Origin of the sequence: Corynebacterium tuberculostearicum SK141 (assembly GCF_000175635.1) — a bacterium.
GTDB lineage: Bacteria > Actinomycetota > Actinomycetes > Mycobacteriales > Mycobacteriaceae > Corynebacterium > Corynebacterium tuberculostearicum_C.
The window spans coordinates 1-110,190 of sequence record NZ_ACVP01000015.1 but is presented as its reverse complement, the minus strand read 5'-3'; the positions used below and the strand labels follow the sequence as shown (position 1 = coordinate 110,190).

Genomic DNA, 110,190 nt, shown 5'->3' with positions numbered 1-110,190 from the left:
CAAAGCCCGGCTCGAGCGGTTCGATGACGAACTTGGAACGAGACGAGTCGATGAATTCCTCGGTGAGCTGAGGACGCTGGGAAATGAGCATTGAAATTCTCCTTTTCGGCGACCGCTATTTGACGCCGGTAGAGGGGTAAAAATCTTCGGGATTGAAGATTCCTGGTTATCCGCCAGACCATTACAGGCCGTGCGGTATAACAGTTTACTTCGAGTAAAGCTCGACGATGAGCTGCTCCTGCAGCGGAATGTCGATCTGAGCGCGCTCGGGCAGCTGGTGCACGAGGATGCGCAGGGTATCAGGAACAACCTGCAGCCATGCCGGTACGTTGGCATCGATGAGGGCGTCCTGAGCATCTTCGAACCATTCCATCTTCTTGGAGCGGTCACGGACATCGATGATGTCGTACTGGGTGACCTTGTAGGAAGGAACGTTGATGTTCTTGCCGTTCACGGTGAAGTGACCGTGGGAGACAAGCTGGCGAGCCTGGCGGCGGGTGCGTGCCAGACCTGCACGGTAAACTACGTTGTCTAGGCGGGACTCGAGCAGGATAACCAGGTTATCGCCGGTCTTGCCCGGGAGGCGGTTAGCCTCTGCGTAGTAGCGACGGAACTGACGCTCCAGCACACCGTAGGTGTACTTTGCCTTCTGCTTCTCCTGGAGCTGCAGCAGGTACTCAGATTCCTTGATGCGGTTGCGGCCAGCCTGTCCCGGTGGGTACGGGCGGCGCTCGAATGCCATATCGCCGCCGACCAAGTCGACGCGAAGACGGCGGGATACGCGGGTAGCGGGGCCAGTGTAACGAGCCATTTTCTTACCTCTTCCTTTCCCTTAAACCTTGCGGCGCTTGGTCGGACGGCAGCCGTTGTGCGGCTGTGGGGTTGCATCCGTGATCGAGGAAACCTCGAGGCCTGCAGCCTGCAGGGAACGGATGGCGGTCTCGCGGCCGGAGCCCGGACCCTTGACGAATACGTCAACCTTCTTCATGCCGTGATCCATTGCCTTGCGTGCAGCGTTCTCAGCTGCCATCTGAGCGGCGAATGGAGTGGACTTACGGGAACCCTTGAAGCCAACGTGGCCGGAGGATGCCCAAGAGATAACAGCACCGGTCTGATCGGTGATCGAGACGATGGTGTTATTGAAGGTGGACTTGATGTATGCGTGGCCGAGGGCCACATTCTTCTTTACGACGCGACGGCCGGAACGGCGCGCGCCGGAACGAGTCTTTGGAGGCATGAATTACTTCTTCTTTCCTGCGATCGTCTTCTTCGGACCCTTACGAGTGCGCGCATTGGTCTTGGTGCGCTGGCCACGTACAGGCAGGCCACGACGGTGGCGCAGACCCTTGTAGCTTCCGATTTCAATCTTGCGGCGGATATCAGCCTGAACCTGACGGCGGAGGTCACCCTCAACCTTCCAGGTAGCCTCAATTGCGTCACGGAGCGCCGACAGCTGGTCATCATCCAGGTTGTCAGTGCGCAGGTCAGGAGAAATGCCAGTCTTTTCTAGCAGTTCCTTGGCACGGGTTGGACCGATGCCGTAGATGTAGGTGAGAGCGACCTCCATGCGCTTATTGCGGGGGAGGTCAACACCAGCTAGACGTGCCATATGGCGTGTCCTTTCGGGTTGTTACGGCGGTTTTCTCCCCATCCGTCCCGCTCCATGCAACGCTTCGCCCGGACCGTGCCGGGAATCCTTGGGTTGCTTACCAGTGCGGGCTCAGGCCACCGTAGCCTGAGGTGGACAGGGTGAACCTACGGGTTCACCCTTGGGTGAGGAGGCTTACTGTCTTTACTTGTAGCGGTAGACGATGCGTCCGCGGGTCAGGTCATAAGGAGACAGCTCTACAACCACGCGGTCCTCCGGGAGGATGCGAATGTAGTGCTGACGCATCTTGCCAGAAATGTGTGCAAGAACCTTGTGTCCATTGTCGAGCTCGACACGGAACATTGCGTTGGGCAAAGGCTCGATAATGCGGCCTTCTACCTCGATTGCGCCTTCCTTAGCCATAACCTCTACTTTTCTGGCGACGGACAAGTGCGCCGTCACCTGCATGTTTGTTGTCTACTGCGGTGGCGTATCCGCGCCAGCCTCGCTGACGCTATACACCGACTTAACAGCATACGCTGCAGCGACACGTTTTCCAAACCGCTGCGCTTTCCGACGCCCCGCTCACTCGCCCGCCACTCACCCTAAGCCAGCAAAATCCCCCGAACCAGGTCTCCTTCTCGGGAGCCGGTTCGGGGGATGAGGGTTTCACTTAAGCGCGGGCCTTAGTAAATAAAGACCTTATCGCCAACCTGTACATTATCCCAGTAGCGCTTTGCAGCGTCTGGCGGCAGGTGAACGCAACCATTGGAATCAACAGCCGGGTCATCCAGGTGGAAGGCATGACCGTTATTGGTGAAGTAGATGGAGTACGGCATCGGCGCGTTATTGAACTCGCGGGAAATCTCATGTTCTACCTTGCGGGTCACATGGAAAGTACCGCGTGGGGTTTCCTGGCCGCGCATGCCGGCGGACATTGCCGGGGACACGTAGGACACCTTGCCGCCATCCTGCAGCCAGGTGCGTCGACCATTGAGGTCGACACAAACCTTCGCATCGGCCGGGCACGGCCCACGGTCGAACTGGTTAGCACGGCGCTGTGCTTCCGCCTTGCGTGCTGCAGCCTCAGAACGAGCCTTCTCAGCAGCGACGCGCTCAGCGTTGGCGCGAGCAGCGGCCTCGCGGGCCTTGCGTGCTTCCTCATTCTTCTGGGCGATCAAGCCTGGGAAGAGGAATTCTACGGCGCCGTCCACAGCGGTCTGAACGCTAGGTGCCAGCTCCGGGGAGAACTTCTCTGCTTGGTCCAGGATCTGGTTACGGGTATTCCAGGCCTGCTCGCGGCTCTGGCCGTAGAAGTTATCCAGCTGCTTCTTTGCCTCAGCAGTGAGCTGGTCCAAGCCGGACTGGGAAGAGAACTGAGCGAGGTCGGAATTTGCCTTGGAGCTGAGCTGATCCAGGTTCGGAATCTCCTGGGCGGAAGCGGCAGGAGCCGCAACGGTGGTGCTCAAGGCCATCACGCCAGCGACTGCGGGCGCTGCAACCGTGGCACGGATCTTGCGGAAGCTAAATTTAGACATGGCTGTGAGTATAAACCTTTCAGGGGCGTATGCCTAGTGCAACAGGCAATATTGGGGAATAAATGTCAGTAGCGGCGGGTGAGAATACGGGGACCATCGGCGGTCGCGGCCACCGTATGCTCCCAGTGGGCGGCAAAGGAACCATCGAGGGTAACGACCGTCCAGTCATCCTCTAGCACGGCGGAATCCTCTGTGCCCAAAGTTAGCATGGGTTCAATGGCCAGCACAGAGCCTTCTTGGATCAGCGGGCCACGGCCCGGGCGTCCCTCATTGGCCAGGTAAGGATCCTCGTGCATGGTTCGCCCGATGCCGTGACCGCCGTAGCCATCCACGATGAACAGATCCACGCCGAACTTCTGCTCGGCCCGGCGGGTGGCTTGCTCTAGGGCATGGGAGACGTCGGTAAGCAGATTGCCCGGAACCATAGCCTGCATGCCCTCCATAAGGACATACTCGGTGGCCTTGTTGAGGGCTGCGACATCAGCATCCAGTTCGCCTACTGCGAAGGACCAGGCACTATCGCCTACCCAGCCGTCCAGCGTGGCACCGCAATCGATGGACACCAAGTCGCCTTCTGCCAGGATGGTTTCCTTATCCGGAATGCCGTGCACAATAACGTCATTAACGGAAGCACAGATGGAGCCCGGAAATCCTTCGTACCCCTTGAAAGTGGGATAGGCGCCGGCATCGCGAATGGTCTGCTCAGCCACCGCATCCAACTCGAGGGTAGATACGCCAGACGCCGCAGCAGCGCGGACTTCCTGCAGTGCCTTGCCAACAATTTCGCCGGCGGCCTGCATGGCGTCTAGCTCGCCCGGGGTGCGGGCTGGGATGCGCTTACTGCGGCGTCGAAAAGCCATGCTTACTTACCCAGTGCTTCCATCGCACGGGCGTTGATTTCCTCCACGGTGCCTTCGGCCTTAATGGAGATGATGGCATCGCCGTAGTGCTCGATAAGCGGGAAGGTTTCCTCGCGGTAGACACCGAGGCGGGTGCGGATGGTCTCCTCGTTGTCGTCGGCGCGGCCACGGGCCATCATGCGCTCAACCACAACATCCTCAGAGACCTCGAAGTTGAGAACTCCGTCGAGCTTCTCGCCCTTCTTAGCCAGCAGCTCCTCCAGGATGTCTGCTTGCTCGGTGGTACGTGGGAAGCCGTCCAGCAGGAAGCCATTCTTGGCGTCATCCTGGTTAAGGCGGTCCTCGACCATGCGGGCAGTGACGTCGGTAGGTACCAGCTTGCCTGCATCGATGTAGGACTTTGCCTCTACACCCAACGGGGTGCCCTCGCCGATATTGGCGCGGAACAGGTCGCCGGTGGAGATGTGCGGAACGTTTAGCTTCTCGCTGAGGATAGCTGCCTGGGTGCCCTTGCCGGCACCGGGAGGTCCTAGAAGTACAAGACGCATTACTTAAGTAGTCCTTCGTAGTTGGATTGCAGTAGCTGGGACTCGATCTGCTTGACCGTAGTCAAAGCGACGGAGACCATAATCAGGATGGCCGTACCACCAAAGGCGGACGTGCCGCTGGCGGAGGAGCGGCCCACGCCGAGATCCAAGAGGATATTCGGCAGGATGGCAATAACTGCCAGGTACAGGGCGCCCACGCACAGCAGACGGTTCATCACATAACCAAGGTACTCCGCGGTCGGACGGCCCGGGCGAATACCCGGGATAAAGCCGCCGTACTTCTTCATATTATCCGCCTGCTCTGCCGGATCGTACTGAACCGAGACATAGAAGTAAGCGAAGAAGATGGTCAGGACGAAGTACAGCACGATGTACTGCCAGGAGGAAGGTGCCTGCAGGTGCGCGATGACATTGCGCTGCCACCAGTTATCTGGGGTGCCGGGAGAGCCAGAGTTCACAATCTGGGTAATGAGGACCGGCATGTAGATAAGGGAGGAAGCGAAGATGACCGGGATAACGCCGGCCTGGTTGACCTTCAGCGGCAGGTAGGTAGAGGAACCACCGTACTGGCGGCGGCCGACCATGCGCTTTGCGTACTGAACCGGAATGCGGCGCTGGCCCTGCTCGATGAAGGTAATGCCAACAACCAGGATGACCAAGCCGGCTACGACCATGGCGAAGACGAGTCCACCATTGTTCTGCAGGATGCTTACACCATCGGTTGGCAGGCGGGTTGCGATACCAGCGAAGATGAGCAGGGACATACCGTTACCGATGCCCTTTTCGGTGATGAGCTCACCCATCCACATCACCAGCACAGCGCCGGAGGTCATGGTGATGACCAAGACGATGAGGGTAAAGAAGTTACGATCAGCTGCCAGGACCTGTACACCCTGGCCCAGCAGCTGCTCGCGGTCTGCCAGCGCGACAATGCCGGAGGATTGCAGCAACGCCAACGCGAGGGTCAGGTAGCGGGTGTACTGGGTCATCTTGGCCTGACCGGACTGGCCCTCCTTCTTCAATTCCTCAAAGCGAGGAATGACCACGGTCAGCAGCTGCACAATAATCGACGCCGTAATGTACGGCATGATGCCGATAGCGAAGATCGACAGCTGCAGCAGCGCACCACCCGAGAAGAGGTTGATGACGGAGTAAAGGTCTCCGGATTGCTCGGTCAACTGGCGCAAACGGCCAGCAATAGACGCATAGTCAACACCCGGGGACGGGATCTGTGCACCGACGCGGTACGCGATGATCATCACGATGGTGAAGATGATCTTCTTACGTAGGTCGGCATCCTTAAAAGCCTGGACAATGGCGGACACTACAAAATCCTCCTGGCCTACCGCTGCCGAACGCGAAATCTAGGGAGGGTTTCGCATTCATTCACGGAGGTGGAAACTCATCTACCCCTAGGAAACCGCACCCCCCTGCGCCAGAAAGCTTAGGGGAAATTCAGGTTTCCTTCAGGGACGGTTGAACACTTATGACCCCATTACCCTACCAGCCTTGCTCCGCATAGCCACATTAAGCCCCAATAGTGTGACCATGATTGCTTGTCCTTTCGCGCGTTTTGTATCCGGGGTTTACCATGAGGGGGTATTGCACACACGCAATTCTCCTGAAATATCTCCGACCTCACAGCACTATGCGCTTCGAGGCCGTTATTGTTGTGAACCTAATGTTTCGAAAGAAGTACTTATGAGCAAGAAATTCACGCCGATGACCGTTGCTGAGATCATCGACGTTTTTGTCCCTAGCCCGAACCCCTTCCGCTGGGAGGCCTTCGATGGGTCCGCGACCGGACCGGAAGACGCCCAGTACAAGGTGACTATTAATAGCCTCGAGGGCCTCTCCTTTATCGCTACCCACCCCGGCGACGTGGGATTTGCGCGAGCTTATGTCACGGACGGCATTACGGTGCATGGCGATCACCCGGCCCACCCCTATGGCGTTTTTGACGCGCTGCATGCCATGTATGACAAATTCCAAAAGCCGGACGCCAAGACCCTGGCCCGCGTTGTTCGTTCCCTCGCATCCATGGGCGCCTTCCAGATCCAGCCGGTCCCCGAGGTGGAGCGCGCTTCCTGGCTGCGCCGCAAGCTACACGACGGACTATCCAAGCACTCAAAGCAGCGCGATGCCGATGTCATTTCTGATCATTACGACGTGGGCAATGATTTCTACGAGCTCTTCTTGGGCGATTCAATGACCTATACCTGCGCCTACTACCCCTCCCCGGACGCCACGCTAGAGGAAGCGCAGGAGAATAAGTACCGCCTTATCTTTGACAAACTCCGCCTCAAGGAGGGCGACCGCCACTTGGATGTGGGCTGCGGCTGGGGCGGTATGGTGCGCTACGCGGCGCGCCGCGGCGTGAAGTCCATAGGCGTCACCTTGTCCAAGGAACAGGCCGAGTGGGGCCAGCGCAAGATTGAGGAGGAAGGCCTCCAAGACTTGGCGGAAGTCCGCTTCATGGACTACCGCGATATCACCGAAGAGGGCTTCGATGCTATCTCCGCCATCGGCATTATCGAGCACATTGGTGTAAAGAACTACAACGACTTCTTCAAGTTCCTCCACGGCAAATTGAAGGTCGGCGGCCTGATGCTCAACCACAACATCACCTACCCGGATAACCACAAGACGCCCAAGGGTGGCTTCATTGACCGCTATATCTTCCCGGACGGCGAGCTCACCGGTTCCGGCAATGTCACCAAGGCGATGCAAGACAATGGCTTCGAAGTCATTCACACCGAGTCTCTGCGCTTTGATTACATGCGCACGCTGCATGACTGGTGCGAGAACCTGAAGGACAATTGGGACGAGGCCTGCGCCACCGTGGGCCTGCCCACCGCTCGCCTCTATGGCATTTATATGGCCGGATCTGAGTGGGGCTTTGAGCGAAATATCATTAACCTGTATCACTTCCTCGGCGTCAAGCTGGGCGAGGCCGGCTCCCGCGCCGGTGTGCCTGAGCGCCGCTGGTGGGAAGATAGCCGCTTTTAAGGAGGGGTGCCATGACTCTCATTGATAATCTGCGCGAACGCCTCGCCGCTGCCCAGCCGCGGCCGGTGGATGCCATGCCCATTGAGCCGGTGGGATGGACGGCGCACCAAGAGGGCGTCGACAAGCTGCTGGCGAGCTTCCGTGCTGTCCCGGCCGGAAAGCGCGTGCGCCTAGCCAAGAAGACCTCCAATCTCTTCCGTAGCCGCAGCGAGGCGCAGGAAGGCCTCGACGTATCCGGCCTTAGCGGCGTCATTGAGGTCGATCCAGTCGCCCGCACTGCCGATGTGCAAGGCATGTGCACCTATGAGGACCTCGTGGATGCCACCCTGCCCCATGGCCTCATGCCGTTTGTTGTACCGCAGCTTAAGACCATTACTTTGGGTGGTGCGGTCACCGGCATGGGCGTGGAATCCACCAGCTTCCGCAACGGTCTCCCACACGAGTCCGTGCTGGAGATGGATGTCCTTACCGGCACCGGCGAGATTCTTACCTGCTCCCGCGAGGAGAATGTGGATCTCTTCCGCCTCTTCCCCAACTCTTATGGCTCGCTGGGCTATGCGGTGCGCCTCAAGATTGAGCTGGAACCCGTGCCCGCCTATGTAGAGCTGCGCGAGGAGCGTTTCCACACCGTGGAGGAAGCGAGCCGCGTGCTTGCCGACGTCGCCTCTTCCCACACCCACCGCGGCGAGCCCGTCCATGGCCTCGATGGCGTAGTCTTCTCCGAGGACGAGGCCTACCTCGTCTTCGCCCGCTTTACCGATGAGGAGGGACCAACCTCCGACTACACGCGGGACAAGATTTACTACCGCAGCCTTCAGCACGACTCTGGCATCCGCCGTGATCGCCTCACTATCCGCGACTATATCTGGCGCTGGGATACCGACTGGTTCTGGTGCTCGCGCGCCTTTGGTGCGCAAAACCCGAAGGTGCGCAAGGTGTGGCCGCGTGAGCTTCGCCGCAGCTCCTTCTATTGGAAGCTAGTCCGCCTCGACCGCAAGTACGAGCTGGAATATAACTTCATCAAAAAGCCCCACGGCAAGCCGCGCGCCGAGCGCGTGGTGCAAGATATCGAGGTCACACCGGACAACCTCCCGGAATTCCTCCACTGGTTCTTTAAGGCCTCCGATATTCAGCCGGTGTGGCTCTGCCCTATCCGTCTGCGCGATGGCGTGGACAAGCTCGTAGGCACTGGCGACATTGCCTCTGACTCCGCAGACCCATGGCCGCTTTACCCGCTTCGCCCCGGACAAACCTGGGTAAACGTCGGCTTCTGGTCCGGCGTGGACGGAGACCACGTCGACCCATCCGCCCCGAATAATGGCGCGTTCAACCGCGTCATCGAATCGAAGGTCAACGAGCTGGGCGGGCACAAGTCCCTCTACTCTGAGGCCTTCTATTCCCGGGAGAAATTCGAAGAGCTCTACGGCGGCAGCCTTCCTGCCTCCATTAAGGCGGTGACCGATCCGCACGATCGATTCCCTGGGCTATACGAAAAGACCGTGGACGAGGCCTAGCCCCCCCACCCCGCACGGCCTGATACGCACAGAGGGTGGAACGCCTTTCCCAGGCGTTCCACCCTCTTCCTTTGCCCAAATCTAGGGTCTTCGCGCTTTAGTAGGCAGCGGTGATGTTCTCATAGCCGTTGACCTTCAGCGCATCCATGACGCGCTGCACAGCAGCCTCGTCCTTGTCCGGGTTATAGGTCTCCGGGAAGGTCAGGTGGGCAGAGTGATCATCCTTGAACTCAATGTTCATGAACTCGTGGCCAGCCTCCTGGGTAGCAAGTGCCAGCTCGCGCTGCACCGCTAACTTGCCGCTCTGCAGGTTGCCGCCGTTGAACCCTGGATCGACCTCGTTCGTACCTTCCCCCTCACCATTGATGACATCTTCCTTATCACCGGTGATGCGGCCCTTCTCAGCGTGCGCACCCGGCTGCTGGTCCTGAGCGGTCTGCTCGCCAGCCTCGGCCGGTGCGGTTTGAGCGTTTTCCGCAGGATCCGGCTGGGACAGCTGGTCTTGGGCATCGACCGGTCCGGTGGAGCCCGCAAACGGCATAATCGCAGCAATTGCGGTGGCGAGCAGGGAAGAAATAGACGACATAAGATTCTCCTTAACGTTTGATGATTTTGAACTAAGGGAAACTCTAGCACTCATGAATATAAATCGCTATACCCGGAGCCTTATTTATTAATAAAGGTTTCCTGTCAACTATTTTCAGTACCAATGGCGCGCATAGCCCAGGCGCCACGTTATATAACGGCACTGGGATGCCTACAAAACGGAAACATCCCCCTACCCCGCGTGTGCGGAGAGGGGGATGAAATCTACCTAGAGGAGATTACTTGGTGTTGGCGGAACCGCCAGCAGCCTCGATCTTCTCTACAGCAGACTTGGAGAACTTGTCAGCGGTGACGTTCAACTTAACGTTGATGTCGCCGTTGCCCAGAACCTTGACCGGTTTGTTAGCGCGGACCAGGCCAGCAGCTGCGATGTCAGCAACGGTGATGTCGCCGCCATCTGCGAACTTCTCAGCCAGGTCAGCAACGTTAACTACCTGGTACTCAACATGGTTCGGGTTCTTGAAGCCCTTCAACTTAGGCAGACGCATGTGGATCGGCATCTGGCCACCCTCGAAAGCAGCGGAAACCTGCTTACGAGCACCGGTGCCCTTGGTACCGCGACCAGCGGTCTTACCCTTGGATGCCTCACCGCGGCCGACGCGGGTCTTAGGCTTGTTTGCTCCTGCGGTTGGGCGCAGGTCGTGCAGCTTGATGATATCAGCCATGGTTTACTCCCCTGCCACTTCTTCGACGGTGACCAGGTGGCGAACCTTGTGAACCATACCGCGAACGACCGGGGTGTCCTGCTTGACTACGGACTGACCGATGCGCTTGAGGCCGAGAGCCTCAATGTTCTTGCGGTGGTTCGGCTTGGTGCCCACCAGGCCCTTTACCTGTGTAATCTTCAGAGCCATTGCTTATGCCTCCTGACCTGCGCGCTTGCGCAGCATACGGGCCGGGGTGACCTCTTCGATGGACTTGCCACGACGTGCGGCAACCTCTTCAGGGCGGACCAGCTGCTTGAGGCCGTCCACGGTAGCGCGGACGACGTTGAGTGCGTTGTCGGAGCCCAGGGACTTCGACAGAATGTCCTGCACGCCAGCGCATTCGAGCACTGGACGAGCAGCACCACCAGCGATAACACCGGTACCAGGTGCGGCAGGCTTCATCATGACGATGCCAGCTGCGTCGCGACCCTCAACCGGGTGGGTGATGGTGCCGGCAATCATCGGAACGCGGAAGAAGTTCTTGCGAGCCTCTTCAGCGCCCTTCTGGATTGCGGCCGGGACTTCCTTAGCCTTGCCGTAGCCAACGCCAACCTGACCCTGGCCATCACCGACGACGACGAGGGCGGTGAAGGACATGTTGCGGCCACCCTTAACGGTCTTGGAGACGCGGTTGATGGTCACAACGCGCTCGATGTACTTATCGCGCTCGTTGTCCTGCTGATTACGACGATCGTTGCGGCGGCCGTTGCCACCGCGGTTGTTCTTGTTGTTCTCGGCGGAGCGTCCGCCGTCACGCTGTTCACGGTCCGACATTAGGCGTTCCTTCCGTTGATGTTTCCGTTGACGATGATCATTAGAACTTCAGACCACCTTCACGTGCGGCGTCAGCCAGCGCAGCGACGCGGCCGTGGTACTTGTAGCCTGCGCGGTCAAATACGACGTGCTCGATGCCAGCGGCCTTAGCGCGCTCGGCAACCAGCTCGCCTACCTTGGCAGCCTTGGCCTTCTTATCGCCCTCGAGTGCACGAACGTCCGCCTCCATGGAGGATGCGGAGACCAGGGTGTGGCCTGCCAGGTCATCGATGACCTGCACGTGCATGTGACGGGAGGAGCGGTGAAGAACCAGACGCGGTGCCTCAGGGGTGCCACGCAGGGTCTTACGGATACGGAAGTGACGGCGTGCGCGTGCTTCGCGACGACGGGAGGAGATGTCCTTGCCGACTGGAGTGCGCTTGGTGTTTTCAGTGTTTGCCATTGCTTACTTACCCGTCTTTCCGACCTTGCGACGGATCTGCTCGCCCTCGTAGCGAATACCCTTGCCCTTGTAAGGATCGTCCTTACGCAGACGACGGATATTAGCGGCGATCTGTCCGACTAGTTGCTTGTCAATACCGGTAATGGACAGCTTGGTTGCGCCGTCCACTGCGAAGGTAATTCCCTCCGGAGCCTCGATGAGGATCGGGTGGGAGTAGCCCAGGCTGAATTCCAGGTCCTTACCCTTCTGCTGGACACGGTAGCCGACACCGAAGATTTCCATCTTGATGGTGTAGCCCTCGGTTACGCCAACAACGGCGTTGTTCAGCAGGGAGCGGGACAGACCGTGCAGAGCACGGTGCTTGCGGTGGTCATCAGGGCGGGAGACGGACAGTACGCCGTCTTCCAGGTTGATGGCGATAGGCTCTGGAACGTTAACGCTCTGGGTGCCCTTAGGGCCCTTAACCTCAACGTCTTGGCCGTTGATCTTGATTTCGACGCCGTTCGGTACGGCGATTGGTGCTAGACCGACTCGAGACATGTGTCAAACCTCCCTTTACCAGACGTAGGCGAGAACTTCTCCGCCTACGCCCTTCTCCTCAGCCTGACGGTCAGTCAGCACGCCGTGGGACGTGGAAATGATAGCCACGCCCAGGCCGCCCAAGACCTGTGGCAGTTCGGTGGACTTTGCGTACACACGCAGACCCGGCTTAGACACGCGACGCAGGCCAGACAGGGAGCGCTCGCGGTTGTTGTACTTCAGCTCGAGGGACAGGGTGTGGCCCTCGACGGTGTAGTCAGCGATGTAGCCTTCCTGCTTCAAGATGTCGGCAATGTTTGCCTTCAGCTTGGAGGTAGGCATCGACACGGTGTCATGGTGCGCATTACTTGCGTTGCGCACGCGCGACAGCATGTCGGCAATAGGATCAGTCATAGTCATATGAGTGACCGTGTACCTTTCTCGTTGCGGTTCCCGTGCTCACCAAAGCGTTCTCCGTGTGATTTCGGGCTACTCACGCTCCCTACGGTCAATACCGTAAGGCGCTCGCCACCCTTTGATTCAGACAACGGTCCGCTATCTACGGCGAGGGGCCTACAACAAAGTTGATGTTCAGTTCTTGCATCGGCTCGGCGCTTTCTGCAGCTCAGCGCACCAAAATCCGCAATGATTGGGGCACGCTGACGCCTCGGCGCAAGCACGAGGTACTATGCTACGCCATAACCTGCGGTTTTCCAAATAGTCTCGCGCCTTCATTAGAGTCGAGACCAGCACGAACGTGAATAAGGAGATGGTGATGAGCCAAACACACGAGGACCCCATCCAATCCGCACACGAGTGGCTCGAAGAAGCCGCCCGTCATCTCGGCCTCGATCCTCAGGAGGCAACCGCACTCACCCGCGAGATCCTGGACCTTACCAAGGACGTTGCGCACAATCGCTCCCGCCCCGCGGCCCCACTTACTGCTTTCCTCGTGGGTCTAGCCTCCGGCAACGTAGAGGAAGCCCGCAGCAATATCGATGTCCTGAAGCAGGAGCTGCAGTAATGGCCGGCCGCAAAAATTCCACCTTTGCCGTCACCAAGGTCCGCCTGGGAGATGGCCTGCAGGTCGATACCCGCGCCGATACCGTCGCCGGCGAGGAGCCCCTGGAAATCCGCGCGGGTGGGCAGACCATTACCACCACCATGCGCACCCCTGGCCATGACATTGAGCTGGCGCATGGGTTCTTGCATTCAGAGGGCCATATTGCTTCGCTTAGCGACGTCACCGAGGCCCGCTACTGCGCCGGCGCCACCGTCAACGGCATGAATACCTACAACCTGCTCGACATCGATCTGGCGAAGAAGAACGTACTGGACCTGAGCGATCTGCGGCTAACCACCACCACTTCCGCCTGCGGCGTATGCGGCACCTCTTCTATCGAGGCTTTGACTAAGCAGACCCGCTACCCGATTCCGCATATACCAGTGGACCCCTATGTCGTCGCCAAGCTGCCAGACAAGCTCCGGGCTGAGCAGAAGCAATTTAAAAAGACCGGCGGCATCCACGCCGCCGGTGCCTTCACCTTGGACGGTGAACCGGTAGTCATTCGCGAGGATATCGGCCGCCACAATGCTGCGGATAAGGTCATCGGCCACCTCCTATTAGAGGACAAACTCCCCGCCGATGACCTCATTTTGGTGATGAGCTCGCGCGCCAGCTTCGAGCTCGTCCAAAAGGCCGCGATGGCCGGATTCGGCATGCTCGTTGCCGTCAGCGCCGCCTCCTCCCTGGCCGTCGAGACGGCCCGCGAAACCGGCATGGCGCTCGTCGGCTTCGCTCGCGGCGACCGCTTTAATCTGTATTCCGGCGAGCTCGCCTAGTCGCGGTAAGCCTCCGGCCCACGGTTGAGCCAGGCGTATACGCCGCCAATCAGCAGACCGCCGCCAATCAAATTGCCGATCCACACCAGGATCCAATTGAGCGCCACGTTGCCGGCCGTCAAAGCTGCCGGAACCGGGTCGGAGGCGAATAGCGTGATGCTAAACAGGCAGAAGTTCGCAATAACGTGCTCCAAGCCCAACGCTACGAAGGCACCGATAATCGGGATAATGACAAAGAACTTCGACGCCGCGTCTTTGGCAAAGACGGCTCCGACGATGCCCATATTGACCACGAAGTTTGCCGCGATGGCCTCTACCAGCATGCCTTGTGGGGACTTGGTGAGTTTTCCTTCAGAAACCGTAACCAACAGGTGCGAGGGATCCAGGTCTGCAAATTTGGCGGACATAGCCATGATGGCGGCAAAGATGATCGCGCCTACCAGGTTAAAAATGGTGGTAATGAGCAGCAAGTAGAGCGCTTTACCCCACGACACATGCTTATTGCTGGCGGCATAGACCATGTACATCATGTTGCCGGTAGCCAGCTCCGCGCCTAAGAGCAAGATGGCGAACAGGCCCACACCGAAGAACAAGGAAAATGCCACTGCGCCCATCCCTGGCGCTACTCCATTGACGGCCTGGCCAACCACACCGGCGAAGGCGGTACCAATGCACAGGTACACACCCGCCAACGTGGAGCGCACCGCAAAGCGAGAGAAAGATTCATCCAACAAGGTGACCTTTTTGACAGCTGCCGCCTTGGCAGCATCATTGAGAGACAATTTTTACCTCATTAATCAGAGCGAATTCAATCCCTCTAATCCTATCCTGACCACCTGTTTCCGAGCCAATTCACGGTACGCGCGTCCTTTCGTTGTAAGCTAAGGCTTTCCCCTAGCCCCTAATCTTCTCTTCGGAGGTCGCATGGATTCCCACTACCGGCCGCGGAGGGAACCGAATCGGCTTCCCACTAACGGGCGCCGGCACGTTCCATCGCGTTCCCAGCACACAGATGCGGATCGCGAGTGGCGCCAGGCCGAGTCGCGCACCCGCCAACAACAACGCCGCCGCCCGCCGCGCCGCATCGAGGACACCTCCCTCCCTCGCCAGCGCCGCAAGCCCACCCTGTGGCACCGCATCAAAGAAGCATGGAAAACCTCTGGCATCCTACGCGTCGTTGTGGGAATCGTCGCCACGATAGCGATCGCCAGCACCATCAATCGCGTGGTCAATCCGCCCGAAGGCCTGGAGACCAACGAGGTCACTGCCCAAGAGGCGCCTGCTATCGACCCTTCCCCCGCGGTAGAGCTCTTCATCCCCGCCATCGAGGTACACGCGGAGTTTGAGGATGGTTCCTGCCGCGTGGTCAATGGCGCTATCAATCCGGATTCCATGAACAAGGCCTGCACCTATACTGCTGAAGACCGTCCTTATTCGCTGCCGGGCACGACAGCCCAGGACATTGTGGTCATCGCCGGGCATACGGGTGCGGGCGTGCCAGGCGTGTTCAATAATCTCTACGATGGCTCTGCCAATGAGCACAAGGTCCATCTGGGAGACAAGCTCTACGTGCGCACCCAAGACTCCGGGCAGAACTGGCTCATCTATACCGCAACCGATCTGCATGACCCTGATAAGCAGGGGCTTTCTGATGACACCTCTATCTGGGGCGATGGGCCCATGCCCGGCCGCCTGCTCACCATTAGTTGTATCCAACCTGCGAATCCGTTGGAGCCAGCGGTGCGCAACGCCGTCGTCGGCTGGCAGTATGAGGGCACCACGCACACAGAGGCCGAAAGCGCTTAAGCCAGGCCCGCGCACGCCAGCGCCTGCGCACCTTTGAATTCAAAGTGCTCGGTAAAACTAGAAAATCCCAACGCCCCTTTCGGGGAGTTGGGATTCTTAGCGCTCTATTTACTTGAACGGGAAGCCGAGCTCGCGCAGGAGCTTGCGGCCCTCGTCGTCGTTAGTAGCGGTGGTAACGACGGTGATGTCCATACCACGAGGGCGATCGATCTTGTCGATGTCGATCTCGTAGAACATGGACTGCTCGGACAGGCCGAAGGTGTAGTTGCCGTGGCCGTCGAACTGCTGATCAGACAGACCGCGGAAGTCACGAATACGTGGCAGCGCGATGGTCAGCAGGCGGTCCAGGAACTCCCACATACGGTCGCCGCGCAGGGTAACGCGTGCGCCGATGGGCATGCCCTCACGGAGCTTGAAGTTCGCGATGGACTTCTTAGCGCGACGCAGCTGCGGCTTCTGACCGGTAATAGCGGTCAGGTCCTCGAGTGCGCCGTTGATGACCTTGGAGTCACGTGCGGCTTCGCCAACACCCATGTTGACAACAACCTTGGTGACACCAGGGATCTGCATGACGTTGTCGTACTTGAACTCGTCATTCAGGGACTTGCGGATTTCCTCGCGGTAGCGAGTCTTCAGACGCGGGGTGTAGTTCTCGCTCATTTTTAGATGTCCTTCCCGTTGCTACGCGCGATACGGACCTTCTTGCCGTTCTCGTCGAAACGGTAGCCCACGCGGGTCGGGTTGCCTTCGGAGTCAACGATCGCAACGTTGGACACGTGGATCGGAGCTTCCTGGGTAACGATTCCGCCGGACTCGGCGCCACGCTCGGTAGCGGAGTTAGCGACGTGCTTCTTGATGCGGTTAACGCCCTCAACGAGGACCTTGTCACGCTTTGGGTATGCCTCGATGACCTTGCCCTTCGCGCCCTTATCTGGGCCCGAAATGACGATCACCATATCTCCCTTATGGATCTTCATAAGACTAGATCACCTCCGGTGCGAGAGAAACGATCTTCATGAAACGCTTGTCACGAAGTTCGCGAGCAACCGGTCCGAAGATACGGGTACCACGGGGCTCGCTATCGCCCTTGAGAACAACTGCAGCGTTCTCGTCGAAGCGAATGTAGGAGCCGTCCGGACGACGGGTCTCCTTCTTGGCGCGGACGATAACGGCCTTTACTACGTCGCCTTCCTTGACGTTGCCGCCTGGAACGGCGTCCTTGACAGTCGCGACGATGACGTCGCCGATGCCAGCGGAGCGTCGGACAGAGCCGCCGAGAACGCGGATGCACAGCAGTTCACGTGCACCAGAGTTGTCGGCGACGCGCAGACGCGATTCTTGCTGAATCACTATGGGTCTCCTGACCTGGATTGATGTGCGGTAAGATTTCCGTCCCTGCCGCACGCGGTCTACAAACTTGCGATGCTCAAGCCTTGACAACGGACTATGCCGAAGGGTCTCGGACCGGCGGTTCGGAAACGCACCGCTACGGGCCGACCAGCTTTTGCAACCTATACATTCAACCACACGCCAGCGCCCATACCAAAACACTGCTTAGCGCTTGCCGACACCCCCTCCCCTCCCAATTTATTTTCGCCAACACCCCCGCCTACCCCTTGGTCCCTAAATTCGAATGCAATGACACGCATACATCGAGAAGTTAACCGCATTATCTGCAGATTTGCCCAACACCCTAAAGGTTTTTAGTGCAATTTCAGCCGCACACCCGTTCCATTTTTCCAGGTTTCCCGCACCTGCAACGCATGAAAATTACAGTTAACTAATGTTTTCAGCGTGACAACTGTGAATCCTGTGACTATCGTGATTGTCGTCGAGAACGACTCATATCTTTTGGCGCGTACCTCCACCGGATGCGCGTAACAACACATTCCCTTAAGGAGAACCACATGAAGCGTTTGCCACAGACTCTGACCGCTGCAGCACTGACCGGCGCTCTCGCCTTCGGCGGCGCAGCTGTTGCCCAGGCTCAGATGCCACTACCAGCTTCCATCGAAGCCGATGGTATTACCTACGACAAGCAGTCCGACGGCAGCTACGCACCACGCGACCGCTTTGAGAACCCAGCCGGCGAGAAGTCCGCGCCTATCCTCACTGAAGATCAGGCTCGCGCTATCTGGGAGCGTCAGCAGTCCGAGGATGGCGAAAACACTGATTCTGAAGCCCCTGGAACCGAGACCGATACTGAAGGCGCAGCCGACGCCGAGGGTACAGACTCCGAGGGCTCCGAAGAAGAGGGCATCCCTGCCCCAGCCACCAAGAAGGACGCAGAGGGCAACGAGTGGTACCAGAGCCTGAAGGACCCGGCCATCTACGTTAACGACCGGACTAAGGTGAACGAAGAGATCACCGACGAGATGCGCGACGCTTACGCCAAGGCATTCCCGTCTGAGGATCCGAAGCCTGGCTTCGACAAGAAGAAGCTGGCTTGGTTGGCTCTTCCGGCTGCCCTGGTTATCGGTGGCATCACCTGGTACCTGTCCCAGGACGGCAAGACCTACGTTAAGGACGAGGCACGCAAGGGCCAGGAGCCAACCGCTGAGGAGAAGGCTGCTTCCGAGCAGATGCTGAACGCCAACAAGGATGAGGTTGTTGCTCAGGGCGGCAAGCTGGCCGAGGGTGACGCCGCACAGGCTGGCGCACCGGCTGCACCTGCTGCTGGCGAGGGCACCGACTCCGTTCGCGGCATGGCCGCTGAGACCGGCTCCAACTCCGTTGCACAGGCTCTGGCTGCTCTGGCCGTAGCTGCAATGGTTGCTGCTGGCGCCTTCGCTGCGCGCCGCAAGTTCTTCGCTTAAGAAAGAACTCCCCTACTGAGTAGGGTCTGAAACTGAGACTGGCTGTGCCGGTCGGACTACGGTCCGGCCGGCACAGCTTTTTGTATGCCTGACTAAAACTGCGTTCACGCAGAATCAAGGGCCCATCCGATTTAAGGCCGATCTGATCAGGCTGAATTGAGGTGGAATAGGCCGATCTGAGGAGTGGATTTCCTCAGATCGGCCTGATCACTATGGACCTAATGGGATGGCCCTAAGACGATGGGCCCGGGAGCCCACCGTTGGCTCTTAAAGGATGCGCATTAAGACGCGGATTCGGAAGCCGGCGAGGCTGTCTGTGCAGGTACTGCGGCGGGCTTGGGGTCCACGGTAAAGATATCGGTGCCGGAGCCAATGAGCTCGCCGGGGCGGAAGGCCTCGGTAGGAATAACAGGGCCGGTCTTCTTGGAGTTGGAGACCACCACCGGGGTGGTTACCGGAAGGCCGGCGGCCTTGATGGCATCGATATCGAATTCGGCAAGGACATCGCCTCGCTTGACTTCATCGCCCTTGGTGACGTGGGAGGTGAAGTGTTCGCCCTTGAGGTTTACCGTATCGAAACCAATGTGCATGAGGATATCGATATTTCCCACCGCCGGGTCCTTGGTGCGGATGGCGTAGGCGTGATGAGAGGAGAAGGTGACGGTGATTTTGCCGTCGGCAGGCGCAACCAGCTTGCCCACGGTCGGCTCGATTGCTACACCTTGGCCCAGCTTGCCGCCAGCAAACATGGGGTCGCTGACCTGAGACAGTGGTACAGCGGTGCCTTCCAGCGGGGAGAAGATGGTGCACGCATCGTCGGCAGCTACCGCAGCCGGGGTGGCTGCGGCGGCCTGTGCCTCGGCTGCGGGAGGGTTGACCTCATCCGGGTCGATGGAGCCATTCTTGCGAATGAGCACGCGGCCGTAGAGGTACGCACCCACAAAGGCAACCACGAAGGAGATAACGCCGCACAACAGGAAGGTCGGGACGAAACGGGGGACGGAGACGAAGCCGATGAAGCCGGCGGCACCGAGGGCGTCGGCAAGCACGCCAAAGATGGCGATGAAGGCAGAAGAAATAGCAGATGCTGCCATGCCGATATAGAACGGCCAGCGCAGGCGGAGGTTCACGCCGAAGATGGCAGGCTCGGTAATGCCAAAGAGGGCAGAAATACCGGACGCACCGGCCAGGCCCTTGAGCTTTTCGGAGCGGGCCAGGAAGTACACGGCGAGCGCGACGCCACCCTGGGCAATATTGGCCATGGAGGCAATCGGGAAGACGAAGGAGCCGCCCTCGTTCCACAGCATCGTCTCAATCGGCGGGAAGGATTGGTGCAGGCCAGTAATCACAATCGGCGAGTAGACGAGACCGAAGAGGAAGCCGGCGACGGGACCGGCAAAGTCATAGAGGTTGGCCAAGCCCATGCCCAGCCACTCGCCGGCCGTGCGCAGGATGGGGCCCAAACCCATGAAGGTCAAGAAGCCAGTAATCAGCAGGGTCAGCAGTGGGGTGAGCATGAAGTCCACCGTGCCCTTGAGGTGCTTGTGCAGGAATTTCTCTAAGGTGGCGAGAATCCACGAAATCACCAGGATGGGCAGGATGGAGCCCTGGTAGCCGGCCTGGGCAACGTCGAAGCCGAAGATGTTCCAGTAGGACATCTCACCGTTTTCAATCGCCTCGGCCACGCTGTAGCCGCTAACCAAATCAGGCATGACCATCGCCATGGCCATACCGGCGCCGAGGAACTCGTTGCCGCCGAAGCGCTTCGTCGCGGTAAAGCCGACGAGGATAGGTAGGAAAGCAAACGGCGCAGAGGCAAGCAGGTTCACTAGCCCGGCAAAGCCCTCCCAGGCGGGGAACATCTGGATGACGGATTGGTCACCAAAGAGCCCCTCGGCCGTCAAGACGTTGTTGAGCGCCATGAGCAGACCGCCGCCAAGCAGAATTGGAATGAGCGGAACGAAGATATCCGCAAGCACCTTGACCGCACGGCTGAACCAATTGCCGGATTCGGCGGCGATGTCTTTCAAGCGGTCGGTGGATACTGCCACGTCCTTAGAAATGAGGTTGGTCATTTCCTGGAAGACGATATTGACGTCGCCGGGACCGACGATGACCTGGAACATACCGCCGGCCTCAAAGGTTCCCTTGAGGTCGGGGTCATTATCCAGCGCGTCGGTGTCTACCTTGTCAGAATCTTGCAGCACCATGCGCAGGCGCGTGGCGCAGTGCGCGAGTGCGATGATATTGTCTTCGCCGCCCAGCGCCTTAAGCGTACGGGCGGCTACTTCCTTGTGGTCCATAGAAGAGCCCTTCAGTGTAATAGATCACATCCGAGTACCGGACGTGACTGCTTATTTCCATTACAGCCGGAATTCGGGCCTAAGTCCACATATTCGGGCGAAGTGTTGGCAACTTCACCGGTTCCGGGTACACCTACCCGCGCGGCTCCCACCCCTGCCAGGGGGACTCGCCAAACACGGCGAAGGACGCGGCGATGCGACCGCCACCGGCATAGACCTCAACGGCGCAGCCATCAGCAATCAAGCGCATTTCCCCATCCGGGCAGTCGATGGGATCGCCGCCGTTAAAGGCGATGGTCCCGTCGCGTTGGGTGACGCGGAAGGCTTCGTCCCCGGCGGCGTCGATAAGAGCAAAGGAGCCTTCGCCCTTGATATCGATGGTAGAGCCAAAGCCTTCTCGCCCGTGGGTCTCCGGCAGGGCGGACCACAGCGGCTCTTGATGCAGGTAGTTATCCTCCAGCCAGATGCGGCGCGGCAGCGTCAAGGTATGGACCCAGCCTTCCGTTGGGGTGTCATCCTGGGCGGGCATGCCCATCCACCCCAGTAGGATGCCGTCCTCGGTGGCCTGGGGCGCATAGAACTGGGTGCCATGGTCAAGGAGGGTAAAACCACGCTCAATATGGAAATTCAGGCCATCGAGCGTGCCCACGATATATCCGCACCGATCCGTTTCTGCCTGGGGGCAGAAGATGAGGACCTGCTTATCGCCCAAGGTGAGGAGGTTGGGGCACTCCCACATGTAGCCCCCAGGCAGTTGCGAAGGATCGTCGAAGGAAATCTCGCCCTGGAATTCCCATTGGGCCAGGTCCTGCGATCGGTACAGGACAATGGTGCCGCGCTCGTCTTCGGTCTGGGCACCGATGACCATCCGCCAGCCATCGCCATCGCGGGTGATCTGTGGATCCCGGAAGTGCCCGGTATAGCCCTCCGGGGAGTCCGGAATCAGGGGATTATTCTCGTCGCGAAGGTAGATGCCGCCCTCCGGGCCCGAAGGGTCTATGGCACGCACGCGGTTCTGGGACGGAATGCGACGGCCATCATCTTTCAAATTGCCCGTATAAAACAGCCAGACGTCGGTGCCATCAACCACCGCCCCACCCGAGTAGCAGCCATCCTTGTCATAGGGCAGGTCCGGGTACAAGGCATCGGGGTGGTGCTGCCACGGCGTAGGCGCCGATACGCTCACCGTCGCATGCCCCCAGCCCGTACGCTTGGGCTTGCGGGGAAACGCCGGGTCGTGCTGGTAGAACACGTGCAGGGTATCGCCATCCACAAAGACGCCATTGGGATCATTGAGGCGGCCTTGCGGCGGGGCGAGGTGAAAATTGGGACGGTAGTTCATATCCCCGATACTATGGAAACATGACTATTCATGTGTGCGGTGAAGGCCTCGTGGACCTCGTTCCAGTGGCCCCTGGCAGCTTGAACGACCACACCCCGGCGCTGGGCGGCGGGCCATTTAACGTGGCCATCGCGGCGGCGCGACTGGGCGCCGCTGTGGAATTCCAGTCCCGCATCTCCACCGATGGTTTTGGACAAGAACTTGTCGGCCGCCTCGCGGCCGAGGGTGTCACCACCACTCACCTGCAGCGCGGCGACGAACCCACCACTTTGGCCGTGACAACCATCCACGAGGATGGCTCGGCCTCCTATAACTTCTATATCGAAGGCACGGCCGACCGCCTGGTCGAGCCACAGCTGGTCCCGGCCGATATCGCGTGCTTCGGCACGGTCTCCCTCGCCCTTGAACCTGGTGCCTCCCGCTATGCGCAACTGCTGAAGGATTTTGCCGCCCAAGGCACGTTAGTCGCCCTGGATCCGAATATCCGGCCGTTCTACGCCACCCCAGAACACCGCGCGTTCTTAGCGGATCTACTCCCCCACGTCACCTTGCTTAAGCTTTCTGATGAAGAGGTCGAGTTCCTGGGCGACGACCTCATTTCGCAGGTGCCCATCGTAGTGGTCACCCGCGGCAGCGAGGGCCTGAGCGTTCGCGCGGGCGATACCACTCTCACGGTGCCGGCCGCGCAAGTAACCGTCTCCGATACCATCGGTGCCGGCGACACTATCATGGCCGCCCTGCTGACCCAGATTGATGAACGCGGGCTGGACGCCGCCGCCCTTACCACCCTGGATCCGGCGCAGTGGAAAGACATTTTGTCCTTTGCCGTGGCTGCCGCTGGCATCACCGTCTCCCGCAAGGGCGCCAATCCCCCGCGCCGCGAGGAAGTAGAGTCATCGCTATGACCTACACCAAGCGCACCCTGTGGTTGCACGCCGCGCTCTTTATCCTCGCGTTTCTCGCGTTTATCCTGCCCGTAGTCTTTGGCGCCTCCGCTCTACTTCCTGTCTGGTTGACCGGCGGGCTGAGTCTGGGGCTTGCAGCTTGCGCGCTTGTCGACGCCGCCTATAAGTTCTTCGCACCTACCTCCCCTCGTAGCCTCCGCCTGCTCTCCGGTCTCGCCGGGCTCGTACTCCTTATTGGCTGGGGAATCTGGGTCTATATCTACGGCAATATGGCCGCCGTAGGCACAGGCTCCTATCGAATCGGCACCTTTTTGCTCGGCGCGGGAAGCGTGCTCAATCTTTTTGTAGTGGCAATTTCTTTTCTAGATGTACAACGAAAGGTCAAGTAAAGCGTCTAGCACACAGCCACTATTGGCAGCTCTCCACTAATGCGCCGCTACGACGCGGCGGGGAACGATAATGGGGGCATCGCCAAGCGGATCCTCCCAGGCCTCAGCCTCGATGCCATAGGCCTGCGCCAATACCTTCGGCGACAGCGCTTGTTTCGGTGCCCCACGAGCGATGATATCGCCGGATTTCATCACCACCATGGAATCAGAATAGTGGCCCGCCAGCATGAGATCGTGCAGGACTACAACCACTGTTTTTCCCGCCTGCGCCTGTGCGCGTGCCAACTCCAGCATGCGCATGGCATGGGCGGGGTCGAGAAAGGTCGTGGGTTCGTCGAGAAGCAGCACAGGCGTATCTTGTGCCAGTGCCAACGCCAGCCAGACGCGCTGGCGCTGCCCACCCGATAGCGAAGCGATATCACGATCGAGGAAGTCCACAATGTCGGTAGCCTCGCAGGCCTGCGCGATAATCTCCCGATCCGTAGCGGAAAGGCCGCGCATCCTCCCCTGATAGGGATGACGCCCGCGTGCAACCAACTCACCTACCCGCAGCCCATCGGGGGCCACGGGGTGCTGTGGCAGCAGCGCCACCTGCTGCGCGGCATCCTTCGCGGACATCGCGTGTAAATCAGCTTCCCCCACCATGACGCTGCCCTGCCGCGGGGCCAGGATTTTCGAGAGAGTTTTCAGCAGCGTGGACTTGCCACAGCCATTGGGGCCAATGAGCGTGGTGACTTCGCCGGCGCGGGCGTGCAGATCAACGCCGGCAAGGATATCCCCGCCATCCTTATATCCCGCATGAATGCCGGTGGCGTGGAGGCTGCACCGAGGCTTCGGGGTCGTGGTCTGTTTAAGCTGATTAGGCTGATTATCCTTCATTTCTTTTCCTTCATCCACGTCTGACTATTTAGCACCATCCGGCGCGATGCTTGTCTGTTTCCCCTGCTGTACCGCGGCACAACGTTTAGCTGCGCCCGGCCGCATTCCACACCACTATCACCAAGGCGCAACCACCGATGACCGAGGAAACCGCACCCACCGGTGCATTTACCGGGATAGCACCGGCGATCACAGCACACACGGTCAGCAATGCTGCGCCCGCGGCCGCTGATGCCAACGGTGATGGCGTGGGGGTGCGCGCCACCATCCGCGCCAGGTGCGGCGCCAACAGCGCGATAAACCCAATGGGCCCGACCACCGAGACCACCACGGCACTGATACCGGTTGCCGCAATAAGCAGCAGGGCGCGCTGGCGGGAGATGTTTACGCCCAGGGTGGTTGCGGAGGAATCATCATGGGCAAGCAGCGGCAGCTCCCGCGCGCACCAGATACCTATGGCGAGAAACGGCGCTAATGCCGCCAAGAGGGGGAAGATGACCTCCATGCGCACAAATCCAGTCGATCCCGCGAGCCACGTTTGCGCCTCCGCAGCGCGCAAGATCTGGGCGCTGCGCATCAAATACGCGACGATGGCTTGAAACATCAGCGATAACGCAATACCGACGATGACGATGCGGTTGCTCGTACCGATGCCACCCAAAACGGCGAGGAGGATGACAACGAGGAGGGCGCCGATCATCGCCAAGCATGCCCGCCACCAAAACTCCGGGATACCCTCGGCGAAACTGGGGCGCGAATGCACGGTGCCCAAGACCACCAGCACCGACGCCCCGCCGGTAACGCCTAAAATATCCGGGGAGGCCAGCGGGTTACGAGCCATGGTTTGCGTCCAAGAACCGGCCAGGCCGAGGGCGGCACCCACGATAACGGTGGCGATGGCAACCGGCAGGCGCAAGTCCCACACCACCCTGATGTGGTTCTTGCTGCCGCCTCCGGTGAGGACATCGATAACCTGCCGCGGACTCAATGCCATGGGACCTTGCCCCAGTAACACTAGGTACGCGCTAAGGGCGATGAGGATGAATGCCAGCGTGGAGGCGAGCACGCGCACGTGCCGGCGGCGTTGTTGAGCTTTTAAAATAGTGCTGATTGCGGTCATGCTTTATTGCCCCCATGCTCTGCCCACGCCGCGGTGAGCACCCCAAATGAGGAAAGGTGCGCCCACTATCGCGAGGACGATCGACATCTCCAGCTCCGAGTTCCCCGCAATGAGGCGGCCGGTGATATCAGCGACAAGCACGGCACAACCGCCCAAGAGCGCAGAGGGCAAAAGCAAGGTGGCAACGCTAGGGCCCACCACCCGCCGCACGATGTGGGGAATGGCAAAACCGACGAAGGCAATGGGACCCGTTGCTGCCGTTGCGCTGCCAGCCAACACCACGACACTGAGCGCCGCGCCCGCCCGCGCGGTAGTGGGGGACCCACCCAAGGCGAGGGAGGACTCCTCCCCCATTGCCAGAAGGTCGAGGGGTCTAGCCACCATCGCCGCACACGCTACGCCAATAACTAGCCCTATGCCCGCGATGGCGACATCTTCTGGGCCGCGGCCAAAGGTCGAGCCGATGGTCCACCGCCGCATGCTATCGAGGACGTCCGTGGAATATAGACCGATGATCGTCGCGCCCGATCCCAAAGCTGCGGAGACGCCGGCGCCCACCAGAATGAGCGTCAGGGGATCCTCAAACCGCCGCGATACGGCTAAGACCAGCAGCGTAGTAATACCCGCGCCAACGAGCGCGAGGGCGGTCCGCATACTGGTGGAGGTAGCAATACCAATGGCCGTGCCTAAGGCAACGAAGAAGGACGCGCCCGCGGTAACACCAATAAATCCTGGATCCGCTAGCGGGTTTCTGGTCCACGATTGCGCCAGCACACCTGCCACAGCAAGGGCCGCGCCGGCGAAATAAGCCAAGAAGGTGCGCGGCAGGCGCAGGTTCCACACGATATCGCGGATATCCTGCTCCCCTGCCCCGTGCAGGGCAGCGATAACCTCCTCGGGCGGAATCGAGCGGGAGCCCACCGCCAAAGACGCCACCGCCAACACCAGGCTGGCGAGGATGATGGCGACAAGGAGCATCTTATGACTCTGTACCCGCGCCACTACCGTTGCGGGGGTGCCGGTGGTCGTAGGACTATCTGCTGCGGAATCCGACTGGATTTGTTGGGCGTCCATCGTGGTTGCTGACAATTACAGTTTCTCTTCAAATTTATCTACTGCCCAGGGGATGGTCACCGGGTTGGGCATACTCATGGCATTGCCGGTATCGGTATCCAAGTAGCGCACGCGATCATCCTTGACAATGTCGAGGCCTTGGAAGGTCTTATCCTTCTTCAAGGCATCGGAGGAGCCGTTGTAGTCCAGGACAAAGAGGTAATCAACCTGGTTAAGCTTCGCGTAGTTTTCTGGGGCAATGTCGACGAAGAAGCTGCCGCCATCGCCCTGCAATGCATCGGGGATCTCCATGCCAAGGTCCTCAATAAATTGTCCACGCCCATCCTCCTCGGTGTATAGGCCAATTTTGCCGTCATAAGGCATGACGATGGCCGCAGACTTATCCTGCAATTCCGCGTGCTCGTGGCGGAATTCCTCGAAGGCCTTTTCGGTGTCATCGATAAGCTTATCGCCTTCGTCTTCTTTGCCCACCGCATCCGCGATGGTCTCTACCTGCTTTTCCCAGGGTACCTGCCAGTCTTCATAGCCGTTCGGCTTTACGGTGGTAGGCGCGATTTCTTCCAGGGAACCCTTCGTGCGTGAATCCACCGCCTGGTTCACCGCAATGATCTGGGTGGGGTCGGCCGCGGTGACCTGCTCAAAGGTATCCGCGGTAAATCCGGTTGCGGTATTATAAATCACCTCAGGCTTTGCCTCGCCCAAAAGTTCCTCTGCCCAGGGGCCGACGCCAGAAGGGTCGCCATCGCCCTCAGCACCCCACGGCGCCACCGTTACGGGAGTGATCCCCAGGGCAAGCAGTGTATCGGCATCACCTAGACCCAAGCTAGCCACGCGCTGCTCGCTGGCAGCGTCGGTCGCCTGAGCTGTTTCATCGCCCTCACCACGCGAGCAACCGCCTAAAGCTACGGCCCCGGCGGAAAGCATTGCTACTGCACCCATAGTGCGACGGCCGAAAATCTTCATGAGGCTAAGCCTTTCAAAAAGGAGGAAAAATGACTTGCTTACCCTATACCGCAAAACGCTATTTAGGCAAGGCTTAACTTACTTTGGGTATGTTAGACGTATGAACTCTTCCCCACAATCGGCCCCGATGCGGGAACACGAACTCATCCCCGTTACTTTGACCGCCAATAAACGGATCCGTCCGCGCTTGCACCGGCTCACGTTCTACGCCGAGGCTTTCCGGACATACACCCTCTCCGGTCCCGATGAATTCTTCGGACTCGTCATGCCCCGAGCTGAACAGGAGTTTACACCCTTCCCCGTCGACGGAATAAACCTCCGCTCGGCTGTGAGCGCGATCGACGAGGAGAGGCGGCCGGACCTGCGCTGGTACACCATCCGCGCGCTCCACTCGGAGGAGGCCACAGTCGATGTCGACGTGGTGACACACGGCGATTCAGGACCTGGCTCGCGGTGGATTCGCCGCGCACAAGCCGGGGATACAGCGGGATTCTTCACCTGCAACGACCTGTGGCGGCCAACCGAGAAGCCACAACTTCTAGTCGCCGACGCATCCGCCCTGCCCGCCCTGCGGCACATTTTGGCCTACCAAGAAGACCATAATCCGGAAATGCTTCGGGCCACCGACGTTATGGCCGTGGTTACCAGCAACGACGAGGTAGAGCCAGGCCTCGCAGCTAGATGGGAGCCGAGCGTACACAGCCTGCGGATTATTCATACCCAAGCGCACGGGGAGGCGGAGGCTGTCGTTGCCGCCTTGAGAGCGGACTATGCCGGTGCGTCGGGGCCAGGGTACGTATGGGGTTCCGGCGAGGGGAGCCTAGCAAAAAGCGTGCGAGGCCTCGCAGTGAATGAATGGGGCCTAGATACCACCGACGTCACATGGGTTCCCTACTGGTTTTATGGCAGGGCCCGGCCGTAAAGAAGTCCTAAAACGGCGAAGCCCCCGCTCCGAACTCTAGGTTCGGTAGCGGGGGCTTCGTGCTGGCTAGTTTTTACTTAGCCTTCTCGATGATCTCAACGAGACGGAAGTGCTTGTCCTTGGACAGCGGGCGGGTCTCAGCGATGCGTACAAGATCGCCGATGCCTGCGGTTTCTTCCTCGTCGTGCGCCTTAACCTTCTTGTTAGAGCGCATGATCTTGCCGTACAGGGCGTGCTCCTTGCGGTCTTCCAGCTCGACAACGATGGTCTTGGTCATCTTGTCGGATACTACGTAGCCGGTGCGAACCTTAGGAGCGCCCTTGACCTTCTCCTTCTTCGGAGTAGGTGCCTTCTTGGAATCAGTCACGTTAGCCTCACTCATGATTAAGCCTCAGCTCCCGGAGCAACGGACAGGCCCAGCTCGCGCTCGCGCAGAACGGTGTAGATGCGGGCAATGTCGCGCTTAACCGTGCCGATGCGGCGGTTGTTGGTCAGCTGGCCGGTGGCCTTCTGGAAGCGGAGGTTGAACAGCTCTTCCTTCGCATCCTTCAGGCGGGACTGCAGCTCAGCGTTGTCGAGCTCACGGAACTCGTGGGCGGGGGTACCGGTTGCCATTAGAACTGGTCCTCCTTCTTGATGATGCGGACCTTGCAAGGAAGCTTCTGGCCTGCGCGGCGCAGAGCCTCAATAGCAACGGCCTCGGTTGGGTAGCTCATCTCGAAAAGTACGCGGCCTGGCTTAACGTTAGCCACCCACTTCTCGACCGGGCCCTTACCGGAACCCATACGAACGCCGAGCGGCTTCTGGGTCAACGGACGGTCCGGGAAGATGTTGATCCACACCTTGCCACCACGCTTGACGTGGCGGTTGATGGCAATACGTGCGGCCTCAATCTGACGGTTGGTGATGTACGCCGGCTCGAGAGCCTGGATTGCGTAATCGCCGAAGTTGATGCGGTTACCGCCCTTGGACACGCCGCGACGGTTCGGGCGGTGCTGACGGCGGTACTTAACACGCTTAGGAATCAGCATGGATTAGCCCTCCTGCTTCTGCTGTGCACGCTGGCGGCGCTGGCCACCGCGGCGGGAGCGACCATTGCGGTCACGGCCACGGCCCTGTGCCGGAGCGTTCAGTTCGGACTCGCGTACGCCACCGACGACGTCACCCTTGTAGATCCACACCTTGATGCCGATGCGGCCGAAGGTGGTGTGGGCCTCTGCGGTGCCGTAGTCGATTTCGGCGCGAAGAGTGTGCAGCGGAACGCGACCCTCGTGGTAGCGCTCAACGCGGGACATTTCTGCACCGCCCAGGCGGCCGGACAGCAGGATCTTGATGCCCTTAACCTGTGGCTGGCGCATAGCAGACTGGATAGCCTTGCGCATTGCACGACGGAATGCGACACGGTTAACCAGCTGCTCCGCGATGGAGTGAGCAACCAGGGTTGCGTTTGCGTCTACCTGCTTGACCTCGAGGATGTTGAGGGCAACCATCTTGCCGGTGAGCTTTTCAAGCTCACGGCGGATGCGGTCAGCCTCAGCACCACGGCGGCCAATCACGATGCCCGGGCGGGCGGTGTGAATGTCGACGCGGACGCGGTCACGGGTGCGCTCGATGACGACGTCGGCAATGCCGGCGCGGTCGAGGCCCTTGTTGAGGTAGTTACGAATCTTGATGTCTTCGGCTACGTAGTTCGCGTAGTCCTTATCGGCGAACCAGTGGGTCTTCCAGTCGGAAGTGATGCCCAAACGTAGGCCGTGAGGATGGATCTTCTGGCCCATTACTTGGCCCCTTCCTGCTGGCTTTCGACAACCACGGTGATGTGGCTGGTGCGCTTACGAATCATGAATGCACGACCCTGTGCACGCGGCTGGAAACGACGCATGGTCGGACCCTCGTTGGCATATGCCTCGGAGATGACCAGGGTGCGTGGGTCGAGGCCGAAGTTGTTCTCAGCGTTAGCGGCTGCAGAAGCAACGACCTTTGCAACTGGCTTGGAAGCACCCTGCGGTGCGTACTTCAGGATAGCCAGGGCTTCGCTTACGGACTTGCCGCGGACCAGATCGAGCACGCGACGTGCCTTCATCGGGGTGACGCGGACGTAGCGGGCCGTGGCGGATGCGGAGGTGATGGTCTCACTCATCGCTTATCGACGTCCCTTCTTGTCATCCTTGACGTGACCCTTAAAGGTCTTGGTTGGTGCAAACTCGCCCAGCTTGTGGCCGACCATGGAATCCTCGATGAAAACCGGCACGTGCTTGCGGCCGTCGTGGACGGCGAAGGTGTGACCGATGAAATCGGGGAGAATGGTCGAGCGGCGAGACCAGGTCTTGATGACCTGCTTGGTGCCTGCATCGTTCTGAGCATCCACCTTGTTGAGGAGGTGCTCATCGACGAACGGGCCCTTCTTAAGGCTGCGTGGCATTGTTTACCTCCTCTTAGCGCTTCTTGTTCGGGCGACGACGGCGCACGATCATGTTGTTGGAGTAACGGTTCGGGTTGCGGGTGCGACCCTCCTTGTGGCCCCATGGGGACACAGGGTGGCGACCACCCGAGGTCTTACCCTCACCACCACCGTGTGGGTGGTCAACCGGGTTCATAACGACACCGCGGACGGTCGGGCGTACGCCCTTCCAGCGCATACGGCCGGCCTTGCCCCAGCGGATGTTCATCTGCTCGGCGTTGCCAACCTCACCAACGGTCGCGCGGCAGCGGATGTCCACACGGCGGATTTCGGAAGACGGCATACGCAGAACTGCGTACTTGCCTTCCTTACCCAGCAGCTGGATGGAAGCACCAGCGGAGCGAGCCAGCTTAGCGCCAGCGCCCGGCTTGAGCTCCACAGCGTGGATGGTGGAACCGGTCGGGATGTTACGCAGCGGCAGGTTGTTGCCAACCTTGATATCTGCGTTCGCGCCGGACTCTACGATGGTGCCCTGCTTCAGACCCTTAGGGGCGATGATGTAGCGCTTCTCGCCATCAACGTAGTGAAGCAGTGCGATGTTTGCGGTGCGGTTCGGGTCGTACTCGATGTGAGCGACCTTTGCCGGAATGCCGTCCTTGTCGTTACGACGGAAGTCGATCAGACGGTAACGGCGCTTGTGGCCACCGCCGATGTGGCGGGTGGTGATGCGGCCGTAGTTGTTACGGCCACCAGTCTTGCTCAGCGGGCGCAGCAGGGACTTCTCCGGAGTAGAACGAGTGATCTCGTCAAACTCAGAAACGGAGGATGCGCGGCGACCCGGAGTTGTCGGCTTGTACTTACGAATAGCCATAATTCTTCCTTACTTCGTCTCCGTCTTAGGCCTGTGCGCCAAAGACGTCGATGGAGTCGCTGCCTTCACGGAGCGTCACGTATGCACGCTTGGTGGACTTACGCTGGCCGTAACCGGTGCGGGTGCGCTTACGCTTACCTGCACGGTTCACGGTGTTCACGGAGTCAACCTTTACGTCAAAGATCTGCTCTACGGCATCTTTAATCTGGGACTTGTTGGAGTCCGTGGAGACGTAGAACGTGTATACGTTCTGCTCCATCAGACCGTAGGACTTCTCGGATACAACCGGGGCGATGATGATATCGCGTGGGTTAGAAATCTTAGCCATTAGTTCTCCTCCTTATCCGCGCCGGTTGCGCGGTTGATGAAGGTGTGTAGCGCCTCAACGGAGAACACAACGTCATCGGAGTAGAGAACGTCGTAGGTGTTGAGCTGGCCAGCGTCCAGGATCTGGACGTTAGGCAGGTTATTAGCGCTACGACGAGCATTGATGTCCTCGCGGCCGATGACCAGCAGCACGTTCTTGCGCTCGGTCAGGGACTCGAGGAAGGCCTTGGCCGACTTGGTGGACGGCTTCTGGCCCGGTACGAGCTCTTCGATGACGTGGATGCGCTCGTTGCGAGCACGGTCGGACAGTGCACCGAAGAGAGCAGCCTTGATCATCTTCTTAGGGGTGCGCTGTGCGTAGTCGCGTGGCTGTGGGCCATGGACGGTGCCGCCACCGGTGTAGTGCGGTGCGCGGATGGAGCCCTGGCGTGCACGGCCGGTGCCCTTCTGACGGAAAGGCTTGCGACCACCACCGCGGACGTCGCCGCGGGTCTTGGTTGCGTGGGTGCCCTGGCGTGCAGCAGCAAGCTGAGCGTTAACAACCTGGTGCATCAAAGCAATGGATGCCTCGGTGTCAAAGATTTCAGCTGGCAGGTCTACAGAGCCGTTGGTCTTACCCTCGGAAGTGTGGACGTCTAGCTTGAGGTTGCTCATGCGTGTGCACCGCCCTTCACTGCGGTCTTAACGGTGACGAGGCCGCCGCGCGCACCAGGGATAGCACCCTTGATGAGCAGCAGGTTGGACTCGGCATCGATTTTCTGAATCTTCAGGTTCTGGGTGGTCACGCGGTCGTGGCCCATACGGCCAGCCATGCGCTTGCCCTTGAAGACGCGGCCCGGGGTAGCAGCGCCGCCGATGCCGCCAACGCGGCGGTGAGCGGCCTGGTTACCGTGAGCTGCGCCCTGGCCTGCGAAGCCGTGGCGCTTCATGGCGCCGGCGTAGCCGTGGCCCTTGGTCTTGCCGGTGACGTCAACGAAGGTGGTGCCCTCGAAGATGTCAACCTTGACCTCTTGGCCAACCTCGTATGCAGAGGTGTCGTCCATGCGGATTTCCGCAACGTGACGGCGCGGGGTTACGCCAGCCTTCTTGAAGTGTCCACCAACCGGCTTGTTTGCCTTGCGTGGGTCGATTTCGCCAAAGGCGATCTGGATGGCGCTGTAGCCATCGGTTTCGGGGGTGCGAATCTGGGTGACAACGCATGGCCCTGCCTCGACGACGGTAACCGGCACAACGCGGTTGTCCTCGTCGAAGACCTGGGTCATGCCGAGCTTCTTGCCCAGAATGCCCTTGATCTCGTTTTCACTCATTATTTGTTCTCCACCAAAGTCGCTTACTGGATGTTCACGTCGACGCTTGCCGGAAGATCGATGCGCATAAGAGCATCAACGGTCTTCGGGGTTGGGTCGAGAATGTCGATCAGGCGCTTGTGAGTGCGCATCTCGAAGTGCTCGCGAGAGTCCTTGTACTTGTGCGGAGAACGAATAACTGCGTATACGTTCTTCTCGGTTGGGAGCGGCACTGGGCCAACTACACGAGCACCGGTACGGGTAACGGTCTCGACGATCTTCTTTGCAGAAGCGTCGATAGCCTCGTGGTCATAGGCCTTCAGCCGAATGCGGATTTTTTGTCCCGCCACGCTTATCCTCTTCCTCGCTTCCCCACTTTCACATTCCCGGCGTTTCCGGGGCGTGAAGCGGTGGGAAATTGCTTCTCGATTTCTCTATAACGTTGTCCGGGCTTGGGGCCTGACACAACGCCAGTGGTCTGACTGTCATGACGACCAAGAGTTGCGGTACATGGCAAGTGCCAGGACGCAGTGCTCTCGACGGGGTACAAGACCCGTAGTCAAAGTATTGTGAAGAGGACGGTTTTCACGCATTACACGTGGAGAGTGTCCAATTCGTCTACTGCCGCTGTTTATTTGCCATGCCCCTTCTCCGGTCCATCTTCTCGGGGTGTCACTGCTCTAACGCGGACCTAGCCCGATTGGATGACCTTCCAGTCAATGCTTCAGGTTTCCCTGAACCATGGCGACAACGAAGGTGTCATGTTCGCTTTACCAGCTCAGCGTCTCCCCGAGACTCATGCTTGGCGACGTCCGCCGCCATCACCGAACCTCGGTTCTCGCTGCCCTGTTAAAGCAACCTTTGTATTTAAGCATGTTGGGCTGCGGTTTTTCAAGCCGCGTATTAAACCGTGCCAAAAATCACGTTTTGGAAAAATTTGTTGCCTCGCACCCCACACTGGGCTGAGAAGTATCTAAGCTCGGAGGTAATGGCTGTGGACTCTTTGTCCTGCCTAGATAGTTGAATATCGCGTTCATGCATCACCCAATAGAGAAAGGCTCACTCGCCCATGTCTGAAAACAAGACCCCTGCACAAAACTCCGACAACCAGGTTCCTGCTTCCGAGGAGCGCGAGGTCAATAACAACCTGGAAACCCAGTACGGCACCACCACCATCGATGATGTCGTGGTCTCCAAGATCGCCGGCATCGCTGCTCGCGAGGTTTCCGGCGTGGATGCCCTAGGTGGCGGCGGAGCCCGCATGATCGGCAATATCCGCGAGTCCTTCGGTGCTTCTGAGGACGTCCGCCAGGGTGTGGACGTAGAGGTAGCGGACGGCACCGCTCGCATCGACATTGCCATCACCGCTGAGTACGGCGTGGCCATCCACGAGCTCGCCGAGGCCATCCGCCGCAACATCATGAATGCCGTTGAGCGCATGACCGGCCTGAGCGTCGAGCGCGTCAACGTTGTTGTTCACGACGTAAAGCTGCCAAAGGATGAGTCCGAGGCAGAAGACCAGGCTGCTTTGAACCAGGGTCAGGCTTAAGCCCAATGCCTGAGCCCCGAGCACGTTTCGAGCTCGAGGTAAGCCACGCCCGCGCTATTGCAGAGGCAGTCCGGAAGGTACGCGGTGTCGCCGCGCTCGACGGCGGTTCGTTCGGTTCGGTGAGTTTATACCTCCCCGGCGAGCGCATCGTCGGCATGCGGCGGCCCGACCCGCGCGATGATCGCCACCTGCAGATCAACATTCGCGTTGATATCAGCGCCGCGCCGGACCTGTATGCCTTGGCAGAAGATATTCGGTCCGCCGCCCGTGGGGCTTGTCCCGAACTGCAGCGCATTGACGTTGAGTTTTCTGACGCCGTAGATGGCTTATCCGCTGCTCCATCGAAGGAATAGATATGAAGAATTACACCACTTTGGGCATCATTTCCGGCCTTATTCTTGCCTTCTTTTTGTACCTAGGCTGGGGTCCTACTTTGCTCGCCGTACTCCTTGCCGCAATCGGCGGCATTGTGGGAGCACACTTTGATGGCCGTATCGATCTCACTTCTGTGTGGAATGGCCTCATTGGTAAGGAGAAAGGCCAAGGTTAATGACAGATAGTTCCACTCAGGGCCACACGCGTATCTCGCTGCGGACCATGGAACGCATCGTTACCGCCGCGATTGCTAGCGTGCCCGGCACCAAGGCTATAGAGGCCAAGCTAGCGGGCATCGGCGGCCGCGGTTTTCCACGGGTCTCGGTCCAAATGGACTCGGAGCGTGAGGTAGCGGCCGTCAACGCCACCATTGGCGTGGTGTGGCCTTCGCCGGTCACCACGGTGGCGGAACATACTCGTGCTGCCATCTCGGAGGCCATCGCGGCGCACACCGGTTATTCCACAACTCGCGTCAATGTCACCATCGGCGGTTCCGTTCCGGGCGAGCGCGTGACTGCCGCAGAGGTGGAGCAGCGCCAGGTCGCTGCTGCCGTTGCGCCGCACACCAAGCCCTCGCCGGTATGGCAGCCGGTCACTGCAGAGTCGGTGAACGTACGCAGCATTGACACACCGCAGGAGGCCCCGGTGCGCGGCATCGCTGCGCCGGCCGCCGGCGTCGCAGTGCAGTCCGTGGACACCCCGCGCGAGACCGAGGTACGCAACATTTCCGCTGACCTTCCAGACCACCAGCTGCGTGAGATTTCGTCCCCGAACGACCACACGGTGCGGCCGATCAGAGAGCCCAAGCCGGTCCGCGTGCAGAGCGTGGCTGCGCCTCGCCCAGCCAGGTTGGCCCCTAGTGGGCAGGTTCGTCCACTGGCACGGAAGATTCAGGTAACAACTCCTCGTCCGCAGCCGCTGCGCGAGATTGAGATTCGCCACGAGTGGTCTCCGCGCCGTGTACAGGCTCCCAAGTCTGCTCCTGCGCGCACGGTAAAGGCCCCGCGGCCGCAACCGCTCAAGCGCATTGAGGTCACGCCGGCGAATCCTCGGCCGTTGCACGTGAATGCGCCGCGTCCCGAGCCGTTGCGCGCCATTTCCATTAACCCGTACCGCCCACAAGGAGGCAATAATGGCTGATCAGCACATGCCTGAACACTTTGGGCAGCAGCCGAAGGCATCTCCGGCGGCGCGTACTTGGGCCGTAATCCTTGGGCTCCTGCTGCTCGCCGCGGGCGTCGTCGGAGTGCGCGAGACGTGGCTGGTGGGTTCCGGTTCCGACGCGCAGTCGTGGGTACAGCCGGTGCTTAATCTCATTGCTACTGAAGAGCTGCAGACCTGGATGATCTGGGCCGGCGTTGCCTCCATTGTCGTAGGCCTGATTTTCCTCTTCGCGGCAGTGAAGACGCGCCGCACCACACACATGCAGCTAGCCTCCGACACCGCCTCCATGTGGATGCGGCCGGTGGATATCGCCCGCCTCTCTTCGGCTACTGCTCGCCGCGTTCCGGGCGTGGCCTCGGCGCAAACTTCCGCGGATAGCAAGACTGCCAAGGTCACCGTCAATGGCGATACGGACGATGCGGAGCTACAAGGCCGGGTAGAGACGGCGGTAACGCGCTGCCTGGCTCATCTCAAGAACCCGCCGCAGGTCACCGTGGCTGTAGAGAAGATTCCGGAGTTGGATAACAATGTCTAGAAAACTTGCTACCTTTGACCGCATTCTGCTGGGCCTGCTGGGAATCATCCTCATCGCTTTGGGCGTGTGGCCCATCTTGATCCACTTCAACGTGGAATTTGCCAAGTACTTAGCCCTGTGGGTGGACCACGATACGTGGAAGAGCTTGGCGGACAATGACTGGTGGGTGTGGGCGCTGGCTGGTGGCTCCGCACTGCTCCTTATTCTGGGGTTGTGGATTGTGGTGGCTAACCTGCGCCACCGCCGCTTTAATAACGTGGAGTCTGCTTCTTCCAATGACAAGGGCTCTATCACGACGTCGATGAATGCAATCGCCGGCGCCGTGGCCCAAGATTTGGATGGGCTCAAGGGTGTAGACCACGTAGAGCGCCTCGTGGCTTATGACCGCGCGCGGCCCACGCTGCAGTACACGGTGACGGCAAATCCAGACACTCCGGTGGAGCGCCTTACCGGTGCGGTTGAAACCAATGAGCGCGATTTCCGCGCAGCGTTTCCCGACGCCGATTTGGACACCATCTACAAGCTGCAGTTCAGCAAGGTAGGTCCGATGAAGGACCTATCCGAATAGCGGGTTGGGAGTCTCCGCCACCAAGATCTCCTGAACGGCCCCAAGGCGGGCCGACTCGCCGCCCCCGAGGATCATTTCTAGTTCCTCGCCGGGGCGGCATTTTTCTATGCGCTGCCAAGAGTAGTCCTGGCGAGTTACGCGGCGGTTTTCTTTAGCAAATAGGTGCAGTCCATGATCAAGCACACCGATGGCCGCTGCGAAGCGAAGGATGAAGACGAAATCACCCAAATCCTGCCGCTTCAGGCCATTAAGGTCTGGACACTCAGCACTCAACCGCATGAGGCTTGAGACCACGCCGAAGCGGTGTTCAAAGCCCTCGGTATCCCGAATGGTAAATGGGCGGCCAGGGCCCGTGGGACGAATGGACTCATAGGCCCACGCCACGGGCTGGGTGTCAGGGCGGCGCACGATGATGTGGGTAGGGGTGGCGGTGATGCGGTAGGTGGGGGCGTCGGCAAGCACGAGCCATTCCCCTGCCGCAATGCGTCCGCCCTCCAAGGGAAGCAAGGGCGGATGCACGTCCGCCTGGCGCTCCAATTCCGCAACGAGTTCGGCGTCGGTGGCACCCCATCCAATGCCTTGATTAGCCAGCATGGCAAAGAAAGTGGGAAGGCTGAGGTCGGGCTGGCCCTCCCAGGCGCGGCGGAGGGACTCAAGCGTGGGATCGATGCGGGTGGGGTCATCCATATCCGCCAAGATTACCCAGCGCCGGTGCCGGCCAGACAGCCGGGGCCGAGAGGAGATTTTTCACCCCCGAGTTAATTTCATTCAATTAAATAAATACTATAAGTGTTCAACAATCTCGATCCACATATCGCCTGCTCACAATGGATTTATTGCAAAATTTTCCACGCAATCTACAGCCCTTAATACCTGTCATTTTATTGGGGATTTATGTCACGGGGCTAATTTGATTGTGCTCTGGGTAACAGATTATTAGATTAGTCACATACAACGATTCGCTCGTTGGATACACATTCGCACCCCGTTTCCTGCTTAACCGCGCACGGAGAATCTCTATGACTAAATATCTGATCAAAAAGACCTTGGGCTGGTTACTCATGATCTTTTTGGCTACCAACCTCGCCTATCTCTTGGCGGCCAGCTTCCTGGACCCACGGTCCAACTACACCGGCCGCCGCCCACCGCTTTCACCGGAGGAAATCAATAGCCTCCTCGAGCCCTATAACCTCAGCCCCGATACCCCGCTGGTACAACGCTGGTGGACCTGGCTGACCAATATCCTCACCAAATGGGACTGGGGCCAATCCCCGGTGGGCGAAGTGGTGAATTCAGAAATTAGCTACCGCATCTGGGTTTCCGCGCAGCTGCTCCTACTGTCCACCATTTTGTCCATTCTCATCGGCGTGGCCGTGGGCGTTTACACCGCTTCGCGCCAGTACAAGACCGGTGACCGCATCTGGCAGGGCATTTCCATCGTCGCGATGAACACCCACGTGGTGGTGGCATCCATCGCCGTGGTGTGGGGCGCGCTCAAGATCAACGAGCTCAGCGGCAAGAAGATTTTCTATGTGGTCGGCTCCCATTCGCTGGACGTGGAAGGTTTCTTTCCCAAGCTGGTGGACTCCGCACAGCACTTGATTCTTCCCACCATTTCATTGGTCTTCATTAGCTACGCCAGCTATCACATGACCCAGCGCACCTTGCTGCTGGATAACTTGGATGCGGACTATGTGCGCACCGCCCGCGCTAAGGGCTTGACCCGCCAGCAGGCGATTCGCAAGCACGCCCTGCGCACCTCCATCATCCCGGTGGCAACCTCGGTGGCCTTTTCCATCCCGGGCATCTTCACCGGTGCGGTGATGACCGAGCGCATCTTTGGCTGGAACGGCATGGGCCAGTACTTCATCGAGACCATTAGCAAGAACGACGTCAACGGTGCAGCGGCTGTCGCTGCCTTTGGCGCCGCCATGACCGCCATCTCCGCGGTATTGGCGGACCTGGTTGTCGTCGCGCTTGATCCACGAGTGAGGGTGAGTTAAATGACCCCATCTAAAGACCGCAACTATTTCAAGCAGGAACCGCGCGGGGAAATCACCGCACACAGCGAGGTCACTTCGGGAGACCCCTTCTCCCCCGCCGAGGCCGAGCAGGTAGCCACCTTGGAGCAGATGCCGCGTGGCACCTCGCGCTACAAGCTGTACCTGCGCCGCTTCTTTCGCAATAAGCTGGCCACCTTGGGCCTTATCATCCTGGCTTTCTTGGTCTTTGCAGCGCTTTTTGGCGGCTTCTTTGCCAAGTGGGACTACACCGAGCCGGACTTCCTTGCACTATCGGAGCCGCCGAGCCCCGAGCACTGGTTTGGCACCAATGACACCGGCAATGACCTTTATGCCCAGACCATTCACGGTTTAGGCAGGTCCCTGACCATCGCCATCGTGGTATCCCTGGCCACCTTGGTCATCTCCGCGTTCATTGGATCCGCTGCAGCCTTGTGGGGAGGCATTGCCGAAAAGGCGGTGCTGGCCGTCATTCACTTCCTGCTGTCCATCCCTACCTTCCTGCTCATCGCACTGGTAGTCGCGGATTCCGGCGGCGATTGGAAGCTGCTTATCGTCGTGCTCATCCTCTTTGGCTGGATGTACCAGGCCCGCGTGATTTGGTCGCTGGCGCTTACGGTGCGCGAGCAAGACTACGTCCGCGCAGCGAGCTACATGGGCGTGTCCAAGCTGCGCACCATCGTGCGCCACGTCATTCCCAATATTGGTTCGCTGCTCATCATCCAGTTCGTCTTCGGCGTGGTGGGCACCGTGGGCTCCGAGACGGCCCTGTCCTTCCTGGGGTTGGGCGTCAAGCTTCCCGACGTCTCCCTCGGCACCCTCCTGCAGGGCGGCACCGCCGCCGTGCAATCCTCCCCGTGGCTGTTCTACTTCCCTGCCGCAACCCTGACCTTGCTCACCGTGTCCATGGCTTTCATTGGCGATGGCCTGCGCGATGCGCTCGACCCCAACTCGAATTCCGGAGGTAAAGCATGACCTCGCCCGTCTTATCCGTCAAAGACCTGCGCGTAAACTTCCCGTCCGAAGCCGGATCCGTCTCCGCGGTCCGTGGCGTGGATTTTGATCTCTACCCCGGCCGCACGCTCGGCATCGTGGGCGAATCCGGTTCCGGCAAATCCGTGACCTCCATGGCCATCATGGGGCTCCTGCCGGACTACGCGAAGATCACCGGGTCCGTAAAGTTCGACGGCCGCGAGCTGCTCGGTCTCAGCGACAAGCAGATGTCCGAGATCCGCGGCAACGGCATCGGCATGATCTTCCAGGATCCGCTCTCCGCGCTCACCCCGGTCTTCGATATTGGATCGCAGTTGGTGGAAGCAATTCAGGCCCATAGGGACGTCGGCAAGAAGCAGGCCCTCAAAGAGGCCACGGAGTTGCTCGATCTCGTGGGCATCCCCGATCCGCACCTGCGCCTGAAGTCTTTCCCGCACGAGTTCTCGGGCGGCATGCGCCAGCGCGTGGTAATTGCCATCGCAATCGCCAATAATCCGCGCGTACTCATCGCCGATGAGCCCACGACCGCGCTGGATGTGACCATTCAGGCGCAGATTCTGGAGGTCATTAAGCTCGCCCAGCGCGAAACCGGCGCCGCCACCATCATGATTACCCATGACATGGGCGTGGTGGCAGAAACGGCCGATGATGTCATGGTCATGTACGCCGGCCGACCCGTGGAGCGCGGCGATGTGGATACCATCTTCTCCCAACCCCGCATGCCCTATACCGTGGGCCTGCTCGGCTCTACGCCCCGCCCGGACGTGTCCGCAGAAGAGCCGCTCACACCCATCGTGGGCAGCCCGCCGGTGCTGGTGGACCTCAAGCAGCGCTGCCAGTTTGCCCCGCGCTGCCCCGTGGCGCAGCCCGCCTGCTCCGATGGTGAGCCGCCGCTTATCCCGCTTGACGACGCCCCCACACACCAGAGTGCCTGCCTGCGCGCGCCCGAGATCCACGACCGCAAAATCGGCGGCGAGCTCATGTTCAAGCCCCCGCAGCTCGCGGAGGACGTCATGGCCGGTATCCCCCGCGAGGAGCGTCCCACCACCTTGGAGGTCACGGACCTGCGCAAGGAATTCCCACTCACTAAGGGCGCGCTGGTCAAGCGCCGTGTGGGTACGGTCAAGGCAGTGGACGGCCTCACCTTTGATATTCGCAAGGGCGAATGCATGGCCATCGTAGGCGAGTCCGGCTGCGGTAAGACCACCACCCTGCTAGAAATCATGGACTTAAAGCCCGAAAACGGCGCGGTAGTGCTCAACGGGAAAGACGCAGCCGGGATGAGCAATTCCGAGCGCCGCGAGGCCCGCAAGGACATCCAAATTGTCTTCCAGGACCCGATGAGCTCCCTCAACCCGCGCTTGACCGTGCGCGAGGTCATCGCCGAACCACTCAACTCCCTAGGCTATGACGGCGACGTGGATGCCCGCGTGAACGAGCTCATGGGCCTTGTCGGTTTGGACTCCTCCCAGCTGGATCGCTTCCCCAGCCACTTTTCCGGCGGACAGCGCCAGCGCATCGGCCTCGCCCGCGCGCTGGCCACGAACCCTTCGGTTTTGGTCTTGGATGAGCCCGTCTCCGCGCTCGACGTGTCCATCCAGGCCGGCGTCATCAACCTCTTGGAGGATCTCAAGCGGAAGCTGGGCCTGTCCTACCTTTTCGTGGCGCACGACCTGTCCGTGGTGCGCCACCTTTCAGACCGGGTGGCCGTCATGTACAAGGGTCAGTTTGTGGAGTCTGGGCCAACCGATGAGATCTTCGAGAACCCCCAAGCGGACTACACCAAGAAGCTCCTGGATGCCATTCCGATTCCGGATCCGGAGGCTGCCCGCAGGCGACGCAACCCAGGTCCAGCGCAAGCCTCACCAATTTCGCAAAAGTGACCTTACGCACACCTTGTCTTATATATAGTTAATCTCACACCTGAAGGACTGTGGCAGCTTACCCCGCTACCGCAACCTTCACCTTCCTCTCACTCAAGGAGAAACCCAACCATGAAAAAGTTCACCCGCTTCCGGATTGCTACCGTAGCCACCCTCTCTGCCGCGGCACTCGCCCTCACCGGCTGCGCCGCCAACTCGGACGGCGACTCCTCCAAGGCAGTCGGCGGCCTCGACATCGAGGTTAATCCGGCTGGCGACTACAACGAAAAGTCCCGCGACGAGCTCAAGGACGACGGCGAGCTCACCCTCCCCCTCAACGAACTCACCGAGCAACAAAACATGTTCCACGCCAACATGACCACCGATACCCGCTCGGTCTGGGGCTGGTACAACCCACAGCTTGCGCTATACGACGGCGAGGGAAACTACACCCCAAACCCCGACTACATCGATGATGTCAAGGAAGATAAGAAGGGCGAGAACACCGTCGTCACTTTCAAGGTCAACAAGGATGCCACCTTCAACGATGGCACGCCTATTGACTGGAAGGCCTTTGAAAATACCTGGCGCTTCAACAACGGCAAGGATGAAGACGTCCAGGTAAACGCCACCGATGGGTTCGAGCGCATTACCTCCGTGGAAAAGGGCGCTACCGACAAGGACGTCGTTGTCACTTTCGACGGCCCCTACCCGTGGTGGCAGGGCCTCTTCAACGAGCTTCTCCACCCCGCCATCGACAGCCCAGAAAAATTCGACAAGGCCTATCTGGGCAAGCTGAACCCGCAATACGGCGCTGGCCCATTCAAGGTCGACAACGTGGACTTCAAGGGCGGCACCCTCACCCTCGTGCCCAACGAAAAGTGGTGGGGCGATAAGCCGAAGCTGAAGAAGGTAAGCTACCGCGTCATGGAATCCCAGGCCACCATCAACGCTTTCCAAGCCGGCGAAATTGATGCCGCCGGTGTGGCCGATAAGAACAGCCTCACCATTGCCGGCGAGATGGGCGATGACATCGACATCCGTGCCGCACTGCGCCCCGCCAACGTCATCTTCACCCTCAATTCCAAGGCGCCACAGCTCAAGGATGAGGACGTGCGCCACGCCGTCTTCTCCGCCATCGACCGCGATCAGCTGGCCGAAATCCGCTATAACGGCCTGGGCTACGAAGAGGAAATGCCGGGATCCCTTACCCTCTATTCCACCCAGGAGGGCTACAAGGACAACATCAAGGACGTCATCAAGTTCGATCCTGAGGAGTCCAAGAAGCTGCTAGAGGACGCCGGCTATCAGCAAGGCGATGATGGTATCTACGCTAAGGACGGCGAGAAGCTCTCACTGCGCTACATCCTCATCGGTGACGATGAAGTGTCGAAGTCCCTCGCCGCGGCGGTGCAAAAGATGCTCAAGGACGTCGGCGTTGACCTCAAGATTGAAGAGCGCCCTTCGTCCGAGTTCTCCAAGGTAACCTCGGAGCGAGATTTCGACCTCTTCCTTTCCGCGTTTACCTCCTCTGACCCGTTTGGCGTCGCATACTTTGGCCAGACCTACGCCAGCGATTCCACGCTGAACATGTCGAGCACCGGCACCAAGGAATTCGATAAGAAGATTGAGGAGCTGCAGAACCTGCCAACCAAGGACGAGCAGATTGACCGCGTCAATGAACTCGAGTCGGAGGCCTTCGGTCACTACGGCATCCTCCCCTTTGCCAACGGCCCACAGATGGTCGGCGTGAAGAAGGGCCTGGCCAACTTCGGCGCTAACGGCTTCGCCATCCTCCCCAAGGAAGACATCGGCTGGGAGAAGTAACAGCACTATAAGCCTCTAGCGCACTACGCTCAAGCCACCCGCGGCACTCCGAACAGGCGATGCCGCGGGAGGCTTCATTTTCCCCGAAAAGTCCACGCATACGGCATCAACTACAAACCGTTACTCCGCGCGCAGCTTCGGTGGCCAGGGATCAAAAAATCCGCCCCACCCGAAGGTGGAGCGGACTCTTTAAAGCTCTACTGAGCGGTTACGGGGTATCGATTACTCGATAACCTTGGTAACGCGGCCAGCGCCGACGGTGCGGGAGCCCTCGCGGATAGCGAAGCGCAGGCCCTCGTCCATAGCGACCGGCTGGATGAGCTCAACGGACATCTCAACGTTGTCGCCAGGCATAACCATCTCGGTGCCCTCTGGCAGGTGAACAACACCGGTAACGTCCGTGGTACGGAAGTAGAACTGCGGACGGTAGTTGTTCATGAACGGGGTGTGGCGGCCGCCCTCTTCCTTCTTCAGGACGTAGACGGAACCCTCGAACTTGGTGTGCGGGGTGTAAGCGCCCGGCTTGATAACAACCTGGCCACGCTCAACGTCCTCACGCTTGGTACCACGCAGAAGCAGACCACAGTTGTCGCCAGCCTCGGTGTAGTCCATCATCTTGCGGAACATCTCGATACCGGTAACGGTGGTGGTCTGGGACTTCTCCTGGATACCGATGATCTCAACGTCCTCGTTGACGTTCAGACGGCCACGCTCAACACGGCCGGTAACAACGGTACCGCGGCCGGTAATGGTGAAGATGTCCTCGATAGGCATCAGGAACGGCTGGTCGGTAGCGCGCTCCGGATCCGGAATAGCGTTGTCGCAAGCTTCCATCAGGTCAACGACGGACTGTACCCACTTGTCGTCGCCCTCGAGGGCCTTCAGAGCGGAGATGTGAACGATAGGAGCTTCCTCATCGTAGTCCTGCTCTGCGAGCAGCTCACGGATCTCCATCTCAACGAGCTCGATGATTTCCTCATCATCAACCATGTCGCACTTGTTCAGTGCAACGAGGATGTAAGGAACGCCAACCTGGCGAGCGAGCAGAACGTGCTCGCGGGTCTGCGGCATCGGGCCATCGGTTGCAGCAACAACCAGGATAGCGCCGTCCATCTGAGCAGCGCCGGTAATCATGTTCTTGATGTAGTCGGCGTGGCCCGGAGCGTCAACGTGTGCGTAGTGGCGCTTCGGGGTGGAGTACTCAACGTGGGAGATGTTGATGGTAATACCGCGCTCCTTCTCCTCAGGAGCCTTGTCGATCATGTCGAACGCGAATGCCTCGTTCTCCTCAGGGTACTGGTCAGCCAGAACCTTGGTGATCGCTGCGGTGGTGGTGGTCTTGCCGTGGTCGACGTGTCCGATGGTGCCGATGTTCACATGCGGCTTCGTACGCTCGAACTTCTCCTTTGCCACTGTATGTCCTCCTGGACTATATGGTGGCTACGACCTTCGCAGCCACGTGGTTGACAGTTGTCATTGGCACCCGACCCACAGTATGTGGGGCAAAGCGCTAATGACGCTTTCTTTACGTGCCAGTTACACGATCCTAGATTTATGTCGCGGTTTTTTCAAACCGCCGTTATAGGAGGTAACCCCGCGAAAAATCGCGGCCATTTCCCTCGACAAGAATCTTTTGAAAAGGATCCTGGGAGGGTAACGGCCGGCTCAACTCACAACTTAGAAGACTAAGCTGCAAACTCAGCCCGCCGCTACCCTGGCCCAGTTGTCCCACCCCGCGGCGGGTCTGGCATCTACTGGCGAAGAGTACCAGCCCGACTAAACCGCGGAGGAGACGGGGGCTAGCGCTTAGTTAGCACCGCCGGTGCGCTCCTCGATGATCTCCTGTGCCACGGAGGAAGGAACCTCGGCGTAGGAATCGAAGACCATGGTGAAGTTGGCGCGGCCTGCGGTGGAAGAACGCAGGTCACCGATGTAACCGAACATCTCGGACAGCGGCACCTTAGCCTTAACAACCTTCGCACCGGAGCGGTCTTCCATAGCGAAGACCTGGCCACGGCGGGAGGAGATGTCACCGTTAACGGTACCCATGTACTCCTCAGGGGTAACAACCTCAACGGCCATCATCGGCTCCAGCAGAACCGGCTTAGCCTTGGCCATTGCTTCCTTGAAGACCTGAGAGCCGGCCAGCTTGAAGGCCATCTCGGAGGAGTCGACGTCGTGGTAAGCGCCGTCTTCCAGGGTGGCCTTGATGTTAACCATCGGGAAGCCAGCCAGGTAGCCGTACTGCATTGCGTCCTGGATACCTGCGTCAACGGACGGGATGTATTCCTTCGGAACGCGGCCACCGGTAACGGCATTGTCGAATGCGTAGGTTGCGGACTCGCCCTCTTCCAGGGTCTCCGGGTCCGGGTTGTACGGCTCGATGGTGCAGATAACCTTTGCGAACTGGCCGGAACCACCGGTCTGCTTCTTGTGGGTGTATTCCATGGACTCAACCTTCTTGCGGATGGTCTCACGGTAGGCAACCTGCGGGTTACCGATGTTTGCCTCGACCTTGAACTCGCGCTTCATGCGGTCAACCAGAACGTCAAGGTGGAGCTCGCCCATGCCGCCGATAACAGTCTGGCCGGTCTCTTCATCCAGCTCAACGGTGAAGGTTGGGTCCTCAGCAGCCAGCTTCTGGATAGCGGTACCCAGCTTCTCCTGGTCGGCCTTGGTCTTCGGCTCGATGGAAACCTTAATAACCGGATCCGGGAAGTCCATGGACTCGAGGATGATCTGGTCATCCTTGTCACACAGAGTGTCACCGGTGGTGGTCTCCTTCAGACCGATAACAGCGTAGATGTTACCGGCATCTGCCTGCTCAACAGGGTTTTCCTTGTTGGCGTGCATCTGGAAGAGCTTACCGATGCGCTCCTTCTTACCCTTGGTGGAGTTCATAACCTCGGTGCCCGGGGTGACCTGGCCGGAGTAAACGCGGGTGAAGGTGAGCTGGCCAAAGAATGGGTGAGCAGCAATCTTGAATGCCAGTGCGGAGAACGGGGACTCAACAGAAGGCTTACGGGTAAGCTCCTTCTCCTCGTTGCCAACCTCGTGGCCGATAACCTCGCCGACGTCCAGCGGGCTTGGCAGGAAGTCAACCACAGCGTCGAGCAGTGGCTGCACGCCCTTGTTGCGGTATGCAGTACCGCAGTAAACCGGGTAAACCTCGGAGTTGATGGTGAGCTTACGGATGCCGGCCTTGAGCTCGTCAATGGTCAGCTCCTCGCCGCCGAAGTACTTCTCCATGAGCTCTTCGTCGGACTCAGCAACGGTCTCAACCAGCTTCTCGCGGTACTCTGCAGCCTTGTCCTTGAGGTCCTCTGGGATTTCCTCGTAGGTAGGCTCAGCGCCGGTCTCGACCTTGCCACGCCAGGTGATTGCCTGCATGTTCAGCAGGTCGACAACGCCATCGAAGTCATCCTCAGCGCCGATAGGCAGCTGCATAACCAGCGGCTTAGCGCCCAGGCGGTCAATGATGGTCTGAACGGTGAAGTAGAAGTCGGCGCCCAGCTTGTCCATCTTGTTGACGAAGCAGATACGCGGAACGTCGTACTTAGCAGCCTGACGCCATACCTGCTCCGACTGCGGCTCAACGCCTTCCTTACCGTCGAAGACTGCGACGGCGCCATCGAGAACACGCAGGGAACGCTCAACCTCAACAGTGAAGTCAACGTGACCCGGGGTGTCAATGATGTTGATCTGGTTGTTATTCCAGAAGCAGGTCACGGCAGCGGAGGTAATGGTGATGCCGCGTTCCTTCTCCTGCTCCATCCAGTCAGTGGTGGAAGCACCGTCGTGGGTCTCGCCCACCTTACGGTTGATACCGGTGTAGAAGAGAATACGCTCGGTGGTCGTCGTCTTACCAGCATCGATGTGGGCCATGATGCCGATGTTGCGGACCTTGTTCAGATCCTTAAGCACTTCTTGTGCCACGTTTATACCCCAACTTAATAGTCGTCGACGCCGTGACCAGGTTTCTGGCTATGACGCCTGCATGGATAAGGTCTTTTAATTTTTGCCACTATTGGCCGTCCTCGGAGCAGCCTGCCCCTAGACTTCCATCGCTTCAGTGTACTGGACACTCCACGATGCCGCTGGACTGGGCAGGTATACCGCCCAGAGATCACACCCATTAGGGCAAAAAATGACCCAAGCAAGAGATATGGAGTTTTGTGTTGCCGCGGCAGGAAAACTGCCGGCAGCCAGCGCGAAACTTGTTTCTCGTTGCTTGGGCCATTGATGTGGGTGCTGAAATTACCAGCGGTAGTGGGCGAAGGCGCGGTTGGCCTCTGCCATCTTGTGAGTATCCTCACGACGCTTAACGGAAGCGCCGAGGCCGTTGGAGGCATCCAGGATCTCGTTTGCGAGACGCTCAATCATGGAGTTCTCGCGACGCTGACGGGTGAAGGTCACCATCCAGCGCAGTGCCAGGGTGTTAGCGCGGTCAGGGCGAACCTCAACCGGCACCTGGTAGGTAGCGCCACCGACACGGCGGGAGCGAACCTCGAGGTCTGGGCGGATGTTGCCCAGTGCCTTCTCCAGGGTGCCAACCGGATCGGTACCGGTCTTCTCACGGCAAGCCTCTAGAGCGCCGTAGACGATGCGCTCTGCGGTGGACTTCTTGCCGTCCTGGAGGATCTTGTTGACGAGCATGGTTACCTGCTCGGAGTTGTATACCGGGTCCTTGACTACAGGACGCTTCGGAGCAGCATTCTTACGCATTGTTTATTACTGTCCCTTCTTTGCGCCGTAACGGGAACGTGCCTGCTTACGGTCCTTGACACCCTGGGTATCCAGAGCGCCGCGGATGATCTTGTAACGAACACCAGGAAGGTCCTTCACACGGCCGCCGCGAACGAGGACCATGGAGTGCTCCTGCAGGTTGTGGCCCTCACCCGGAATGTAGGCGGAAACCTCAATACCGGTGGTCAGGCGAACACGAGCAACCTTACGCAGTGCGGAGTTCGGCTTCTTAGGAGTGGTGGTGTACACGCGGGTGCACACACCGCGACGCTGCGGGGAACCCTTCAGCGCAGCGGTGGAAACCTCTTTACGCTTATCGTGGCGGCCCTTGCGGACCAGCTGCTGAATAGTTGGCATTTAACAGTCTTTCTGTCGAATCGCACCGAAACCAAAAGAAAGGAACCAAACATGCGAAAATGGGCGCTCTTTCCCGGGGCGCTGCCGCATGTCCAGAACTCTTTCCAAGGCCGGTGCCTTGTTAAGGATCAGACTCTTCACCGCGCGCCATTATGGCACGCATAGTGAACTGACGTTTAGAGTAGCAAACCGACCGCGCTTTATACAAAACGCGATCGGCGACTTCCTCCTGCTAGGACCATTCCCAGACCAGGTCCGCCTCGGCGGCCTTGGTGGCAAAGTAGTCCTTTTCCTGTTCTTCCCACGTTTCAAACCACGGTTCGTAGCCAGGTTCGCGGGCGATGGCGCGTTCGCGGCGTTGGTCACGGGGGCCGTCGATAAGCACGCTGACTACCGCTCCCCTTTCCTTGGCCGCGGCAATATTGGCGGCGGTTACCGAGCCCACGCCCTCCACGATGAGGTCATCGCGCACATCCAGGCTGGCCCAGTCCCCCGGGGCACCTGCTTCCCAATCCCAGCGCCAGTAGCCGGGGTTCATGGTGCGCAATACCTGCTCGCCCACCATGTCGGAGCCCTTTTCCAGGCCATGCCAGCCGGGGTAGAACTCATCGAGGTGCACCACCCGCCAATTGGTGCGCTCGGCCAGCGCGGCAGAGGTCCAGGTTTTGCCGGCGCCCGAGGGGCCGTCGATAAGCACGGTCACCGGCTTGAAGGCGCGCTTTCTGGCTGCGGCCAGCTTGACGATGTCCTCTAAAAGTCGCTCTTGTTGGCTATCAAAGTCCATGGTCGCTCAATCACTGCTTTCGCGGGTTATAGGCCGAAGAATCTCCAGGCCCCAGTGAGTACCGAAACTACCACCGGTACGAAAGCAAGGACGGCGCCGCAGACCATGATCCACCCATCGCGGGCCCGCAGCCGCGACTCACGCGCCCACGAGCGCTTCCCACCGCCAGGCGGGGTACGGCCGAAACCGCGCGCCTCCATGGCGGTTGCCAACTTGCCACCGCGGCGCAGCGCAATTACCAGAAGGCCAAACGACATGGTCAGTAAATGCTGCAGCTTGCCGACGTCCGTGAGCCCCCTCGCCCTGCGCGCCATCCCCAGCGACTGCCAATCGGACTGGAAGAGCGTCATCATACGCACCCCGGCGACCGCACCAATAACAAAGCGCGAGGGCAGCTTGAGGATCTGCGAGAGAGCATCGCCTAATTCGGTCGGATCAATATCACGGGCTAGGACCACCATGGGCAGCGCCACTGCAAAGACACGCAGCGTAATGGCAATCGCGAGGGTCAGCGAGTTCTGTGTGACCGTAATGAGCCACCAACTGAAGTACTCCGTGCCACCAGGCTCGCCATACAACAGCATGGAAATGCCCGAAATCGGCGCAATGAGAAAGAGGAACCAACCGCCCTTTAATAGCTGCCCCCACGACACCCCGCACAGCGGCGCGAGGATCAGGGTAAGCGCCAGCGATACCGCGGCCGAGACCCAGTCAATGGAGGCCAATAGTGGGGTAACCCAGATAAACATCAAAAAGATGCGGCTTAGCGGGTTAGCCCCGCGCAAAAGATTAGGCACCGTGAACCTCCACTCGGTGATCCCCCAAGGCCTGGATAAATAGGGGGTCATGGGTAATAGAGGCGATGGTGGTGCCATCATCTGCCAATTGCCGCAGCAAGCGCACCAGCTCCACAAAGGTCTGGGGGTCTTGCCCAAAGGTGGGCTCATCCAACAGCAGCACCGACGGCGCAGTCACCAAGGCAGTGGCCACCGACAGGCGCCGTTTCTCGCCGCCTGAGAGCGTAAACGGATTGGCTTCCAAGAGATGCTCCAGCCGCAGTGACTCCACCAATTGCGCGATCCTTTCCTCCGGCGGGTCCACGCGCATTACCTTGGGCGCAACCCGCAGCTCCTCGGCCACCGTCCGGGCGACAAATTGGTGCTCCGGATTCTGGAAGACAAAGCCGATGCGGTCCGCCAGCTCGCGCGATTTCCAGCGCAGCGGCGACCCCTTGACCCCGCGGCGCACGAAATCGGCCACCCCGATCTCACCTGATTCAGCCGGCAGCAACCCGGCCATGGTCATCAACCAGGTGGACTTACCCGCGCCGTTCGGCCCGGTAATGACCGTGGAGGCTCCCTCCGGCAGCGCAATCGTGCGCGGCGGACCATAGCGGGTGACGAGGTCGGTACTCCACAGCGCGGCTTCGCGGTGCGCCAGCTCGGCCTCGCCAAGGCGTCGCGCCTGCGGCAGACCGGAGACCTGGCGGCGCTGGTCCACCTTCGCGAAGGAAGTATCGGCCACGATGCGCCCGTGGTCCAGCTCCACCGCACGGTCGAGCACGCCGTCCCACGCCGCGTGCTGGTGTTCTACCACCACGAGCGTCGCGCCGGTTTCTTCCACCAGCCTGGATACGGCGCGCACCACATCGCGTGCGCCGGCGGGGTCAAGGTTGGCCGTGGGTTCATCGAGAAGCACTACGCCCGCACCCATAGCGATGACTCCGGCGAGCGCCAAGCGCTGCTTCTGCCCACCGGAGAGCCGCTCGGTGGGAAAATCCAGATCCACGAATGGGCCAACCAGTTCCTTAGCGGCGGTCACGCGGCGCCAGATTTCCTCGCGCGGATAGGCCAGGTTTTCGCAGCCGAAGGCAATGTCATCGCCTACGCGCGCGGAGATCACCTGCGAATCCGGGTCCTGGAGCACCAGCCCCACCGGGATGGTGTGCCCCGGCTCCTCCACCAGGCCGCTGGAATCCTCCAAGAGAAGCTCACCCGTGCGGGTTCCTTCCTCATCGGAGCCCAGCACCCCGGCCATCGCCGCAAGGAGGGTGGACTTGCCCGATCCGGAGTCACCGCATAAAAGCACGCGTTCCCCTGGCTCGATAACTACGTCAATATCGGACAGAGCCGCCTCGCTGCGCCCGGCATGGGTCCAACCGAATCCGCGGGCCGTTATCTTGGTGGCGTTTCCCGCCAATGATGCACAATCAGACACGGACACAACACGCCCTAAGCGCGCTGTTCACGGCCTGCGGCAAAGCGATCCAAGCCGCCGGTCTTGGCCAGCGCCTTCACCAGGAAGAAGCCCAGCGCACCAGCCAAGATAGCGCCGGAGATACTCAAGGTAACCAAGTAAATGAGGTTGAACTCAAAGGAGCGAGCCAGGTTGCCGGAGGTAAATAGCTCCAGGATGAAGGCACCCCAGCCCGCCGCCATGCCAGCCAGAATGGATACCCCCAGGCCAAACTTGCGATACAGGAAGATCGCCAGGATGATTTCCACGCCAATGCCCTGCGCCAGGCCCGAGTACAGGGTGCTAATGCCCCACTGGGAGCCCAGCACCGCCGACACGGTGGCGGCCAAAACCTCAACATAGATGGCCGCACCCGGCTTGCGAATAATCAGGCCACCCAGCACACCACCGATAAGCCAAATGCCAGTAGCAATGCCTCCCAGGCCCGGGGTCACAGCGTCCATGGCTTCAAACCAGGCATAACCCACTGCATTCCATACCAGGAATAAAACTCCGCAGGCCACGCCCAAAACGGACGCCACCACAATATCGACCACGCGCCAGTTCAGGCTGCGCTTCGGGGCAGCGGACACACGTGTATTAGTAGTCATAATTTCCTCCCTCTCGCCGGCATTACCCGGATCAGGTTCTACGGTTCACCGCGCGTGTGGCGGCATCTCAGCCTGTCGACGCTCCCCTTCTAAAGAGCGGACAAGCACCCGTGAGTTGTGTAATTTTCCTTCGCCATAACACAAGGAACATAAACCCCTGGCCATAAGCTGCATTCATCCTAGCAAGCTTCGCAGCACACCCCGACATTAGTTTCCGCTGCGGCTACCCCACCCTCCCCACAAGCGGCAAATCCTCCCCTGTCACCGCCGATCTCACACAGCGGGGCATAAAAGCTGCGCTTGACGACGCCCCCTCTCTACCCCTCCTCTCCCCCATAACAGGCAAAAATGAACCCCGTCGCAGCCTCTTACTTCCGCGACGGGGTTCCCTGGATCCTCACGTCATAGGTTTTAAGGAAAGGAAAATACCTCACGAGAATCCGAGCTCAGTGAAATCGCTAAACCGTAGGGACAGCTTAACACTCTCAGCATAATCTTAACATAGAGGTTGACGCCAGAAACTTTTGAAGGCTTTAGCCAGCTCCAGAACTAAACACAGGGGACAAAACCCGAAGGGAAAAGGACCTGCGGGAATTTAACTTTTTGTAGTTCATGCGCATAACGAGTTCCGGCCCGTATCTTTTCCAGCGACGAACGTGCGCAGCCATGCGCAACTGCCCTGGGGCGATCCGAGGCCGGGGGCATAAGACAACACCCCGCCCTCCTGATTAGTTCAGGACAGCGGGGTGTTTGTCGCGCTCTATATTGCGCTTGAGTCTTCTCGGTTAGAAGGTGAAGTCCTCATCCAATGGAACGGAGGCGCCGGTGAATTCACCGAAGCCGTCATCGCCGTAGATGGAATCGCCGTAAGTCGGAATCGAGTATGCAGCGTTGCGCGCAGCCTCGGTCGGCTTGACGGAGATATTGCGGTAACGGGAGATACCGGTACCGGCAGGGATGAGCTTACCGATGATGACGTTCTCCTTGAGACCGATGAGCTTATCGGAGCGCTTGTTAATAGCGGCGTCGGTAAGCACGCGAGTGGTCTCCTGGAACGATGCAGCGGACAGCCAGGACTCGGTAGCCAAGGAAGCCTTGGTAATACCCATGATCTCCGAGCGCAGCTGAGCCGGCTCGCCGCCCTCTGCAACCTGGGCAGCGTTGAGCTGCTTAGCCTCAGAGAGGTCGATGAGGTTACCCGGCAGCAAGTCCGTGGTACCCGCATCGATGACGGTGCCACGGCGCAGCATCTGGCGGATGATGATCTCGATGTGCTTATCGTGGATAGCCACACCCTGGGTACGGTACACAGCCTGAACCTCATTGATGAGGTGCTGCTCCACGCCACGGCGGCCGAGGACCTCGAGCACGTCGTGCGGGTCAGCCGCACCACGCATCAGGCGGTCACCAGTCTCAACATGGTCGCCGTCCTTGAGGGAACGCTCAATCATGGCATCCGGGTTGGACTCCATCGGGCGACGAACCTGAGCCAGGCCCTGACGCTTGGAAAGCTTCTCATAAACCACATCATCAGAGCCGTCATCCGGGGTGATGGTCAGGGTCCAGAAGTTGCCCTCATCGGACAGGGAAACGGTGCCGTCAACGGAGGCGATAGGAGCACGGTTCTTCGGGTTACGGGCCTCGAAGAGCTCCTGAACACGCGGCAGACCGCCGGTAATATCGCCACCGACACCACCCTGGTGGAACGTACGCATGGTCAGCTGGGTACCCGGCTCACCAATGGACTGCGCAGCCACGATGCCGACGGCCTCGCCGATATCGACGAGCTGGCCGGAAGCCATGGACTTGCCGTAGCACTTGGCACACACGCCGGCCGGGGTCTGGCAGGTCAGCACGGAGCGGACCTTAACCTCGGTGACCTTAGCATCAAGCAGCTTCTGGGTGAGCTCCTCGGTGAGGTCGGAGCCGGCCTCGGCCACAACCTCGCCGTTGGCGTCCTTGACGTCGGTAGCAATAACGCGGCCGGATGCGGAGGTCTCCCATAGTTCGGAGAGAACTACCTTGTCGCCGGATTCCTCGCCGATTGGGACGCGCACGCCCTGGCGGGTGCCACAGTCCTCTTCGCGGACGATGACGTCCTGGGCCACGTCCACCAGACGACGGGTGAGGTAGCCGGAGTCAGCGGTACGCAGTGCGGTATCGGCCAGGCCCTTACGGGAACCGTGGGAGTTGTTGAAGTACTCCAGCACGGACAGGCCTTCGCGGAAGGAGGTCTTAATCGGACGGGTGATGTAATCACCGTGCGAGTTCACAACCATGCCCTTCATACCGGCCAGCGTCCAGATCTGACGCATGTTACCGGCCGCACCAGACTTCACAATCATCGGAATCGGGTTGTGGTCCGGGTACATGTTCTCGACGGCCTCACCGACGGTGTCGGTAGCGTCCTTCCACAGCTCAACCAGGCGGTCGTAGCGCTCGCGCTCGGTCAGGGCGCCCTGCTCCCAGTACTTGCGCTCGATGCGCTCTGCTTCCTTCTCATAAGACTCGAGGATCTCGGTCTTATTCGGCAGAACCAGAACGTCAGACATGGTGATGGTCACGCCGGAACGGGTTGCCCAGTAGAAGCCGGCATCCTTCATGTTGTCCAGCACCTGAGCCACGGTGATCATCGGGTACTTATTGGCCAAATCATTGACCACGTCACCGATGAGAACCTTATTGCCGGAGCCGCCACCCTTACGGACCATGATGCCCTCGAGGTACGGGTAGTTCCATGGCAGCAGCTCGTTGAACATGACGCGACCGATGGTGGTGTAGCCCATCCATGCCTGGCCCTTGGACCAGCCATCCGGGAACTGCTCTTCCTCGATCTCCTTCGGCGGGCGAAGGTGATCGATACGAACCTTGATCGGAGCCTGCAGACCAACGGTGCCGCGGTCATAGGCCATGAGGGCCTCAGCGTAGGAGGAGAAGACGCCGGTAGCCGGCTTGTCCTTCTCTGCCTCGCGGAAGCGGCCGTTGCCACCGATCTCGTCCTCGGACTTGTCCATGGTCAGGTAGTACAGGCCGGTAACCATGTCCAGACGTGGCATGGCCAACGGCTTACCCGATGCCGGGGACAGAATGTTATTGGACGCCAACATCAGGACGCGGGCCTCAGCCTGTGCCTCAGCGGACAGCGGCAGGTGGACTGCCATCTGGTCGCCGTCGAAGTCGGCGTTGAAAGCCTCACAAGCCAGCGGGTGAAGCTGAATAGCCTTACCCTCAACCAGCTTCGGCTCGAAGGCCTGAATACCCAGGCGGTGCAGCGTAGGTGCGCGGTTAAGCATCACCGGGTGCTCAGAAATGGCCTGTTCCAGAACGTCCCACACCTCTGGGCGCTGGCGCTCAACCATGCGCTTGGCGGACTTGATGTTCTGGGCGTAGTCATTTTCTACCAGGCGCTTCATAACGAACGGCTTGAACAGCTCGAGCGCCATGAGCTTCGGCAGACCACATTCGTGCAGCTTCAGCTGCGGACCAACGATAATAACGGAACGACCGGAGTAGTCCACGCGCTTACCCAGCAGGTTCTGGCGGAAGCGGCCCTGCTTGCCCTTGAGCAGGTCAGACAGAGACTTAAGCGGACGGTTGCCCGGGCCGGTAACCGGACGGCCGCGGCGGCCGTTATCGAAGAGCGCGTCCACAGACTCCTGCAGCATGCGCTTCTCGTTGTTCACGATGATCTCTGGAGCACCCAGGTCGATCATGCGCTTCAAACGGTTATTGCGGTTGATCACGCGGCGGTAGAGGTCGTTGAGGTCAGAGGTAGCGAAGCGGCCACCGTCCAGCTGCACCATCGGGCGCAGCTCTGGCGGGATAACCGGGATGGCGTCCAGCACCATGCCAGCCGGATCGTTGCCGGAGCGCAGGAAGGCAGCAACGACCTTCAGGCGCTTCAGGGCACGCATCTTCTTCTGACCCTTGCCGTTGTTGATGATCTCGCGCAGTTCCTCGGCCTCAGCCTCGAGGTCGAAGTTGCGGACCAGGGTCTGGATGGCTTCTGCACCCATGCCGCCGGTGAAGTAATCCTCGTAGCGGTCAACCAGCTCTTCGTAGATGGTCTCATCAATGATCATCTGCTTCGGAGCCAGCTTGATGAAGGTGTTCCAGATTTCATCCAGGCGGGCGATTTCGCGCTCGCCGCGCTCACGGATGTGCTGCATCTCCTTATCGGCAGCGTTTTGTACCTTCTTGCGGGCATCTGCCTTGGCACCGGCTGCTTCCAGCTCAGCCAGGTCAGACTCCAGCTTGGAGGCGCGCTCTGCGATCTCGGACTCGGTATCGTCCTCAACGTCCTTCTTCTCCAGAAGCATCTCTGCTTCCAGAGTGGACTGGTCGTTGTGGCGGGCCTCTTCATCCACGGAGGTGATGATATTCGCCGCGAAGTAGATGATGCGCTCGAGATCCTTCGGAGCCAGGTCCAGCAGGTAGCCCAAGCGGGAAGGAACGCCCTTGAAGTACCAAATGTGGGTTACCGGAGCAGCCAGCTCAATGTGGCCCATGCGCTCACGGCGAACCTTGGACTTGGTCACCTCAACGCCACAGCGCTCACAGATGATGCCCTTGTAGCGGACGCGCTTGTACTTGCCACAAGCGCACTCCCAGTCACGGGTGGGGCCGAAGATGCGCTCGCAGAAGAGGCCGTCCTTCTCCGGCTTCAGGGTGCGGTAGTTAATGGTCTCGGGCTTTTTGACCTCGCCCTTGGACCAGCGACGAATATCGTCTGCGGTGGCCAGACCGATGCGGAGCTCGTCGAAGAGATTTACGTCAAACACGTAATGTCTCCCTTTCATCCTCGTTGTCGAGGAATTGATGGCTTTCTATGAATGAAACGTTTATGCCCTGCCGCGGGGATTTTCCCGCGGTGGACCAAGAAACTAACTAGGCGATGTCAGCGGAAGAACCCTCATCGCGGGACAGGTTAATGCCAAGCGATGGGCTATCCATGTCATCGTCATCAGAGCCAGACAGCTCCATCGGCGTGCCGTCGGTGGAGAGAACCTCCACGTTCAGGCACAGGGACTGCAGCTCCTTGAGCAACACCTTGAAGGACTCAGGGATGCCCGGATCTGGAATATTGTCGCCCTTAACAATGGCTTCGTAGACCTTCACGCGGCCAACGACGTCATCGGACTTGATGGTCAGCAGCTCCTGCAGGGTGTAGGCAGCGCCGTATGCCTGCATTGCCCACACCTCCATCTCGCCGAAGCGCTGGCCACCGAACTGGGCCTTACCACCCAGCGGCTGCTGGGTAATCATGGAGTAAGGACCGGTGGAACGGGCGTGAATCTTCTCATCGACCAAGTGGTGCAGCTTGAGCATGTACATGTAGCCGACAGAGATCGGGTACTTGTACGGCTCGCCCGAGCGGCCGTCGAAAAGCGTGGCCTTGCCATGCTCATCCACCAGCACATCGCCGTCGCGGTTAGGACGGGAAGAAGCCAGCAGGCGCTCGATCTCATGGTTGGTAGCACCGTCGAAGACCGGGGTCGCCGTCAAGGAATCCGCAGGAACGTCATAGAGCTCTTCCGGCAGGGTCTTGAGCAGCTCGGCGTTCTTTGGATCCTCGGTATCGACCTTCCAGCCAGCGTGTGCCAGCCAGCCCAAGTGAACCTCAAGGACCTGGCCAATGTTCATACGACGCGGCACACCGTGGGTGTTCAGCAGAATGTCGACCGGGGTGCCGTCTTCCATGAACGGCATATCCTCTGGCGGTAGAATCTTGCCCACAACACCCTTGTTGCCGTGGCGGCCGGCCATCTTATCGCCGTCCTGGATCTTGCGCTTCTGGGCAACGTAGACACGAATCATCTCGTTGACGCCAGGGGCCAGATCGTCATCATCGTCGCGGGAGAAGCGAGCAACGCCAATGACCTTGCCTACCTCACCGTGCGGCACCTTCATGGAGGTATCGCGGACCTCGCGGGCCTTCTCGCCGAAGATGGCGCGCAGCAGGCGCTCCTCCGGGGTCAGCTCGGTCTCGCCCTTCGGGGTGACCTTACCCACCAGGATGTCGCCGGCGCGGACGTCGGCACCGATGCGGATGATGCCGCGCTCGTCCAGGTCGCTCAGGACGTCCTCGGAGACGTTCGGGATCTCGCGGGTAATTTCCTCGGCGCCCAACTTGGTATCGCGAGCATCGATCTCGTGCTCCTCGATGTGGACGGAGGTCAGGATGTCCTCCTCCACGATGCGCTGGTTAAGGATGATGGCGTCCTCGTAGTTATGGCCTTCCCACGGCATGAAGGCAACCAGCAGGTTGCGGCCGAGGGACATCTCACCATTGTGGGTACCCGGGCCATCGGCCAGAACCTGGCCGGCCTCTACGCGCTCGCCCATGGAAACCAGCGGGGTCTGGTTGTAGTTGGTGCCCTGGTTGGTGCGCTCGAACTTACGCAGGATGTAGGTATCGCGCTGGCCCTCATCATCCATGATGGTGATGACATCAGCGGTGACGTTTTCGACCACGCCGGCCTTCGGGGTGATGACAACGTCGCCAGCGTCGTACGCAGCGCGCTGCTCCATGCCGGTACCAACCAGCGGGGCCTCGGAGCGTACCAGCGGCACTGCCTGCTTCTGCATGTTCGCACCCATCAAGGCACGGTTAGCATCGTCGTGCTCCAAGAACGGAATCATGGCGGTACCCACGGAAACCATCTGGCGCGGGGAGACGTCAACGTAGTCCACACCGGCGGCGTCGGTAAGCCCGATGTCGCCGTCCTTCAGGCGGACCTCAATACGCTCGCCGGTGAGGTTGCCCTCTGCGTCCTGCTCGACCTCGGCCTGAGCAATAGCGAAGCGGTCCTCTTCATCGGCGGTGAGGTACTCCACCTGGTCGGTAATCTTGCCGTCCACAACCTTGCGGTACGGGGTCTCAATGAAGCCGAAGGCATTCACGCGGGCGTAGGACGCCAGCGCACCAATGAGGCCAATGTTCGGGCCCTCAGGGGTCTCAATCGGGCACATACGGCCGTAGTGAGAAGCGTGAACGTCTCGCACCTCAATGCCGGCGCGCTCACGGGACAGGCCGCCTGGACCCAGCGCGGACAGGCGGCGCTTGTGGGTCAGGCCGGACAGCGAGTTGTTGTGGTCCATGAACTGGGACAGCTGCGAGGTACCGAAGAACTCGCGGATAGCAGCAGAGACCGGGCGCACGTTAATCAGGGAGGTCGGAGTGATGGACTCCGCGTCCTGGGTGGTCATGCGCTCGCGCACAACGCGCTCCATGCGGGACAGGCCGACGCGGACCTGGTTCTGGATGAGCTCACCCACGGTGCGCAGGCGACGGTTACCAAAGTGGTCGATGTCGTCCGTGTGCAGGGCGATCATCTCACCGTTCGGTGCCTTCATCTCGCGCTCGCCTACGTGCAGGCGGACCAGGTACTCGAGGGTGACGGCGATGTCTTCCTCGGTCAGGGTCATCAGACCATCGTGGTCGCCGCCGAGCCCCAGCTTGCGGTTGACCTTGTAGCGGCCGACCTTAGCCAGGTCGTAACGCTTTGCACGGAAGAAGGAGTTATCCAGCAAGGACTGAGCCAGCTCACGGGTGGGCTGCTCGCCTGGGCGCTGCTTGCGGTAAATCTCCAGCAGTGCCTCATCGGTGTTCGCTACACCGTCAGACTCCAGGGTGGACATCATGAGCTCGGAGAAGCCGAAGCGATCCCTGATCTGCTCCTCACTCCAGCCCAGTGCCTTAAGCAGCACGGTTACCGGCTGGCGGCGCTTGCGGTCAATGCGCACGCCAACGGTGTCGCGCTTGTCGACGTCGAACTCCAACCATGCACCGCGGGAAGGAATAACCTTCACGGAGTGCAGCGGGCGCTCAGTGGACTTATCGATCGAGCGATCGAAGTACACGCCCGGGGAGCGCACCAGCTGAGAGACGACGACGCGCTCGGTACCGTTCACGATGAACGTGCCCATATCCGTCATGATCGGGAAATCGCCGATGAAGACGGTCTGCGACTTAATCTCTTGGGTGTCGTTATTAATAAACTCTGCGGTCACGTACAGCGGCGCGGAGTAGTTGATGTCCTTTTCCTTGCACTCATCCACGGTGTTCTTCACCGGTTCAAAGCGCGGCTCCGACAAGGACAGGGACATATTGCCCGAGTAGTCCTCAATCGGCGAGAGCTCTTCGAGGATGTCCTCGAGGCCGCTCGTCACGCGGGCGTCATCGCCGCGCTCAGCCTGCTCGCGCTCGCGCCACTCCGGCGCGCCGACGAGCCAATCAAAGGAATCAAGTTGTACGTCAAGGAGACCCGGCAGGGCGATAGGCTCGCTGATTTTTGCAAACGAGTATCGCTTCGGGGCTCCGGGGATATTGGCCACTGACTTGGTCTGGCGGGAGACTGCCAAGATGGGTCCTTCCAGCACCTCACGCGGATTGCCTGCTCGCCCTGGCCGACGAGCCGCAAAACCGCTGGTAATTCTAGCATTCGGTCTGCTGTGGAGTGTCTGGGTTCAGAATGCACAAAATCACCTTGTCAAGTCGGTTTTGCCATCACCGGCCTGAAAGGCTAAATGTGCACCGAAGATCCAGATTCCAGCGCAACGAAACAGCTTATAGGAAAAGACCTGCCATGTAAAGACACACCACTCTTGGGGCGTGTCGCTACCGCGCTAGGGGGCAAGCTCGTGCTCGCCGCGGCGCTAACGCGTCCACGTCGCGCGACTGTGCGCGACAACCACCGAGCACCCTACCACTAAAATCTCAATACACCGCAACCCCGGCGGCGATTTTGTTTTCCAGCTGCGCTTTTACCGGCTCGCCGGCACCGCGCTTCCACCGATGCGCCCACGGTTATGCCGCGAGCGGCCATGCTTATTCTTGCCGCCAATTAGGCCCAATGCGCCAATGATTCCGAGCAGGGTCAACAGTGCGCCGAGGCCGATGGCACCCCACCGCACGATCTCCGCCACGCGGTCGCGCGGGAAATCTGCCGCCTCTTTGAGCAGCGCCTGCTGGTCCTCTTCGGAGGTAGAGCCATTAAAGACGAAGGCGCGCTCGCGGCCCACGCCCTCGCGGTCCGCGTAGTAATCATCGATATCCATATCCATGCCCACCACGAGGCCGGTTTGTTGGTCCACATAGAAGTCGCGGCTGCCGGAGTGGGTCAGGTAGCCCTGCTCCTCGCCGCCGTCTTTCTTGGGCAAGCTGGTGGTATTGCCATCGGCCGCAAATAGCTGCGCGACGTTAGTCGGCTCAATTTCTTGGTGGTAGCGGTAGACCGTGCGGCCGTCCATCGTGGTTTCTTCTTCAAAGACTGCATCGACGGCCTTACGCAGCGTCGGGTCAAAGACTGGGTAGTTGGTCTTCTCTGCGCCTGCTGGGAACTTGAGCCAGTAGCCATCCACCGTGACTTTATCCGAAGGCGTAGCAAGCGTATGGCTAAGCGACGCCTCCCCCGCCGCCTCGCCGCTCAGGCGGTCCACGGGATAGGTCCACACTTGGGCCTGGCTCAGGTCATTAAGGCCCTCCCCTTCGCCGCGCATGCGGGTCTCACCGATGCGCACAGTGGCCTTCTCATCGTCCGAGGGCTCCTGGATATCCATGTTGATTTGGTAGGTCATGGGGCCCGAATACGGCGTGGTGCCGTCCTTGGACAGCTGCTGCGAATCCGCAGAATCATCGTGCAGTGTCCACGTACTGTTTTTCAGGTTCAGTGGCAGCCGCGGGGAGTAATCCAAAAACGCCGGCGCCACAATACCGGCGGCGATGAGCGCGACGCCGAGGCCTAGGAGCAGGACGGAAAAAATGCGGGACTTGGGCAGCATGGGGGCTAATTCTACAGCCCATAGTGGCGATTCCCTGTTTCTACAGGCCGCCCCGCCACGCCGGATTGGTTTTAGGCCGTCTGCGCATTCCAAGCGATGATGCTGCTGGTATCCGTGGTCTGCCGCGCGCACCAGAGATCAAACTCTTCTTGCAGCCCCAGCCAAAACTCTGCCGAATTGCCAAAATAAGCGGAAAGACGGAGCGCCATTTCCGCACTAATCCCAATGCGCCCACGCACCAGCTTGGAAATTTGAGACTTGGAGCTAAAAATATCCTTGGCTAAGCGGTATTGAGTCAGTCCGAGCGGCTCCAGAAATTCCTCACGCAGAACCTCTCCAGGGTGTGGAACGGGGACGATATCCGAGGCTTCCTCTCCCTCATTTGTGATAGTCGATGAAGTCAACGTCCACAGCTCCTTTCCCTGTCCACCGGAAGACTACTCTCCACTTCCCTTTCAACCTCTCTAAGTGATTCGCTGGTGGAATCCTCAAATCGGCAAGAGAGGCTGCGCGGTCAATCATGATGAGTTTGCGGCGCAGTATTCTTCGCAGTTCAGGGGGGCACGTACTTTGGCCCTTACCATCTGTGTGAAAGCGCTCTAAGCTACCCCTCCTGAACTCCACAATGCCATAGTTTCATACTTTGACACTACTGGCCATTGCTGTACTACCCGCATTGCGCCCGCGAGCATAAAACGAGGAAACCCCCAGCTCCCACCGCGCGCGGCGGTAAGAGTGGGGGGTTTGAAAGCGTAAAGCTCAGTGAAATTACTTGAGCTCGACGGAAGCGCCAGCCTCTTCCAGCTTGGTCTTAGCAGCCTCAGCGTCGTCCTTGGAAGCGCCCTCGAGGATAGCCTTAGGAGCACCCTCGACCATTTCCTTAGCTTCCTTCAGGCCCAGACCGGAGACGATCTCGCGGACAGCCTTAATAACGCCAATCTTCTTAGCGCCAGCGTCGGTCAGAACGACGTCGAACTCGGTCTTCTCCTCAGCGGCACCAGCGCCGCCCTCAGCCGGAGCGCCAGCTGCAACAGCAGCAACCGGAGCAGCAGCCTCAACGTCGAATACCTCTTCAAATTCCTTAACGAACTCGGACAGTTCGATGAGGGTCATTTCCTTGAAAGCTTCAATGAGCTCGTCCTTGGTGAGCTTAGCCATGATGGCAAGTCCTTTCTGTGTTGTGTGTGCGCTGCGCGTGATTTATGCCGCGCACACGGTGTTGTAATTGTGCGTCTTTTGTGACGACTTAAGCTTCTGCTTCCTTCTTGTCCTGCAGGGCTGCGACGGTGCGTACAGCCTTGGTTGCAGGAGCGTTGAAGAGAGCGGCTGCCTTCGCCATAGAACCCTTCATAGCGCCAGCCAGCTTTGCGAGGGTGGTCTCGCGGTTATCCAGCTTGGCGATGGCCTCAACCTGGTCGGCGGACAGTGCGTTGCCGTCCATGTAGCCACCCTTGATGATGAGTGCCTTGTTGTCATCAGCAAACTTGGTGATGACCTTCGCAGCATCCACTGCCTCGCCCTTGATGAACGCAATTGCGGTCGGGCCAGTCAGCAAATCATCAAGACCTTCGATGCCAGCTTCCTTGGCAGCGATCTTGAAAAGGGTGTTCTTGGCGACGGAGTATTCAACGTCAAAGCCCAGATCATTACGCAGCTCCTGCAGCTGGGATACGGTCAGGCCGCGGTACTCGGTCAATACAACAGAGTTAGCGCCAGCCAGCTTCTCCTTCAGCTCTGCCAGGTCTGCAGTGTTCTTTGGGTTTGCCATTGTCTCTCGCCTCCTTCCAAAACATCTCTTTTATTATTCCGCCGGGGCCTTCCTCGCTTCGGTTGCCCGAAACAACAAAAGCCCCGTGCAAGAGCACAGGGCGCGCGACATAAGAGAATGCCGCGAATAATCGCAAAGTGTCTCCTGCGTGGGCCGCCTCCTAGGATGGAGAACCTTCGATCCAAATGGATGACCAACGGTCTTCGGTGAACTTTGACTCGGCCGTGACGTGGCCGTTCAAACTTCGTGGAAAACACTACCTCCCCACCCGCGGTTTCTCCAAATCGCCGTTTCCGCCGCGTAGGATGACCGCCATGACCTGCCTCATGTGGTTTCGCGATGACCTGCGACTGCACGATAACCAGGCCCTTTCCCGCGCGGCCACAGCCGCCTCGCTTAGCGACGCCCCCTTGGTCGCCGTCGTCCTCGACGAGCCCGCCTATCCCAGCACCCGCCCGCTGGGCGGCGCGACCACCTGGTGGCGGGAGATGAACCGGAGGGGGTGCCGGAGTTGGGGGCGTCGGCAAGCAGTGCATCTGCCTGGCCCAAACCCACCGAGCCGGCATGGGCGGCATCCCTGGCCGAACACTGGACGCCCGGCGAGGCCGGGGCGCGCGAGCGACTAGCCCAGCTGGACCTGGCCAACTACGCCGGGGAGCGCGATATTCCTGCGCTCAATGCCACCTCCCTACTCTCGCCCCACCTGCGCTTTGGCGAGGTCTCCCTGCGGGAGCTGTGGTTCGCCGCGGCTCAAGGACTGGCAGGCAGGTACTACTGGCATTCCGCTTGTCGACGCCGGAATGCGCGAACTATGGGCCACCGGCTATATGCACAATCGCGTGCGCATGGTGGTGGGCTCCTTCCTCACCAAGAACCTAGGCATCCACTGGCGCCTGGGCGAAGAATGGTTCTGGGACACCTTGGTGGACGCCGATGCCGCCTCCAACCCGTTTAATTGGCAGTGGGTGGCCGGCTGCGGCGATGACGCCGCGCCCTTCTTCCGCATCTTCAACCCCGAAACGCAAGCCAAGCGCTTCGACCCCGACGGCGAGTACGTGCGCCGCTGGGCACCCGCACTGTCCGCCCCGCCTATCGTGGACCTGCAGGAATCGCGCCAGGCCGCGCTCGATGCCTATGCGGAGATCAAAGACTAAGCCTGCAGAAAAGGTGGACGTAAAGGTCTACCATGGGGCCAATGATGAGCCCCAGGATTCATTCTCAAGCGCACCCGCCCATTGGCAATACCCCACTCATGCGAGTAGAGGCGATTAGTCCCCGGCCGGATGTCCACCTCTATCTCAAACTCGAACAATTCAACCTCGGCGGTTCTGCAAAAGACCGGACCGCCCGAGCCCTTATCCAGGCGGCGCTTGCAGCCGGCGATATCCGCCCGGGTTCGACGCTGGTGGAATCTTCCTCCGGCAACCTGGGCATGGCTCTAGCTCGCCAGGCCCCGCTGCAAGGAATGAAGTTCCATTGCGTGGTGGATCCGCGGGTCAACGCCTCCACGGTGGCTACCATGCGGGCCTACGGCGCACACGTGGAATTGCTCGACCACCCCGATCCAGAAACCGGCGATTGGCTCACCGCCCGCCGCACCCGCGTGGCCGAGCTTTTGGAAGAGATCCCTGATTCTTTCAACCTCAACCAGTACTCCAATGAAGCCGCCTTCCACGCCCACGCGGAGGGCACTATGGCGGAGATTCTGGACCAGCTCGGCCAGGCGCCCAGCCACCTGCTCGTGGCTATGAGCACCACCGGAACCCTTGGCGGTTGCGTACGCAAGCTCTCCGAGCTGGGCGCCGACACCCACACAATCGGCGTTGATGCGGAAGGCTCCGTGCTTTTTGGTGGTGAGCGTGGCACCCGCATGCTGCCTGGCTATGGCGCCGGAATCGTAACCGAACTATCCACCAAGTTTTCGCCTTCGTCCGTGGAGAGGGTTCCGGACCTCGATGCCATCGTTGCCGCCCGACAGCTCGCCCAAGCAGAGGGCCTACTGCCTGGCGCTTCCGGCGGTGCCGTCATCGCCGCCTTCCAACGCCTCGCGCCCTCCCTGCCGGCAGGGGCTGAAGTGGTTGCCGTGCTGCACGACGCCGGCCAGCCTTACCTCGACACCATCTATAACGACTCCTGGGTGTGCGAAAACTTCGACATTTCGCCCGCTGAACTTGCCGCGCGCATCGAGGGGTCGGCGCAGTGACTTCTCCTCGTCCTGCCCGCCGCATTGCCATCATTGGAGCTGGCCCGCGCGGCCTGTGGGCCGTAGAGGAACTCATCGAGCGCGCCCGCGTTCCGCTCGATGTCACCGTTTTTGACCCCTACCCCGCCGGTGCTGGCGCCGTCTACCGTCCGCAGCAGCCGCTACAGTGGCGCCTCAACGTCAACTGCGCCATCGTCACCACTGCCCACGATAGTTTCAACGCCTGGCGCACCCGCCGCGGTGAAGACACCACCGATGCCTTCCCGCCGCGGGCCCAGGTGGGCCAATTCCTCGCCGATACCTGGTCCGCAGCAGTGCGCCGCGCGCCGGCCCACGTTCGCATCCGGCACCTGCCGCACCGCGTGACCGCGGTAAGCGCCGACGGAGAAGGTTTCATGGTCGATGGCTCCCCCTTCGACGAGGTCCTAGTCTGTACCGGCCACGACCATCTCCACGCTGGTTCTTTGGCCTATGAGGCCTCCTGCGTACCGGTCACCGGTCTCTACTTCGGTGCCGATCTCCCCAGCTCCGCACGGCGGATCGGCGTACGCGGTGCTGCCTTGAGCTTCATCGATGTGTGCCTGCTGTATGGCGATACCGCCGAAACCATCTACCCGGTTAGCCGCAGCGGGCGCTTCATGGAGGTAAAGCCCTCCCCAGAGACACCGCTGCCGGAGGTATCACCGCGGTGGCGGCAGGCCTGCGCGCATATCGACAACGCTGCGGAGCTGCGTGAGATCCTCATCGGGGCTGCAGGCGAGTTCGGTGACTTCTCAACTGGGGTCCTCGCCGCCGTTATCGACGGTCAGGATTTCACCGGCGATGCCGTCGCTGAGCTCGAGGCTTCCCTACGTGCGGCCGAAGGTACCGGTCCGCTCACCCCGGCCGCGGCCGTGGGCGCAGCGTTTCGTGGGGTATTCCAAGAATGCGTCGATTGGCACAAGGTGCATGGCCCCATGCCCGGCTTTCGCGAGCTTTCACGCACCCTTGAGCGCGTGGCTTTTGGTCCGCCACCGGTCACAGCTAGGCGTCTGCTCGAGCTGATCCACTCCGGTGTGGTCAATACCCACTACCTAGGCACGCCTGAGCAGATAGATTCCTGGCGGGAGAAGGGCGGCGTGGACCTGCTTATTGACGCCACCGTTGCTCCCCAAGCCACCCCCTCCCCCTTCCACGACGTTCCTGGCGTGGTGGAGATTGGCCGGATGAATGAGATCTCCCTGCCCGGCCATGACTCCCTTAACCGTTCCGTGCACGATGACATCCCCCGCTGGGCGGAGAAAGTAGGAAACCCATGACCACCACCCCTGTAGAACCACTACCCGTCCACGGCACCGTCCCCTTGCGCGCCCGGTGGGAACGGTGGATGCGTGAGCTCGTCGAAAACCCGCAGCACGTCAGCGCATTGACCTCGCGCTACGGTTCGCCGGTGAACGCGTTGAATCCCGCGCCGCTGCGCCACAATGCCCAGGAGTTGCTCAATGCGGGCGCTTCCCACGACGTGGAGACCCAGGTGTTTTTCGCACGCAAGGCCAATAAGGCGCTGTGTTTTGTCGATGCTGCGCGCGATGCCGGGCTCGGGGTGGATGTAGCCAGCGAGAACGAGCTCCGCCAAGTGCTTGACCGCGGTGTCGCCCCAGAGCGCATCATCCTCAGCGCCGCTATTAAAACCGATGGCTTGCTCCGCCTCGCGGTGTCGCGGGGAGTTACTATCTCCTGTGATTCTCGCGCCGAATCCCACCGCATCGCCGCCATCGCGCGAGATTTAGACACCACCGCTCGCGTGGCACCACGCCTGGCTCCAGATCCGGACTCCCTGCCTCCCACCCGCTTCGGCGAGAGGCTGCCTGCATGGCGGCAAGCCGAGTGGCCACAGGAGCTTCGTGTCGTGGGCGTCCACGTGCACCTGCATGGCTATAGCGAGGCCGACCGCCGAACCGCCCTTGCAGAGGCAATTGCCTTGATCGAGCACGTACGCGCATTGGGCCAGCCCGCAGATTTCATCGATATCGGCGGCGGCGTGCCCATGAGCTACCTGGAATCCCGCGAGCAGTGGGAGTATTACCTCGAGCGCATCGCCTCCCAACGCACCGGTACCGGCAAACCGTTCACGTGGAAAGCGGATCCGCTCTCCAATACTTACCCTTTCTGGCAGGAACCGACGCGCGGTCAGTGGCTGGACCAGCTCCTCTCCGGCGAGGTCCCCGGCTACGGCACCGCTGGCACGGCGCTACGCGAGCGGGACATCGCCCTGCATCTAGAGCCGGGCCGCAGCCTCCTCGACGGCTGTGGAGTGATCCTCGCCGAGGTGAGCTTCCTCAAAGAACGCTCTGATGGCCTGCCCCTTATCGGCGTGGCGATGAATCGCACCCAGTGCCGGACCGCCGCAGATGACATCCTGCTCGACCCCCTCCTGGTACCCACGGCTGGCCCGGCAAAGGAAATTTCCCGCGAGCCACGCACCGGCTTTGTGGTGGGTGCCTATTGCATTGAAGACGAGGTTATCCTGCGCCGCGAACTGGACTTCCCGGATGGCATTGCCGTGGGAGATACCCTCGCCATTCCGAATACAGCCGGGTATTTTATGCACATCCTGGAGTCTGCTTCCCACCAAATTCCTTTGGCGCGCAACGTCTACTACGACGGCGACGATTGGGCGCCAGACGATATTGACGCCGTGTAGCTGCAGGCGGGCTAAGACATAGCAAAAGGGCTTCGAGGAATTCCTCGAAGCCCTTTAGCTTTGAACGCAGTGCGTTAGAACTGCTTACGCGGTGTAATCCTTGACCACGGAACCGTCAACCGGGATGCCCGGGCCGGAGGTGGTGGAGATGGTAGCGCGCTTGATGTAGATGCCCTTAGCGGAAGAAGGCTTCAGGCGCTGGATCTCGTCCATGAGGGCGCCGTAGTTCTCAGCCAGCTTCTCAGCATCGAAGGATGCCTTGCCGATGATGGCGTGCAGGTTAGCAGCCTTATCAACGCGGAAGGAGATCTTGCCGCCCTTAACCTCAGCGATTGCCTTAGCAACGTCTGCGGTAACGGTGCCGGTCTTCGGGTTCGGCATCAGACCACGCGGGCCCAGGACGCGAGCAACGCGGCCAACCTTGGCCATCTGGTCCGGGGTAGCGATAGCAACGTCGAAATCGATGTTGCCCTCGTTGATCTGCTCGATCAGTTCAGCGGTGCCAACGATGTCAGCGCCAGCTTCCTGAGCGGCGGTAGCCTTCTCGCCCTCAGCGAAGACAGCAACGCGAACGTCCTTACCGGTGCCGTTAGGCAGGGAAACGGTGCCGCGAACCAGCTGGTCAGCCTTGCGTGGGTCAACGCCCAGACGGAAGACGACGTCAACGGTGGCGTCGAAGTTCTTGGAGGAGGTCTCCTTGGCCAGCTTGGTGGCCTCGATCGGACGGTACAGGCGGGACTTATCTACCAGTTCCGCAGCGGCCTTATAAGCCTTAGACTTGGTGCTCATTTAACAATTCCTTTTCTGGATTGGTGTGGTGTTCGGCGGGCCGTAGCTGGCCCTACCACATAAAGTTTTTACTTCTCCGGTGCGCCATCAACGGTGATGCCCATGGAGCGGGCGGTACCAGCGATGATGCGAGCGCCGTTCTCGATGTCACGTGCGTTCAGGTCCGCAAACTTGGTCTCTGCGATTTCCTTGCACTGATCCCAAGACACAGAGCCGACCTTGTCGGTGTGTGGGACGCCGGAGCCCTTCTTGATGCCAGCGGCCTTCAGCAGCAGCTTAGCTGCCGGCGGGGTCTTCAGCTTGAAGTCGAAGGAACGGTCCTCGTAGACGGTGATCTCAACCGGAACCACGTTGCCACGCTGGTTCTCGGTAGCGGCGTTATAAGCCTTGCAGAACTCCATGATGTTGACGCCGTGGGCACCCAGTGCCGGGCCAACTGGCGGTGCCGGGTTAGCGGCGCCTGCCTCGATCTGCAGCTTGATGAAGCCGGATACCTTCTTCTTAGGAGCCATCGAATTACCTCTTTCCTGTGTTACCGGGATGTCCGCCACGATGAATAACGGGACCCCGTCCGGATGCTCACCTTCAGTGGGCCACCGGAGGATGAAACGTTTTCTTATACGCACGCCAAAGGCGCACGGCGTTCCAGTTTAGAACACCGTGCGCCCTGCACAAAATCACTTTTTAGGAGATGCGCTCGATCTCGGTCGGCGACAGCTCCACTGGGGTCTCGCGGCCGAAGATGGATACCAAGCCCTGCATCTTGCCGGTCTCCGGGTCGATCTCGGAAATGGTCGCAGATACGGCGGCCAGCGGGCCGGACAGGATGGTCACGGCCTCGCCCACCTCGAAATCGTGCGCGTACTTCTTGGCCACTTCCTTCTCCGGCATAGCCACAACCTGCTCGCCCTCTGCCTCGTTCGGTGCAGCATCGCCCTTGGTGGACGGCGCCTCGTTGGGCATGAGGAACTTAGCCACGTCGCGGGTCTTAACCGGGGTGGCATTGCCCTCGTTGCCCACGAAGGAGGTCACGCCTGGGGTTTCGCGGATGACGGACCATGCGGCGTCGTTAAGCTCAGCGCGGACCAGGACGTAGCCCGGCAGCAGCTTGCGCTTCACGATCTTCTTCTTGCCGTCCTTGTTCTCCAGGACCTGCTCAATAGGTACAACGACCTCGAAGATGGAATCTTCTACCTCGAGGGTCTGGGCGCGCATGTCCAGGTTGGTCTTTACCTTGTTTTCGTAGCCGGAGTAGCACTGGATGATGTACCACTGGCCCGGCTGCTTCTTCAGTTCGCGGGTAAAGGCGCGCAGGCGCTTGCGGTAGGCGGCATCCTCGGACTCGTCTTCGCTGGCCTCAGGGGCTGCACCCTCGGCCTCTGCTTCGGTCGCTGCCGGTTCCGCTGCGTCGGCGGACTCGCCTGCAGCCTCGGTGGACTCAGCCGTTCCTTCAGCTTCCTCCGCTGCCGGAGCGGCTGGGGTAGCGTCTTCCTGTTGTGCTTCTTCCACGGAGCTAGCGTGCTCTGCCGCCTGCTCCTGCACGTTGGACTGCATTGCCTCTTCCAGGGAGGTGCCTACGGTTTCGACGTTATTCTCGTCGCTCATAATTCTTACTCCAAAAAATTCCTCGGCGCGTTGCGTAGGACCAGCCTACCCGCCCGCGTATGGGCAAAAAGTATCCCGCCGTTCCTTTAAGCGGAAACAGCGGGATAAAAGATTATGCGCTTATCTTACTAATCTGAGAGAACCTGCTCAACTCCGAGACCAGCCAGGGTGTCAACGCCCCAGACCAAAATGGTCAGCACGATAAGGAACGCAAAGGTAATGAGGGTGTACTGCAGCATCTCCTTAGCGGTAGGCCACACCACCTTCTTCATCTCGGATACGACCTCGCCTGGGAAGGCGGCTACGCCACCACCTGGGGTGTCATCGTGGTTCTTATCCTCGACGCGGACGACGTGCTTATCGGCGTAGTCCGCGGAGGACGTGGTAGCCGCACCAGAGAGCTGACGCTTACCGGTCGGGCGCGATGCACCCGAATTCTTCGGCTGCTGCTCATCGCTCACAGCTAACCCTCCTTGGGAACTAAATCTCATAGGGCGCTTAACGCGCACCTCCATAACTTTGTCAACCCTAGCAAAGCTTGCACAGCATGAAAAGCTGACCATGGCATTTGCCGGACGTGGCCTTGACAACATGTGGGCGGGCTAAGCGTCACGAAGAAAATAGGGCATGAAGAAACCCCGCCACCTGAGGTGACGGGGTTTACTATGCAGGGGCGACAGGACTCGAACCTGCAACCTACGGTTTTGGAGACCGTTGCGCTACCAATTGCGCCACGCCCCTATTCTTTTATTCCTCAATGCCTCAGCATCAAGCGTTGAAGACCTTACCAGAGCCATAGTTCCAATCCGAAACTAGGCACAGCCTGGACTGCCTTCAGCGCGGTAATAAAAAAGCGCCCTGCGGGCGCCTTTCTTTCCCGGTAGCGATGGCGAGAATTGAACTCGCGACACAGCGATTATGAGTCGCTTGCTCTACCACTGAGCTACACCGCCATATTCACCTTGGAGGAATTCCTTGCTCCAAACATGAATGGAGCCCCCTGACAGAATCGAACTGTCGACCTTTTCCTTACCATGGAAACGCTCTGCCGACTGAGCTAAGGGGGCACATCCTAGCGTTGAACACATCGCTATTTCGTTGTGCTCTCCGTTGCGGACCCCAATAATCTAACCTGCTTTCAACGTTTTACACAAATCGCCACGTCAGAGCGCAAAAATGCATAGCTCCTGTGACACCTTTTCGCGCCTTTTAAAGGCAGTTAGACAAACGGCATGGCAGCCCACCCTTGCGGACCGCTCGGCCACGCCTCCTACCGTGCGCCGGCAGCCGTGCGACGGCATGTGGATTGGGGTGTGGGAAAAAGGGGGCGTCGGCAAGCGTGGCAATGCTCACCGCGGGCATCCGCCTCGGCGCGCACGCTGGTGACTGAGTCCAGTGAGGCTTTCCGCAGTTGTTGAAAAGCTGCAAACAAGGCCATTGATTCGGGGCCCTGAGGGTTTAAGCTTGGTCTGTAAATCCCCCCACCCCATGCCAAGGAGCGAAGATATGTCCGCTACCGATATTGCCACCCCACACATCAATCCGCAGGGCGCACCCATTGCGGAAACCATCCTCCTGCCCGGTGACCCGCTGCGGGCGAAGTTCATCGCCGAGAACTTCCTGGAAGATACCGTCCAGTTCAACGGCGTGCGCAATATGCTGGGGTTTACCGGCACTTTTAACGGCAAGCCCATCTCCGTGATGGGCTCCGGCATGGGCATTCCCTCCATCGGCATCTACTCCTGGGAGCTCATCCACAACTACGGCGTAAAGAAGCTCATCCGTGTCGGCTCCATTGGCGCCATGCAGGAAGACATTGAGCTGCACGATGTCATCGTTGCTTCGTCCGCCTCCACTGATTCCAACTTCTTGAGCCAGTACAACCTGCCGGGCAGCTACGCCCCCACCGCCTCGTGGAAGCTCCTCAAGGCTTTGGTGGATCAGGCCGAAAAGCAGCAGGCCCACATCCACGTAGGCAATATCTTGAGCTCGGATATCTTCTACAACTTTGACCAGAACGTGAACGAGCGCTGGGCGCACATGGGTGTGCTCGGCGTAGAGATGGAATCCGCAGCGCTTTATGCCACCGCGGCTGAGGCCGGCGTCGACGCGCTGGGACTTTTCACCGTCTCCGACAACCTGGTGCACGATACCCACCTCTCCGCGGAAGAGCGCCAGACCGCCTTCCGCACCATGATTGAACTCGCGCTTCCGCTCAACGCGCTCGACTAAAAGGACCCTCTCCCCCGTGACTTCCACCCACCCCACCGCTTCCCCGCAGGACAAGCGGACAGGCTCCGCGGTAAACCCCAAGGTTGCCGTACCTATCCTGCTCTTTGTCTTCGTCTTCTCGCTGGTTATTGATAACGGCTTTAAGACGATGACCATGCCGATCGCCCAGGCGCTGGACATCTCCGTTAAAACCGCCTCCCTCCAGGCTTCCCTCGCCGGCGTAATCATCGGCATCGGCGCCGTGGTCTACGCCGCGCTGGCGGATTCCATCTCCATCCGCAAGCTCATGCTCACCGGCGTTGTCCTCATCGCCGTGGGCTCGCTTTTGGCCTTCGCCTTTTCCAGCTTCTGGCCCATGGTGCTTACCGGCCGCCTCATCCAAACCGCCGGCCTTGCCGCTGCGGAAACGCTGTATGTCATTTACGTGACCAAGCACCTGAGCGAGGCCGATCAAAAGACCTACCTCGGCTTTTCCACCGCCGCCTTCCAGGCCGGCCTGCTCATTGGCGCGCTGACCTCCGGCTTTATTTCCACTTATGTCTCATGGACGGCGATGTTCCTCATCCCGCTCATCCTCATCCTGGCCATCCCGCCGATTATCAAGCTGGTGCCGGAAGATGAGGCCGTGGAGGGCCACCTCGACGCCTTAGGCCTGTTTTTCATCGCCGTCTTCGCCACCGGCCTGACCATGTTTATGCAGGAATTCAACTGGGCATGGCTCATCTTTGCTGTCCTTGGCATCGTGGGTTTCATCATCCACATCGGTCACGCCAAGCACCCAGTGGTCACCCCGGAGTTCTTTACTAACGGCCGCTACGTGTGGACCATCCTCATGGTCTTCTTTGTCTACTCCACCCAGATGGGCTTTATCTTCCTGCTGCCATTTGCCGCACATGACCTGCACGGCATGAACATCGATAAGGCCTCCCTGCTGATGATCCCGGGCTATATTTGCGCCATCCTCATCGGTATTTTCTCCGGCAAGATCGGTGCCGTTTTGTCCTCTCGCGCCACCATCTACACCGCCTTCGCCCTGGTTGCCGGCGCGCTGGTGGCGGCGGCGCTCTTTGTGCAACTTCACGTTGCCGTACTCATCCTGGCCATCGTGGCCTTCGCCTCCGGCTTTGCGCTGATGTACGCCCCGCTGGTCAATACCGCGCTGCGCAATATCACCGCCGCCAAGTCCGGCATCGCCATTGGCTTTTATAACCTGACCATCAATATCGCCATCCCGCTGGGCATTGCATATACCGCAAAGTTGCAGGACCTCACCAGCTATAACACCGTGCTGTGGATCCTCGCGGCCGTCGCCGCCATCGGCATTGCCCTGTACGTCGTCTCTGACCTCAAGATGGCCCGTTCCGAATCCCGCCTCACCCGCTAAGGAGAACAATTATGACTTCCCGCACCGACGTTGCTTCCATCATCGACCACACCCTGCTCAAGCCAGAGTCCACCCCAGAACAATTCCGCGCCTTGGTGAATGAGGCGGCCGAGCTGGGCACCTACTCCGTCTGCGTTTCCCCGTCCGCCCTGCCCATCGAGGTTCCTGACTCCCTGCACATCGCCACCGTCGTGGGCTTTCCTTCCGGTGCCGTAAAGCCGGAGATTAAGGCCGCTGAGGCCGCCCGCGCGGTTGCTGATGGTGCCGAAGAGGTGGACATGGTCATCAATATCCCCCTGGCCATCGAGGGCCGCGCCAAGGACCTGCAGGCCGAAATCCAGGCCGTACGCGATGCCATCCCTGGCAAGGTGCTCAAGGTCATCATCGAGTCTGCCGCGCTTTCCGACGACGCCATTGTCCTCGCCTGCAAGGCCGCCGCAGCCGCCCAGGCGGACTTTGTCAAGACCTCCACTGGTTTCCATCCGGCCGGCGGCGCCTCCGTGCACGCCGTTAAGCTCATGCGCGAGACCGTAGGCGACAAGCTAGGAGTCAAGGCCTCTGGCGGCATCCGCACCGCCAAGGATGCCTTGGCCATGATTGAGGCCGGCGCAACCCGCCTGGGCCTATCTTCCTCCGCCAAGATCCTCGAGGAGCTCTAAGCCATGTCAAAGGCCGCCACCGTGGATTATGACTACGCCCGCACCTGGGCCGAGCACGACCCCGATCCGGACACCGCCCGCCAGGTGATGACCTGGATTGAAGAGGGCAATACCGACGAGCTCGCCGCCGCCTTCGCCGGTCCCCTCGCCTTCGGCACCGCAGGCCTGCGCGCCGCCGTGGGCGCGGGCGAGTCTCGCATGAATCGCGCCGTAGTCATCCGCACCACCTATGGGCTTATCTCCTGGCTCAAACAGCACGTGGACACCCCAGTGGTAGCCATTGGTTGCGATGCCCGCCACGGCTCCGCGCAGTTCCAGCGCGATGCCGCCCAGGTCATCTCCGCTGCCGGCGGCAAGGCCCTAGTCCTGCCGGCGCAGAACCCCACCCCTCTGACCGCCTTCACGGTCCGCTCGCTCAAGGCGGACGCCGGAATTATGGTCACCGCCTCGCATAACCCGCCGGCCGATAATGGCTACAAGGTCTACCTAGGCGGCCGCATCGCCACTGGGCCAGCAGAAGGCGTACAGCTGGTTTCGCCCGCCGATGCCGAAATCGCCGCCGCCATCGCCGCGGCACCCCATGCCGATGAAGTCCCGCTAACCACCGAGAACATCGCGGACGTCGATACCCGCGCCGAGTACCTCGACCGCGCCGCGCAGCTCGTGGGCGCGCATACCGATGTCACCATCGCACTTTCCGCCATGCACGGCGTCGGTGCCGCCTTGGGCGAAAAGCTCCTGACCCGCTGCGGTTTCCGCGTCTCGCTGGTTCCTGAGCAGGCCCAACCAGATCCCGATTTCCCCACCGTCTCCTTCCCCAACCCGGAAGAGCCCGGTGCCCTCGACCTAGGCATCCGCCACGCTGAGGAGATCGGCGCCGATATTCTTATCGCTTATGACCCGGATGCGGATCGCTGCGCCGCCGCTGTGCCCACGTCCTCAGGCACGTGGCGCCAGCTCACCGGCGATGAAACCGGCGCCCTTTTGGGCGATTACCTTGCCCGCCAGGGCGCGACAGGCAACTTCGCCAACTCACTCGTCTCCTCCCGCCTGCTCGGGCGCATCGCCGCCCACTATGGCCTCGGCCACGAAGAGACGCTCACCGGTTTCAAGTGGATCGCCCGCACCCCGGACCTCGCCTTTGGTTATGAGGAGGCCATTGGTTTCTGCCCCGACCCCACCGCTGTCCGCGACAAGGACGGCGTCGCTACCTCCGTAGTGCTCGCCAGCCTCGCGGCCGAGTGCAAGGCCGCAGGAACCACCTTGCTAGAGCGCCTGGAAGGCATCTACGCCACCGTGGGTGCCCTCTACACCCAGCCGCTGACCTTCCGCGTCGATGACCTCAGCATCATCGCCCAAGCGATGGATAAGGTCGCATCTACCCCGCCCACCGAACTGGCTGGCTCACCCGTGGCGAAGGTAGAGAAATTCGCCCAAGGATCCAAGTTCTTCACCGACAACGATGACCGTGTCATCGTGCGCCCCTCCGGTACCGAGCCGAAGCTGAAGTGCTACCTCGAATCCCCCGATGCCGACCGCCTCGATGCCATTGCGGCCGACCTGCGCGCCTACTTCGGGATTTAAACCCCTCCCCGCTCCGCGCTCTCTAACTGGTCCTTCTGAGATTGCTTAGGGCCAATGAGGATGCGGACTAGAGGGCTTGCTGCCGCCAGGCCCACCGCCGCAGTACCAACTATGGATTCCGGTGGGTCAAAAAGAACGAGTATCGCCGGTATAAGGATCAGCGCGCCGAAAATGACACCTACGGTTGTAAAGAGCCGTACTTTTGATTCAAATATCGCGTACTCGAAAGATTCTGCTGTAACTTTCCTATCGAGGACAATATCTGCATGAGCGTCCTCCATAATCCGATCGCCTGCGCCCGGCTGAATGTCATTGTGCTGTTTGATTATCTGTGGATGCGGAGTTGGCCCCTGAAGCGCCCACACAGCAATTTGGTCATCAAGGTTAGAAAGCCTATTTACGCCAGGGAGCGCTCCTCCAACTGGTGGGAAATCGCTACGTTTATTTTCCGGTGCGCCCGATAACTGCGAGTCCGATTGCGCAGATGCGCTTGCTGCGCTGCCTGCGCTACTCGCTGGCTTTGAAATAGGTGAATCTCGTTTACCCCGTCCAGCATCGTTCGGATCTTCTTCATATCCCATATCCTATCGCTTAACCCCGTACCTTCATCTCTACAGTGACTTTCTGTGCCTGATGGTATGGCTACCGAGCACGCCTGTTTGTACACAGCGCCTTAGAAAGGTGTAGTTTGCTGGTCCTGAAGGCCAAAATGAGAGGAGTTAAAGATTAAAGGACCCCACCATTCATCCTTAACAGTTTTGCTAAAGATTGCAGTTGGTATTTCATCATTGCTCTGCCTCGGCTATTTCATTGGCGGTTTGAATGCGGTATACGTTGCCAAGACCCTGGCGGGATCGGATTCCACCTCATTGCCAGATATTTCTCGCAGGCTAGGAAATGGCTTTTTCTACTTCAAGCCCGTTGCCACAACATCCAGGAGTCCAATTGTTTCATGCCGATTTAGAGCACTACTTAGCCATTGTTGAGCGGGTTTATGTTGCGGTGCAGCGGAGTGGAAGGCATAAACGAGAATGTTGACATCAGGAATGATCATCGAGTACCGCCCACACAGCTTCTTTGTTGCTGAGATCAACTAGAGCCGGTCCGCCGCAATCGAAGGAGGGCAGGTTAACGGGGGTGTCTTCGGTACTGATGCGGGCTTCCTTCTTGAGGGCAGCGCGGACCGCCTCTTCGACGTATGAGCTCAAAGTGACATTGTTGGCTTTGGCTTGGATCTTCGTTTCTTCAAGGAGTTTCGGCGGGAGGTTTATCGTCGTGCGCATACCTTTAGGGTAGAAAGCATCAAGTCATCATTCAAGAGGTGCAATGATGTATCTGCCTTCAGGAAGCCGTGAAAGGTTGACTGGTGTCTTAATTCAGTGCAAGCGTCAGGATCAGTACTCCGATGGAGAATGCGAGCATGCCTAAGCAGTTGATCCAGAATGCGCTACCGAGGAAGTGGGCGCGGACATGGGCTGCTGCGGCCGCGCAGAAATAGGCGATGACTCCAATCATGGCTGTGATTCCTACGCCGGGGAACCAGAGGCCGGCAATGAGTCCTACGGCGGCGAGGCACTTGATGACAATGAGCGCCCACCACCAGTCCTTGGGGAGTTTGACGCCGCTGAGGCAGGCTTCGATGAAGGGGACTGGTTTGAGGGAGAGGGCGGCGTCGCCAAGCAGAATGGCTGCTAGTAGAAGGGAGGGCCAGGCTGGGGAAGATTCTAGGATCATTGGGTTACTCCGAATGCGGTGTTGAGGCGTTCGATCGATGAGGCGGCTTGGGATGTGAGGTGCTCGGTGTCGTAGATTCCGGCGGCCCAGCCGATGAGTAAGCCGAGGTAGACGTTGTACAGCAGGTCGGCGTACTCGGCCGCATCGGCGCTGCTGAGCCTGGTGCCGAGTCGCAGGGTGATTTCATCGGTCAGGAGCGTTTTGAGTGCGGTGAGCGCTTCGCCTTGATTGCCTTGTTGGATGAGTGCTGCGCCAAAGGCGCGGGAGAGCTCTTCGTGGCCGGTAAACATCTGGAGGAAAGGTCTCAGGACATCGAGAAGGCTATCGGATTGTCCCCGGATGTCATCGTGGAGTTCTGAAATGTGTTGGCCAATGGTGCGGATGAGCAGCGTTTGTTTGTCGCCGACTCCCATGACGGTTCCCACGCTAACGCCAGCTTCGGATGCGATAGTCCGGATGCTGGTGGTGGCGTAGCCCTGAGTGAGGAAGAGTTCGTAGGCGGTGGCTAGGACCTTGCTGACGGTGCCAGCTTTGGCGGCCGAGCGCGATGAGTGAACGTGTTCAGTGAACATGTTCAAAAGGGTAGCTCTTGATGGTTTCGAGGTCAATGACGCCGAAGTGTTGACAGTTGGCGCTAGGCCAGCGTGGGGAAGACGCGGTCGCGCAGCAGGTGTGCAAGCTCGCGGTCGGGGGCTGCTGGGTTGACCCAGGCGGTGTCGCCGATTTCGGCGGCGGCATGGGGTTCGTCGGCGGTGACGGTGCGGGTGTAGGTGAAGATGGTGCCGACGACGACCTCGCCCGGTTCGTTGGCGGCGGGAGCGTCGAAGGTGCCGAGTTTGTTGAGGCTCTCGGCGTCGAGGGTGAGGCCTACTTCTTCGGCAACTTCGCGCAGGGCGGCGTCGACAAGCGCCTCGCCCGCCTCGGGCTTGCCGCCGGGCAGTTGGTACTTGGTGGAGGACTTCTTGCGCACGGTAAGCACGTGGCCTTGTGGGTTGCGGATGACGACGGCTGCTACTTCAATCATGGCTGCTGATTGTAGGCGGCCTAGAGCAGCGGCAGGAGCACGAGGGCGAGATTGAGTGCGATGACCAGCGCGGCAAGCGTCCAGCCCACGGCCATAGACCAGGGTTTCGCGGCGAACTCACCCATGACGTCCCGGGAGCCGGCATAGCGGAAAAGCGGGATGATGGCGAAGGGGATGCCCAGGGAAAGAAGTGCCTGGCTGACCACCAGTGCCATAGTGGGGTCGACCCCGCAGCCGATGATGACCAGCGCCGGGATGAGCGTGACCAGGCGGCGGACTAGTAGGGGGACCTTGATGTGAAGCAGGCCGTCCATGATTTCGGAGCCGGCGTAGGCGCCCACTGACGTCGAGGCGAGGCCGCTGGCCAGCAGGCCGATGGCGAAGAGAACGCCGGCCAGCGGGCCGAGGTGGCTGGCAATCGCCGTGTGGGCCCCGGAGATGGTCTCTGTGCCGTCCACGCCGTAGAGGGCCGAGCCCGCCAGGACCAGCAGGCCCACGTTGACGAGCCCGGCGATGGACAGCGCCACGGCGATGTCCGCGCGGGTGCCGGCCAGCACGTGGGGGATTTCCAGGTCGGGGTAGCGCTGCTTGGTCAGGGAGGAGTGTAGGTAAATGGCGTGCGGCATGACGGTGGCGCCCAACATGGAGGCGGCCAGCAGGATGCTGTCCTTGCCCTCTAGGCGGGGGATGAGGCCGCCGGCCACGTCGGCGGGGTCGGGCGGGGCGATGGCGAGGCCGGCAAGGAAGCCGATGCAGATGACCAGGAGCAGGCCGATGACAAGCCCCTCGAACCACTGGTTCTTCTTCTGGAAGATGAGGAGAATGATGGAGACCGCGCCGATGATGAGCGCGCCCGCGAACAGGGGGAGGTTGAAGAGGAGTTGCAGGGCAATGGCGCCGCCGATGACTTCGGCGAGGTCGGTGGCCGCGGCGATGAGCTCGGCCTGGGCCCACATGCCTAGGCGCGCGCGGCGGGAGAGACGCTCGCCCATGATTTCCGGCAGGGAGCGGTGGGTGGCTAGGCCCAGTTTGGCGGAGTGGTACTGGATGAACATGGCCATGAGGTTGGCCACGACGAGTACCCACACCAGGAGGTAGCCGTAGTGGGAGCCGGCGCTGATGTTGGCGGCTACGTTGCCGGGGTCGACGTAAGCCACTGCAGCAACGAAGGCGGGGCCGGTGAGGCTGATTAAGGTCTTACGCATAGGCATCTCCATACCAAAAGTTCAACTACTTGAAGTCTAGTTTTCATCGCCATATGTTCAAGCCAGGGGATCGCTGGGGTTTTCTTAGTTGTTTTCCTCGCCAGTGCTTATGCGGTGTGGCACAAGGCTAAAAGCTCCCGCACCCAGGAGCCCAGCGAGTAGATCCCGCCTCACAGCTGCAGGTACGCTTGAAACCCCGCAAGCTTTTGCTTGCGGGGTTCTTTCTGTGCCAGGTAGAAGATTCGAACTTCTGAAGGCAATGCCGGCGGATTTACAGTCCGCTCCCTTTGGCCGCTCGGGCAACCTGGCATGCACTGTGTGGTGCGAGTAAGTACTTTACTACGAACCACCCTCCCACCTACAAATCGCCAGCGCATGGGGGAAGAATGGGCGGGAAAAGAGGGGGCATCGCCAAGCAGCTAGCCCACGCGGCGCACGGTGTAATCCGCCAGTTGGCGCAGGGCCTGGCTCGCGGAGTTCTCCGGTAGCACGGCAAGCTGCTCCTCCACCGTCCGCAGGTAGGCATTGATGTCCTCCAGCGCCTTCTGACGGCCGCCAGACTGGTGCAGGAGCTCGATGGCGCGCTCCACCTCGGCGTCGGAATGCAGCGGGCCAGTAAGCAACTCACGCAGCTTGTCGCCCACTTCGCCCTCTTCCTCCAAGGCGTAGAGAACCGGCAGGGTAAAGACGCCCTCGCGCAGGTCCGTGCCCGGGGTCTTGCCGGACTCCTTGGGATCGGAGAAGATGTCGATGACATCGTCCACAATCTGGAAGATCATGCCGATGGCACCACCAATGCGGTGCAGGGCTGCGGCATGCTCGGCCGAGGCACCGGAGTGGTAGGCACCCAGGTAGCCAGCAGAGGCGATGAGCACCGCGGTCTTTTCACGGATAACGGCCGTGTAGTGCTCCACGGCATTGGCCTCACCCGCGCCGATGGTCTCGCGCATCTGGCCGGTCACCAGCTCTTCAAAGGTATCGGCAAAGTGGCCCACGGTGTGGGTATCCAGCTCACTCATCAGGCGGGAGGCATGCGCCAAGAGCGCATCGCCGGCGAGGATGGCCACGGAATTATTCCATCGCGAATTGGCAGATTCCACGCCGCGGCGGCGGTCCGCCTCATCCATGACATCGTCATGATAAAGGGTGGCTACGTGCACCATCTCCACGACGGTGGCGGCCTTAACAACCTCTTTGCAGCCCGGACGCGGACCATACTCGGAAGCCAGCAGCGCCATCATGGGGCGAAAGCGCTTGCCACCGGCCTTAGACAGGTGGCTGACCTTGTCCTTTAAGAAGTCCTGGCCGCGGTCGATTTCACTGCGCAGCTTGTCTTCTACTGCTTCCATGCCCGCACCAATGCGCTCGTTGAGCTGCGGATCACCAAGATCCACGTGCGTGGCATGCGATTGACCGTGAGTCATTAAATAGTGTTCCTTGCAACTAAAAGCCAGAGATAATCGATTACCTACCGTAGTCCAAACTGCGCCCCTAAACACACTCGAGGGGTCGAACTCATGCAATGATAGTCCTCATGTCGGAGCAGATCGATTCCCAAACCTATGTCGAGGTCGCCATCATTGGCGCTGGGCCTGCCGGAGCAGCCGCCGCGATTCATGCCGCACGCGCCGGCTATGACACCCTCCTTATTGATTCCGCGACGTTTCCCCGCGATAAAACCTGCGGCGACGGGCTCACCCCGCGCGCGATGCACCAGCTCGATGAGCTCGGCATTGCGGTCAACGCCTCCTATCGCAATCGCGGCCTGAAGCTGCACGGCTACGGCGGCGATATTACCGCGCCTTGGCCGGAGACCTACCCTTCCCAGGTGGGCACGGCCCTGCCGCGCTACCGCTTTGATGCCCTGCTTGCCGACGCCGCTCGGAACGCCGGCGCCACCCTCCTCACCGGCACCCCCGCCACCGATCCCGTGCTCGAGGGCAACCGCGTGACCTCCTTCCGCGTGGGCGAGGCGACCGTGCATGCCAAGTGGGTCATCGTGGCCGATGGCGTGCGCTCTACCTTTGGCAAGAAGCTCGGCCGCACCTGGCACCGCGAGGAGGTCTACGGCATTGCCGCACGCTCCTATGCTTCTTCCACCCATGCCACTGAGCCGTGGATGCACTCCCACGTCGAGCTCAAGGACGAAGAAGGCGATGTGCAGCCCGGCTACGGTTGGATCTTCCCGCTCGGCCCCGAGCTAGGCCAGGTCAACATCGGCCTCGGCGCGCTCTCAACCGCGCAGCGCCCCGCCAAGATCAACACCAAGAAGCTGCTCGAGTTCTACGCCGCCCAACAGCGCCCCGAGTGGGGACTCGGGGAAATTGAGCACGTTACCTCTGCCTTACTGCCCATGGGCGGCGCGGTGTCTAACGTGGCCGGCGCCAATTGGATGATCATTGGTGATGCCGCGGCCTGCATCAACCCCCTCAACGGCGAGGGCATCGATTATGGCTTGGAGACCGCCGCGCTGGCCGTAGGCCTGCTCGGCCCGAAGGATTTCACCCTGGCCTGGCCGGCCGTCTTGCGCGAGCACTACGGCGAGTCCTTCCTCTTGGCCCGCACGGCCGCGCGCTTGCTTACTTATCCGCAGTTCCTACCGCTGGCCGGTCCACTGGCCCTGCGCGGGCCCATCGGCCGCATGCTCATGCCGGCCGCCGCGCGCCTGATGGGCAACCTCATTACTGACGATGACCGCGACCTCATCGCACGCACCTGGCGCGCCGCCGGCCGCACGGTCTCGTCCCTTCGCCGCGATACGCCCCTCTGGGATTCGACCGCGGCATAGCCTCCCCGCCGCAGTCCTCTAGGCGCGGGCTCCGGCCCGCGCCTAGGCTGGCTTTACCGCCGAGTGCAGCGCCACGATGCCAAAGGTAAGGTTCTGCCAACCGGCCTCGGCCCAGCCATTGCGATTGATAACCGCGGCGAGCTCCTCCTGCCCAGGCCACGCGCGAATGGATTCTGCGAGGTAGATATATGCCTCCGGATTAGAAGAGACCAGGCGCGCTACCGGCGGGAGCAGGCGCATCAAGTATTCCTTGTACACGGTGCCAAAAATCGGTACCACCGGGGTGGAAAACTCCGCCACCGCAAGGCGCCCGCCCGGCTTGGTCACGCGCGCCATTTCGCGCAGGCCGAGCTCAAAGTCGTGGATATTGCGCAGGCCATAAGAGATGGTCACGGCGTCAAAGGTGTTATCCGCAAACGGCAGCTTCATGCCATCGCCAGCCACCTTGGGCACGTCGCGCTCACGCCCAGCGGCCAGCATGCCACGGGAGAAATCACACGCCACGCACCACGCACCAGACTTGGAAAGTTCCACGGTGGACACGGCGGTACCCGCTGCAAGGTCCAGGACCTTCTCGCCCGGCTTCAGGTTCAAACGCTCGCGGGTGCGCTTGCGCCAGTGCGCGTCCTGCCCAAAGGACAGCACGGTATTGGTGAGGTCGTATTTCTCGCCCACGGCGTCAAACATGCGCGCCACATCGAAGGGCTTTTTATCCAGATCTGCCTTAGACACAAATGATCAGTCTAGGCTACGCGGGCGCCAAGGGCACGAGCCGCCCACCGCGGCAGCTCCGGACGCTGGCCCAAAATGGTCAGCGGCACCCGGCGAGTATCCTCCAGTACCTCTTCGTAATAGCCCACGAGCTGCTCGCACAGCGCCTTCCACGTCTTGGAGGAAATGGACTCGCGAGCATTGTCCCGCATCTCCTGGTGAATCTCCGGATTGAGCAGAGCGTCCACCGCATTGGGGAGGTCTTCCACAAAGGTCTTTACCTCCAGCAGCAAGCCGTTATAGCCCTCGTCGATGAGGTCTACCGGGCCACCGGCCCGCGGCCCGATGGTCGGCACGCCGGAGGCCTGTGCCTCCTGGATGGACTGGCAGAAGGTCTCGAACTCGCCGGCGTGGACGAAGACGTCCAAGGAGGCATAGGCGGCAGCGAGGTCTTCGCCGGACAGCGCACCGGTAAAGACGGCACCGGGCAGCTGGGCTTCCAATAGCGGGCGCTCCGGCCCATCGCCCACGATGACCAGCTGGATATCCTCGCGCCCGTTGAGCGCCGAGAGGCGGTGCACGCCCTTTTCCGCGGCGAGACGACCAACGAATCCCACCACATTCTTGGTGCCGCTCGGATCCCAGCTGCGGCGCAGCTCCTCAGAGCGCTTGGAGGGGTGGAAAAGTTCTGCGTTCACGCCACGACCCCAGTGACGCACGTTTTTAATGTGGTGCTTTTCCAAGTCCCGGATGGTCAGCGAGGACGGTGCCAGCGTCATCTGGCAAGAGTTATGAATCGTGCGCAGCCACTCCCACACGCCATAGGCCAGCGCGGAGGCATGGTACTTGGTGGCAAAACCGGCAACATCGGTCTGGTACAACGCCACGGCGGGAACGCGCTGCTGGCGGGCGGAGAAAGCGCCAGCCGCGCCGAGTACGAAGGGGCTGGCCAGGTGGATGATATCCGGTTTGAAATCGCGCAGCGCCTCATCGACCGCCGTGGTAGGTACGCCCACCGGCAGCGAATCCACCAGCGGCACGCGCACGGTGGGCACGCGGTAGATGGGGAATCCTAGGTAGTCCGGGATTTCCTCTTGCCCCTCACGAGCGCCCGGCGCGATGACGATGGCCTCCTGGCCGGTCTCGTGCAGGTGCTCTAAAACGCGCAGCACGGAGTTGGTCACACCATTGACATTAGGAAGGAAGGATTCAGCCACGATCGCAACACGCATGCCACCATCATGGCCCATTTTCTTAAGTTTATGGTGAAGCCAGCGGAAAATCTTGGTTAATTATTTCTCCGCGCGGCGGGTAAAGAAGCTAATCAGCTTCCACAGCACGGCCGTGATGAGCGTGGCAACTACCCCTACCGAGAGCGCCGGGATGATGGCCAGCGTCCATTCGCGGCCTTCAACCTTGACCAGGTCTGGGTCGTCCTGGGCGTATTGCACCCACACCTGCTGGCCCTCGCCCAGCCCACTGGGATAGAGCAGCCCGTGCTGTGGGGTGTGGTAAATCCCCTCACTGTCTTGGAAATCCACCGTGGTGCGCAGCATGCCCACATCCTTAACCGTGGCCAAAGCGCGCGCGGGGTGGCTGGCGATGGCATGGTCATTCAGCGCCGGCCCGATGACCATGCCCACCACACCCACCAGCGCAGCCAGATACAGCGCCAGCGTCAGCTGGTGCAGGCGGCGACGATAGACCGCGGGCGTATAGCGCGGCACCACGGCCGCGTGCGGCTTATGCTGCGGCGGGGCCACTTACTGGCCTACCTTTGCGGTGAGCTTCTCATTAAGCGCCCGGCGCGTGGCACGGGTGGTCTTGGCCTCCACGACGGTAATCCCGGTGGAGTATTCCTTCAGCTCCGCCAACGTATCCAATAGCTCCTGCGGGGTGGTCACCTCACGGTAGTCTGCCTCGTAGGCTTCTGCCAGCTTGCCGACGTCCACCCCATGCGGCGTTCCAAACGCCGGCTCGAAGGACTCGCGCAGCGCATCGGCGCCTTGTTCCAGGGTTTCGAAGATGCCGCCGCCGTTGTCATTGGCCACCACGATGGTGAGGTTTTCCGGTCGCGCCTGGTCTTCCGGGATGAGCAGGCTATTCGCGTCATGCAAGAAGGTCACATCCCCCATGAGCGCCATTACTCGCGGGGCGCGCCAGTTGGTGGGATCCAGCGATTGCGTAGCCAAGGAAATGCCGATGGCTTGGGCGATGGTGCCGTCGATGCCAGCCGCTCCTCGCGGCGAGTACGTATCCACGCCGTCGAAAGGCAGGCCCACCATGGAGGCATCGCGCACCGGGTTCGAAGCGCCGAGCACCAGGGTGTCGTTGACGGAGAGCGTATCGCCCACTGCGGCCGCGACGTGCAGCCCGGTGAATCCCAGTTCCTCATCCTCGAGGGTCTCGCGCACCGCTTGTCCAGCCATATCGGTTGCGCCTTCGCAGATTTTCATCCACTCGCGGCTCGGCTCACCGGTGGCTTTGACGGTGGTGCCAAGCCGGGCCTCGTCGCCGCGCTGGTTGGTGAAGTCCTTGGTGCGCGAGAGCACCACCAGCTCAATATCCGGATCATTCATCAGCGCTAGCACGCCACGGTGCAGCGTCGGGTGCCCCACGACGATGACCTGCTCCACCTTAGTATTGACCACATAATCATTCGCGGAGACCTGCGCCTTGCGGAAGATATGCGCCGCCGCTGGATGCACCGGATGATACGGGCCCGGCGCGCTCGGCTCCGCGATGGTTGGTACGTCTTGGAGGCCTTCTACCTCCCAGGCCTCGTCACCCGCAATGACCAGCGTGTTCTTGCTCAAATCCACGGCCACCTCACCGTGGTCGACAAAGGCTGGTGCGGGCTCGCGCACGCCGTCGCCGGAGGTGTGGTCTGGCAAGGTGGCGTCGACAAGCGGGGCATCAAAGGCCACATTGATGTGTACCTGCAGGTCCTCGCGGAAGCGCTGGGCCATCGCCGCGATATCATCCGCGCCAGTGACCTGGGTGGTATCCGCATAGACGCCGAAGATGCCCTGCTGCTCGATGGTCTGCGACGCCCCCGTGCCCACCAAGCGCTCCGGCCGATCCGCACTAATGATGGCCAGCGGCGTATGGGAATAGTGCGCCTCCACCACGGCCGGCAGAGTATTGGCCACCGCAGTCCCCGAGGTCATCACCACGCCCACGTGGCGGCGCTGCACCCGCGCCATGCCCAGGGCGGTAAACGCTCCCCCGCGCTCGTCCAGGCGGGTGTGTACGCGAATATCATCACGCGCCAATAGCGCCAGCGACAGCGGCGCGTTGCGCGAACCAGGGCACAGGACGACATCCGTGAGGTGGCGCGCCAGTTGGGCGGCTACCTTCTCAGCCAACTGCATCGATTCATTCATGCCGCCCGATTTTACCTGCCCGCGCGCCATTTCCCTTACCGGGCAGGTGCTGGGCGCTTAGTTCTGGCTGGCCGGCTGCTCGCCGCCGCCCAGGAGGTCATTGAGGAGGCCCTCAATGTCCACGTCGCTGCCCTTATCCAGCTGGTCTTGTACCTCTGGTGGCAGCTCGGTCGGGATATCGGACGGCAGGTCATTCTGGAAGTCCGGCAGCTTCGGCAGATTATTGGAGTTCTCATCCTGCGAATCCGGATCTTCGGTCTGGGTCACGGTGGTGGGAACCTCCGTGGTCAGCGTTTCCGTCACCGGCTGGGGTTCCGGCTTATCCGCCTCGTCCGCGGCATTGCGCCACAGGAAAAACAGGACCGCCGCAGCCAGTACTGCAAGTACCGCGATGGCCGCGAAGACGCCGGCCATGGCGCCACCGCCGCCGCTCTTCTTCTTGCGCTTTTCCGGCTGGTCCGGATCGTAGTTCGACGGCACCGGCTCGTACTCGGGCTGCTGCGCGTACTGCTGGCCATATGCCTGCCCGGCCGGCTGCTGATAGTTCTGGCCGTAGCTTTGCTGCTGGCCGTAGCCCTGCTGGTAACCAGCGGCCGCATCGAATTGACGAGTCTCATTCTGCGGCTGCTGCTCGCCAGGGAAGTACTGCTTGGGGTGCTCGCGGCGCGCTTGGTCGCGGCTGGGGCCGGCGGCATTATCGGGCACGCGGCCAATCTGGCGCGTGGCATCATCCGCCGGGCTGGACCAGCTGCGGGTTTCATTATTATCGCCATGAGGGCCTTTAGAAGTCATACCCTCTACCTCTACCCCATTTTGCTGTGAGATCCCAGAGAGGTCTCCCACAGCTAACGGGGAAGCCGCGGCTCGCCGCTTAGTGCGCTTGGCGTGCGCTCAAGGCACGGCCGGTGGCGGTATCCTCTGCGGCGACCTGCGCCGGGGTGGCATCCGCGATGATGCGGCCGCCGTCTTCGCCAGCGCCCGGGCCCATCTCGATGATGCGGTCCGCATTCGCCATGACCGATAGATCATGCTCGACGACGATTACCGTATGGCCCGCATCCGCCAGCTTGTGCAGCTCGGTATTGAGCAGGTCGATATCGGCTGGGTGCAGGCCCGTGGTGGGCTCGTCCAGCAGGTAGACCGTATGGCCGCGACGCGAGTTGCGGGAGCGCTGCAGCTCCGTGGCCAGCTTAATGCGCTGGGCCTCGCCGCCGGACAGCTCCGGCGCGCCCTGGCCCAAGCGGAGGTAGCCCAGGCCGACGGCCTGCAGCGTAGCAATGGCGCGGTAAATCTTTTCTTCCTCGGCGAAGACCTCCGCGGCCTCATCCACGGTGAGCTCCAAGATGTCCGCGATGGTGCGGCCCTGCCAGGTCACCTCGAGGGTCTCGTCGTTGAAGCGGGCGCCGCCGCACTCCGGGCAGGTGGTGTACGAGCCCGGCAAGAAGACCAGCTCCACCTCGATCTTGCCTGCGCCGCCGCAGGTGGGGCACTGGCCTTGCTTTACGTTGTAAGAAAAGCGCGAGACCGTCCACTTGCGCTGTTTGGCCTCATCGGTGGAGGCGAATAGCTTGCGGACGTTATCGAAAAGCCCAGTGTAGGTTGCCAGCGTGGAGCGCGGGGTACGGCCGATGGGCTTCTGGGTAATCTGCACGACGCGCTTTACTCGGTCAAAGCCCTCCGTGCTCTCTACGGACCAGCCCTTGTCCTCGGTCTCTTCCTCATCGGAAACGGCCGTGGCGGACTGTCGCAGCAGGCCAGCCAGCACCGTGCTGACCAGGGTGGATTTACCCGAACCGGAGACACCGGCGACCGCCGTGAATTGGCCCAAGCCAAAATCCACATCCAGGTTGTCGATGCTGCGTGCGTTGATGCCGCGGAGGGCGAGGTGGGAGGAGGGGGTGCGGGGGTCGTCGGAAAGCGTGAGCGTGCGGTGAGCCAGCGCATTGGCGGTAGGGGTGTCCGCGTCATAGTCTTCGACCGGGCCCGAATAGACCACGTTGCCGCCGCGCTCGCCGGCCAGCGGGCCGACGTCAACGAGCCAATCCGCTTGCGCGACCAAATCCATGTCATGCTCCACCAAGAGCACGGAGTTGCCGGCCGCGATGAAACGGCGACACATATCCATGACCGCGTCGCGCTCATCGGGGTGCAGGCCGGCCGAGGGCTCGTCGAGCACGTACGCCACGCCAAAGAGGCCGGAGCGCAGCTGCGCCGCCAACCGGATGCGCTGCATCTCGCCGCCGGACAGGCTTTGCGTCGGCCGATCCAGGCTTAGGTGCGCCAAGCCGAGCTCGAGCGCCGAGGTCAACGCAGGCAGAATCTGCCGCAGGAGCAAATCCTCGGCCGAATTCTCCTCCGGGTTCTGCTTGCTGAGCACCTCATGCACCCTATCCAGCGGCAGCGCGCCCAGCTCATCAATCGGCATGCCCGCATAGGTGACCTTCAGCGCGGCCGGGTTGAGGCGGCGGCCGCCACAGGTCTCGCACTCGCGCGATTCCATATAGGACAGGGTGCGCTTGCGCAGCGTATCCGATTGGGTCTCCGCCAGCGTCTTATTGAGGTAGCTGGCCACCGAGCGCCACGTGCCCTCATAGTTGCGCTGAATCTGATCTTTTCCGCGCAAGGGCTTGACCGTGACTACGGGGCGCTCTTCCGTGAAGAGGATCCAGTCGCGGTCTTCTTGCGGCAGCTCTTGCCAGGGCGAATCCAGGTCATAGCCCAAGTTCATCAAAATGTCGTGGAAGTTCTTGCCGGCCCAGGCGCCCGGCCAGGCTTGGATGGCTCCTTCCTCGATGGAGAGGGTGGGATCCGGGACCATCGAGTCCTCGGTCGGCTCATGCACCACGCCTGTGCCGTGGCACTGCGGACACATTCCCTCCGGGGTATTGGGCGAGAAGGAATCGGAGTATAGGCCCTCCGGGTTATCCCCGGCGCGCGAATAAAGCAGGCGCACGCTATTGGAGAGCGCGGACACCGTGCCCACCGTAGAGCGCGCTCCGCCGCCGGAGGTCGATTGCTGCAGTGCGACCGTCGGCGGTAGGCCCTCTACCTGGCTGACCTGTGGGTCGACGGCCGAGCTAATGAGGCGGCGTGCGAAGGGTGCTACCGATTCAAGGTAGCGGCGTTGGCCTTCGCCGTGAATCGTACCGAACGCCAGCGAAGATTTGCCCGAACCAGACACACCTGTGACCGCGACGAGCTTGCCGCGGGGCATATCGACGTCGACATTGCGCAGATTGTGCAGGTGAGCATCGCGGACCTTGATAGTAGACATGTCCTCCAGCGTACTCACAGGTGGCAGGTTGGGCAGTCTCAAGCCTGACAGCAGTTTTTTAACGGTTCTCTCTAGCGGTTCACCGGCTTTCAACGATTTCGTCCACCCATATGGCGAAAACCGTCGACGGTTTAGGTGTTCTAGATGGACGAAATCGTTGAAACTAGGAAGGTGGAACCTTTCCGGAAGATTTCCAGTCCAATGAGTCATGTGGACGAGAAATGAATTACTAGATTTAGGCCTTACTGACTATCAAATCCGCAGCAGGATTAGTGGGGGAACACTTTTGCGCTTGCGGCGCAACTGTTATATCGCTGCAGAGGCGAGCGCGAAAGATAAAGTAGCCGCGGTGGCGCAACTTTATCCGGATGCGGTGTTTTCGGGGACGGCGGCGCTCGCGGCCTATGGCTTATGCGAGGTGCGGCTGCCGGCGGTGATCCGGGTGGATAAAAACTGCCGGATTCGAGCGGATGATGTGGTGTATACGGTGAGGTCGCGGCCGGTGCCGGCGAATCGGATAAAGGGTGTAAGGATGGCGTTGCCGGCACAGGCGGTAGCAGATGCATTGAGCTTCGAGCGCTGCAGCGAGTGGCTGCTGAAAGAAGCGCTGGCGCAGGCGTATCGCGGGCTCAACGGAAGGGGGAGGTTCGCGGCCGATTTAGAGCTGGTGATCAGTAAGAAAAGGGACGCGGTGCGCGAGTTGGCGGAGCAGGCGCCGGTGGGGACGGCGTCGAAATGGGAGCAGCGGATGTACCACGAGATGCGGCGGGTGGGGCTCAAGCCGGTGCCAAATTTCCGGCTTGGGCCGTATACCTGGGATTTAGGCTTCGAAGCGGGGACGACGGTGGTGGACTTGGACTCGCTTTATTATCACGCGCCGGAGAATAATCACCGGGAATTCCTCATCGGGACGTGGAAGACCAATCACGCGGTGCAGCACGGATGGGCGCCGCTGAAGTTTACGGATGAGTGCACCGACTACCACCTCAAACTAGTGGTGGAGACGGTACAAGAAACGGTGGCGCATCGGCGCAGCGTGCGCGGGCTAAAGAGCAGTCCTCAAAAGGTGCGGCGGGCGCTGGTGACTCCGGCGTGGCGGTTCCACCAAAGCTTGCTCTAGAGCCTAGTCAGTCAGGTACGGCCAGCAGGCACGGAGGCGGTCGAACCACCAATCGCGGCGGTCGGCGGGGGCGGCGAGTGCAGCGAGTCGGTCTGGGTCGGGGGCGAGGATATCGGCGGGAAGGTGGCCATCGACAAGCGGGCGCGGCGCGGTGACGTCTTCTGCAAAGAGGGAGCCGGTGGCAAGTCCAGCAGCGGCCGGGGTGACATCGATGTCCTCATCGTCGTAGATGCGCGGGAGAGCGGCGACGGCCGCCAGTCCCATATTGATACCGATGGAGGTGTCGAGCGCGGAGGCCACCGTGATGTCCATATGGCGTTGACGCAAGTGCTGGGCCACCTCGAGGACGCGGCGCACGCCGCCGAGCGGGGCGGGCTTGACCACGGCGACATCCGCTGCCTGCAACTCGGCGACGCGATACGGGTCCGCGGCCTTACGAATAGATTCATCGGCGGCCACGCGTACGAAGAGGCCGGCGCGCATAAGGCGGCCGCGCACCTGGGCAAGCTCCTCAGTGGTGGTGCAGGGCTGTTCCATATAGTCCAGCGGCATCATCATCTGCGCGGCCTCGACCGCCTCATCGACGCTCCAGCCGCCATTGGCGTCCACGCGAAGGATGGGGATATCGCCGCGTTGGGTGATGGTGTCGCGGACGGCGCGGACGCGAGCGGCGTCGTCGGCAAGCGTGTGGCCCTTTTCTGCCACCTTGATTTTGAAGGTGCGGCAGCCGGGGTAGCGCTCCACCACGGCCGGAACCTCGCTGGCAGGTACGGCCGGGATGGTGGCGTTGACCTCGATGGAATCGCGCACCGGCTCCGGAAATCCCTCGTAGGCGGCCTCGAGCCCGGCGCGCAGCCACGCGGCGGACTCGGCCGGGCCGTATTCCAGGAAGGGCGCGAACTCGCCCCAGCCGGCCGGGCCCTCGATGAGCAGGGCCTCCCTAGTGGTAATGCCGCGGAAACGCACGGCGAGCGGGAGGGAGACTACGTGGGCGCGGTCGAGGACGTCATCGATATGCATGGCCTTCATGGTAGCGCCCGCCGGCCATTGACCCCTCCCCCGCTCTGCGCTATTTTGGGAACCCATACCAATAAAGGAGGAATTATGCTGCTAGCTGAGGCATTGGCGGAGCGCGCCCAGGCACAGGAGCGCCTCAATAGCCTGCACGAGCGGTTGCTCACCGTGGCCCGCGTGCAGGAGGGCGATACCCCGGATGAGGATCCGCAGGAGCTGCTGCGCGAGCTCGATGGCGTGGCCGGGCGCATCGATGAGCTGGTGCAGGCCATTAATGCGACGAATATCGCCACCGCCTTTGATGAGAAGAGGAACTTGATGGAAGCCCTCGCGCTTCGCGACGGCCTCTTGCGCAAGCGCCGCATCTACCACGACCTGGCGCAGCGGGCGGGCACCCGCTCGGACCGCTATTCCCGCACCGAGATTAAGTTTGTCTCCACCATCCCGGTGGCGGATCTGCGCAAGCGTGTCGATGATTTGTCTAAGCAGTATCGCGAGCTGGATACCCGCATCCAGCAACTGAACTGGAATACCGAACTGAAAAACGGATAGTCATATCGCGCGCTGCTTAAAGCGCGCGATGGTAGCCCACACACCTGCAGCGAGCAGGCCCCCACCCTGGAGGGGAAAATCCTGGGACTCTGGCCCCCTTTAGCGCTTTAAGGGGCGGGGAGTTCGAGTCTCCCCATGGCATGGAGTACCGCGCTGGTATGGCGTACACGGGTATTATGCGGGGCAACAACCTCGCAGTATCGCGTATTGATTATTACCGGCCTGCTGGGCAGTGTGTGTGGGTGAGGGTTGGGAATGGGGACTATTCTTCTTTTGCCACTAAGCTGGCCATCATGAGCGAGCAGAAAAAATACAGCACCGATAATCCGTTCCGCCCGGAATTGTGGCATGCCGTAGAAGGTTTTGAGGACCTGACGGATATCACCTATCACCGGCTCAACGGCGAGGGCCGCAAGAACGGCATCGTGCGCATCGCCTTCGACCGCCCGGAGGTGCGCAATGCGTTTCGCCCGCATACCGTAGACGAGCTCTACCGCGCCCTCGACCACGCCCGCCGCACGCCGGATGTGGGAACGATTTTGCTCACCGGCAATGGTCCTTCCGACAAGGATGGCGGCTGGGCTTTTTGTTCGGGCGGCGACCAGCGCATTCGCGGCCGCTCCGGGTACCGCTACGCCACCGAGCACGCCCATGATGACGCCACCGCGGATGAATCCACCGTGGACACCGCCCGCGAGAAGGTGGAAGGCGGCCGCCTACATATCCTCGAGGTCCAACGCCTTATCCGCACCATGCCCAAGGTGGTTATCGCCGTGGTCAATGGTTGGGCGGCCGGCGGCGGACACTCGCTGCACGTGGTCTGCGATATGACGGTCGCCTCCCGCCAGGAGGCGCGCTTCAAGCAGACGGACGCGGACGTGGGTTCCTTCGATGCCGGCTATGGTTCGGCCTACCTAGCTAAGATGGTGGGCCAGAAATTCGCCCGCGAGATCTTCTTCTTGGGTCGCACCTATGATGCCCAGCGGATGTATGAGATGGGCGCGGTCAATGAGGTTGTCGATCACGCCGACTTGGAAGACGCCGCAATCCAGATGGGCCGCGAAATCAACGGCAAGTCCCCAACAGCCCAGCGCATGCTGAAGTTCGCTTTCAACCTGACCGATGACGGCCTCATGGGCCAGCAGGTCTTCGCCGGCGAGGCGACCCGCCTGGCGTACATGACCGACGAGGCCGTCGAGGGCAAAGAAGCATTCCTCGAAAAGCGCGACCCGCAGTGGGAGCAGTTCCCGTATTACTACTAGCCAGGAGTTAGCACGATGTGGATTTTCGCCATCGGCTTGGCCACACTTGCACTGGCGGGCGTCATCGTCTCGCGAGTGTGGATGCTCAAGCGTATCAAGGATGCGCAGGACAGCGGGGAGCGTCCCTTCGATCAGGAGGACACCCCGCGCAATCCATACATGTAGCGGAGTAAATGGCGTGGGACGCCCTCGGACCGGAGTGAGACATCTCAAGCAATTGTGGACATGCCCATAGTTAATACTTAAAGTGTCGAACATGAAACTCTGCAACTCATTCGTCATGCTCGCAGCACGCGTCGCCCTGGGCGTAATTCTCATCGCCCAGGGCTGGCAAAAGTTCTCCGAATGGACCGTCGCCGTCGCGGGCCTGATGCTCGCCGCCGGCCCCGGCATACGCTCCCTGGATCAGCTCCCCTTCAGCAAAAAGGCAAAAGTAGCCAAATAAGGCCACCGCTTCCTAGCCTCTCACTTCACTCATTGAAGTGAGAGGCATTTTTAAATTTTGGCAGCTTAAGGAAGAGATAGGACCACCTAAGTTCATTACGTTGAACAATCTAGTTCAAGGGTGCTAGTGTTTGTTGAGTTCACTTCTCCTAATACAAAGGAAGTTCATTATGAACTCAAATCACAGCACCCCACGCCGGCCCCTACAGCGCATTCTCGCAGGCACCTGCGCCCTCGCACTCGGCGCCAGCCTCGCCGCTTGCAGCGCCTCGAAGGAATCCATCGACGCTGCAAAGCCGAAGGACGGCGACACCGTCAAGGCCGTGGCCACGACTACCCAGATCTGCGACTACCTCACCCAGGTAGCCGCCGGCGGCCTCAAGCTCCACAAGGTCGACTCCCAGGGTGCGGAGACCAACTCCGGCGAGGGCCCAGTGACCCTCGACCTCACCTGTTTGCTCGCCCCCAACGCCAGCGCCCACGAGCACGAGATGACCCCGCAGCAGATGCAGGCGCTCTCCCAGGCCGACTACATGTTCGTCAACGGAGTCGACCTCGAGCACTTCCTCGACCAAGCCGTGGACTCCTCCGGCTTCCACGGCGTCATGGCCGTGACCTCGGGCGTCAAGAGCGAAGGTATGGGCGATGGCAACGGCAAGTACACCATCGACGAGGGCATCGAGCACGTGAGCCCGCGCCCGTGGCCTTTCCCGGGGGAGGACGGCGAGGCCCCAGAATTCAAGTACGACCCGCACGTGTGGACCTCCCCGAAGCAGGCCAAGATTCAGGTCGACAACATCGTCAACACGTTGTCCCAGGCCTCCCCGCAGGCCAAGGACGCCTTCACCGCCGCCGGCAAGAAGTACACCGACCAGTTGGAGGACCTCGACAAGTGGGCCAGCGATTCCATGTCTGCAGTTCCTGAGCAAGACCGCGTGCTCTTCTCTTCCCACGACGCCTTCGGCTACTTCTCAAACGCATACGGCGTGAAGTTCATCGGCTCCGCACTGTCTGACTTCAACAACCAGCAGGACGCCACCTCGCGCCACATCGACGAGCAGGCAAAGCAGATCCGCGAGTCCGGTGCCAAGGCCATCTTTGCGGAGAATTCCAACAGCTCGAAGTCCATCGAGGCCATCGCCCGCGCCGCAGGCGTCAAGGCGGTTACATCCGACGACGCTTTGTACGGCGACTCGCTAGGTGTGCCAGGCAGTGAGGGCGAGACCTACATCGGATCCATCGTCCACAACATCAACACCCTGGTCAGCGCCTGGGACTCCGAACAGCAACCGTTGCCGGAATCGCTGCAGGCATTCGACGTCGCCAAGCGCAAGTAGCTCTATATGTCTTCCCCATTAATCACTCTGCGCAATGCCACCTGCGGCTATGGCGCCCGGGATATCCTCACCGACGTTGATCTTGAGATCCGCGCGAGCGAGGCCGTGGCGCTCCTGGGGGCCAACGGCGCGGGCAAGTCTACGCTGCTCAAGGCAATCACTGGCCTGGCTGCCTTGCGCGGCATGGCCACCATCGACGCCTCGCTCGGCTACGTCCCGCAGTACCAAGACTCCGACCTGAGTTTTCCCGTCACGGCTTACAAGGTCGTGGAAATGGGCCTTTTGCCATCAGTGAGCTGGTGGCATAGGTGCACGAGCATGCGTAGCTATCGCGGCCATGTACTCAATGCCCTGCGACAAGTGGGGATGGAGCACCTCGCCGAGACGCGGTTTGGCCAGCTCTCGGGAGGGCAGCGCCAGCGCGTGCTCATCGCGCGCGCGTTGGTTTCGGCCCCGGAGCTGGTGCTTCTCGACGAACCCTTCAACGGGCTTGATCAAGAAAGCCGCCGAATCCTGATTCAGATCATTGCGGATCTCAAGGAAGCAGGAATCGCCCTGCTCGTCTCCACTCACGACCCCATCTTGGCGCAGCACACCTGCGACTGGGCGGCGTTTGTGCTCGACGGCAAGGTCCACACCATGGGAACCGAGGAAGCAGTGGAAACCTATATGGAGCAAGGTGCGCGACTGTAATGGAGCAGATTCTCTTCGCCCCGTACCTGCGCAATGCCTTCCTCTTCCTGCTGTGCCTATCGATTGTGGGGGCTGCCATTAGCGTCCTCGTTAATCTCCGCCGCATGGAATTTACGGTGGAAGCCCTCGTGCACTCGGTTTTTCCAGGCATCGTGGTAGGGCTCATCGTGGGCGGCATCCCGGGCATCGTGCCGGGTGCGGCCGCGGTGGCCACGGTGACGGTGCTGGTGCTGGCTTCTCTGGGTTCTGGGCGGCGCCAGTCAGCGCGGAAGCTGGATATAGAAGCCGGAACGGCCGTGGTGCTGACCTTCATGTACGGCATCGGCGTGGTCATCAGTTTGGCCTATGGCGACAAGTCCGGGCAGCTGGAGGCGCTCATGTTTGGCCGGCTTCTCGACGTCACGCAGTCCAGGCTGGCAACCTCCGTCACGCTCTGCGTGATTGCGGCACTGCTCATCCTGACAACCTGGCGCATGCAGATTCTCGTCGCTTTCGATACAGCAGCGGCCCGCGCCATGGGCGTCAACGTGGCGGCTTATGAGCTCATTGCGAATGTCGCGGTTGGCCTAATCGTGGTGGCGGCTAGCTCGGCAGTGGGTGTGTTGCTGGTTATCGGTTTTATTGTCATTCCAGGCCTCTCGGCGCGCTTGATCGCAGGATCCCCGCGCAGCATGTGCTTCTGGGCTGCGGGCTTGTCCACGCTGGCAGTGGTGGTGGGATTTGCCATCATGCTGTCCCAAACCGCGCACCAGATTTCGCCGCAGGCAATCGTCAGCTTGATGCTGGTTGTCACCGTGCCGCTAGCGGGCTTGAAGGGGGTAATTAGCTAATGGGACTGTCTCATCTTGATCCAGAGATCCTGCGGATGCCCCTCCTTGAGGCCATTGCTGTGGGATGTTTATCTGGCTTGGTTGGAACCTTGATGGTCATGGGCAAGCGCGTCTTTTTCGCCGAGAGCCTGTCGCACGGAATCTTCCCCGGCGCGGTGCTCGGCGTAGTGGTGGCCAACCTTCTGAGCTTGGATCTCTCCACGGGTTTGATGGTGGGCGCGGCACTGTTCTGCCTACCTTTGGCCTGGCTTATGCGGTGGTTGAGTACCGTCGAGGGCATTTCTTCGACCGCTGCCGCCGGCGTGACGCTCACCCTGGGGTTTTCCCTGGGCATCTTGTTGCTGCGCTGGTTCCAACCGCTACCTATCCACGTGGATAGCTTTCTCGTGGGCTCGCTGACCACTGTCAATGCGCAGGATGTCTGGTTTGTCAGCGCCCTGGTGGTGGTCAGCCTTGGCGTGCTGGTAGCATTTCGCCGGACGTTGGTCTCCTTCTACTTCGACCAGACGTCCTTCCGCGCACAAGGTGGAAATCCCGGCTGCTATGACTTGCTTACCCTCACGCTTATCAGCGTGACCATGGTGGTGGTGATTCCCGCGGTGGGCACTATCTTGTCCCTGGCGCTGCTGGTAGCCCCGGCGGCGGCGTTGCAGCCGTGGATCAAGCGCCCGACCCAGCTCATGCTCGGTGCCGGTATCGCGGGCATTGCGCTGGCATGCGGCGGGCTCTGGCTGGCGGCCGCACTCAGTTTGTCGGCGGGCGGCTGCATCGCGGTGCTGGCGGGTGTGTTCTATTTGCTCAGCATGGGGCTGCGGGCCTTGCTCTAAACGCCCGGCGCGCCGCCTCCCGGGACGAGCGATATGCCCGGGTAACCTGATTATTCGTGACTCATATCCTCGCCCCACTCCCAGTCGATCCCCGCAATCCCGCAGGAATTTTGGATGACCTCGAGAAGGCCATCGCTGGGCAGACCACGCTCTTACCCCTTCCCGCAGCGGACCGCACGCGGACGGAATTGCTGCGCAACCACATGCGCGCGGGCGAATCGATTGCTGAGGACATTGCTTTGGTGGTGTCCACCTCGGGTTCCACGGGCACACCGAAGGGTGCGCAGCTAAGCCCGCTTAACCTGGTGGCGAGTGCGGATGCCACCCATTCTTTCCTGGGTGGCCCCGGCCAATGGCTACTGGCCATGCCCGCCCACCACATCGCGGGCATCCAGGTGCTCGTGCGTTCGTTGGTGGCGGGTGTGGAGCCACTGTGCCTCGACCTGTCCCAAGGCTTTAACATCACCGAGTTCGCCCGCGCAGCAGAAGAACTCGCCCACACCGAGGACCGCATGTACACCGCGCTCACACCGATGCAGCTGCACAAGGCACTCGATTCGCTGGACGGCATCCAAGCACTGCGCCGTTTCAACTCCATCCTGGTAGGTGGAGCAGCGCCACATCCCCAGCTATTGGAATCTGCGCGCAAGCTCGACATCACCGTGGTAACCACCTATGGCTCCTCGGAGACTGCGGGCGGTTGCGTCTACAACGGCACTCCCCTGCCCGGCACCGAGGTGCGCATCGGGGAAGATAACCGCATTTTCCTGGGCGGGCCGACCATTGCGCAGGGCTACCGCAATGTGGAATCGCGCGACTTCGTCGGTGGCTGGTTCGCAACTTCCGACGCCGGGGAGCTCGACGCCCACGGTCAACTCACCGTCACTGGACGTCTGGACAGCATCATCAACTCGGGCGGGTTGAAGTTGCACCCAGAACAACTGGAACAGCTCTTGTTGCAGGTACCGGGCGTCGACAGTGTATGCGTGGTGGGCATCCCTGATCCACGTCTTGGCCAGATGATCGCCGCAGCTTACACCGGCTGGGCCTCGCGCACCGACATCCTCGAAGCGCTCGATGACCTGCCTCGGTGGCAGATTCCGCGCGAGATTATCCGCATTGCTGAGATGCCGCTGACCGGCCCCGGCAAGGTGGACCGTCGTGGTGTCGCAGGGCTCTTTAAGAACTGATTAGACTTCGTTAGCGCGCACCGTCACGTCGGCGGCCGCGACTTCCGCAAGAGAGAACTCCTCGTCCCCTGCGTGCAGGTTGAGCAGGCCCGCAACGCGGGAATCGACTACGACCTCGACGCCCAGGCCGACGCCATGGCTGTCGAGGTAGCGCAACAGCTCGGTGTCTCCGTCGCATACCCGCTCGATGGTGACAGGGGTGTGAAGGGGGACGTCGTCAAGCGTGAGCGTGCCAAGGTCCTCGATGCTGCCCTGCGCGTCGGGGATGGGATCGCCGTGGGGATCGCGCTGAGGATGGCCCAGGTGCTGATCGAGTCGATCGATGAAGCGATCGGAGCATGCATGCTCGAGGAGATCGGCATCCTCGTGAACCTCGTCCCAGGTGTACCCCAGCTCTTTGACCAAGAAGGTCTCGAGGAGACGATGGCGGCGGACCATGCCCATGGACAGTGCCTGGCCCTCTGGGGTCAGCGAAACGCCAGCGTAGCGCTCATGTTCCACCAGCCCTTGGGCAACGAGACGCTTTACGGCTTCCGACGCCGTGGGCACCTTTTGGTTCAATCGCCCCGCCAGCTCCTTGAGCGCGATGGGCGCGCCGCCGGAGTGCTCGGAGAGGTCCCACAGGACTTTGAGGTAGTCCTGGGTACGTTCAGGGAGATCGCTTAAATGCATGACATTCATCGTAGTAAAGGCCTTGCCCCGCGAGCGATTCACATGATAACTTTAAGAAAGTTCAACGCATTGAACTTTTGTCACGGGTGTGGCCCACAGCCGTCCTTTCTTGGGTACGTACGACGCGCTTCCGCCATACCCGTGGCTTTTATATATCCGCCGTGTGCGTCCCTTGTGCACAGCATGCCCGCGGTGGCGTGGCACAATAACTGACATGTCACTTTCTGCCTATCCCGCAACTGCCAAAGACTGGCTCCAAGGCGCACGCCCGCACACGTGGGCTAATGCCTTCGCCCCAGTCATCGCTGGTACTGGTGCCGCAGCGGCTGCCGACGGCGCGCACTTCGGCCGCGCGCTTCTCGCCCTCGTGGTGGCGTGGGCGCTCATCATCGGTGTCAATTACGCCAACGATTACTCGGATGGCATCCGCGGCACCGACGACGACCGCACCGGTCCGCAGCGCCTCACCGGCGGCGGCCTGGCCCGCCCGCAGCACGTAAAGCTCGCCGCCTTTGCCGCCTTCGCCGTGGCCGGGCTCGCCGGCATCGCGCTGTCCTTGGCGGCACACGCGTGGTGGCTCATCCTCGTCGGCGCGCTGTGCATCGCCGGCGCCTGGTTTTATACCGGCGGCAAGAACCCATATGGCTATCGCGGGCTCGGCGAAGTCGCTGTCTTTATCTTCTTCGGCCTCGTCGCCGTGCTCGGTACTGAATTTACCCAGGCCGGACGCCTGTCATGGTCGGGCCTCGCGCTGGCCGTGGGCATCGGCGCGATGAGCTCCGGCGTCAACCTAGTCAACAATATCCGCGATATTCCCTCCGACGCTGAAACTGGCAAGATTACCCTCGCCGTGCGCCTTGGCAACGAGAAGGCGCGCCTGCTCTTTACGGTGCTGCTCCTGCTGCCTTTCTTGCTGACTATCGGCATTGCCTTTGGTAGCTGGCTCGCGCTCGCCGGATTGGTCTATTTCCCCTTCGCGCTGCGCGCCATCCGCACCGTCAACCGCGGCGCCCAAGGCCCAGAGCTTATTCCCGTGCTCGGCCTGACCGGCCGCGCGATGCTCCTGTGGGCCGTTATCGAGGCCGCCGCACTCATCCTCGTCTAGTCCTGCGCGGCGCGGCCTTCCAGCTCCGCCTGCACCCAGCGCTTGTGGGCCTTGCGCTGGGCGGAGTACTCGGCCAGCGTTTGGGTGGCCTCGATGCGCCACTTTTTAAAGATCAGCATCGATAGCGGCAGCGCCACGAAGAGCGCCAGCAGCGCCGCGACGAGCACCGGGATGGGAAAGTCGATGGCGATGGCCAAAATCTCGATCACCGCGGTCAATGCGATAAAAAGCACTACGCGGGCGAGCCCGTACTTCCACAGCGCCGCGCGCGAACGGCGGCGCAGTTCTGGGTCCGGCTTGGGTGGCTCAGGGTTATGCGTCATGGGGGTTGATTGTACGCGGTGCAGGTAGAATCGCACGCATGGGCCGAATCATCCTCCTCCTACTCTTTGTCCTCGCCGCCTACCTCGTCTGGAAGGCCTTCGGGCCCTCGACATGGAAAAAGCGCGAGGTGGAACAACCCCGCGCTATCAAAGGCCCCGATGATGACGAGGAATTCCTGTGGAACCTAGAAAAGGAACGCTTCAAACAGCGCCGCGCCCAGGAGGCAGAAGAAGAAAAACGCCGCCAGCGCCGCAAACGCGACGCCGACGGCGAGAAGGACTAGGCTTCCTTCGGCACGAACCGCATCTCTAGGCCTAAGGCCTCGGCCACGGCCGTGATCTTTTCCCACCGCACGCCCGCACCACCGTGTTCGATGGTGTGGAGGGTGGAGCGGGAGATACCGGCGGCGTCGGCAAGCTGCTGCTGCAAAATGCCCAACTCGCGGCGCCGCTCGGCAAATTGGGCGCCAAGGCCCAAAATCACGGCATTATCGCCGGCCGGCTTTCCCTGCTTATGGCGCGGGCTCGTATGCTCCGCCATCTAGTTCAGCCCCGCATAGGAGTGCAGGCCGGAGACGACCATATTGATAAAGAACAGGTTGAAGACCATCAGCGCCATCGCCATGACGTTGATCCACGGCGCCGCCTTGCGGAAGGACGGCGTCGCACGCGCATGCAGGTAAGCGGCGTACAGGATCCAGGTGGCAAAGGACACGGTCTCCTTCGGGTCCCAACCCCAGAATCGACCCCAGGCGGACTCGGCCCAGATGGCGCCCAGGATGATGCCCAAGCCCAAGGTCGGCAGGGTAATAACAGCCAAGCGGTAGGCCAGCTGATCAATCTTCGCGGCCGAAGGCAGCGGGCGGGCCACCGCACCGAAGAAGCCATGCTCGGCATGCTTCGGCTGCGCCATACGGAACAGCGTCAGCAGCGAGACAATGCCGGAGATAATACCGATGGACGCGCCCAAAGAAACCACGGTGACGTGGATGGGCAGCCAGTGCGACTGCAGCGCCGGCACCACCGGGGCGGACTCGGCATAGAGCTTGGTGGAACCATAAAACATCAGCGCGAGGGTCGGGGTAAGCAACCACGGCCACACGGTGCGCCATTCCTTGCGCTGCATGGCCATATTACCCACCAGCAGCACGCCGAAGCTCACCATCAGCACGTATTCATACAGGTTGCCAAACGGGAAGCGGCCGGTGGCCAAGCCGCGCAGCACAATCGCCGCGGCGTGCAGGGCAATGCCCACCCACATCAGCGCGCTGGTCATGCCGCCGAGCTTATCGGCCTTGCGCTCCTTTTCCTTCAGCTCATCGGCCGTGATTCCAGAAGAAGACTGGGCAACCTCGCCGGCATAGCTCTGCTTGTCGACGCCCCCAGCGCCCGCCCCCACCAAGACCTTCGCGGCCTCGGACTTCACGGCGCGGCGGCCCTCGATGATGCCCTGCATGCGGCCGTAGTAAAACAGCGACAAAAAGAGCGCGACGCAGTACACCACAAAGGCGGTCTGCACCGCGATATCCGAGAAATTAGACAGATTCTGATCGATCTGCATGAATGCTCCTAGCCTTCACACGTGCGGGGTAAGTGCTGATTACCTTACTCAGCGAAACGACCCAATCCAACTTTTGTTGGATCGGGCCGAGGCGCTAGTCATCGGTATAAAGTTCGTCTTCTTCGACCTCGTCTGGGTCCGGCAGCTCCAGCAGCGCGCGGTGCAGCTCGTGGAACTCCTCGGACCAGCCGGCGCGGTCGGTGCGGGCAAGCCCGCCCATCTCCACGTCGGTGCCGCCGGCCGCATTCGGCCGCAGGCGGATGTAGACGCGGCGGCGCTTAATCACCAGCGATCCCACCAGGGAAATGAGCATCACCAGCGCGGAGGCCAGCACCCACTTCTGGAAAGGATCATAAGAGACCTGGTAATTGGCGAACTCGCTGGCGCCGTCGAAGGTGATCTTCGTGCCATCGTCCAGGGTGACGTCCTCGCCCTGGTTGAGGTTCACGCGGTCAATCTTTTGCAGCTGGCCGGACTGCACCAGGTTCGGGTCCAGCGAGAAGAAGGACTGCGGGGTGCCGGTGTCCAGGCCGGCATCGCCGCGGTAGATATCGATGGCCATCGCCGGATCCTGCAGCCCGGGGTATGCGGACTGCAGCAGCTTGCCGTTCTCGCCGGCCCACTCGGCCGTGGGCGCAAACAGGCCCTGGATGGCGATCTGGTTCTGGCGGCGGTCATAGAGATCCGGGTGCATGCCTGCCGGTGGGTCGAAGCGCATCGCGCCGGAGGACAAGAAGAAGGTCGTGTCATTCGGCTGGAACTGAATGGTCTGGGTGCGCTTTTCGCCATTGGGCCATTCCACCGTGACCGTCGGCGCGTAGCCGTGGCCCTGCAAGTAGACGCGGTTGTGCGCCAGGCGCAGCGGGTGGTTGACCTTAAGCTCATAATCCTTCCACTCGGAGTCATCCTTGTAGATGTCCTCGCCCTCCGCGTAGGAAACGTTGGAGGTAAACATCTCCGCCTGGCCGTTGGGCAGGTATTCGGCCGCGAAGTCATGGGCGATGAGGCAGAAGGGGTGGAGACCGGTGCCGTCGAAAAGCGGGCCAGCGCGGAAGGAGTCAAAGTTGGACGTGGAGGTATTGCAGAACTCCGTGGACTGGTCCAGGGTCTGGCCACCGCCCTGCGAACCAGACTCGGTGACCACGATGACCTGGCCCTCGTAGTTGACCAAGCGGCCGGCAGCGACGGTAACCAAGATGGCCACCAGCGCCACGTGGAAGATCAGGTTGGCCAGCTCGCGGCCGTAGCCGCGCTCCGCGGAGAAGGTATGCACGCCGGCGCGGTCTTCTTCGGGGGAGTACTCGGCCACGCGCCACTTCTTTAGGCGCTTTGTGATTTCCGCGGACAGCTCTTCCTCGCTCTTATCCGAATGTCCCTCGGCCGCCAGCGGCAGCTTGTGGAGGTACTTCGGCGCGCGCGTCGGCGGGGTCTTCCATGCCTTGTAGTGATCCCACGAGCGCGGCAGGATGCAGCCCACCAGGGAAATGGCCAAGAGGATGAAGATGGCCTGGAACCAGACGGACGAAAAGACGTCGAAAAGCTGCAGCTTGTCATAGATCTTCGCCACGTTGCCGTTGGACTCGATGAAGTCCTGCACGTTCTGCTCGTTGAGGTCGCGCTGCGGCAGCAAGGAACCGGGAATCGCGGCCAGCGCCAGCAAGAAAAGCAGCGCCAGTGCCGTGCGCATGCTGGTCAGCCAATGCCAGGCTTTGCGGAAGTATTTCACGTCTCTCCTAAATCAGGGTTGCGCCAAAGTTGCCGGTCCACTGGCGGATGAGGCTAATAAACTCGCCCCACAGGCCGGTTACCAGGGCCAAGCCGACGAGGATCATGGCCACGCCGCCGATGACCTGGATGATATGCGAGTGCTTCCGGGCCCACGAAATCGAGCGCATCGCCCGTGCGGAGCCCAGCGCCACCAGCAGGAACGGCAGGCCCAAGCCCAGGCAATAAAAAATGATAAGCAGCACGCCGCGCGCGGCTGTCATGCCTTCGGTGCCGGCCGATACGGAAATGATGGCGGCCAGCGTTGGGCCCAAGCACGGCGTCCAGCCCAGCGCGAATATCCCGCCCAGCAGCGGCGCGCCCAGCCAGGTGGTCCAGCGCTTCGGTGCCATGCGGGTGTCTTTCTGCAGCGCCGGGATCGCGCCGAGAAAAACCACACCCATCAGGATGGTTACGCCGCCGCCTACCCGCATGAGCATTTCTTCATTGAGCCGCAGCGCGGAAATCGCACCGAATACCGAAACCGTCGCCAGCAGGAAAACCACGGTAAATCCTAGGATGAACAAGGCTGCGGCCAGTACCACGGCCCATTGCCTGCGCTTGCCGACGCCCACCCCCAACTCACCGTCAAACGTAACCTCGCCGCCCACCACGCCGGCCAGGTAGGAAATATAGCCGGGCACCAGTGGGACGACGCACGGGCTGGCGAAGCTCACCAGCCCCGCCACGGCGGCCGCGAACAGGCCCAGAATGAGTGGGCCGGAGGTCGCGGCCTCGGCAAAGGAGTTGCCGATGCTCGCTGCGTTGTCCATTTATTCCTTTTCTAATTTGTCCACTACGTCCATCACATCTTGGGCGGTGATGGACCGCAAAAAGACCGTAGCCGGGCGGTGCTGTTTATCCAAGACGATGGTGGTCGGGACCACGGAGGTGGGCACGCCGCCCAGGGCCGCCGCGGTCTTAAACGGCGGATCGTAGATGGAGGGATACTTCAGCCCGTTGTCTTCGAGGAAGTCATTGGACACCTGCGGGTTATAGTCGCGCACATTGATGCCCAAGACGGTGCCAATCTTCCGCTTCTGTAGCTCGGAGTGGACCTCTTGGAGGTCATCGGCCTCGGCGCGACACGGGGCGCACCACTGGCCCCAGGAGTTGAGCACGACGATTTCGCCGTCATAGTCCTCCAGGGAAATGGTCTTATCCCTATCGCGCACATCCTCGCCGGAGAACGTGCGCAGCGGCTTGCGCTCGGATTCCTCGTAGTTGATGACCTTTTCGCCGCCGGGCGTGATGAACTCGAAGTTGCCGCCGGTAGCCACCGCGTTTTGCGCGTTATCGGCATCCTGCGAGCAACCGGCAAGCGGCAGCGCGATGGCTGCCGCCGCCAGCACCGCGCCGACCGCGCGTCTACGTTGTAGTGCCATTAAATCTCCTGGGCCGGGGAGGAGTAGAAGATGTCGGTGACCTGGTTATCCTCAAAAAGTAGGGAGGTAACCGAGGCCAAGTCGCATTCGCGATTCCACGGCGCGTGCGGCAGGCGCTGGCCCAGCACGGTGCGCTGCACCATCACGATGGGCAGCTGGTGGCTGACCAAGATCGCCTCGTGGCCGGCCGCGGCGGTGCGGGCGCGCTCGATGGATCCAAGCATGCGCTCGGCAATTTGCTCGTAGGGCTCGCCCCACGAAGGCTCTAACGGGTTGACCAGCAGCGGCCAGCGGCGCGGATTCCACAGCGCGGAGCGCAGGCCCTTAGTGCGCAGGCCCTCGAAGCGGTTGCCGGACTCGATGAGCGTCTTATCGACGTCCACGTCTAGCCCCGTTACCTGCGCAATCGGCCGCGCGGTTTCCTGGGCGCGCTGCAGCGGCGAGGCCGCCAGGTAGGTCACATCATGGTCGCGGAAAGACTCCGCGGTGCGCGCCGCCATGGAATGCCCGCGCGAGGACAGGTGATAGCCCGGGATGCGCCCGTAGAGGATCTTCTCCGGGTTGTGGACCTCGCCGTGGCGCACGAGGTGAACGATGGTGCGTGTCATGTCTCTCCTTGGTGTGCGGGACTTAATGTGCGGGACGCGCGGCGGCCGCGGCCTGGGCGGCGGGCTTGAGGGCGGCTTCGATGAGTTCAAAGTCGGCGTCGGTAAGTGCATCCGAGACAAACCAGGTCTCGAATGGGCTTGGCGCGACGTAGATGCCGTTATCCAGCAGGGCGTGGAAGAACGGGGTGAAGCGGAAGGTCTCGGCCGCCTGCATATCGGCAAAGTTGCGGCCCTCGCCCTCGGCAAAGCGGATAGAGAACATCGAAGACGCCCGCTGGATGTGGTGCGCTACGCCCTCGGCCGACAGCGCGGAAGAAATCATGCCGGTCAGGCGGTCCGCGTTGGCCTGCAGGCGCTCGTAGAGCGATTCATCGGCCAGCTCCAAAGACTTCAGGCCGGAGGCCATGGCCACCGGATTACCGGACAGCGTGCCGGCCTGGTAGACCGGACCGTCCGGGGCGAGGTAGTCCATAACCTCGGCGCGGCCGCCGAAGGCAGCGGCCGGCAGGCCACCGGAGACGACCTTGCCGAAGGTCACCAGGTCCGCCGCCACGCCGTCGACGCCGTACCAGCCCTTATAGGAGGTGCGGAAGCCGGTCATGACCTCGTCGAGGATGAGGAGGGCGCCGTCGCTATGGGCGACGTCGGCAAGCGCGGCGTTGAAGCCTTCCTCTGGAGCCACGGTGCCCATGTTGCCGGCCGAGGCTTCCGCGATAATGCAGGCAATCTCGCCCGGGTGCTGCGCAAATGCCTCGCGCACGGCCTCGATATCGTTATAAGGAACGACGATGGTATCGGCCGCTGTCGCGCCCGTAACACCCGGGGAATCCGGCAGCGCAAAGGTCGCCACGCCGGAGCCGGCCGAGGCCAACAGCGCATCCACATGGCCGTGGTAGCAACCCTCGAACTTCAGCACCTTGGCGCGGCCGGTGTAGCCGCGGGCCAGGCGCACCGCAGACATGGTGGCCTCAGTGCCGGAGTTGACCATGCGCACCTTATCGGCCGCGGTGCGCGCGACGATGGCTTCCGCGAGCAAAGCCTCACCCTCGGTGGGCGAGCCAAAGCTCAAGCCGCCCGCAGCGGCCTGCTGCACGGCCTCCACAATCTCCGGGTGGGCATTGCCGTGAATCATCGGGCCATAGGAGCTGACCAGGTCAACGTACTCGTTGCCGTCGACGTCCCACAGGCGCGAGCCCGCACCGCGCTCAATCACGCGGGCCTGGCCGCCCACGGAGCCAAACGCGCGCACCGGCGAGTTCACCCCGCCCGGAATCACCTTGGAGGAACGCTCAAACCACTGTTGCGACTGGGAAGTATTAGGCATGTCTGACATTCTAGCGATTCGCGCGCTATACAAAAGTTGGAGTGCGCGATTCACAGTCAGCCGCTAAACTTCGGGGCGTTGCACTTTTCAATTCGGGGGGATTTTCAATGCAGCGCACTCTCATTTTCGCCATCCTGGCCGCTTTCTGCCTCGCCGGCTGCGCCCAGCCCGAGCCCGATCGGCCGCTGCCTACCTCGGTGGGCGCCACCCCGCTTGCCGACGCCCCCTCCTGGCAGCCCCCTCCCCGCCCGCTCGCCCCGCGCGACCTTCCTCGGGAGGACAAGCCGGCCGCTCCTTCGCCGCCGGCCGAGCAGCCTTCACCGTCGGACGCGTCGCCTGCTCCCGCGTCCAGACCTGATTCGCGTCCTGGCCCGGCTCCCGCGCCACAG

General features: G+C 60.7%; 120 protein-coding genes, 4 tRNA genes and 1 pseudogene (1 of these 125 only partly in view). 41 read left to right on the top strand and 84 right to left on the bottom strand.

Annotated features, from left to right (window positions below; genetic code table 11):
- From CORTU0001_RS05490 to secY, 9 genes are all read right to left on the bottom strand, one after another.
- Positions 1 to 91: the 5' end (the start) of a DNA-directed RNA polymerase subunit alpha gene (locus CORTU0001_RS05490; RefSeq protein ID WP_005322760.1), read on the bottom strand. 920 nt of this gene lie to the left of the window's left edge; the window shows 91 of its 1,011 coding nt (coding positions 1-91); it begins with the start codon at positions 89 to 91; its stop codon lies off the left edge, out of view.
- Between the two features lie 114 nt (positions 92 to 205).
- A complete protein-coding gene (gene rpsD / locus CORTU0001_RS05485) occupies positions 206 to 811 on the bottom strand; it encodes a 30S ribosomal protein S4 (RefSeq protein WP_005322762.1) in 606 nt (201 codons plus the stop codon).
- 21 nt (positions 812 to 832) lie between these two features.
- The gene (gene rpsK / locus CORTU0001_RS05480; protein WP_005322764.1) at positions 833 to 1,237 is read right to left on the bottom strand and encodes a 30S ribosomal protein S11; all 405 of its coding nucleotides are present in this window, start codon (positions 1,235 to 1,237) and stop codon (positions 833 to 835) included.
- A gap of 3 nt (positions 1,238 to 1,240) precedes the next feature.
- Positions 1,241 to 1,609 carry a 30S ribosomal protein S13 gene (gene rpsM, locus CORTU0001_RS05475; protein ID WP_005322765.1) on the bottom strand — a complete coding sequence of 123 codons (369 nt, stop codon included), beginning with the start codon at positions 1,607 to 1,609 and terminating at the stop codon, positions 1,241 to 1,243.
- A 183-nt stretch (positions 1,610 to 1,792) separates the two neighbouring features.
- A complete protein-coding gene (infA, locus tag CORTU0001_RS05470; RefSeq protein ID WP_004566852.1) occupies positions 1,793 to 2,011 on the bottom strand; it encodes a translation initiation factor IF-1 in 219 nt (72 codons plus the stop codon).
- Between the two features lie 263 nt (positions 2,012 to 2,274).
- Positions 2,275 to 3,126, bottom strand: coding sequence for a L,D-transpeptidase (locus CORTU0001_RS05465; protein WP_005328012.1), 852 nt, complete (start codon positions 3,124 to 3,126; stop codon positions 2,275 to 2,277).
- Between the two features lie 65 nt (positions 3,127 to 3,191).
- A complete protein-coding gene (map, locus tag CORTU0001_RS05460; protein WP_005322768.1) occupies positions 3,192 to 3,986 on the bottom strand; it encodes a type I methionyl aminopeptidase in 795 nt (264 codons plus the stop codon).
- Between the two features lie 2 nt (positions 3,987 to 3,988).
- The gene (locus tag CORTU0001_RS05455) at positions 3,989 to 4,534 is read right to left on the bottom strand and encodes an adenylate kinase (protein WP_005322769.1); all 546 of its coding nucleotides are present in this window, start codon (positions 4,532 to 4,534) and stop codon (positions 3,989 to 3,991) included.
- Entirely contained in the window at positions 4,534 to 5,859 is a 1,326-nt protein-coding gene (gene secY, locus CORTU0001_RS05450) for a preprotein translocase subunit SecY (RefSeq protein WP_005322770.1), read from the bottom strand. Before secY ends, CORTU0001_RS05455 begins: the two co-directional genes overlap by 1 nt.
- A gap of 376 nt (positions 5,860 to 6,235) precedes the next feature.
- Here secY and CORTU0001_RS05445 point away from each other — a divergent pair, with 376 nt between their 5' ends.
- Together CORTU0001_RS05445 and CORTU0001_RS05440 are read left to right on the top strand one after the other, a co-directional pair.
- The gene (locus CORTU0001_RS05445; RefSeq protein WP_005328011.1) at positions 6,236 to 7,543 is read left to right on the top strand and encodes a class I SAM-dependent methyltransferase; all 1,308 of its coding nucleotides are present in this window, start codon (positions 6,236 to 6,238) and stop codon (positions 7,541 to 7,543) included.
- 11 nt (positions 7,544 to 7,554) lie between these two features.
- On the top strand, positions 7,555 to 9,057 hold the full coding sequence (locus CORTU0001_RS05440; protein WP_005328010.1) for an FAD-binding oxidoreductase: 1,503 nt from the start codon (positions 7,555 to 7,557) through the stop codon (positions 9,055 to 9,057).
- Positions 9,058 to 9,154: 97 nt separating this feature from the next.
- Here the strand turns inward: CORTU0001_RS05440 and CORTU0001_RS05435 are convergent, their stop codons facing one another.
- From CORTU0001_RS05435 to rpsH, 7 genes are all read right to left on the bottom strand, one after another.
- On the bottom strand, positions 9,155 to 9,643 hold the full coding sequence (locus CORTU0001_RS05435) for a hypothetical protein (protein ID WP_005328009.1): 489 nt from the start codon (positions 9,641 to 9,643) through the stop codon (positions 9,155 to 9,157).
- A 238-nt stretch (positions 9,644 to 9,881) separates the two neighbouring features.
- Entirely contained in the window at positions 9,882 to 10,328 is a 447-nt protein-coding gene (rplO, locus tag CORTU0001_RS05430) for a 50S ribosomal protein L15 (RefSeq protein ID WP_005322777.1), read from the bottom strand.
- A gap of 3 nt (positions 10,329 to 10,331) precedes the next feature.
- Entirely contained in the window at positions 10,332 to 10,517 is a 186-nt protein-coding gene (gene rpmD, locus CORTU0001_RS05425; protein WP_005322779.1) for a 50S ribosomal protein L30, read from the bottom strand.
- A gap of 3 nt (positions 10,518 to 10,520) precedes the next feature.
- The gene (rpsE, locus tag CORTU0001_RS05420) at positions 10,521 to 11,144 is read right to left on the bottom strand and encodes a 30S ribosomal protein S5 (RefSeq protein ID WP_005322780.1); all 624 of its coding nucleotides are present in this window, start codon (positions 11,142 to 11,144) and stop codon (positions 10,521 to 10,523) included.
- A 40-nt stretch (positions 11,145 to 11,184) separates the two neighbouring features.
- The gene (gene rplR / locus CORTU0001_RS05415) at positions 11,185 to 11,586 is read right to left on the bottom strand and encodes a 50S ribosomal protein L18 (protein ID WP_005322788.1); all 402 of its coding nucleotides are present in this window, start codon (positions 11,584 to 11,586) and stop codon (positions 11,185 to 11,187) included.
- 3 nt (positions 11,587 to 11,589) lie between these two features.
- On the bottom strand, positions 11,590 to 12,126 hold the full coding sequence (gene rplF, locus CORTU0001_RS05410) for a 50S ribosomal protein L6 (RefSeq protein WP_005322792.1): 537 nt from the start codon (positions 12,124 to 12,126) through the stop codon (positions 11,590 to 11,592).
- Between the two features lie 15 nt (positions 12,127 to 12,141).
- Positions 12,142 to 12,525 carry a 30S ribosomal protein S8 gene (rpsH, locus tag CORTU0001_RS05405; RefSeq protein WP_005322799.1) on the bottom strand — a complete coding sequence of 128 codons (384 nt, stop codon included), beginning with the start codon at positions 12,523 to 12,525 and terminating at the stop codon, positions 12,142 to 12,144.
- A gap of 355 nt (positions 12,526 to 12,880) precedes the next feature.
- On the opposite strand from rpsH, the gene CORTU0001_RS05400 reads away from it, so the two are divergent.
- Together CORTU0001_RS05400 and fdhD are read left to right on the top strand one after the other, a co-directional pair.
- A complete protein-coding gene (locus CORTU0001_RS05400; protein WP_005328008.1) occupies positions 12,881 to 13,129 on the top strand; it encodes a DUF6457 domain-containing protein in 249 nt (82 codons plus the stop codon).
- The gene (gene fdhD, locus CORTU0001_RS05395; protein WP_005328007.1) at positions 13,129 to 13,947 is read left to right on the top strand and encodes a formate dehydrogenase accessory sulfurtransferase FdhD; all 819 of its coding nucleotides are present in this window, start codon (positions 13,129 to 13,131) and stop codon (positions 13,945 to 13,947) included. The genes CORTU0001_RS05400 and fdhD overlap by 1 nt, the downstream gene beginning before the upstream one ends.
- Here fdhD and CORTU0001_RS05390 read toward each other — a convergent pair.
- The gene (locus tag CORTU0001_RS05390; RefSeq protein ID WP_005328006.1) at positions 13,944 to 14,729 is read right to left on the bottom strand and encodes a formate/nitrite transporter family protein; all 786 of its coding nucleotides are present in this window, start codon (positions 14,727 to 14,729) and stop codon (positions 13,944 to 13,946) included. The two genes, fdhD and CORTU0001_RS05390, sit on opposite strands and share 4 nt — an antisense overlap.
- A gap of 142 nt (positions 14,730 to 14,871) precedes the next feature.
- On the opposite strand from CORTU0001_RS05390, the gene CORTU0001_RS05385 reads away from it, so the two are divergent.
- Positions 14,872 to 15,753 (top strand): sortase family protein, encoded by an 882-nt coding sequence (locus tag CORTU0001_RS05385; protein WP_005328005.1) that lies wholly within the window; start codon positions 14,872 to 14,874, stop codon positions 15,751 to 15,753.
- Positions 15,754 to 15,861: 108 nt separating this feature from the next.
- Here CORTU0001_RS05385 and rplE read toward each other — a convergent pair whose 3' ends face one another.
- Genes rplE through rplN form a run of 3 tightly spaced genes read right to left on the bottom strand, consistent with a single transcriptional unit; the run spans position 15,862 to position 17,103 of the window.
- Positions 15,862 to 16,413, bottom strand: coding sequence for a 50S ribosomal protein L5 (rplE, locus tag CORTU0001_RS05380; protein WP_005322808.1), 552 nt, complete (start codon positions 16,411 to 16,413; stop codon positions 15,862 to 15,864).
- Between the two features lie 2 nt (positions 16,414 to 16,415).
- Positions 16,416 to 16,730, bottom strand: a complete 315-nt coding sequence (gene rplX, locus CORTU0001_RS05375; RefSeq protein ID WP_005322810.1) for a 50S ribosomal protein L24 — start codon at positions 16,728 to 16,730, stop codon at positions 16,416 to 16,418.
- 4 nt (positions 16,731 to 16,734) lie between these two features.
- Positions 16,735 to 17,103 (bottom strand): 50S ribosomal protein L14, encoded by a 369-nt coding sequence (rplN, locus tag CORTU0001_RS05370; protein WP_005322812.1) that lies wholly within the window; start codon positions 17,101 to 17,103, stop codon positions 16,735 to 16,737.
- Positions 17,104 to 17,660: 557 nt separating this feature from the next.
- Between rplN and CORTU0001_RS05365 the strand changes: the two genes are divergently transcribed.
- Positions 17,661 to 18,569, top strand: coding sequence for a hypothetical protein (locus CORTU0001_RS05365; RefSeq protein WP_005328004.1), 909 nt, complete (start codon positions 17,661 to 17,663; stop codon positions 18,567 to 18,569).
- Between the two features lie 281 nt (positions 18,570 to 18,850).
- Here the strand turns inward: CORTU0001_RS05365 and CORTU0001_RS05360 are convergent, their stop codons facing one another.
- Together CORTU0001_RS05360 and CORTU0001_RS05355 are read right to left on the bottom strand one after the other, a co-directional pair.
- Positions 18,851 to 20,872 carry a sucrose-specific PTS transporter subunit IIBC gene (locus tag CORTU0001_RS05360; protein WP_005328003.1) on the bottom strand — a complete coding sequence of 674 codons (2,022 nt, stop codon included), beginning with the start codon at positions 20,870 to 20,872 and terminating at the stop codon, positions 18,851 to 18,853.
- 133 nt (positions 20,873 to 21,005) lie between these two features.
- Positions 21,006 to 22,214 (bottom strand): glycoside hydrolase family 32 protein, encoded by a 1,209-nt coding sequence (locus tag CORTU0001_RS05355; RefSeq protein WP_005322822.1) that lies wholly within the window; start codon positions 22,212 to 22,214, stop codon positions 21,006 to 21,008.
- 20 nt (positions 22,215 to 22,234) lie between these two features.
- Here CORTU0001_RS05355 and CORTU0001_RS05350 point away from each other — a divergent pair, with 20 nt between their 5' ends.
- Positions 22,235 to 23,119 (top strand): carbohydrate kinase family protein, encoded by an 885-nt coding sequence (locus CORTU0001_RS05350; RefSeq protein ID WP_005328002.1) that lies wholly within the window; start codon positions 22,235 to 22,237, stop codon positions 23,117 to 23,119.
- Positions 23,116 to 23,508, top strand: coding sequence for a multidrug transporter (locus tag CORTU0001_RS05345; protein ID WP_005322825.1), 393 nt, complete (start codon positions 23,116 to 23,118; stop codon positions 23,506 to 23,508). The genes CORTU0001_RS05350 and CORTU0001_RS05345 overlap by 4 nt, the downstream gene beginning before the upstream one ends.
- A 36-nt stretch (positions 23,509 to 23,544) precedes the next feature.
- On the opposite strand, the gene CORTU0001_RS05340 is transcribed toward CORTU0001_RS05345, so the two are convergent.
- From CORTU0001_RS05340 to CORTU0001_RS05325, 4 genes are all read right to left on the bottom strand, one after another.
- On the bottom strand, positions 23,545 to 24,387 hold the full coding sequence (locus tag CORTU0001_RS05340) for an ABC transporter ATP-binding protein (RefSeq protein ID WP_005328001.1): 843 nt from the start codon (positions 24,385 to 24,387) through the stop codon (positions 23,545 to 23,547).
- A gap of 85 nt (positions 24,388 to 24,472) precedes the next feature.
- Positions 24,473 to 25,507: a FecCD family ABC transporter permease gene (locus CORTU0001_RS05335; protein ID WP_005328000.1), complete on the bottom strand. Its 1,035-nt coding sequence runs from the start codon at positions 25,505 to 25,507 to the stop codon at positions 24,473 to 24,475.
- A gap of 3 nt (positions 25,508 to 25,510) precedes the next feature.
- A complete protein-coding gene (locus tag CORTU0001_RS05330) occupies positions 25,511 to 26,596 on the bottom strand; it encodes a FecCD family ABC transporter permease (RefSeq protein ID WP_005327999.1) in 1,086 nt (361 codons plus the stop codon).
- The gene (locus CORTU0001_RS05325) at positions 26,597 to 27,544 is read right to left on the bottom strand and encodes an ABC transporter substrate-binding protein (protein ID WP_005327998.1); all 948 of its coding nucleotides are present in this window, start codon (positions 27,542 to 27,544) and stop codon (positions 26,597 to 26,599) included.
- A 100-nt stretch (positions 27,545 to 27,644) separates the two neighbouring features.
- Between CORTU0001_RS05325 and CORTU0001_RS05320 the strand changes: the two genes are divergently transcribed.
- Positions 27,645 to 28,466, top strand: a complete 822-nt coding sequence (locus tag CORTU0001_RS05320; protein ID WP_084771643.1) for a siderophore-interacting protein — start codon at positions 27,645 to 27,647, stop codon at positions 28,464 to 28,466.
- Positions 28,467 to 28,539: 73 nt separating this feature from the next.
- Here the strand turns inward: CORTU0001_RS05320 and rpsQ are convergent, their stop codons facing one another.
- Genes rpsQ through rpsJ form a run of 11 tightly spaced genes read right to left on the bottom strand, consistent with a single transcriptional unit; the run spans position 28,540 to position 33,701 of the window.
- Complete coding sequence (gene rpsQ, locus CORTU0001_RS05315) at positions 28,540 to 28,848, bottom strand: 30S ribosomal protein S17 (protein WP_005327997.1); 309 nt, start codon at positions 28,846 to 28,848, stop codon at positions 28,540 to 28,542.
- A 2-nt stretch (positions 28,849 to 28,850) separates the two neighbouring features.
- On the bottom strand, positions 28,851 to 29,081 hold the full coding sequence (gene rpmC / locus CORTU0001_RS05310) for a 50S ribosomal protein L29 (protein WP_005322842.1): 231 nt from the start codon (positions 29,079 to 29,081) through the stop codon (positions 28,851 to 28,853).
- The gene (gene rplP / locus CORTU0001_RS05305; protein WP_005322843.1) at positions 29,081 to 29,497 is read right to left on the bottom strand and encodes a 50S ribosomal protein L16; all 417 of its coding nucleotides are present in this window, start codon (positions 29,495 to 29,497) and stop codon (positions 29,081 to 29,083) included. The genes rpmC and rplP overlap by 1 nt, the downstream gene beginning before the upstream one ends.
- A 3-nt stretch (positions 29,498 to 29,500) precedes the next feature.
- Positions 29,501 to 30,244: a 30S ribosomal protein S3 gene (gene rpsC, locus CORTU0001_RS05300; RefSeq protein ID WP_005322844.1), complete on the bottom strand. Its 744-nt coding sequence runs from the start codon at positions 30,242 to 30,244 to the stop codon at positions 29,501 to 29,503.
- Complete coding sequence (rplV, locus tag CORTU0001_RS05295; RefSeq protein WP_005276938.1) at positions 30,244 to 30,606, bottom strand: 50S ribosomal protein L22; 363 nt, start codon at positions 30,604 to 30,606, stop codon at positions 30,244 to 30,246. Before rplV ends, rpsC begins: the two co-directional genes overlap by 1 nt.
- Positions 30,607 to 30,609: 3 nt before the next feature.
- Positions 30,610 to 30,888, bottom strand: a complete 279-nt coding sequence (rpsS, locus tag CORTU0001_RS05290; RefSeq protein ID WP_005276936.1) for a 30S ribosomal protein S19 — start codon at positions 30,886 to 30,888, stop codon at positions 30,610 to 30,612.
- 13 nt (positions 30,889 to 30,901) lie between these two features.
- The gene (gene rplB, locus CORTU0001_RS05285; protein WP_005322845.1) at positions 30,902 to 31,738 is read right to left on the bottom strand and encodes a 50S ribosomal protein L2; all 837 of its coding nucleotides are present in this window, start codon (positions 31,736 to 31,738) and stop codon (positions 30,902 to 30,904) included.
- A 25-nt stretch (positions 31,739 to 31,763) separates the two neighbouring features.
- Positions 31,764 to 32,066, bottom strand: a complete 303-nt coding sequence (rplW, locus tag CORTU0001_RS05280; RefSeq protein WP_005322846.1) for a 50S ribosomal protein L23 — start codon at positions 32,064 to 32,066, stop codon at positions 31,764 to 31,766.
- Complete coding sequence (gene rplD, locus CORTU0001_RS05275) at positions 32,066 to 32,719, bottom strand: 50S ribosomal protein L4 (RefSeq protein WP_005322847.1); 654 nt, start codon at positions 32,717 to 32,719, stop codon at positions 32,066 to 32,068. Before rplD ends, rplW begins: the two co-directional genes overlap by 1 nt.
- Entirely contained in the window at positions 32,716 to 33,372 is a 657-nt protein-coding gene (rplC, locus tag CORTU0001_RS05270) for a 50S ribosomal protein L3 (RefSeq protein WP_005327995.1), read from the bottom strand. The genes rplD and rplC overlap by 4 nt, the downstream gene beginning before the upstream one ends.
- A 23-nt stretch (positions 33,373 to 33,395) precedes the next feature.
- Positions 33,396 to 33,701, bottom strand: a complete 306-nt coding sequence (gene rpsJ, locus CORTU0001_RS05265) for a 30S ribosomal protein S10 (RefSeq protein WP_003848085.1) — start codon at positions 33,699 to 33,701, stop codon at positions 33,396 to 33,398.
- Positions 33,702 to 34,420: 719 nt separating this feature from the next.
- Between rpsJ and CORTU0001_RS05260 the strand changes: the two genes are divergently transcribed.
- Genes CORTU0001_RS05260 through amaP form a run of 6 tightly spaced genes read left to right on the top strand, consistent with a single transcriptional unit; the run spans position 34,421 to position 37,542 of the window.
- Positions 34,421 to 34,900, top strand: a complete 480-nt coding sequence (locus CORTU0001_RS05260; protein WP_005322849.1) for an Asp23/Gls24 family envelope stress response protein — start codon at positions 34,421 to 34,423, stop codon at positions 34,898 to 34,900.
- Positions 34,901 to 34,905: 5 nt separating this feature from the next.
- Complete coding sequence (locus CORTU0001_RS05255) at positions 34,906 to 35,253, top strand: hypothetical protein (RefSeq protein ID WP_005322850.1); 348 nt, start codon at positions 34,906 to 34,908, stop codon at positions 35,251 to 35,253.
- 2 nt (positions 35,254 to 35,255) lie between these two features.
- On the top strand, positions 35,256 to 35,450 hold the full coding sequence (locus tag CORTU0001_RS05250) for a hypothetical protein (protein ID WP_005322852.1): 195 nt from the start codon (positions 35,256 to 35,258) through the stop codon (positions 35,448 to 35,450).
- Entirely contained in the window at positions 35,450 to 36,415 is a 966-nt protein-coding gene (locus tag CORTU0001_RS05245) for an Asp23/Gls24 family envelope stress response protein (RefSeq protein ID WP_034668247.1), read from the top strand. Before CORTU0001_RS05250 ends, CORTU0001_RS05245 begins: the two co-directional genes overlap by 1 nt.
- Positions 36,408 to 36,974, top strand: a complete 567-nt coding sequence (locus CORTU0001_RS05240; RefSeq protein WP_005327992.1) for a DUF6286 domain-containing protein — start codon at positions 36,408 to 36,410, stop codon at positions 36,972 to 36,974. Before CORTU0001_RS05245 ends, CORTU0001_RS05240 begins: the two co-directional genes overlap by 8 nt.
- Positions 36,967 to 37,542, top strand: a complete 576-nt coding sequence (gene amaP, locus CORTU0001_RS05235; RefSeq protein ID WP_005327990.1) for an alkaline shock response membrane anchor protein AmaP — start codon at positions 36,967 to 36,969, stop codon at positions 37,540 to 37,542. The genes CORTU0001_RS05240 and amaP overlap by 8 nt, the downstream gene beginning before the upstream one ends.
- Here the strand turns inward: amaP and CORTU0001_RS05230 are convergent.
- Positions 37,531 to 38,229 (bottom strand): hypothetical protein, encoded by a 699-nt coding sequence (locus CORTU0001_RS05230; RefSeq protein WP_005327989.1) that lies wholly within the window; start codon positions 38,227 to 38,229, stop codon positions 37,531 to 37,533. The genes amaP and CORTU0001_RS05230 overlap by 12 nt on opposite strands.
- A gap of 332 nt (positions 38,230 to 38,561) precedes the next feature.
- Between CORTU0001_RS05230 and CORTU0001_RS05225 the strand changes: the two genes are divergently transcribed.
- The 4 genes from CORTU0001_RS05225 to CORTU0001_RS05210 all read left to right on the top strand — a co-directional run bounded on the left by CORTU0001_RS05225 (position 38,562) and on the right by CORTU0001_RS05210 (position 44,245).
- The gene (locus CORTU0001_RS05225; protein ID WP_005322859.1) at positions 38,562 to 39,545 is read left to right on the top strand and encodes an ABC transporter permease; all 984 of its coding nucleotides are present in this window, start codon (positions 38,562 to 38,564) and stop codon (positions 39,543 to 39,545) included.
- Positions 39,546 to 40,538: an ABC transporter permease gene (locus CORTU0001_RS05220; protein ID WP_005327988.1), complete on the top strand. Its 993-nt coding sequence runs from the start codon at positions 39,546 to 39,548 to the stop codon at positions 40,536 to 40,538.
- A complete protein-coding gene (locus CORTU0001_RS05215) occupies positions 40,535 to 42,439 on the top strand; it encodes a dipeptide ABC transporter ATP-binding protein (protein ID WP_005327987.1) in 1,905 nt (634 codons plus the stop codon). Before CORTU0001_RS05220 ends, CORTU0001_RS05215 begins: the two co-directional genes overlap by 4 nt.
- A 111-nt stretch (positions 42,440 to 42,550) precedes the next feature.
- Positions 42,551 to 44,245: an ABC transporter family substrate-binding protein gene (locus tag CORTU0001_RS05210; RefSeq protein ID WP_005327986.1), complete on the top strand. Its 1,695-nt coding sequence runs from the start codon at positions 42,551 to 42,553 to the stop codon at positions 44,243 to 44,245.
- Between the two features lie 222 nt (positions 44,246 to 44,467).
- Here CORTU0001_RS05210 and tuf read toward each other — a convergent pair whose 3' ends face one another.
- The 15 genes from tuf to rplJ all read right to left on the bottom strand — a co-directional run bounded on the left by tuf (position 44,468) and on the right by rplJ (position 64,529).
- On the bottom strand, positions 44,468 to 45,658 hold the full coding sequence (gene tuf, locus CORTU0001_RS05205) for an elongation factor Tu (protein WP_005322863.1): 1,191 nt from the start codon (positions 45,656 to 45,658) through the stop codon (positions 44,468 to 44,470).
- Between the two features lie 393 nt (positions 45,659 to 46,051).
- On the bottom strand, positions 46,052 to 48,181 hold the full coding sequence (fusA, locus tag CORTU0001_RS05200; RefSeq protein WP_005322864.1) for an elongation factor G: 2,130 nt from the start codon (positions 48,179 to 48,181) through the stop codon (positions 46,052 to 46,054).
- A 321-nt stretch (positions 48,182 to 48,502) separates the two neighbouring features.
- The gene (rpsG, locus tag CORTU0001_RS05195) at positions 48,503 to 48,970 is read right to left on the bottom strand and encodes a 30S ribosomal protein S7 (protein ID WP_005322865.1); all 468 of its coding nucleotides are present in this window, start codon (positions 48,968 to 48,970) and stop codon (positions 48,503 to 48,505) included.
- A gap of 6 nt (positions 48,971 to 48,976) precedes the next feature.
- Positions 48,977 to 49,348 carry a 30S ribosomal protein S12 gene (rpsL, locus tag CORTU0001_RS05190; protein WP_005322866.1) on the bottom strand — a complete coding sequence of 124 codons (372 nt, stop codon included), beginning with the start codon at positions 49,346 to 49,348 and terminating at the stop codon, positions 48,977 to 48,979.
- Positions 49,349 to 49,580: 232 nt separating this feature from the next.
- Positions 49,581 to 50,132 carry a nucleoside/nucleotide kinase family protein gene (locus tag CORTU0001_RS05185; RefSeq protein ID WP_005327984.1) on the bottom strand — a complete coding sequence of 184 codons (552 nt, stop codon included), beginning with the start codon at positions 50,130 to 50,132 and terminating at the stop codon, positions 49,581 to 49,583.
- A gap of 26 nt (positions 50,133 to 50,158) precedes the next feature.
- Complete coding sequence (locus CORTU0001_RS05180) at positions 50,159 to 50,929, bottom strand: energy-coupling factor transporter transmembrane component T family protein (RefSeq protein ID WP_005327982.1); 771 nt, start codon at positions 50,927 to 50,929, stop codon at positions 50,159 to 50,161.
- Positions 50,922 to 52,349, bottom strand: a complete 1,428-nt coding sequence (locus CORTU0001_RS05175) for an ABC transporter ATP-binding protein (RefSeq protein WP_005327980.1) — start codon at positions 52,347 to 52,349, stop codon at positions 50,922 to 50,924. Before CORTU0001_RS05175 ends, CORTU0001_RS05180 begins: the two co-directional genes overlap by 8 nt.
- 14 nt (positions 52,350 to 52,363) lie before the next feature.
- The gene (locus CORTU0001_RS05170) at positions 52,364 to 52,978 is read right to left on the bottom strand and encodes an ECF transporter S component (protein ID WP_005322871.1); all 615 of its coding nucleotides are present in this window, start codon (positions 52,976 to 52,978) and stop codon (positions 52,364 to 52,366) included.
- Between the two features lie 785 nt (positions 52,979 to 53,763).
- Complete coding sequence (locus CORTU0001_RS05165) at positions 53,764 to 57,759, bottom strand: DNA-directed RNA polymerase subunit beta' (RefSeq protein ID WP_005327978.1); 3,996 nt, start codon at positions 57,757 to 57,759, stop codon at positions 53,764 to 53,766.
- A gap of 106 nt (positions 57,760 to 57,865) precedes the next feature.
- The gene (gene rpoB, locus CORTU0001_RS05160; protein ID WP_005327976.1) at positions 57,866 to 61,360 is read right to left on the bottom strand and encodes a DNA-directed RNA polymerase subunit beta; all 3,495 of its coding nucleotides are present in this window, start codon (positions 61,358 to 61,360) and stop codon (positions 57,866 to 57,868) included.
- 384 nt (positions 61,361 to 61,744) lie between these two features.
- Positions 61,745 to 62,761 carry a cell envelope lipid trafficking protein PgfA gene (gene pgfA / locus CORTU0001_RS05155; RefSeq protein ID WP_005327975.1) on the bottom strand — a complete coding sequence of 339 codons (1,017 nt, stop codon included), beginning with the start codon at positions 62,759 to 62,761 and terminating at the stop codon, positions 61,745 to 61,747.
- Between the two features lie 71 nt (positions 62,762 to 62,832).
- Complete coding sequence (locus CORTU0001_RS05150) at positions 62,833 to 63,165, bottom strand: HigA family addiction module antitoxin (protein WP_005327973.1); 333 nt, start codon at positions 63,163 to 63,165, stop codon at positions 62,833 to 62,835.
- Positions 63,140 to 63,385, bottom strand: a complete 246-nt coding sequence (locus CORTU0001_RS11420; RefSeq protein ID WP_084771633.1) for a type II toxin-antitoxin system RelE/ParE family toxin — start codon at positions 63,383 to 63,385, stop codon at positions 63,140 to 63,142. Before CORTU0001_RS11420 ends, CORTU0001_RS05150 begins: the two co-directional genes overlap by 26 nt.
- A gap of 144 nt (positions 63,386 to 63,529) precedes the next feature.
- On the bottom strand, positions 63,530 to 63,919 hold the full coding sequence (gene rplL, locus CORTU0001_RS05145) for a 50S ribosomal protein L7/L12 (RefSeq protein ID WP_005322882.1): 390 nt from the start codon (positions 63,917 to 63,919) through the stop codon (positions 63,530 to 63,532).
- Between the two features lie 88 nt (positions 63,920 to 64,007).
- Entirely contained in the window at positions 64,008 to 64,529 is a 522-nt protein-coding gene (gene rplJ, locus CORTU0001_RS05140) for a 50S ribosomal protein L10 (RefSeq protein ID WP_005322886.1), read from the bottom strand.
- 185 nt (positions 64,530 to 64,714) lie between these two features.
- Here rplJ and CORTU0001_RS12055 point away from each other — a divergent pair, with 185 nt between their 5' ends.
- The 5 genes and pseudogenes from CORTU0001_RS12055 (at position 64,715) to CORTU0001_RS05120 (ending at position 69,415) form a co-directional block, all read left to right on the top strand.
- Entirely contained in the window at positions 64,715 to 65,155 is a 441-nt protein-coding gene (locus CORTU0001_RS12055; protein WP_167313632.1) for a deoxyribodipyrimidine photo-lyase, read from the top strand.
- A 132-nt stretch (positions 65,156 to 65,287) separates the two neighbouring features.
- A pseudogene (locus CORTU0001_RS12050) lies at positions 65,288 to 65,683 on the top strand (FAD-binding domain-containing protein); the annotation flags it as partial.
- A 32-nt stretch (positions 65,684 to 65,715) separates the two neighbouring features.
- Positions 65,716 to 66,732, top strand: a complete 1,017-nt coding sequence (locus CORTU0001_RS05130) for a pyridoxal-phosphate dependent enzyme (protein WP_005327969.1) — start codon at positions 65,716 to 65,718, stop codon at positions 66,730 to 66,732.
- Complete coding sequence (locus CORTU0001_RS05125) at positions 66,729 to 68,030, top strand: FAD/NAD(P)-binding protein (RefSeq protein ID WP_005327967.1); 1,302 nt, start codon at positions 66,729 to 66,731, stop codon at positions 68,028 to 68,030. The genes CORTU0001_RS05130 and CORTU0001_RS05125 overlap by 4 nt, the downstream gene beginning before the upstream one ends.
- A complete protein-coding gene (locus CORTU0001_RS05120; RefSeq protein ID WP_005327965.1) occupies positions 68,027 to 69,415 on the top strand; it encodes a type III PLP-dependent enzyme domain-containing protein in 1,389 nt (462 codons plus the stop codon). The genes CORTU0001_RS05125 and CORTU0001_RS05120 overlap by 4 nt, the downstream gene beginning before the upstream one ends.
- Before the next feature lie 84 nt (positions 69,416 to 69,499).
- On the opposite strand, the gene rplA is transcribed toward CORTU0001_RS05120, so the two are convergent.
- From rplA to CORTU0001_RS05085, 7 genes are all read right to left on the bottom strand, one after another.
- Complete coding sequence (rplA, locus tag CORTU0001_RS05115; RefSeq protein WP_005327963.1) at positions 69,500 to 70,204, bottom strand: 50S ribosomal protein L1; 705 nt, start codon at positions 70,202 to 70,204, stop codon at positions 69,500 to 69,502.
- 68 nt (positions 70,205 to 70,272) lie between these two features.
- Complete coding sequence (gene rplK, locus CORTU0001_RS05110; protein ID WP_005327961.1) at positions 70,273 to 70,716, bottom strand: 50S ribosomal protein L11; 444 nt, start codon at positions 70,714 to 70,716, stop codon at positions 70,273 to 70,275.
- Positions 70,717 to 70,888: 172 nt separating this feature from the next.
- On the bottom strand, positions 70,889 to 71,809 hold the full coding sequence (gene nusG / locus CORTU0001_RS05105) for a transcription termination/antitermination protein NusG (RefSeq protein WP_005327959.1): 921 nt from the start codon (positions 71,807 to 71,809) through the stop codon (positions 70,889 to 70,891).
- 128 nt (positions 71,810 to 71,937) lie between these two features.
- Positions 71,938 to 72,270 (bottom strand): preprotein translocase subunit SecE, encoded by a 333-nt coding sequence (secE, locus tag CORTU0001_RS05100; RefSeq protein ID WP_005327956.1) that lies wholly within the window; start codon positions 72,268 to 72,270, stop codon positions 71,938 to 71,940.
- A 207-nt stretch (positions 72,271 to 72,477) separates the two neighbouring features.
- Positions 72,478 to 72,550: transfer RNA gene (locus tag CORTU0001_RS05095), tRNA-Trp, on the bottom strand.
- 140 nt (positions 72,551 to 72,690) lie between these two features.
- Positions 72,691 to 72,762, bottom strand: a tRNA-Met gene (locus CORTU0001_RS05090).
- A 38-nt stretch (positions 72,763 to 72,800) separates the two neighbouring features.
- Positions 72,801 to 72,876, bottom strand: a tRNA-Thr gene (locus CORTU0001_RS05085).
- A gap of 439 nt (positions 72,877 to 73,315) precedes the next feature.
- Between CORTU0001_RS05085 and deoD the strand changes: the two genes are divergently transcribed.
- Genes deoD through CORTU0001_RS05065 form a run of 4 tightly spaced genes read left to right on the top strand, consistent with a single transcriptional unit; the run spans position 73,316 to position 77,668 of the window.
- Positions 73,316 to 74,041, top strand: coding sequence for a purine-nucleoside phosphorylase (deoD, locus tag CORTU0001_RS05080; protein WP_005327952.1), 726 nt, complete (start codon positions 73,316 to 73,318; stop codon positions 74,039 to 74,041).
- A gap of 16 nt (positions 74,042 to 74,057) precedes the next feature.
- Complete coding sequence (locus tag CORTU0001_RS05075; protein WP_005327950.1) at positions 74,058 to 75,425, top strand: MFS transporter; 1,368 nt, start codon at positions 74,058 to 74,060, stop codon at positions 75,423 to 75,425.
- A gap of 11 nt (positions 75,426 to 75,436) precedes the next feature.
- Positions 75,437 to 76,084, top strand: a complete 648-nt coding sequence (gene deoC, locus CORTU0001_RS05070) for a deoxyribose-phosphate aldolase (RefSeq protein WP_005327948.1) — start codon at positions 75,437 to 75,439, stop codon at positions 76,082 to 76,084.
- Between the two features lie 3 nt (positions 76,085 to 76,087).
- Positions 76,088 to 77,668, top strand: a complete 1,581-nt coding sequence (locus CORTU0001_RS05065; RefSeq protein WP_005327946.1) for a phospho-sugar mutase — start codon at positions 76,088 to 76,090, stop codon at positions 77,666 to 77,668.
- On the opposite strand, the gene CORTU0001_RS11865 is transcribed toward CORTU0001_RS05065, so the two are convergent.
- From CORTU0001_RS11865 to CORTU0001_RS05025, 8 genes are all read right to left on the bottom strand, one after another.
- On the bottom strand, positions 77,665 to 78,249 hold the full coding sequence (locus tag CORTU0001_RS11865) for a DUF2335 domain-containing protein (RefSeq protein WP_198492477.1): 585 nt from the start codon (positions 78,247 to 78,249) through the stop codon (positions 77,665 to 77,667). The genes CORTU0001_RS05065 and CORTU0001_RS11865 overlap by 4 nt on opposite strands.
- Before the next feature lie 459 nt (positions 78,250 to 78,708).
- Positions 78,709 to 78,951 (bottom strand): YlcI/YnfO family protein, encoded by a 243-nt coding sequence (locus tag CORTU0001_RS05055; protein ID WP_005322913.1) that lies wholly within the window; start codon positions 78,949 to 78,951, stop codon positions 78,709 to 78,711.
- Between the two features lie 88 nt (positions 78,952 to 79,039).
- A complete protein-coding gene (locus CORTU0001_RS05050) occupies positions 79,040 to 79,402 on the bottom strand; it encodes a DoxX family protein (protein WP_005292602.1) in 363 nt (120 codons plus the stop codon).
- Entirely contained in the window at positions 79,399 to 79,974 is a 576-nt protein-coding gene (locus tag CORTU0001_RS05045) for a TetR/AcrR family transcriptional regulator (protein ID WP_005292598.1), read from the bottom strand. The genes CORTU0001_RS05050 and CORTU0001_RS05045 overlap by 4 nt, the downstream gene beginning before the upstream one ends.
- A gap of 62 nt (positions 79,975 to 80,036) precedes the next feature.
- On the bottom strand, positions 80,037 to 80,426 hold the full coding sequence (locus CORTU0001_RS05040; protein WP_005292595.1) for an NUDIX hydrolase: 390 nt from the start codon (positions 80,424 to 80,426) through the stop codon (positions 80,037 to 80,039).
- A 20-nt stretch (positions 80,427 to 80,446) separates the two neighbouring features.
- Complete coding sequence (locus tag CORTU0001_RS05035; RefSeq protein WP_005327945.1) at positions 80,447 to 81,631, bottom strand: Nramp family divalent metal transporter; 1,185 nt, start codon at positions 81,629 to 81,631, stop codon at positions 80,447 to 80,449.
- Between the two features lie 227 nt (positions 81,632 to 81,858).
- Positions 81,859 to 81,940, bottom strand: a tRNA-Tyr gene (locus tag CORTU0001_RS05030).
- A 110-nt stretch (positions 81,941 to 82,050) separates the two neighbouring features.
- On the bottom strand, positions 82,051 to 83,055 hold the full coding sequence (locus tag CORTU0001_RS05025) for a polyprenyl synthetase family protein (protein ID WP_005327943.1): 1,005 nt from the start codon (positions 83,053 to 83,055) through the stop codon (positions 82,051 to 82,053).
- Positions 83,056 to 83,153: 98 nt separating this feature from the next.
- Here CORTU0001_RS05025 and CORTU0001_RS05020 point away from each other — a divergent pair, with 98 nt between their 5' ends.
- Positions 83,154 to 84,419, top strand: coding sequence for a geranylgeranyl reductase family protein (locus CORTU0001_RS05020; RefSeq protein WP_034668217.1), 1,266 nt, complete (start codon positions 83,154 to 83,156; stop codon positions 84,417 to 84,419).
- 42 nt (positions 84,420 to 84,461) lie between these two features.
- Here the strand turns inward: CORTU0001_RS05020 and CORTU0001_RS05015 are convergent, their stop codons facing one another.
- The 6 genes from CORTU0001_RS05015 to CORTU0001_RS04990 form a co-directional block, all read right to left on the bottom strand.
- On the bottom strand, positions 84,462 to 85,151 hold the full coding sequence (locus CORTU0001_RS05015; RefSeq protein ID WP_005322922.1) for a demethylmenaquinone methyltransferase: 690 nt from the start codon (positions 85,149 to 85,151) through the stop codon (positions 84,462 to 84,464).
- An 11-nt stretch (positions 85,152 to 85,162) separates the two neighbouring features.
- A complete protein-coding gene (locus CORTU0001_RS05010) occupies positions 85,163 to 86,362 on the bottom strand; it encodes a glycosyltransferase family 4 protein (protein ID WP_034668267.1) in 1,200 nt (399 codons plus the stop codon).
- Between the two features lie 60 nt (positions 86,363 to 86,422).
- Complete coding sequence (locus CORTU0001_RS05005) at positions 86,423 to 86,893, bottom strand: DUF3592 domain-containing protein (RefSeq protein ID WP_005327939.1); 471 nt, start codon at positions 86,891 to 86,893, stop codon at positions 86,423 to 86,425.
- Positions 86,894 to 88,516: a 2-succinyl-5-enolpyruvyl-6-hydroxy-3-cyclohexene-1-carboxylic-acid synthase gene (menD, locus tag CORTU0001_RS05000; RefSeq protein ID WP_005327937.1), complete on the bottom strand. Its 1,623-nt coding sequence runs from the start codon at positions 88,514 to 88,516 to the stop codon at positions 86,894 to 86,896.
- Positions 88,517 to 88,573: 57 nt separating this feature from the next.
- Positions 88,574 to 89,308, bottom strand: a complete 735-nt coding sequence (locus tag CORTU0001_RS04995) for a hypothetical protein (RefSeq protein ID WP_005327935.1) — start codon at positions 89,306 to 89,308, stop codon at positions 88,574 to 88,576.
- Positions 89,309 to 89,387: 79 nt separating this feature from the next.
- Positions 89,388 to 91,790 (bottom strand): ATP-binding cassette domain-containing protein, encoded by a 2,403-nt coding sequence (locus tag CORTU0001_RS04990; protein ID WP_034668215.1) that lies wholly within the window; start codon positions 91,788 to 91,790, stop codon positions 89,388 to 89,390.
- Positions 91,791 to 92,139: 349 nt separating this feature from the next.
- Between CORTU0001_RS04990 and CORTU0001_RS04985 the strand changes: the two genes are divergently transcribed.
- Positions 92,140 to 92,910 (top strand): hypothetical protein, encoded by a 771-nt coding sequence (locus tag CORTU0001_RS04985; protein WP_232619485.1) that lies wholly within the window; start codon positions 92,140 to 92,142, stop codon positions 92,908 to 92,910.
- Between the two features lie 3 nt (positions 92,911 to 92,913).
- Here CORTU0001_RS04985 and CORTU0001_RS04980 read toward each other — a convergent pair whose 3' ends face one another.
- Entirely contained in the window at positions 92,914 to 93,939 is a 1,026-nt protein-coding gene (locus CORTU0001_RS04980) for an o-succinylbenzoate synthase (RefSeq protein WP_005327932.1), read from the bottom strand.
- A gap of 75 nt (positions 93,940 to 94,014) precedes the next feature.
- On the opposite strand from CORTU0001_RS04980, the gene CORTU0001_RS04975 reads away from it, so the two are divergent.
- From CORTU0001_RS04975 to menE, 9 genes are all read left to right on the top strand, one after another.
- Positions 94,015 to 94,476, top strand: coding sequence for a DIP1984 family protein (locus CORTU0001_RS04975; RefSeq protein ID WP_005322951.1), 462 nt, complete (start codon positions 94,015 to 94,017; stop codon positions 94,474 to 94,476).
- 293 nt (positions 94,477 to 94,769) lie between these two features.
- Positions 94,770 to 95,738 (top strand): 1,4-dihydroxy-2-naphthoyl-CoA synthase, encoded by a 969-nt coding sequence (locus CORTU0001_RS04970; protein WP_034668262.1) that lies wholly within the window; start codon positions 94,770 to 94,772, stop codon positions 95,736 to 95,738.
- Positions 95,739 to 95,753: 15 nt separating this feature from the next.
- Positions 95,754 to 95,903, top strand: coding sequence for a hypothetical protein (locus CORTU0001_RS11800; RefSeq protein ID WP_005322953.1), 150 nt, complete (start codon positions 95,754 to 95,756; stop codon positions 95,901 to 95,903).
- Positions 95,904 to 95,994: 91 nt separating this feature from the next.
- Entirely contained in the window at positions 95,995 to 96,183 is a 189-nt protein-coding gene (locus CORTU0001_RS04965; RefSeq protein ID WP_005322954.1) for a hypothetical protein, read from the top strand.
- Between the two features lie 169 nt (positions 96,184 to 96,352).
- Positions 96,353 to 97,519: a metal ABC transporter substrate-binding protein gene (locus CORTU0001_RS04960; RefSeq protein ID WP_005322956.1), complete on the top strand. Its 1,167-nt coding sequence runs from the start codon at positions 96,353 to 96,355 to the stop codon at positions 97,517 to 97,519.
- A gap of 6 nt (positions 97,520 to 97,525) precedes the next feature.
- Positions 97,526 to 98,212, top strand: a complete 687-nt coding sequence (locus CORTU0001_RS04955; RefSeq protein ID WP_005322958.1) for a metal ABC transporter ATP-binding protein — start codon at positions 97,526 to 97,528, stop codon at positions 98,210 to 98,212.
- Entirely contained in the window at positions 98,212 to 99,042 is an 831-nt protein-coding gene (locus CORTU0001_RS04950) for a metal ABC transporter permease (RefSeq protein ID WP_005327929.1), read from the top strand. The genes CORTU0001_RS04955 and CORTU0001_RS04950 overlap by 1 nt, the downstream gene beginning before the upstream one ends.
- Positions 99,042 to 99,869: a metal ABC transporter permease gene (locus CORTU0001_RS04945; RefSeq protein WP_005322960.1), complete on the top strand. Its 828-nt coding sequence runs from the start codon at positions 99,042 to 99,044 to the stop codon at positions 99,867 to 99,869. The genes CORTU0001_RS04950 and CORTU0001_RS04945 overlap by 1 nt, the downstream gene beginning before the upstream one ends.
- Positions 99,870 to 99,925: 56 nt before the next feature.
- Positions 99,926 to 101,059, top strand: coding sequence for an o-succinylbenzoate--CoA ligase (menE, locus tag CORTU0001_RS04940; RefSeq protein ID WP_005322961.1), 1,134 nt, complete (start codon positions 99,926 to 99,928; stop codon positions 101,057 to 101,059).
- Here the strand turns inward: menE and CORTU0001_RS04935 are convergent, their stop codons facing one another.
- On the bottom strand, positions 101,060 to 101,731 hold the full coding sequence (locus tag CORTU0001_RS04935) for a metal-dependent transcriptional regulator (protein ID WP_034656208.1): 672 nt from the start codon (positions 101,729 to 101,731) through the stop codon (positions 101,060 to 101,062).
- 214 nt (positions 101,732 to 101,945) lie between these two features.
- Here CORTU0001_RS04935 and CORTU0001_RS04930 point away from each other — a divergent pair, with 214 nt between their 5' ends.
- On the top strand, positions 101,946 to 102,836 hold the full coding sequence (locus CORTU0001_RS04930) for a 1,4-dihydroxy-2-naphthoate polyprenyltransferase (protein WP_005327927.1): 891 nt from the start codon (positions 101,946 to 101,948) through the stop codon (positions 102,834 to 102,836).
- Here the strand turns inward: CORTU0001_RS04930 and CORTU0001_RS04925 are convergent.
- Complete coding sequence (locus CORTU0001_RS04925) at positions 102,833 to 103,159, bottom strand: DUF4229 domain-containing protein (RefSeq protein WP_005327925.1); 327 nt, start codon at positions 103,157 to 103,159, stop codon at positions 102,833 to 102,835. The two genes, CORTU0001_RS04930 and CORTU0001_RS04925, sit on opposite strands and share 4 nt — an antisense overlap.
- Before the next feature lie 38 nt (positions 103,160 to 103,197).
- On the opposite strand from CORTU0001_RS04925, the gene CORTU0001_RS04920 reads away from it, so the two are divergent.
- Positions 103,198 to 103,443, top strand: coding sequence for a hypothetical protein (locus CORTU0001_RS04920; RefSeq protein ID WP_005327924.1), 246 nt, complete (start codon positions 103,198 to 103,200; stop codon positions 103,441 to 103,443).
- On the opposite strand, the gene CORTU0001_RS04915 is transcribed toward CORTU0001_RS04920, so the two are convergent.
- From CORTU0001_RS04915 to hemL, 7 genes are all read right to left on the bottom strand, one after another.
- Positions 103,440 to 103,700, bottom strand: a complete 261-nt coding sequence (locus tag CORTU0001_RS04915) for a helix-turn-helix domain-containing protein (RefSeq protein WP_005327923.1) — start codon at positions 103,698 to 103,700, stop codon at positions 103,440 to 103,442. The genes CORTU0001_RS04920 and CORTU0001_RS04915 overlap by 4 nt on opposite strands.
- Positions 103,701 to 104,720, bottom strand: coding sequence for a c-type cytochrome biogenesis protein CcsB (gene ccsB / locus CORTU0001_RS04910; RefSeq protein WP_005327922.1), 1,020 nt, complete (start codon positions 104,718 to 104,720; stop codon positions 103,701 to 103,703). It lies immediately after the preceding gene.
- Positions 104,721 to 104,814: 94 nt separating this feature from the next.
- Positions 104,815 to 106,446 carry a cytochrome c biogenesis protein ResB gene (locus tag CORTU0001_RS04905; RefSeq protein WP_005327921.1) on the bottom strand — a complete coding sequence of 544 codons (1,632 nt, stop codon included), beginning with the start codon at positions 106,444 to 106,446 and terminating at the stop codon, positions 104,815 to 104,817.
- Between the two features lie 7 nt (positions 106,447 to 106,453).
- Entirely contained in the window at positions 106,454 to 107,257 is an 804-nt protein-coding gene (locus tag CORTU0001_RS04900) for a cytochrome c biogenesis CcdA family protein (protein ID WP_005327920.1), read from the bottom strand.
- Entirely contained in the window at positions 107,258 to 107,869 is a 612-nt protein-coding gene (locus tag CORTU0001_RS04895; protein ID WP_005327919.1) for a TlpA disulfide reductase family protein, read from the bottom strand.
- Entirely contained in the window at positions 107,869 to 108,477 is a 609-nt protein-coding gene (locus tag CORTU0001_RS04890) for a histidine phosphatase family protein (protein ID WP_005327918.1), read from the bottom strand. Before CORTU0001_RS04890 ends, CORTU0001_RS04895 begins: the two co-directional genes overlap by 1 nt.
- A 22-nt stretch (positions 108,478 to 108,499) precedes the next feature.
- The gene (hemL, locus tag CORTU0001_RS04885; RefSeq protein ID WP_034668211.1) at positions 108,500 to 109,810 is read right to left on the bottom strand and encodes a glutamate-1-semialdehyde 2,1-aminomutase; all 1,311 of its coding nucleotides are present in this window, start codon (positions 109,808 to 109,810) and stop codon (positions 108,500 to 108,502) included.
- Between the last annotated feature and the right edge of the window lie 380 nt (positions 109,811 to 110,190).

Excerpts from the sequence above, each read along its gene's own strand:
- rpsD (WP_005322762.1), bottom strand. The coding sequence starts at position 811 with ATGGCTCGTTACACTGGCCCCGCTACCCGCGTATCCCGCCGTCTTCGC.
- rpsK (WP_005322764.1), bottom strand. The coding sequence starts at position 1,237 with ATGCCTCCAAAGACTCGTTCCGGCGCGCGCCGTTCCGGCCGTCGCGTC.
- rpsM (WP_005322765.1), bottom strand. The coding sequence starts at position 1,609 with ATGGCACGTCTAGCTGGTGTTGACCTCCCCCGCAATAAGCGCATGGAG.
- infA (WP_004566852.1), bottom strand. The coding sequence starts at position 2,011 with ATGGCTAAGGAAGGCGCAATCGAGGTAGAAGGCCGCATTATCGAGCCT.
- CORTU0001_RS05465 (WP_005328012.1), bottom strand. The coding sequence starts at position 3,126 with ATGTCTAAATTTAGCTTCCGCAAGATCCGTGCCACGGTTGCAGCGCCC.
- map (WP_005322768.1), bottom strand. The coding sequence starts at position 3,986 with ATGGCTTTTCGACGCCGCAGTAAGCGCATCCCAGCCCGCACCCCGGGC.
- CORTU0001_RS05455 (WP_005322769.1), bottom strand. The coding sequence starts at position 4,534 with ATGCGTCTTGTACTTCTAGGACCTCCCGGTGCCGGCAAGGGCACCCAG.
- CORTU0001_RS05445 (WP_005328011.1), top strand. The coding sequence starts at position 6,236 with ATGAGCAAGAAATTCACGCCGATGACCGTTGCTGAGATCATCGACGTT.
- CORTU0001_RS05440 (WP_005328010.1), top strand. The coding sequence starts at position 7,555 with ATGACTCTCATTGATAATCTGCGCGAACGCCTCGCCGCTGCCCAGCCG.
- CORTU0001_RS05435 (WP_005328009.1), bottom strand. The coding sequence starts at position 9,643 with ATGTCGTCTATTTCTTCCCTGCTCGCCACCGCAATTGCTGCGATTATG.
- rplO (WP_005322777.1), bottom strand. The coding sequence starts at position 10,328 with ATGGCTGATATCATCAAGCTGCACGACCTGCGCCCAACCGCAGGAGCA.
- rpmD (WP_005322779.1), bottom strand. The coding sequence starts at position 10,517 with ATGGCTCTGAAGATTACACAGGTAAAGGGCCTGGTGGGCACCAAGCCG.
- rpsE (WP_005322780.1), bottom strand. The coding sequence starts at position 11,144 with ATGTCGGACCGTGAACAGCGTGACGGCGGACGCTCCGCCGAGAACAAC.
- rplR (WP_005322788.1), bottom strand. The coding sequence starts at position 11,586 with ATGGCAAACACTGAAAACACCAAGCGCACTCCAGTCGGCAAGGACATC.
- rplF (WP_005322792.1), bottom strand. The coding sequence starts at position 12,126 with ATGTCTCGAGTCGGTCTAGCACCAATCGCCGTACCGAACGGCGTCGAA.
- rpsH (WP_005322799.1), bottom strand. The coding sequence starts at position 12,525 with ATGACTATGACTGATCCTATTGCCGACATGCTGTCGCGCGTGCGCAAC.
- CORTU0001_RS05400 (WP_005328008.1), top strand. The coding sequence starts at position 12,881 with ATGAGCCAAACACACGAGGACCCCATCCAATCCGCACACGAGTGGCTC.
- fdhD (WP_005328007.1), top strand. The coding sequence starts at position 13,129 with ATGGCCGGCCGCAAAAATTCCACCTTTGCCGTCACCAAGGTCCGCCTG.
- CORTU0001_RS05385 (WP_005328005.1), top strand. The coding sequence starts at position 14,872 with ATGGATTCCCACTACCGGCCGCGGAGGGAACCGAATCGGCTTCCCACT.
- rplE (WP_005322808.1), bottom strand. The coding sequence starts at position 16,413 with ATGAGCGAGAACTACACCCCGCGTCTGAAGACTCGCTACCGCGAGGAA.
- rplX (WP_005322810.1), bottom strand. The coding sequence starts at position 16,730 with ATGAAGATCCATAAGGGAGATATGGTGATCGTCATTTCGGGCCCAGAT.
- CORTU0001_RS05365 (WP_005328004.1), top strand. The coding sequence starts at position 17,661 with ATGAAGCGTTTGCCACAGACTCTGACCGCTGCAGCACTGACCGGCGCT.
- CORTU0001_RS05360 (WP_005328003.1), bottom strand. The coding sequence starts at position 20,872 with ATGGACCACAAGGAAGTAGCCGCCCGTACGCTTAAGGCGCTGGGCGGC.
- CORTU0001_RS05355 (WP_005322822.1), bottom strand. The coding sequence starts at position 22,214 with ATGAACTACCGTCCCAATTTTCACCTCGCCCCGCCGCAAGGCCGCCTC.
- CORTU0001_RS05350 (WP_005328002.1), top strand. The coding sequence starts at position 22,235 with ATGACTATTCATGTGTGCGGTGAAGGCCTCGTGGACCTCGTTCCAGTG.
- CORTU0001_RS05345 (WP_005322825.1), top strand. The coding sequence starts at position 23,116 with ATGACCTACACCAAGCGCACCCTGTGGTTGCACGCCGCGCTCTTTATC.
- CORTU0001_RS05340 (WP_005328001.1), bottom strand. The coding sequence starts at position 24,387 with ATGAAGGATAATCAGCCTAATCAGCTTAAACAGACCACGACCCCGAAG.
- CORTU0001_RS05335 (WP_005328000.1), bottom strand. The coding sequence starts at position 25,507 with ATGACCGCAATCAGCACTATTTTAAAAGCTCAACAACGCCGCCGGCAC.
- CORTU0001_RS05325 (WP_005327998.1), bottom strand. The coding sequence starts at position 27,544 with ATGAAGATTTTCGGCCGTCGCACTATGGGTGCAGTAGCAATGCTTTCC.
- CORTU0001_RS05320 (WP_084771643.1), top strand. The coding sequence starts at position 27,645 with ATGAACTCTTCCCCACAATCGGCCCCGATGCGGGAACACGAACTCATC.
- rpsQ (WP_005327997.1), bottom strand. The coding sequence starts at position 28,848 with ATGAGTGAGGCTAACGTGACTGATTCCAAGAAGGCACCTACTCCGAAG.
- rpmC (WP_005322842.1), bottom strand. The coding sequence starts at position 29,081 with ATGGCAACCGGTACCCCCGCCCACGAGTTCCGTGAGCTCGACAACGCT.
- rplP (WP_005322843.1), bottom strand. The coding sequence starts at position 29,497 with ATGCTGATTCCTAAGCGTGTTAAGTACCGCCGTCAGCACCGCCCGAAC.
- rpsC (WP_005322844.1), bottom strand. The coding sequence starts at position 30,244 with ATGGGCCAGAAGATCCATCCTCACGGCCTACGTTTGGGCATCACTTCC.
- rplV (WP_005276938.1), bottom strand. The coding sequence starts at position 30,606 with ATGAGTGAGACCATCACCTCCGCATCCGCCACGGCCCGCTACGTCCGC.
- rpsS (WP_005276936.1), bottom strand. The coding sequence starts at position 30,888 with ATGCCACGCAGCCTTAAGAAGGGCCCGTTCGTCGATGAGCACCTCCTC.
- rplB (WP_005322845.1), bottom strand. The coding sequence starts at position 31,738 with ATGGCTATTCGTAAGTACAAGCCGACAACTCCGGGTCGCCGCGCATCC.
- rplW (WP_005322846.1), bottom strand. The coding sequence starts at position 32,066 with ATGGCTAAGATTTCTAACCCACGCGATATCATCATCGCCCCGGTTGTA.
- rplD (WP_005322847.1), bottom strand. The coding sequence starts at position 32,719 with ATGAGCAACCTCAAGCTAGACGTCCACACTTCCGAGGGTAAGACCAAC.
- rplC (WP_005327995.1), bottom strand. The coding sequence starts at position 33,372 with ATGAGTGAAAACGAGATCAAGGGCATTCTGGGCAAGAAGCTCGGCATG.
- CORTU0001_RS05260 (WP_005322849.1), top strand. The coding sequence starts at position 34,421 with ATGTCTGAAAACAAGACCCCTGCACAAAACTCCGACAACCAGGTTCCT.
- CORTU0001_RS05255 (WP_005322850.1), top strand. The coding sequence starts at position 34,906 with ATGCCTGAGCCCCGAGCACGTTTCGAGCTCGAGGTAAGCCACGCCCGC.
- CORTU0001_RS05250 (WP_005322852.1), top strand. The coding sequence starts at position 35,256 with ATGAAGAATTACACCACTTTGGGCATCATTTCCGGCCTTATTCTTGCC.
- CORTU0001_RS05245 (WP_034668247.1), top strand. The coding sequence starts at position 35,450 with ATGACAGATAGTTCCACTCAGGGCCACACGCGTATCTCGCTGCGGACC.
- CORTU0001_RS05240 (WP_005327992.1), top strand. The coding sequence starts at position 36,408 with ATGGCTGATCAGCACATGCCTGAACACTTTGGGCAGCAGCCGAAGGCA.
- amaP (WP_005327990.1), top strand. The coding sequence starts at position 36,967 with ATGTCTAGAAAACTTGCTACCTTTGACCGCATTCTGCTGGGCCTGCTG.
- CORTU0001_RS05230 (WP_005327989.1), bottom strand. The coding sequence starts at position 38,229 with ATGGATGACCCCACCCGCATCGATCCCACGCTTGAGTCCCTCCGCCGC.
- CORTU0001_RS05225 (WP_005322859.1), top strand. The coding sequence starts at position 38,562 with ATGACTAAATATCTGATCAAAAAGACCTTGGGCTGGTTACTCATGATC.
- CORTU0001_RS05220 (WP_005327988.1), top strand. The coding sequence starts at position 39,546 with ATGACCCCATCTAAAGACCGCAACTATTTCAAGCAGGAACCGCGCGGG.
- CORTU0001_RS05215 (WP_005327987.1), top strand. The coding sequence starts at position 40,535 with ATGACCTCGCCCGTCTTATCCGTCAAAGACCTGCGCGTAAACTTCCCG.
- CORTU0001_RS05210 (WP_005327986.1), top strand. The coding sequence starts at position 42,551 with ATGAAAAAGTTCACCCGCTTCCGGATTGCTACCGTAGCCACCCTCTCT.
- rpsG (WP_005322865.1), bottom strand. The coding sequence starts at position 48,970 with ATGCGTAAGAATGCTGCTCCGAAGCGTCCTGTAGTCAAGGACCCGGTA.
- rpsL (WP_005322866.1), bottom strand. The coding sequence starts at position 49,348 with ATGCCAACTATTCAGCAGCTGGTCCGCAAGGGCCGCCACGATAAGCGT.
- CORTU0001_RS05185 (WP_005327984.1), bottom strand. The coding sequence starts at position 50,132 with ATGGACTTTGATAGCCAACAAGAGCGACTTTTAGAGGACATCGTCAAG.
- CORTU0001_RS05170 (WP_005322871.1), bottom strand. The coding sequence starts at position 52,978 with ATGACTACTAATACACGTGTGTCCGCTGCCCCGAAGCGCAGCCTGAAC.
- pgfA (WP_005327975.1), bottom strand. The coding sequence starts at position 62,761 with ATGCTGCCCAAGTCCCGCATTTTTTCCGTCCTGCTCCTAGGCCTCGGC.
- rplL (WP_005322882.1), bottom strand. The coding sequence starts at position 63,919 with ATGGCTAAGCTCACCAAGGACGAGCTCATTGAAGCTTTCAAGGAAATG.
- rplJ (WP_005322886.1), bottom strand. The coding sequence starts at position 64,529 with ATGGCAAACCCAAAGAACACTGCAGACCTGGCAGAGCTGAAGGAGAAG.
- CORTU0001_RS12055 (WP_167313632.1), top strand. The coding sequence starts at position 64,715 with ATGGATGACCAACGGTCTTCGGTGAACTTTGACTCGGCCGTGACGTGG.
- CORTU0001_RS05130 (WP_005327969.1), top strand. The coding sequence starts at position 65,716 with ATGGGGCCAATGATGAGCCCCAGGATTCATTCTCAAGCGCACCCGCCC.
- CORTU0001_RS05120 (WP_005327965.1), top strand. The coding sequence starts at position 68,027 with ATGACCACCACCCCTGTAGAACCACTACCCGTCCACGGCACCGTCCCC.
- rplA (WP_005327963.1), bottom strand. The coding sequence starts at position 70,204 with ATGAGCACCAAGTCTAAGGCTTATAAGGCCGCTGCGGAACTGGTAGAT.
- rplK (WP_005327961.1), bottom strand. The coding sequence starts at position 70,716 with ATGGCTCCTAAGAAGAAGGTATCCGGCTTCATCAAGCTGCAGATCGAG.
- nusG (WP_005327959.1), bottom strand. The coding sequence starts at position 71,809 with ATGAGCGACGAGAATAACGTCGAAACCGTAGGCACCTCCCTGGAAGAG.
- deoD (WP_005327952.1), top strand. The coding sequence starts at position 73,316 with ATGTCCGCTACCGATATTGCCACCCCACACATCAATCCGCAGGGCGCA.
- deoC (WP_005327948.1), top strand. The coding sequence starts at position 75,437 with ATGACTTCCCGCACCGACGTTGCTTCCATCATCGACCACACCCTGCTC.
- CORTU0001_RS05065 (WP_005327946.1), top strand. The coding sequence starts at position 76,088 with ATGTCAAAGGCCGCCACCGTGGATTATGACTACGCCCGCACCTGGGCC.
- CORTU0001_RS11865 (WP_198492477.1), bottom strand. The coding sequence starts at position 78,249 with ATGGGATATGAAGAAGATCCGAACGATGCTGGACGGGGTAAACGAGAT.
- CORTU0001_RS05055 (WP_005322913.1), bottom strand. The coding sequence starts at position 78,951 with ATGCGCACGACGATAAACCTCCCGCCGAAACTCCTTGAAGAAACGAAG.
- CORTU0001_RS05050 (WP_005292602.1), bottom strand. The coding sequence starts at position 79,402 with ATGATCCTAGAATCTTCCCCAGCCTGGCCCTCCCTTCTACTAGCAGCC.
- CORTU0001_RS05045 (WP_005292598.1), bottom strand. The coding sequence starts at position 79,974 with ATGTTCACTGAACACGTTCACTCATCGCGCTCGGCCGCCAAAGCTGGC.
- CORTU0001_RS05040 (WP_005292595.1), bottom strand. The coding sequence starts at position 80,426 with ATGATTGAAGTAGCAGCCGTCGTCATCCGCAACCCACAAGGCCACGTG.
- CORTU0001_RS05035 (WP_005327945.1), bottom strand. The coding sequence starts at position 81,631 with ATGCGTAAGACCTTAATCAGCCTCACCGGCCCCGCCTTCGTTGCTGCA.
- CORTU0001_RS05025 (WP_005327943.1), bottom strand. The coding sequence starts at position 83,055 with ATGACTCACGGTCAATCGCATGCCACGCACGTGGATCTTGGTGATCCG.
- CORTU0001_RS05020 (WP_034668217.1), top strand. The coding sequence starts at position 83,154 with ATGATAGTCCTCATGTCGGAGCAGATCGATTCCCAAACCTATGTCGAG.
- CORTU0001_RS05010 (WP_034668267.1), bottom strand. The coding sequence starts at position 86,362 with ATGCGTGTTGCGATCGTGGCTGAATCCTTCCTTCCTAATGTCAATGGT.
- menD (WP_005327937.1), bottom strand. The coding sequence starts at position 88,516 with ATGAATGAATCGATGCAGTTGGCTGAGAAGGTAGCCGCCCAACTGGCG.
- CORTU0001_RS04995 (WP_005327935.1), bottom strand. The coding sequence starts at position 89,308 with ATGACTTCTAAAGGCCCTCATGGCGATAATAATGAAACCCGCAGCTGG.
- CORTU0001_RS04990 (WP_034668215.1), bottom strand. The coding sequence starts at position 91,790 with ATGTCTACTATCAAGGTCCGCGATGCTCACCTGCACAATCTGCGCAAT.
- CORTU0001_RS04980 (WP_005327932.1), bottom strand. The coding sequence starts at position 93,939 with ATGAAGGCCATGCATATCGATGACGTCCTCGACCGCGCCCACGTAGTC.
- CORTU0001_RS04975 (WP_005322951.1), top strand. The coding sequence starts at position 94,015 with ATGCTGCTAGCTGAGGCATTGGCGGAGCGCGCCCAGGCACAGGAGCGC.
- CORTU0001_RS04970 (WP_034668262.1), top strand. The coding sequence starts at position 94,770 with ATGAGCGAGCAGAAAAAATACAGCACCGATAATCCGTTCCGCCCGGAA.
- CORTU0001_RS11800 (WP_005322953.1), top strand. The coding sequence starts at position 95,754 with ATGTGGATTTTCGCCATCGGCTTGGCCACACTTGCACTGGCGGGCGTC.
- CORTU0001_RS04965 (WP_005322954.1), top strand. The coding sequence starts at position 95,995 with ATGAAACTCTGCAACTCATTCGTCATGCTCGCAGCACGCGTCGCCCTG.
- CORTU0001_RS04960 (WP_005322956.1), top strand. The coding sequence starts at position 96,353 with ATGAACTCAAATCACAGCACCCCACGCCGGCCCCTACAGCGCATTCTC.
- CORTU0001_RS04955 (WP_005322958.1), top strand. The coding sequence starts at position 97,526 with ATGTCTTCCCCATTAATCACTCTGCGCAATGCCACCTGCGGCTATGGC.
- CORTU0001_RS04950 (WP_005327929.1), top strand. The coding sequence starts at position 98,212 with ATGGAGCAGATTCTCTTCGCCCCGTACCTGCGCAATGCCTTCCTCTTC.
- CORTU0001_RS04945 (WP_005322960.1), top strand. The coding sequence starts at position 99,042 with ATGGGACTGTCTCATCTTGATCCAGAGATCCTGCGGATGCCCCTCCTT.
- CORTU0001_RS04935 (WP_034656208.1), bottom strand. The coding sequence starts at position 101,731 with ATGCATTTAAGCGATCTCCCTGAACGTACCCAGGACTACCTCAAAGTC.
- CORTU0001_RS04930 (WP_005327927.1), top strand. The coding sequence starts at position 101,946 with ATGTCACTTTCTGCCTATCCCGCAACTGCCAAAGACTGGCTCCAAGGC.
- CORTU0001_RS04925 (WP_005327925.1), bottom strand. The coding sequence starts at position 103,159 with ATGACGCATAACCCTGAGCCACCCAAGCCGGACCCAGAACTGCGCCGC.
- CORTU0001_RS04920 (WP_005327924.1), top strand. The coding sequence starts at position 103,198 with ATGGGCCGAATCATCCTCCTCCTACTCTTTGTCCTCGCCGCCTACCTC.
- CORTU0001_RS04915 (WP_005327923.1), bottom strand. The coding sequence starts at position 103,700 with ATGGCGGAGCATACGAGCCCGCGCCATAAGCAGGGAAAGCCGGCCGGC.
- ccsB (WP_005327922.1), bottom strand. The coding sequence starts at position 104,720 with ATGCAGATCGATCAGAATCTGTCTAATTTCTCGGATATCGCGGTGCAG.
- CORTU0001_RS04900 (WP_005327920.1), bottom strand. The coding sequence starts at position 107,257 with ATGGACAACGCAGCGAGCATCGGCAACTCCTTTGCCGAGGCCGCGACC.
- CORTU0001_RS04895 (WP_005327919.1), bottom strand. The coding sequence starts at position 107,869 with ATGGCACTACAACGTAGACGCGCGGTCGGCGCGGTGCTGGCGGCGGCA.
- CORTU0001_RS04890 (WP_005327918.1), bottom strand. The coding sequence starts at position 108,477 with ATGACACGCACCATCGTTCACCTCGTGCGCCACGGCGAGGTCCACAAC.
- hemL (WP_034668211.1), bottom strand. The coding sequence starts at position 109,810 with ATGTCAGACATGCCTAATACTTCCCAGTCGCAACAGTGGTTTGAGCGT.